This is a genomic window from Methylophilus sp. OH31 (assembly GCF_000576615.1).
Taxonomy (GTDB): domain Bacteria; phylum Pseudomonadota; class Gammaproteobacteria; order Burkholderiales; family Methylophilaceae; genus Methylophilus.
This window is the reverse complement of sequence record NZ_BAUS01000004.1, coordinates 57,672-173,014: the sequence shown is the minus strand read 5'-3', so window position 1 is coordinate 173,014 and position 115,343 is coordinate 57,672. Positions and strand designations below refer to the sequence as shown.

Here is a 115,343-nt window from a genome sequence, read left to right as displayed (position 1 = left end):
AAGAAGTGACCGTCACCTCAGCCCAGGAAGAACTCAAACAAGCACCGGGAGTGTCCGTCATCACCGCTGAAGATATCGCTAAACGTCCCCCAACCAATGATTTGTCTGAAATTATCCGCACCATGCCGGGGGTGAACCTGACCGGCAATTCGACCAGCGGCCAGCGCGGCAACAACCGCCAGATCGATATTCGTGGCATGGGCCCGGAAAACACGCTGATCCTGATTGATGGCCGTCCAGTCAGCAGCCGCAACTCCGTGCGTTATGGCTGGCGCGGCGAGCGCGATACCCGTGGTGACACCAACTGGGTGCCACCAGAACAGGTAGAACGCATCGAAATTCTGCGTGGCCCGGCCGCCGCCCGTTATGGCAATGGCGCCGCGGGCGGTGTCGTCAACATTATCACCAAAGCTGCAGCCAAAGAAACCCACGGCTCGGTAACCGCTTACACCAGCATACCGGAAGACTCAGTAGATGGCTCAACCAGACGACTCAACTTTGGCTTAAGCGGACCGATTTCTGACAATGTGTCTTACCGGATTTACGGCAACCTCAACAAGACCAATGCCGATGATTACGATATCAATGAAGACCATGCTTCACCGCGTACTGGTATTTATGCCAGTACATTTCCAGCTGGGCGCGAAGGGGTGCGTAACCGTGACCTGAATGGTCGCCTCAGCTGGCAAGTAAACGATAAACACCGCCTGGACCTGGATGCCACCTTTAGCCGCCAGGGAAATATTTATGCTGGCGAGGCACAAAACACCAACAATTATGTGACCGGTGCCGGTGCTGCCAATGCCCAACGTATTCGTCAATTTCTGGGGCGTGAAACCAATATCATGTACCGTGAGAACTATGCTTTAACCCATCACGGTAAATACGACTTTGGTACGTCCATGGCCTATTTACAATACGAACACACCCGCAATGACCGCCTCAATGAAGGCTTGGCTGGCGGTACCGAAGGCTTGTTTTCCAATAGTCAATTCACTACCTCTGAACTCAAGAACTATACCGGCCATGCCGAAACCAGCATTCCGGGCAAAATAGCCGGTCTCAGCCAGGTGCTTACCGTCGGTAGCGAATGGGTGCGCCAGACACTGGATGACCCAAACTCCGTCAGCCAGACACAATTGGGCGGCACGATTCCAGGCTTGGCCAGCATCGGGCGCAACTCGTTCACGGCGGCCAATATTTTCTCGGTATTTGTCGAAAGCAATATCGCGTTAACAGACAATACCCTGTTGATTCCCGGCTTGCGTTTTGACCAGCATAGCCGTGTAGGAGATAACTGGAGCCCGGCATTAAACCTGTCACATACCATGACCGACAACTGGACACTCAAAACCGGTATTGCCCGTGCGTATAAAGCCCCCAACCTGTATCAACTCAATACCAATTATTTGCTCTATAGCGCCGGGAACGGGTGCTATGGCGGTACTCGCTGTTATTTACAAGGTAACGATGACCTGAATGCCGAACATAGCATTAACAAAGAGCTGGGGATCGAGTACAAAACCAACGATGTGCTGGCCGGTTTAACTTTTTTCCGCAACGATTACAAAAACAAGATTGATGCAGGGCTCACGCCTGTAGGGCAAGCCACCACCGGCGCCCCTCCGGCTAACATTTTCCAATGGACAAATATCCCGGACGCCCTGGTACAAGGCTTTGAAGGCACACTCAAGTTCCCGCTGCTGACAGATGTGACCTGGACCAATAATTTTACCTACATGACAGACTCCATCAACAAAAAAACCAATGATGCACTGTCAATTATCCCGAAATACACGGTCAACTCGGTGGTGGACTGGAAAGTAAATAGCCAGTTTGGCCTGCAAGGCACCATGTCACTATTTGGCAAACAAAAACCGAAGAAGTATGACTATCAGGGTAATCGTGTGACAGGCGATGCCGACAATGAACTGGATAGTTATGCGCTGTTCGGCATCAATGCCAGCTATCAGTTCTCAAAGCAGTGGCGTATGACCACGGGTGTCAGCAACTTGTTTGACAAACGCCTGTATCGCCGTGGTAACGCCTCAGGTGTCAGCAATGCTGCAGGGGCGATTTCGGGGGCCGGTGCTGAAACGTATAACGAACCGGGTCGCGCGTTTTATGTACTGGTAAACAGTTCGTTCTAACCCTGTGCTGACGGGCCACCACGGCAGATTACCACCCCATCCGCCAGCGCGCTGGCCGGGTGGGTTTATTGTTTATTTAATGGAATGTTTTTTCATGATTTCAACCTTTCTCACTGCCTATGCAACATCACGGCACAAGCTGCACATGCTCATATTGCTGATGGCAGGCCTGACGGGCACCACCGTGCAAGCTGCCAGCGCCTCGGTGACAGATTTAGCCGGGCGTACGATTGCACTACCTGTGAAAAATGAACGCATCCTGCTGGGAGAGGCACGCCTGATTCCAGCTCTTGCCGTTCTCGAACGCACCCATCTCGGCCATCGTATTGTCGGTATGCCCAGGGATTTTGAGCAGTTGGACCCACGTGGCTTTGCCCAATATGCTCAGCGTTTTCCCGAACTACGTAGCGTTGCCCATACCGGCCGTACAACGGCGGAAAGCTTTAGTGTTGAAATGGCCATTTCACTCAAACCGGATATCGCCATTTTTGGCCTGGAAGGCCATGGCCCGACACCGGAAAACAAGGAAGTCATTGCCCAGCTGGTCAAAGCGGGTATCACGGTGGTGTTTGTCGACTTTCGCAAAGAGCCCTTGCTGAATACGGCACACAGCATGGAAGTGCTGGGGCAAGTATTGCAGCGTGAAAAAGAAGCACAAGCATTTAGCAGCGAATATACCCGCCAGCTGGCATTGGTGACCCAACGGCTGGCAACCCTGAAAACACCAGGACCCAGTGTCTTCCTGGAAAATCGCGTCGGCCTCAGTGATGAGTGTTGTGCCACCATGAGCAATGGCCTGATGGGCATACTGTTGAAAGCAGCGGGTGGCCGCAATATTGCCAGCGAGATGGTGCCTGGCGAGTTTGGCACCTTAAGCCTGGAGTATTTGCTGAGCCATCCACCCGATGTCTATATAGGGACGGCGATTGGTGCCCCAGAAACGGTCGCACAAATGCCCATGCGTATCGTATTGGGTGCCGGGGTCGATGAAAAAACGGCTGCTGACTCACTCAAACGCGCCCTGCAACGCAAAGGGATTGCGACTCTGCCAGCCGTTCGCCAGGGAGAGGCTCATGCCATCTGGCATCATTTTTATGCGTCGCCGTTCAATGTCGTCGCCGTGCAGGTCTTTGCCAAATGGCTACACCCGCAATTATTTGCAGACCTTGACCCCAAACACACCTTGTCCATGTTTTACCAGCGTTTCCAGCCAGTCCCTCTTGAAGGTGAATACTGGACCTCTTTAGCCACCACGCCCCGCCAGAATGTCACACGATGAATCCGCCTTTTGTCTCACCGCCCTCGCTGGCACAACAATATGCCTCGCATATCCGTCGCCGCCTGCTGGCGCTACTGCTGTTACTGCTGCTGTTAAGCAGCGCGTTTATTGCTGATCTGGCAACCGGTCCGGCCGGACTGAGCTATCACACGGTATGGCAAGGCTTGCTATCACCGCACTCACTGGAGGAAAGTACCCGTATTATCCTGTGGGATGTTCGGCTGCCTTATGCCGTGATGGCCGTGCTGGTAGGCGCTGCACTGGGCTTGTCAGGGGCACAAATGCAAACCGTGCTCAATAACCCCCTGGCCAGCCCATTTACCCTTGGGCTGTCTGCAGCAGCAACCGTCGGTGCTTCGCTCGCCATCATCACAGGCTTTACCGCCTGGGGCTTGGGGCCGGACCTGACCCTGCCTTTATGTGCCTTTGCGGGTGCCACCGTTGCCGCCATGCTGATCCAGTTTCTCGCCTGGCGCTCAGGCGCCTCTGCCCATGCCGTGCTGCTGTTTGGCATTGCACTGATGTTTACTTTTGAGGCGATATTATGGCTGTTGCAATTTCTGGCTGACAGCAATGCCCTGCAACAAATCGTGTTCTGGAACATGGGCAGCCTGGCGCGCGCCACCTGGCCGAAAATCGGTGTACTGGCCGCTGTTTTCGGCGTTTGCGCCCTATGGTCACAATCACAAGCCTGGTCACTGACCACACTGCGCATCGGCGAAGACCATGCACGTAGCAGCGGTGTCGCCGTTGAGCGCCTGCGGCTCATCAGCCTGATCCGCGTCTGCCTGATGACCGCCACCGCCCTGTCTTTTGTCGGCACCATCGGTTTTGTCGGCCTGGTTGGCCCGCATGTCGCACGACTGATGCTGGGCGAAGATCACCGCTTTTACCTGCCAGCCAGTGCATTGGCTGGTGCACTCATGTTATCTACCGCCTCCATTCTCAGTAAAGTGCTGGTCCCCGGTATCGTCTTGCCAGTAGGCATACTCACTGCCCTGGTTGGTGTGCCTGTTTTCATGCTGTTGATTCTGCGCCAGCGGGGAGGACTGCGTACATGAGCTTGGTTCTCAAACAATTCGGCGTCAGTTATGGCCGCCACCAATTACTCAAGGATATCAACACCGACATCCTACCAGCGGGCCAGATCATTGCACTGGTCGGTGCCAATGGGGCCGGCAAATCCTCGACGCTACGCGCGCTGTCCGGCTTGTGCCACATGCATGGCCAGGCCTTGCTGGATGGCCAGGACCTGGGCCAGCTACCGATGGTGACTCGCGCACGCCAGGTCGCCTATATGCCACAAAGCCTGCCGCAAGCGTCATCGCTCACCGTCTACGAAACCGTGCTCAGCGCGATCCGCACCACTAGCCCACAACTCAGTGCCACCGTCAGCCATCAACGCATCGAACAAGTGTTTACGACACTGGGCCTGCATCTATTAGCCATGAGACCACTCATTGAACTATCAGGAGGGCAACGGCAAATGGTCGGGCTGGCGCAGTTGCTGGCACGTGAACCGCGGCTGTTATTGCTGGATGAGCCTACCAGCGCCCTCGACCTGCGCTGGCAGCTCTGCCTGCTGGAAGCCTTACGTGCGCACGTCACACAACAACAAACGGTGTGCTTGATGGCCATACATGACCTCAACCTGGCGATTCGCTTTTGCGACACCATGCTGGTGATGGCGCATGGCCGCCTGATTGCACGCGGCAGTCCCAGCCAGATATTAACGCCAGCATTACTACAGGCCGCTTACGGCATTGAAGCACGTATTGAACCTTGCTCCCTCGGCACCCCCATGGTGATTGCCGAGCGCGCGATGGAACCGCTTTCATAAAGCGGCCACACCCCACAACCAAACACATTAAAAAAGCATCAGGAGAGAGATCAATGCACCATTTGAAAGGCCATTTGCCTACCCATGAACCCAGCCGCTACCTGGTCGGCCTCTGTAGCCACTTTCGGCGAAAGATTGAGGTGGAATATACCGATACACAAGGCCTGGCAAGGTTTCCCTGGGGCGACTGTGTCCTCAAGGCACAAGAAGGCGCCCTTGAGTTTGAATGCCATGCCATGTCAGATGAAAACCTCAAACAGTTGCAATACGTGCTCAACGAACACATTGCCCTGTTTTCACGCCGGGCACCCATGACCGTGCATTGGCAAATACCTGCAAATAATGGAACTTTTATGGAATAATTTTAGTCTAAGAGATGCATGGCAATTTTCTATGGTACATAGCCATCAATAATTTCCTACAACACAATAGGAAAATCGCTTATTCAGTATTTCGGTCTATCAGCGTAATCTGCAATTGCCGTGTGTGAAATGAAGTGTCGAATGCATTTCGAGTTTCATTCATCACATGGCAAATACGGCAGCCTTAACGGCTGCCGTTTGTACTCAACGAATGAAGGAGTATGCATATGCCTAGAGGATCCAGCCCCCAACGCGAGCAAGAATGCGACGCCCTCAAAACACGCGTTCAACAAAGACCACCGCTATCCTGGCCGCGAAGAAGAAGTCGCCGCCAGAATTGTCAACAAGCAACGCAAACAAGCTGGTGAAACCAAGGATAACTCCTCCTGAGTCTCCTAAGCTTTAACCCATCAATACAGTGCCAATGTTTGGTAAACAGGTTCAAAAAATCCATTCAGGTTTGAAAGGGTGAGTCTTTTATAACGCCCTTGCCAGACTTGTTTAAAAAGTGGGGGTTGTTATGCAACAAACTGCTGATATTGGAATTTCACCACTCAATTATCAACCAGCGTATGAAGTGCTGGCGGACAGCGAAACCCAAAGCCGGGAAAACCTGCAATATACCCTGCGTAAAATCTCCGAAATCACGGCCAGACATTCTGCTTATAGCGCCCGTAGCGTGCATATTAAAAGTCACGGCCTGATCTCTGCAGAAATGGAGATTTACGATAACCTCCCCGCGCACCTGGCACAGGGCATGTTTGCCCAAGCGCAAACCCTGCCGCTGGTCATGCGCTTTTCAACCGTGCCGGGCGATATTTTGCACGACAAAACCTGCACGCCACGCAGCCTGGCAATCAAGGTGCTTGGCGTGAATGGTGACCGGCTACCTGGTAGCGAAAAAGCCATCACGCAGGACTTTTTATTTGTGAATGGCGCCAGTTTCCTGTCGTCCAGCGTACAGGTGTTTCTTTCCAACCTGAAGCACATCGCCTCCACGCCCGAAACCAGCACTGAGTTCAGGCATTTTCTATCGCAAATATTCCGCTCAACGGCCAAACTGGTCGAATCACTCAAAAGTGGCCAGCAAACCCTGATCAGAAACCTGCACCAGGCACAAGAAACCAATATTCTGGGTGAAACCTATTTTAGCCAGGACCCGATTCTATACGGCAACTACATGGCCAAAATTGCCTTTGTACCGATCTCACCCGACCTGCTCACCCTCACCAACAAACCGATTGATACCCTCGCCTCCGATGGCCTGAGGAAATCCATTGTCGATTACTTTATTGCCCACACCGCAGTGTGGGAGTTGCGCGTACAGTTATGCACCGATATCAAGCAAATGCCGATCGAAGACTCTACCGTGATCTGGTCGGCAGATGTGTCGCCCTATATCCCGATCGCCCGCATTACCGCCAAACCGCAAATTGCCTGGAGTCCCTATCGTTCGCATGTGGTCGATGAGGGCATGATGTTCTCGCCCTGGCATGGCATTCAATCGCATCGGCCCTTAGGCTCTGTGATGCGCTTGAGAAAAATGAGCTACGAGATGTCCAGAAACCTGAGCGCGGCACCGACAGGCATGCCGGTGTGTGAGCCAACCAGCCTGGATGACTTGTGCTGATGCACAGATCACCACAACCTCTCAACAAATCGTCCTAGGCGGTGTGACGCGCACGCCAGCGGTATGCCCACACATCCGGCAGGTAGGTGGCGATCACCATCAATGCCGCCAGGGTTAGAAACAGCCACTTGACCGAATAGCTGGTGACAAATTTGGCGGCGGGCGTTTGCGACTGCACAAACGTATAAAATGCCGGTTGGTCTATGCCTTCGATATATTGACCCTTGATCTCCGTCGCCATCTCCTTCAAATGTTCCACATCCTGGCTGGATAAATAGCGGTCAAACTCGGCGTACGCCACCGGTGGATCAGGATCATCCTTGCTGGCATCACTGTAATTGACGCCACCGCCCGCACTTTCGGCCGCGGCATCGGTGCCCCAATACCCAACAAAGTGATTATTCGAATTAAAGCGCTTGATCGGTGCAGGCTGCTTACCGCCGACGCCAACAAAAATAACATTTTTACCTATGCGCACATCGCTGATATCCAGCTTGTTAATGCCATTGGCTTTGGGCGCTTCGTCACCATCGGTAAAAAACAGCATTTGTGCCGGAATATTCAGGTAATCAAACGTCGCCTCGGCGGCCTTCACCCCAAACGTCATGCGGCTGTTACCACTCCAGGCCATGCGCCACTCCAGGTGGTTAATACTGTCAGTGATAATATCGAAGTTAGCGCACACTTCCAGCGGCATAAACAATAAAGCCACGTTCTCCGCGGCAAACACGCCCACGCTGACATACGTACCGCAAGGCGATGTTTTCACCACTTGCTTCATCAGGTGTTGTGTATAAGCCAAGCGCGTGGCTGGCTTGTTATCGACCTGCATATCTTCCGCATTCATGCTTTGCGAAATATCGGCCAGCAACAAATAGTTATGTACTTCTTGCTTGAGTTGAATGTCCGGCTTGACCAGCGCCAGCAGCAGAAAGACGGCCGCGCCCAGCAAAAAAGCCGTTTCGTAGTGCGCTTTTAACAGTGAAAAAAAGCGTTTCATGGCAACCCCTGTGGCAAATTGCTGATTTCCATGCCTGAAGGATCCTGCGGCACAGTTTTGATATGGGTCGGAATCACGCCATGCAATAAACTCAAATTGAACTTGGCCGCCTGGTTGCCCGGATCAAGTTTGAGTGACTGCTCATACGCCGCCCTCGCCTGTAAATAATCAAACTTGGCTTGCTCCTGAATCGCACCATCTGCCTCCACCAGGCGTTGCAACCCGGATCGAAACAGCTGGTTGCCGATATTGAAATGGATCTGTGACTTCAACGTTTGACTAGGCGTGAACAAGGCCTCATCGTGCTGTTTAGGCGCCTCTAACAACTGGCCGAAATTCTGTATCGCATGCTTGTAATTACCCGTTTTACCTTGCTGGTAAGCATCGGCAAACTTCTGGTGAAACGGAAACAAGTCTCCCTCCAGCACGTCACCATGTTGCAATGCTTTATTGGCCGAGGTGATTTTGTGCACTTGGTAAGCTTCGTAGACACTGCCCAACACGCCGACAATGAAGACAACTCCAAGCAGCTGGTTTTTGCGCATTAAATGGTTTTTCATTCGTACACCCTCAAATTTTTAATCACCAGCATCAACAACACCAAGAGCAGCGCAGCGACCATAAACACCTTGGAATAGTCATAGCCGGCAATGGTCTCGCGATATTGAATCGCCTTTTTTTCACGTGAGTCGATGTCATTAATCGCCGATTGCAAGGTCTCCGGATCATCCGCCTCATAGGCTTTGTATTTCAGGCCCAATGACTGGAAATACTTATGCAGCACGATGGAGTTTGGCGTACGGTCTTCGTCATATTGCTCTTTGGAGAAAATACTCGGCTCACCTGGTTCGCGTAACATGATCCAGTAAATACTCAGCTTGCGGCTTTTCAGGCGCTCACTCAGTAAAAACTTCACGCGCGGACTCAGTTTGCCGGCGCCGTCCGAAAGTAAAATCACAGCGCGTGAACCAGAGCTCTGGATGTTATCGAACAGGCCGACCGCTTCAGTCAGGCCAGCACCAATATTGGTCTGGTTTAAAGACGGGCTGGTGGCCGCCACGATCGCCGCATGAATCGCATCGCGGTTAGTCGTAATCTTGATGCCATACAACGCCGAGTTGGTGAACCCGACAACCCCCATCATGTCATTCGGCCGTGAATCAATAAACTGCGTAATAATGCGCCGCGCTGCAGCAGACTTGATTTCCGCCACATGCCCGGACGAATCACCGGCAAACGGGTGGTCCATACTCACGCTACGGTCTATCACCATCACAGTTTGCGCACCCTTGCCCACGCGTGGCACTTGCTCATCCGCGCCGCGCGGTGCCGCCAGCGCAATGACGATGCTCAGCAACAGCAGAGACATAATCACCTTCACCGCCAGGTTCAACCGATCTGAAAACAGGTCTTCCGGGATGATGTCCAGCCAGCTGTAATGCTGGCCTTGATGGCCCTTTAACCAGAAAGGTAACAGCGCGATAGGCAATAAGGCAAACGCCCACGGATTTAAAATAATCATGCCACGCCCCGCTCGCAATCCCGCAGTTGCTTGCTGAATTGCACCAGTTGCGTAATCACCTGCTGGCTATCACGGGCACGCACGTCATACAGGGATTGATTCGACGCTGCAAAAAACTGTGTGATCTCAGGCTGCAGGTTTTTAAAGCTCGGGCGCAAACGCACAAACTCATCCACATCCCGCGCAAAAATATTCGCGCCATAGTGCTGGTTAAACGCCTGGTGCAAATAGACCAATGCCTTCTTCTCTTCTGCGGCGGTTTTGGGCCGGGAGGATTTTGCCAGGCGCTTGAGCTGCCGATGCGCCCGCGCAAAGGCCCCGCCCATAAATGGCAACCAGTGGCCATCAGCATTCATATAAAGCAAGGCCAGCAGGCTTGTGATTGCCAGGGTTAAAAACAAGCCCAGGCGTTGTCGATCGGCACGGCTATCTATCAGCGGGGTGCTCACTTCCGGCAATAGATTTTTCTTGGCGGTTGATGTGCCGCCAGTCACCAACGGTGAAAACCAGAATCCCCACGCCGGAATATCAATAGCGGTAGCGCTTGCCGCAGGATGACTGAAATTCAGTGTCTCAGTGGGTAAATGCATCACACCAGGCGTCGTGCTCACCGCAAATACCTGGTAACGCAATTGCAAGGTGTACTGGGTGTGGTCCGATTGCGCTTTGGTTTGTAAGGCCACCTCCACCAGTTCGATACCATCATGTTTACTGCCTTTTTTAGGCAAGCCACTGTCGACCAGTTGATATGCGGTTGGCGCATCCACAATAACGGTTCTGCTGAGTACATCACCAATATGTACACCATAGCTTGACGCTGGATTTGTCACGCGCAATGTTGGTGATGCTGGTTTGCTTGACGTATCTGCGTCTGCTGCCAGCGCATGGTTAACCGTGAATAATAGACTGCTGACGATCAACAGGCGTTGCAGCGCCCGAGTTGTCGTCCTGTTTGAAATCTGTGTTTGCATGATGCTCTCTTCGCGTCACATGGCTTGTTCAAAATAATGCGTCATCAGCTCTGGCCTGTAGTCGCCATGCATAAACAACGCCGGGCTCTCAAAGCGCAAAAATAAAGCCTCTAGCGCATGCCTGCGGGCATTAAATGCGTTGATGAATTTGGCTTTCACTTCACTGCGGAAAAACAGCGTACGATTGCGGCCACTTTCCAGGTCTATCATGGTGCCAAAGCCAAACTTGGGCAGCTTTTTGTATTCCTCGTCATCCCACAATACAATCGGCACCACTTTGTGGGCAGACATCGCCAGCAAGGTTTTCTCAATCACTGGCAGCGGCATATGAAAGTCCGAAATCCAGAACACCAGCGCACGTGTCTGGCCCAAAAAGTTAGGCACATCCGTCACACCATCCACGCCGATACGCAGTTGCTGGTAATCATGTAACAAGCCGATGGTTTGTTTGCTCTGGTGATAATTGCGGCTCAGCGGCAAGGTAAAGTCTTCGAGCACTTGCTGGTTGTAGCCAATAAAACCGAATAAATCGCCCATCTGATAAGCCGAATTCGCCACCGCCGTTGCAATTTCAATCGCCGTATCCAGCTTGCGTTTGTGCCCCTTGAATTGCATGGAACTGGACAAGTCGCACACGGCATAAATCGGCGTCGTGCTGTCCTGGTTAAACTGCCGTACCTGCACCTGCTCAAACGGATCACGTATGGTTTGCCGTAAATCCATGCGCCTGGCATCCGGGTAATCCACCAGGTTAATCGTGCCGCGATAATCCGAGCCAAGGCCGCGCTGCGTGCCCGGATGATCGCCCAGCTGGATACTGCCCGACTTCCAGCCAACCACATACTCAAAAGGCCGCGCGTAGCTCGCCTCATCGCGATGCGCGCGTGTCTGGCTGTCGACGGTTTTCCCCGCCCGTTTTGTCAATGACTGCATGATTGCTGCTTTCATATGCAGAGACCTTAAGCAGCTTTGCTAAACGACAGGCTAGGCACAGCCACGGTGCGGATAATGTTGCTGGTCAGCTCCCTCGCCAGCGCCGTTCTGCGATTTTCATAGGCCGCGTTAAACACCAGGCGATGTGAAATCACCTCATGAAACACGGCATGAATATCTTCCGGATACAGGCTATCGCGGCCATTCAGCCAGGCATTCACACGGGCGGCCTTCATCAGCATACCCATACCGCGCGGGCTAGAGCCGGTCTGGATCACACGACTAACATCCACACTGTCCATGGTCACGCCAAATTTTTCCGGGTGTTGCGTCGCATCCCACAAATCCATGGTGTACTCTTCAAGCACATCGCTGGATTTGATATGGTCTTGCAGGCGATCAGAAAACGCATTCAACTGGTCAAATTTCAAAATATCGCTCTCAACCTGTTGCGTCAGTTTTTCGGCATGCTGAAACTTGGTATTGAACACCAGTGACTTTTTCAACTCACGATCTGTTGGAATCTCAATCGGGATTTCCATCATAAAGCGGTCACGCGCCGCAGATGGAATCTCAAACGTCTCGTTCTTTTCCACCTGGTTACGGTCGGCAAACACAATCATGTGCGGCATGCGATATTCTTTTTTAAACGCGCTGAGATGACGCTCTGCCATCACTCGCAACATCAAGGCATGCACCTGCGGCCGCGCACGGTTGATCTCGTTAAAAAAGAACACGGACAAATTCTCACCCGCACGCAGCAACGGGCCTTCATCAATCTGAGGACGGCCATCTGGACCAAGGAAGGTGTGGTAAATCAGGTCATTCGGCATCAAATCCACCGTGCCTTCAATCCGCTCATACGCCCCGCCGATACCGCGCGCAATTGATTGCAGCAAGGTGGTTTTACCCACGCCGACGCCACCATCCAGCAACACATGGCCACGGGCAAAAATAGCGATGTTCATTAATCGCACGGCTTTGCTTTGCCCCACGATCACTTGATTCACCTGCTTTTCAAGGTTCAACGCATGCTGACGCCAGTCTGTCAGTTGGGTATCTAATGCCAATCGAATATCAGAGGTAGGTGACATGAATCTTTCCTTTAATAGAATGTTTCAAAAATGTAACAGAGTGTTACAAATCCACAATCCTCCAGTTTCAAGAACTTTGCTGGTCCAGTGAGTTGTGAGATATAGTGATACTTGAGTAATCCAGATTGACGCCCAAGGAAAGGGATTTTTTCCCGATATTGAGGCTGTGCTGTGAGTAATGGAGAGATGAAAAATGCTACGTTCGTGGAGCCTTAAACTAACAATCACCGAGACCTCCGGTTTGCCGGTCTACCTGCAAATCGCCCAGCAAATCATGGAAGAAATCCAGAAAGGCAGGCTCGCACCCTCCACCGCCATGCCAGGCACGCGCGAACTGGCAGAAAAGCTCAATGTGAACCGCAAAACGGTGATCCTGGCCTATGACGAACTGATCGCACAAGGCTGGCTGGTCACCGAGCAACGCCGAGGCTCGTTTGTGTCGGCCAACCTGCCCAACTTCAACGCGCAACCGCAAACCGCCAAAACCAGCCAACAACCCGCCAACGTGGTAGCAGCCACCACACACCCACTGCTATGCTACCAATCACCGATGGAAGGCGTGATTGACTTCAATGACGGCATCCCGGATTCACGCCTGATCCCGTTTAATATTCTGTCACGCGCTTTTCGCCATGCTCTCATCGGCTCCAGCAAAGGCAACAACCTGGGCTACGGCGACCCGCGCGGTACGCTGGCATTACGCCAATCCATCGCCACCATGCTCAATATGGAAAGAGGCTTGAGTGTCGATATCGACCAGATCTGTATCGCACGCGGCAGCCAGATGGGTATTTTCCTCGCCGCACGCGTCCTCACCCGGCCGGGTGACAATATTGTGGTGGAACAACTAAGTTACCCGGCAGCCAAAGAAGCGTTCAGGTCTTGCGGCGCCAATATCCTCACCGTGAAGCAAGATAAACACGGTATTGATGTAGTCGCCCTGGAGAAACTGTGTAAACAACACCCCATCCGCGCCATTTATGTCACCCCGCACCACCAGTTTCCCACCACCGTCATCATGACTGCCGAACGACGCTTAAAACTGCTAATGCTGGCCGAGCAATATGACTTCACCATTGTGGAAGACGACTACGATCACGAATTTCACTTCTCGCATCACCCGGTATTTCCGCTAGCGAGTACCAACCACGGCGGCCGCGTCATGTACGTCGGCTCACTCTCTAAAGTACTCGCTCCCGGTTTGCGAGTAGGTTATTTGGTGGCAACACCAAGCCTGATAGATCGTTGTGCCAAAGAAGTGATGTTGATAGATCGACAAGGAAACTCAATCACAGAGCTGGCAGTGGCCGAGCTCATGGATTCCGGCGAAATCAAACGCCATATCCGCCGGACATTTAAGGTGTATAACGAACGCAGAAACCTGCTGATTGCGCTGATTAAAAAAGAACTCAAAGAATACGTCACCTTCGACGCCCCAGATGGTGGGCTGGCGATCTGGTTACGTTTGAAAGAAGGTTATGCCGTTGAGAGAGTAGCTGAACAAGCGTTAAAACATAAAGTACGCATTTTGCCTGGTACTTTGTTTTCAGAATCGCCGCAAAGCGTGCATGCGATTAGACTGGGGTTTGGTAGCTTAACGACTACAGAATTGGAGAAAGGTGTATTGGCTTTGAAAGCAGCTTTTTCATGACCGAACTACCGAGCAATTCTCGGTAGTTGAAAATTGGTATTGGCTTGCCAGTCGAGATAAATATTAGGGATTTATTCGAGCAGTTAGGTGTCACAAATACATACAACTAGTTACAGTTTTGTAAATTTTATTGACAGCTGAGTAACCACTAACTTATCATTCGCCCTATAAATGGACTGGGAGTGCCCGGTCGGCGCTAATGCCTCGGTGAGATCATCGGGGCTTTTCGCTTTCTTGGGGAGGATAAATCTTTAAACCCCAATTTTCGTATTGCTCTCCGACTTTATCTCTACCGCCCTCACAATAAAACTTTCGCCTCAAAATATCATAAGCTCTGTTTTGTTGGTCTGGCCTAATGACACTTAATCCAATAGGCCTTGCCACTAAATCCGCCAGTTGCAAGCCACTTGAATTTACCTGCTTCTTAGCAAAAACGATATTGAATGGCAAAGTCGTTCCGAGCTGATTCTCACCATCGCATATCCGTCTAAATTCCAGCTCTAACTCGTTGTCTTCTTTATCGCCTCGACACTCCACAACAACGTGAGTGAGTTTTTGATCTTGTTTCTTTTCTTTCAAAAATTCGAAGAGAGTTTCCAAACAAAAGCCTAAAGCCAAATGATATGGATTTGAGGTATCCCCGCTCTTAGTTTTCAATGCTTCTTTATCAATGACACAGCTAACGAGAATAAAATTACTTCGTTCAATAATCGAAGTTAGCTCATTCAGAAATGCTGACTTGTGCTCTCTATTCCTAAAAAAGTTGAAAAATCCCTTTTCTTTCCTAATTTCATTTTCATGTAGAACCACATGGTCGTGACCAAAGTGGTTGAACTTAAACTTCTCGAGCGCGGGAACTACTTGCTCACTGTAATAACGCTTATGGAATATACAAAAAGCCAGAACAAAAACAGGATAGTTAGGATCAATCGTTTGCAAGCCATGATCACCACTCTCATCTACATAAACGATGTAGTTACTAAAAGGCGAGTCAGAAGAAACAACCTCTTCTACTGCTTGCTGAATATTCTGAGTTTCAAACAGCGAGAATTGTTGCGGCAAACTTTTAGAGTTTTCCATAATGGGTTAATGAATCAACTTTACTTGATAAATTGTTTTACTACCTTTACCTACTGGAACAATATTATTGTCTTGTAACCAATTTAGCCACTTCGTTAGTCGCTCCACTGAAAACCGTTCTTTAGATGGATGCCAGTTTTCGCGGACTTCCTGAATAATTTGCTCATCTGTCGGTGATATCCCATTTAGCAAAAAATCATTCCATACAGCAAACAAGGTCGCGGCAATTTCCGCTTCTTCTGTTTTTTTATCTGCAAACAGAGTGAATAAACGTTCAAGCTCTTTACGCTGTTGATTGTTGCCAACACCATTCATTAAGGCCAAAGGCTCATCTATGGCTGATTTAACCTGATACTCAATTTTGGTATAGCCACTAGATAATTGTTTTTCTATCAGCCCAAACCAGCCAGCGGCAACTCCATCGCGCTCAAAATCGTATATCCATTTATCAAATGGGCCTGCTGCCTCTCGTTCAAATGTTAGATGCGTTTCAAACCCAATATGCTGCTGAGAGAGATACAACAACTTCATGGCAAATGTACGGCCAAACGCCTGATTGTGTTGCATATGCTTGATGATATTGCAGGTAATTGCTGCCCGATATGCCGCTAAATCGATAATTTCGGCTGAGGCTGGTTTAAGCGCCTGCGCCACCAAAGCATCGGCAATGGCTTGTTGTTGCTGGTTGGCTTGTTGAATGCTGGTTTTGAGTTGGTCGCATAGCGCCATGAGTGCATCAACTTTGGCGACGATGCGGTGTTGTTCGGTGATAGGCGGGATGGCTATTAGCAATTCATAAGCCTCATTTCTATTCAAACCAGGTTTAATACCTTTACCCAAAACATCCAAACCAAGCGTATGAAAAAGTTTAAACGAGAAGATTAGATCAAGCTCTCTATGAGGAATGCAGTAATAAGCAACATCAGTAACGCAACATCCCTCAGACAAAGATAAATTTAGTGCTCCAGCCGAGCCCTTTCTTCCAATAACAATACATTTTGAGTTCACAAAGCATTCGTTATGAGTTCCAACAATACCGTTTGAGCCATAAACAGGATATTCACCTGTATTTGTTCTTTTAGGTTCAGGCAGGTTATCACCATATTCAAACGTAAATAACTCCCCTAAACGTAACCAATGCCACCCCTTCGCTAGTTCAAATGGCTTCTCATCATCCCCTATTGGAGATAGCGGTTTTTCTTTTTTGAGTTTGCCTTCTGCAGACAGCTTGGCTTTTTCGGCGTGTATGCGTTTGAGTAGTTCGCTGGCGGGTTCATCAAAGGGGTCTTGCGGGACGAGTTTGCCCATGACGGCGAGTTGTAGCAGGGTTTTTTTGAGGGCGTCTATGCTGGCTTCGGTGGTAAAGAGCACATCAAAATGCGCGTAGATGCGTTGCCAGTTGGCGTTAAATTCTGCGGCGTTTTGGCTTTGGGTGAGCGTGGCGAGCAGTTGGCTTACCAAGGTTTCATGCGCTTCTTGTGCGTTGCTGTGTTGTTGCTCTAACTGGTCGCATAGTGCCATGAGTTCATCGACTTTGGCGACTATGCGGTGTTGTTCTGCGATTGGTGGTATTGGAACGATTACTTCCTTTGCTCTTTCAATAGTCAAAGTATGGACTGTCGTACCCATACTTTCTGAATGTATCTTATTGTTCCAGATTGTTGATAACAAGAAATAATTTAGATAGCCCGTATAAAGGTTAAAGAAATTTTTGAATATCAGAACACTGGCATCTTTGAAATAAAATCTATCATGAGATTGAACAACATACGGCACGCCAATAGTTCCAACACCTGTAATCATTACATCGTTTTCTTCTGGAACTACTGAGGTATTTTTTAATGTTTCAAATAGGTCTTCAGTTATAAATAATTCGTTATCGACGTAGCCATTTTCTGCTAGTTTGACTATTTCCCTTGCTCTATAAAATGGAACGCCTGAGTGAGTCCAATCCTTTTGATGTATACGACTACTTGAACCAATCAGCCCAATCTGACCCAACTTAGACCAACCCCACCCATTCGGCAATTCAAAAGGCTTTTCTTCCTCACCAATCGGCGTAAGTGGCTTTTCTTTTTTAAGTTTGCCTTCCGCAATCAATTTGGCTTTTTCAGCTTGGATGCGTTTAAGCAGTTCGATGGCGGGCTCGTCATTCGGGTCTTGTGGCACCAATTTGCCACGCACGGCTAACTCTAAAATCAACTCACGTAGTTTTTTTACACCATACACATTGCCTGCATTGCCACTGGCTCTGCCACGGCCTGACTTTTTCTCAGACTCTGCTGCTGTCCAAATATCGATATGCTCAGTGAGCAGGTTTGCAATATTGGTCATGCTTAATTGCCCTGTGTGCTGGAGGCTAGGGCTTCGCCCAAGATGCTCTTAAGCTGGTCACGCAGGCTAGAAATATCTTGTTGCATGGTGTGGTATTGCGCTAACAGCACTTCTGGTTCGTGTGTGATTTGCTCGCCCACATGTGGGTTTTTGCAATCGAGGTTGTAATTGCGGGCTTGTATATCAGCAAGGCTGACTTTCCAGGCTTGTTCGTTTTCTTGTCTAGCGCTAAAGCCGTTACTCTCACTGCCCCACCAGTTAGCGAGGGTTTCAAACTCTTCTACCTTCATGGGTTTGGTTTTGTTGTAGGCTTTTACGCCAGCGGGCAACGGTTGCTCATAAAACCAGATGTGTTGTGTGGGAGTACCTTTGGTAAAAAACAGCAGGTTGGTTTTAATGCTGGTGTAAGGCGCAAACACGCTGTTGGGCAGGCGCACGATAGTGTGCAGGTTGCAGTCTTGCAGCAGTTTTTCTTTGATGCGGGTTTTAATGCCTTCACCAAACAAAAAGCCATCGGGCAACACCAGTGCGGCACGGCCACCGGTTTTGAGCAGTTGCATAATCAGCACTAAAAACAAATCGGCTGTTTCACGGGTTCTAAACGTGGCGGGGAAGTTGGTTTCGATGCCGTCTTCTTCCATTCCACCAAACGGCGGGTTGGTAATCACCACATCCACACGGTCTTTTGGCTCCCAGCTAATGAGTGGGCGTGACAGCGTGTTGTCATGACGAATATTGCTGGGCACATCAATGCCATGCAGGATCATATTGGTGGTACATAACAATATGAGGTAATGGCTTTTTTTCAATGCCATGAATGCTGGCTTGCAGCTTGGCTTCATCATCCACGGTTTTTACATCTTGCCTGCGAACATGCTCAATGCTGCAGCTTAAAAACCCACCCGTACCACAGGCGGGGTCCATGATTTTTTCACCCAAGCGAGGATGAACCATGCCCACCATAAACTCAGTGACTGCACGTGGTGTGTAAAATTCTCCAGCATTACCCGCAGCCTGCAAATCGCGCAGGAGTTGTTCGTACATATCACCAAACAAATGGCGCTCTTTTGCCTTGTTAAAATCCACGCCCTCCTGAATTTTATTAATCACTTGGCGCAAGAGTTGCCCAGATTTCATATAGTTGTAGGCATCTTCAAACACTGACCGCATCACATAAGCACGCTGATCGTTGCCTTTGGCTGTGAGATTTTGCAAAGCGGGGAATAGCTCGTTATCGACAAACTGTTTCAACGCATCGCCTGTTATGCCTTCGGGATTGGCTGCCCAGTTACGCCAACGGAATTTCTCAGGTAATGGTGATTGATAATCATCATTTAGAACCTCCCAAGTGAGTTCGCGGTCATCAAATATCTTTAAAAACAGCATCCAGACCAATTGGCCTAAACGCTGCGCGTCACCATCAACGCCAACGTCTTTGCGCATAATGTCCTGTATGGATTTGATAGTGCTAGAAATGCTCATGATGTATTACTTTACGCGTAGAGTTGTTGCTCAAGTTCTTTTAAGGCATTGAGATAGCCTTGCTTGCCGCCAAAGGCTGAAATCAGTTCGGGGGCGCTGCCCATGGTTTTGAATGGGTCCAGGGTGAGGATTTTAATATCTTCAATATTTTCGACGCCAGTATCGGCGTATTTATCCAGCAAGGCTACTAATATTTGTCTGGCTTGCGCACCGTATTTAGCGAAATAATTACGCTTTTTGACCTGTTCGGCGCGTTCTTTGCGGGTGAGCGGTGGTTGGTCAAAGGCCACGTGGCAAACCAGATCAAATGGGTCAAAATCTTTGCCGACTTCTTCGGCCAATGCATCCAGTAAAATACCGTGCGATTCAAACTCTTGAATCAATGCGGCTTTGCGATCTGCACTCGTCCAGGTCTTTAGAAATTGATCTAAGCTTTGATAATCTTTTTGTACTTTGGACTTAGTGTAATCGCGAATAGACTCGGTTATCAATTTTCCTTCAGTGCCGTAGTATTGCACTCGTTGCGCGACCACATGTACAGCTACATTATCAACAACATACCGAACCCTACCCTTTGGCTCCTCGCCACCACCAGTAATGTCAGGCTTTTCAGGATTAGGTAATGGCGAACTCGGGTCTTCAATTTCGTCGGGCGGTACTGGTAATTGACCATCTTTAGGCTCAAAAATGACTACAGGTTCACCATCAAATTTTTTATCAGCAAAAAGCTCGGTGGCCTTTTTGAAGTCCATGATCGTGAACCAAAACTTACCGTAATCCTCATTGATGCGCGTGCCCCGACCAATGATCTGCTTAAACTCAGTCATGGATTTGATGTGCTGATCAAGCACGACTAATTTACACGTTTGAGCGTCCACTCCGGTGGTCATTAGCTTGGAAGTCGTTGCAATAACCGGATAACGTTCTTCTGGATTGATAAAGTTATCCAGCTCGGCCTTGCCTTCGTTTTCATCGCCAGTAATACGCATGACGTATTTGCGGTTTTCTTTAACACGGTCTGGATTCAAATTCACCAATGCCTGACGCATACGCTCAGCGTGATCAATATCATCGCAAAACACAATAGTTTTGGCATATGGGTCGGTTTCTCGTAAAAATTCGGTGATTTTTTGCGCCACCAGTTGAGTACGCTTCTCTAACACCAAGGTCCTATCCATATCAGATTGGTTAAAAATACGATCCTCAATAAGTTGACCATGTTTATCAACCTGACCTGCTGTTGGTCGCCAGCCTTGCAGGTCTTTGTCAATATCAATCCGAACGACTTTATAAGGTGCCAAAAAGCCATCTTCTATACCTTGCTTCAGTGTGTAGCTATACACTGGATCACCAAAATAAGTAATGCTCGAAACCTCTTTGGTTTCTTTGGGCGTTGCAGTGAGACCAATATGCGTAGCATTGCTGAAATATGCCAATACATCACGCCATGCTGAATCTTCGGCTGCGCTGCCTCGATGACACTCATCTATCACAATTAAATCAAAGAAGTCTGTGCTGAATTGTTTATAGATATTTTTATCTTCTTCGTTACCGGTCACAGCTTGATAAAGCGAAAGATAAATCTCATAGGATTTATCAATTTGCCGTTTACTAATTTTGGTCATTGCTGGACCAAAAGGCTTGAAGTCATTATTTTTAGTTTGATCGACCAGGATGTTACGGTCTGCTAAAAACAAAATACGCTTTTTGGCACCAGATTTCCAAAGGCGCCAAATAATCTGAAAGGCAGTGTAAGTTTTACCTGTACCAGTGGCCATGACCAACAAAACGCGTTGCTGACCTTTTGCAACGGCTTCAATTGTTTTATTGATTGCATTAGCTTGATAGTAGCGAGGTGCTCGACCAGTTCCATCATCGTAATAAGGCATTTCAACCGTGGCTTTAGCCTTTTCCGTGACAATGCCTTTCCAATCGCAATAGCGTTGCCACAAGTCTTCAGGATTAGGGAAGTTATCTAAAGTGAGCTCCAGCTCTACTGCATGACCATTTCCTGTTCGATCGTGCATCAAAAAAGCATCACCATTACTACTAAATACAAATGGAATTTCTAAAATCTCAGCATAATTAAGCGCTTGTTGCATGCCAGCGCCAACACTGTATGAATTGTCTTTTGCTTCGATAATTGCAATGGGAATATTGCTTTTGTAGTAAAGGATATAGTCTGCACGCTTGCGCTCGCCTCGAGTGTGCAATTTGCCGCGAACGATAATGCGACCATTAGTAAAGCTGACTTCTTCACGTACTTGCGTTTGAATATCCCAGCCTGCACTTTGAATTGCTGGCGTAATAAACTTAGTGCAGATGTCGCGTTCGGACAATTTCTGAGCCACCACATCCCCCCCTGAGTTAGTTTTTTTAACATCCTAACAAAAATAAAACCCCTTGGTGGGGCTTATTTGGAAGCATGCTTTCATTTAGCATTAATTTTATACGTCTGTATTTCTTACGGTTTTATGTTGCTCAGCCGTAATTTCCAGCTGCGTATTTTTATCCACCAAGCCTAATTCAACAGGCTTCCCTGTCTCAGTATCTATCAATAGCACATTAGGCCCTTCTTCAGCATAATATTTGTTACCCCACGCCATAATAGTCAGCAATACCGGCCTGAAATCCAGCCCTTTTTGGCTAATCACGTATTCATACCTAGGCGGTTTTTCACAATACATATTTCTTTCGAGCAAGCCTGATTCGACCAGCGCATTTAGACGTTTGGTGAGTGTGCTTGTAGCGATGCCCAGACTGGTTTGAAAATCATCAAACCTGGTGACGCCCAGCATGGCTTCGCGCAGAATTAATATATTCCACCACTCCCCCACGTGTTCCAGGCTTCTGGCAATTGGGCATGGCATATCGCCCAGGCTTTTGTTTTTCATTGGTGATCCATGTATGTGATTGAAGTTACTTTTATATTGAAAGTTACTGTACTATAGTGACTTCAGTTACGAAAGTGACAGTATAAATAGTTACGCTTGAGGAAGATATGGAAAGAATTGTCATTACCGGTATGGGCATGGTTTCTCCTTTGGGTTGTGGTGTCGAGCTTGTCTGGCAACGCTTGCTGGCCGGGCAATCCGGTATTAAAAAACTACCGGCAAGTATCGCTGATTACCTGAATACCAAAATCGCTGGCATCGTGCCGGATAAGGCTGAAGATGCTGCTGGCGGGTTTGATGCCGAGGGTGTGATTGCGGCCAAGGAAATCAAAAAGATGGATAGGTTTATCCAGTTTTCCTTGGTGGCGGCTGAAGAAGCGATCAAGCAGGCGAAGTGGTTTCCGAGTAGTGAACGCGCCAAGGCCAGAACGGCAACGGTGATTGCTTCTGGGATTGGCGGCTTTCCGGCGATTGCCAATGCGGTGCGCACCACGGATAACAAAGGTGTTTCACGTTTATCGCCTTTTACTGTGCCGTCGTTTTTAGTCAATCTGGCTGCTGGGCATATTTCTATCCGCCACGGCTTTAAAGGCCCATTGGGTGCGCCGGTGACTGCTTGCGCTGCGGGTGTGCAGGCGATTGGTGATGCGGCGCGCATGATACGGGCGAATGAGGCGGATATCGCCATTTGTGGCGGCGCTGAAGCTTGCGTGGACTTGGTGAGTTTGGGTGGCTTTGCGGCGGCCAAAGCGTTATCGGCTGGTTTTAATGAGCACCCGGAACAAGCCTCGCGCCCGTTTGATAGCCAGCGTGATGGCTTTGTCATGGGCGAAGGCGCGGGGGTGTTGGTGATTGAAAAGCTGAGCCATGCGCTGGCAAGAGGCGCGACGCCGATTGCAGAGGTTGTCGGTTATGGTACCTCTGCCGATGCTTACCATATCACCGCCGGGCCAGAAGATGGTGATGGCGCCAAACGTGCAATGGAAGCGGCGATTGCGATGGCCGATATTTCGCCTGCGGATATACAACACCTGAATGCACATGCGACTTCTACACCAGTGGGTGATGCTTGCGAGATTGCGGCGATTAAATCTGTGTTTGGCGCTGACAACTCGGTAGCGATTGCATCAACTAAATCGTCTACCGGGCATTTGCTAGGGGCAGCCGGTGGCATTGAAGCGATTTTTACCGCATTGGCCGTCAGGGACCAGATTTCGCCATTCACCTTAAACCTGACTGACACGGATGCACAGGCCGAAGGGCTCAACTTTGTAAAAACCAGGCCACAAAAACTGCCGATTGATTATGCGATTAGTAATGGCTTTGGCTTTGGCGGCGTGAATGCCAGTGTGATTATCAAACGCTTTAGCTAGATGCCATCGCCGCTGAAATCACGAGGCAATGACACGCTGCTTAAGGCGGCTCTTAATTCTGCGGCGTCAATTTGCCTGACCAGGCGCTGAATCTCGACGCCGTCTTGCATAAAAATCAATGTGGGCCATAGTTTCACGTGGAACGACCGGCCCAGCCTGCGGCCTTTGCCGTCTTCAATTTTAAGATGGCGAATTGTTGGGAATTGGGCCATTTCAGCGGTGATGGTGGCTTGTGCTGCCTGGCAATAGCCGCACCAGCTGGCGCCAAACTCTAACAGGGTGACTCCCGCCAGGCTGTTTACTTCTTCGCGCGTAGGTTCTTGTTTTTCCATCTTGATGACTATCGTACGCGAATCTGTCATGCTTGGCTGCTAAATCAGGCAATACGCATACCTTCCATCTCACCGGCGAGTGTGATAATTTCGCCTGAAAATCACGCATGCATAAAGGCACCAATGAATACCTCCAGCTTTCTCGTCCAGGCAGCGATCTACCTGTCTGCCGCCATTATTTTAGTACCCGTATTCAAGCGGCTGGGCTTGGGCTCGGTACTGGGATATTTGATTGCGGGCATTCTGATTGGGCCTTATGCCTTAAAACTGATTGCCGACCCTGAACATGTGCTGCATTTTGCCGAGTTTGGCGTGGTGCTGATGTTGTTTCTGATTGGCCTGGAACTGGAATCGCAAAAAGTATGGGAGTTACGCAAGCTGCTGTTTGGGCTGGGCGGCTTGCAAGTGACGCTGACCATAGGCCTGGTGACGGTGATTGCGCATAGCCTGCATTTTAGCTGGCCTGAGGCACTGATTATCGGCATGGGCGTCGCCATGTCTTCGACCGCCATTGGGCTGACCGCGCTGATTGAGAAAAAACAGTTACACACAACTGGCGGCCAAGCCGCGTTTGCCACTTTGCTGTTTCAGGATTTATCGGTGATTCCGCTGTTTATGCTGCTGGCGTTTATCGCCCCCAATCATACAGGCGCGAGCGTTGACCTGTTGGCTGTGGCTAAGGCGATTGCCGTGATTGCCGCCATTATTCTGGCCAGCCGGACGGTGTTGCGCCCTATCATGCGCGTGATTGCGCAAACCGGTGTGCGCGAGATTTTTGTCGCTTTTTCACTATTGCTGGTGATTGGTATTTCGCTCGCCATGGAGTCAGTAGGCTTGTCGATGGCGCTGGGCACTTTTCTGGCTGGTGTGTTACTGGCCGACTCGGAATACCGCTATGAACTGAGGCTGGATATTGAGCCAGTAAAAGGCTTGCTGCTCGGCCTGTTTTTTATTGCTGTGGGCATGACGGTCGATTTAGCACTGGTTACCAACCAGCCATTGCTGATTTTTGGCGGTGCCTTACTCATTGTACTCACTAAATTATTGGTGCTGGTGGGCCTGGGCTGGCTGTTTAAATACCCGCTGCGTGACAAGTTGCTGTTCGGCGCGTCATTGTCGCAAATCGGTGAATTCGCCTTTGTGATTTTTGGCCTGGCGCTCGCGCAAGACTCCATTTCACGCGACACCTACAATATCCTCAATGCCATGGTCGCCGTCTCCATGCTGACCACGCCGATACTGCTGTTGCTGTATGACGCGTTTGTCGGCCTGCAATGCAGCGAACGCCCCAAAGACGCCATCCCGGAAAATAACGCCGTCATCATTGCCGGTTTTGGTCGCTTTGGGCAAATCGTCGGCCGCGTACTCATGGCCAAAGGCATCACCCCTACCCTGATTGATAACGACCCTAACCAGGTTGATTTAACGCGCCAATTTGGCTGGCGTTGTTATTACGGCGATGCCTCCAGACTGGACTTACTGGAAGAAGCAGGCATTGCCGAGGCAAAACTACTGGTGATTGCGGTTAATGACTCCCATGCGGCGTTGGAGATGGCGAGGCTAGTTACAGAGCGCTGGCCGCAGGTAACGATTGTGGCCAGGGCCAGAAGCAGAACGGACGCGTTTGATTTACGTGAGCTGGATTTACATCCGATTCGGGAAACGTTTTACTCTTCGTTAGAAGCGGCTAAACAATCGCTGGTCGCCATTGGCGAAACTGCCAGCGCAGCGGCCAGAATCATCAAGCAATTTGAAAAACACGACCAGGAACAACTGGAAGCCACACTTAAAATCAGGCATGACAGAAAAGCCTTATCCAGTGTGATGGAACAAGGTCGCCAGGATCTGAAAACCCTGCTGGAAATGGAAAGCACGAGTGCCGAAAAAAATGAGGCGCAGGCAGCGCCTTGATTTAGCGTATATTCTGTAGCAAGCTACATTCAGAAAATAACTCGGCCACCCACTCAATAAAGACCCTCACCTTGGAGGAAAGGTGTCGGTTTTGTGGGTACAGCGCATTTATAGGCAAGCTGCCGGCCGGGTAATCCTTCAATACCTTTTCTAACTTACCATCACTTAAATAGCCTTGCACCATAAACGTAGGCAATTGACAGATGCCTATGCCCGCCAAAGCGGCGGCCACAATGGCATCACCGTTATTAATGGCCAGTTTGCGTATGGTAGGGATTTCTTGCTCTACGCCATTTTGCTGAAGGATGAAGTTGCGCACTTTGCCAGTTTTGGATGAAAAAAAATGCACAGCCTGGTGGCGTTGTAAGTCGTCCGGGGTTTGTGGTGTGCCGTAGGTTTTTAAATACTCTGGCGAGGCGACCAGCAAAAACTGCATGGTGCCTACCCGGCGGGCGACCAGGCTGGAATCAAGTAGATTACCGATGCGGATCACACAATCAACGCCCTCTTCCAGCAAATCAATCGGCCTGTCATCACAGCCGATCTCCAGTTGTATTTCCGGATAACGTTTAAAAAAATCCGGCAGCGACGGAATAATCACCAGCCGCCCAAGCGGTGTCGGTACATCTACCCGTAACCGCCCTTTTGCACTGACCGTGGCCTGGTTAAGCGAGGCCTCGGTTTCTTCGAGTTCGTTTAGTAGCCGGATCGCGCGCTCGTAATACGCTGCGCCATCAGTGGTGACGCTGATACGCCGGGTGGTGCGGTGCAGCAGTTTGACGCGCAGGCGTTTCTCCAGCGCCAGCACCTGCGCCGAGACCGTGGTCTTGGGCAGATTAAGCGACAGCGCAGCTTTAGTGAAGCTCTCGAGTTCTACCACTCGCGTGAACGCCAACATAGTGTCAAAGCGGTCCATACACTTCCTTGTTGATCTTGATTGTCCAATAAACTAGCACAGTGATTGCATATTTAGCTTATTTATCTGTGATTTTTATTTATTTATAGTGGTCACCAGATTTAAACAACTTCATTACTTTTTATTTAGGAGATTTTTATGAGCAAGAAACTTGAAGGTAAAGTGGCCGTGGTCACTGGTGCATCCAAAGGCATAGGCGCAGAAATTGCCAAACGTTTTGCACGGGATGGCGCGGCAGTGGTCGTTAATTATTTATCCAGCAAAGCTGGTGCAGATAAAGTAGTGGCCGAGATTACCCAGGCCGGTGGCAAGGCAGTTGCCGTGGGTGGCAGTGTGAGCGAGGCGGCCGAGGCGCAAGCCATTATTGAAGCAGCCATAACCAACTTTGGCAAACTGGATATTTTGGTCAACAACTCCGGTATCTACGAATTTGCCACCATTGAAGAGATCACCCCTGAACATTTCCACAAACAATTCAACATCAACGTGCTGGGCTTGTTGCTCACCACGCAAGCCGCGGTCAAATACTTACCTGAGGGCGGCAGCATTATCAACATCGGCTCAGTAGTCAGCCGCTTAACGCCTCCAGGTGCTGCCGTATACACCGCCACCAAAGGCGCAGTGGATGCGATTACTGGCTCATTATCTAAAGAACTGGGCCCACGCAAGATTCGCGTCAATGCCTTGAACCCTGGCCTGGTAGCAACAGAAGGCACCCAAACCGCTGGTGTGATTGGCTCAGAGATGGAGAGCGGCTATGTGGCACAAACACCATTGGGGCGCACAGGCCAGCCGAATGATATTGCATCAGTGGCAGCCTTTTTAGCCTCTGAAGACTCCTACTGGCTGACTGGCGAGCAATTGTTGGTAGGCGGTGGCTTGCGTTAATTTTAGAGAGTAAATAAATGATCAACTTATATACATGGGCAACACCGAATGGTCGAAAAATCTCCATCCTGCTGGAGGAGTTAGGACTCGACTATGCGGTGAGCCCGGTTGATCTGGGCAAGCTGGAGCAGTTTTCTGCCCATTTCAGCGCGATTTCGCCCAACAACAAGATTCCGGCCATTATCGATACTGAACCAGATCATGACCCGGTCGTGATTTTTGAAAGCGGCGCTATTCTGACTTACCTGGCGGAGAAAAGCGGCCAATTTCTGGCACCTCATGGACAGGCACGATATAGCGCTATGGAATGGTTGCACTGGCAAACCAGCGCGCTGGGGCCAATGTTAGGACAGCTTGGTTTTTTCGCAGTGAGAAGCCAAGAGAAATCACCATTAGCCATTGCGCGATTTACCGAAGAAGTGGAGAGATTGCTCACCGTGATGGAAAAGCAGTTAACAAGCAATGCTTATCTGGCTGGTGAAGAATATTCAATCGCCGATATTGCCTGTTACCCTTGGGTGCAAGCGGCTAGGGTCTATTTCAAAGAAGCGTTGAATGGCTCGTTTGATACTAAACCAGCGTTGCAACGCTGGTTAAAAACGGTGGGCGAACGCCCTGCGGTTAAGCGAGGCATGGCGGTGCCAACACTTTAAGCCATGTGGACAACAACTTTTGAATACTCGGCCAGTGCAACACCAATTACTTTGCAGGTGTTTGGCAAAGGCGATGCTAAACGCAAACAACCCGTCCTGATTTATTTTCATGGCGGGTTGTTTAACTGCGGCAGTATTGAAACCGCTTATGACATCGCCAATGCGCTCTCTGAGCACATGGTGGTGGTGTGTGTCGCCTATCCCTTGGCGCCGGCCATGCAGTTTCCTGACACGATAGAAGTCGCCTACGAAGCGCTGGCGTGGGTAAGTGCGCACGCGAAAACAATAGGCGGGGATACCAAAAGGATCTTTGTTGCCGGGGAGCAAGCGGGGGGCAATCTGGCCGCAGTCGTCGCCATGCTGTTTCGCGACCGCGGATTAACTTGCCGTAATCAATGCAGCCTGCAGGGACAAATATTGATCAACCCCATGCTGGATGCACTGCAAACGTCAAAATCACTGGCAGCTGTAGCAGATAGCCCGTGTCGCCGGGCGTGGGCGGATTATACGCAGGTGGCCAGCAATGCCTTGCATCCGTATGTGTCGCCGGTCAATTCCTGTCGACTGGCCGGACTGGTACCCGCCATGATCATCAACAGTGACACCAACCCGCTCAGGGATGAAGCTGAAACCTATGCCACAAAACTGGTGCTCGCTGGCGTGCCAGTGCAAGTACAAAGACTGGAAGATAATGCTTTGAACTTAAGTAACAGCCAGCATCCTGCTTTTCACACACTCTGCCAGTTAATCATGCAGTTTATCGGGCAGGCCGCATAAATTACCTCTTGGCTCAGCGGTAATTCATCCTGTCGAGCGCCAGGGCCTGCCTTTTATCCGTCGTAGATGTAACAGAAAGTGCTAGCAAGGCCGCCTAGCGCACGAATAGGCTGCTCCCCACCCTAAGTATGTCCTGGGAAGTATTTTGAGCGCAGGCGCGCCGATAGTGATATCAGCGAATCATCCGGCAACGCTAAAAATCAAACGAATGGCAGAATAATAAAAAAGCGCCCTCAGGCGCTTTTTTAATTCAGATGAAAACGAATTTCCTTAGACATCCAGTGAGCTAACGCTAAGCGCATTGCTTTCGATAAACGCACGACGTGGTTCCACATTGTCGCCCATCAGTGTAGTGAAGATTTCATCAGCACCGATAGCATCTTCAATTTGCACTTTGAGCAGGCGGCGTACGGTTGGGTCCATGGTGGTTTCCCATAATTGTTCCGGGTTCATCTCGCCCAAGCCTTTGTAACGCTGAATATTCAGGTTATGTTTGGCTTCGCCCAGCAACCAGTCCAGCGCTTGTTTGAAGGTGCTGACTTTTTGCTCTTTCTCACCGCGCTTGATCAATGCGCCCTCACCTAACAGGTTGTTGACCATGTTTGAGGTACGGTTGATCTGGCGGAAATCGCCACTATTCAGGAACTCGGCATCGATCACGCAGCTTTGCAGGTTACCGTGCACGTATTTGTTTACTTCAAGGCGATAAGCACTGGTTTCAGTATCTTGCGCCACAATGACTTCTGAACCAACCGCACCCAGGATAGGACGCAATTTTTCAGCTGCAGTATTGGCAGCAGATTCTGTGCTCAAATCCAGGTCGCCTAAATCCTGAATCGCGCGCAACACGCTTTCATCATAAAGGTTGGCGATACGGCGGATCACCGCTTCTGTCAGCACCATTTGTTTGGCGATACTGGTCAGGGCGTCATCTTTCAGAATGTCGCCACCGTCTTTGGTCACCAGCACGGCATCACGCAGGGCTGAGTTAAGCAGGTATTCATCCAGCTCGTGCTCATCCTTGAGGTAACGTTCGTCGCGGCCTTGTTTGACTTTGTACAACGGCGGTTGCGCAATGTAGATATGACCGTTTTCAACCAGCTCAGGCATTTGACGATAGAAGAAAGTCAGCAGCAGGGTACGAATGTGCGCACCATCCACGTCCGCATCGGTCATGATGATGATGCGGTGATAGCGCAATTTTTCCAGGTTGAAGTCATCTTTACCGATGCCCGTGCCCATGGCAGTGATCAGCGTGGCGATTTCCTGTGAGCCTAGCAGTTTGTCAAAACGCGCTTTTTCTACGTTGAGGATCTTACCTTTGAGCGGCAGAATCGCCTGGAATTTACGGTCACGACCTTGTTTGGCTGAACCACCCGCAGAGTCACCCTCGACCAGGTAGAGTTCGCTCAAGGCTGGATTTTTTTCCTGGCAATCAGCCAGCTTGCCTGGCAGACCCATGGTATCCATCACACCTTTACGGCGGGTGATTTCACGCGCCTTACGCGCCGCTTCACGCGCACGCGCTGCTTCTACAATCTTGCCACAAACAATTTTGGCATCAACCGGGTTTTCTTCCAGGAACTCGGCCAGTTTGGCCGCCACAATCTCAGATACTACTGGCTGCACTTCGCTGGACACCAGTTTGTCTTTGGTTTGTGATGAGAATTTAGGATCTGGCACTTTGACTGACAGCACACAGGTAATCCCTTCGCGCATATCGTCACCGGTGGTTTCGACTTTGGCTTTTTTAGCGAATTCGTTTTGTTCGATATATTGATTCAGCGTGCGCGTCATCGCGGTACGCAAACCCGTCAAATGGGTACCGCCATCGCGTTGCGGAATGTTGTTGGTAAAACACTGTACGGTTTCAGAGTAGCTGTCGTTCCATTGCATCGCTACTTCAACCGTCATATTGTCTTTTTCGCTGATGGCATAAAACACTTTTGGGTGCAGCACCGTTTTAGTACGGTTCATGTACTCCACAAAGCCTTTGATACCACCGCTGAAAGCGAAGTTTTCAGACTTACCTGTGCGCTGGTCGATCAATTCGATCTTCACGCCATTGTTCAGGAAAGACAGTTCACGGATACGCTTGGCCAGAATTTCAAAGTGATATTCAACCAGGGTAAATGTTTCAACCGATGCCAGAAAATGGACTTCTGTGCCCTTCTTTTCAGTGGTACCGGTGATGGCTAATGGCGCTTGTGCCACACCACGATGAAACTCCATCTGATGCACTTGGCCCTTGCGGTAAATTTTCAGTCTCAACCAGTCAGACAAGGCATTCACCACAGACACACCCACACCGTGCAAACCACCAGACACTTTGTAAGAGTTCTGGTCAAACTTGCCGCCCGCATGCAACTCGGTCATCACAATTTCAGCAGCAGAGCGTTTAGGCTCGTGTTTGTCGTCGTCTTTAATATCGGTTGGAATGCCACGACCGTTATCAGAAATACTGATGGAATTATCCGGATGGATAATCACTTTAATATCGTCACAGTGGCCTGCCAGTGCTTCGTCAATCGCATTATCGAGCACTTCGAATACCATATGGTGCAAACCGGAACCATCTGACGTGTCACCAATGTACATGCCTGGACGTTTACGTACGGCGTCCAAACCTTCCAAAATCTTGATACTGTCTGAGTTATATTCTTGTGGCTGTGCCATAACAAAAGTTTCTTTAATTGAGATTTAAAAGTCACTGCAGCGTGTTTCACGTGAAACACGGGTGCAGGCATTATATGCGCATTGGCATCACAACGTATTTATAGTTGCTATCGCTGGCAGCTGTGATCAGGCAACTGCTATTGGCGTCGGCAAAAGCAAACTCAATTTGCTCATCACTCAGGTTATTCAGCACATCAATCAGATAAGTGACATTAAAGCCAATATCCAGCGCTACCTGGCTGTAATCAATTTCCAGTTCTTCTTCCGCTTCTTCTTGCTCGGTGTTAGTACTAATCAGCTTGAGCAGGCCTTGCGTGATGACCATACGAATACTGCGGTATTTTTCGTTAGACAAAATCGAAGCACGTTGCAAGGCACTCAAAATCGCCACGCGGTTCACCATAAAGGTATTTTGATGGCCGGTTGGGATCACGCGGTTGTAATCGGGGAACTTGCCGTCAATCACTTTGCTAATCAGCTGAATATCACCAAACTCAAAACTGACCTGGCCATTGAGTAAATCAATGACGACAGGTGCTTCAGATTGTTCATCCAGTAACTTGGTCAGCTCCAGCACGGTTTTACGCGGCAAGATGACTTCCGTTTTTTCAAAACTTTGATCCAGCGTGGTGTTGGTATAGCTCAAACGGTGGCCATCAGTGCCCACAACATGCAACTGGTTGCCATTCACTTCGAGCAACAAACCATTGAGGTAATAACGGATATCTTGCTGGGCCATGGCAAACTCAACCTGTTTCAACAGGCGCTTGAGCTCTGACTGCGCCAGGCTGAAACTGATGTTCTGGCCGCTGGCTTTACTCATCAAAGGATAATCAGCCGCTGGCAAAGTTTGCAAGTTAAAACGGCTCTTGCCCGCCTTGAGCGTAATGCGGTTGTCCTGGTTGTTCATTTCAATAGACGAGCTATCTGGCAATGAGCGACAAATATCCAGCAATTTTTTTGCAGATATCGTGGTACTCAATTCACCTTCTACCCCGCCATTGACTCTCAGCGAAATCTGCATTTCCAGATCCGTGGCTGTCAGATGCATTTCTTGCTGCTTGATGTTCACCAGCAGATTAGAAAGGATAGGCAGTGTATGTCTGCGCTCTACGATGCCAGTGACACTATTGAGGGGTTTAAGCAGTACCTCACGGTTTATTTTGATTTGCATGGCCTGACCTGATTAATAACTTTATTTCAATATATAAAAGATAAGACTAATAGTAATGTACGACTTTTTTGTGGGTAACTCTAAAAATTAATTTAATTCAAAGACTTACAAACATTTTAGCTTGTGCATAAATTGCGTTTTAAACATGCATTATTTGTGGCTGATATTGTAAACCGATTTTATCCTGTCTATACGCAATATTTAAACACACGTCATTCTCAACTTATCCACAGCTTATCTTGTTAAAATTTTTTTCCCTAATCACGAATGACTTGCGTCAGCAAACCAATATCGCGCGCTAACGTTTGGTCATTTAAGCGTAATTGTTCAATTTCTTCACAGGCATGCATCACGGTGGTGTGGTGACGTCCGCCAAAAGCTTCACCGATTTCCGGGAAACTGTGATTAGTCAGTTCACGTGCCAGTGACATCGCGACCTGACGTGGTCTGGCGACATTCCGTGAACGTTTTTTACTAAACATGTCGCTGACTTTAATCTTATAGTAGTCAGCGACGGTTTTCTGGATGTTTTCAATGGTGATCTGGCGTCCACGCACAGCAATCAGGTCGCGTAAGGCATCTTTAGCCAGATGCACATCAATGGCATGGCCGGTGAAATTGGCCATGGCAATAATACGGTTTAGTGCGCCTTCAAGCTCACGCACGCTGGAGCGAATCTGCTTGGCCACGAAGAAAGCCACATCTTCATGCAGGTTGATTTTGAGGTTTTCAGCTTTTTTGCGCAAAATCGCGACGCGCATTTCCAGTTCCGGCGGTTCAACTGCTACAGTCAGGCCCCAGCTAAAACGCGTACGCAGGCGCTCATCCATGTCTACGATCTCTTTGGGATACGTATCGCAAGTGATGACGATTTGTTTTTTCTCTTCGATTAAAGAGTTAAAGGCGTAGAAAAACTCTTCCTGGGTGCGGGTTTTTTTGGCAAAGAACTGAATATCATCAATCAATAATAAATCGAGCGAGTGATATTGCTGCTTGAACTCGTCAAAGGCTTTGTTTTCGTAAGCTTTCACCACGTCAGACACATAACGCTCAGCGTGCAGGTAGCGTATATTGGCTTCTGGCTTGGCTTTTTTCAGCTCATTGCCAATCGCCTGCAACAAATGAGTTTTGCCCAAGCCCACACCACCATAAATAAACAAGGGGTTATATGCCTGGCCAGGATTGCCTGCTACTTGAATGGCTGCAGCACGTGCTAACTGGTTGGCGCGGCCGGTGACATAGTTATCAAACAGGAAGCTGTCATTGAGGCCACTGCTTTTCTCTGACTTGAGATGTTTGGCTGGGGCGCGGTTGCTCACCGGTTTTTTATCAATGACTCTGGCTGTGTGTTGTTGTGTGGCCGCTGCAACCACCGCTTCTACTGGTGATTGCGCAGTTTTTATTGGCGCCGCGCTAGGTGTGGGCGCGGCCTGCTCAGACGTATCTACGATGAGTTCAACGACTGCGCTAGGGGATAATTCGGTCGCAATGGTGGCAATGCGGGTGAAAAACTTGCTTTTTACCCACTGCATGACAAATTTATTAGGCGCGACAATCTGCACCGCCTCGCCATTGACGCGTGCTTTCAGGGGTTTAATCCAGGTATTGTATTGTTGTGCCGAAAGTTCTTTTTCGAACTTGAGCAAACAATAGGCCCAAAAATTTTCCATTGCTCCAGTGCTTTTTAAAAGTGTCAGCAAAAAGTCAGCCTGTTTCCGTGTTTCAGGCGCTGTTTGCGTTTATTCGTTATAATTGCCGGGAAGAGTGGCAGAAGAAGTGGTCTTGATGGTGATTGTCACCTTGACCTGTTGCAGACATTCTAAACGTTTTAACCTGAGTTATCCACAGCCACGACCTATAAAAAAATAAAAAAAATCATTGACATAAGGTCGCGATTTGCTGTTTAATTAAGGGTTTTTGAAATCGGCAAATATTCACTGTTAAATCAGCGTTGCCGGATTAGAGTTTAATTGCCAATTTGGCAGGAGTTTAATAATGAAACGTACCTATCAACCATCCAAAACCCGTCGTGCACGTACCCATGGCTTTCTGGTACGCATGAAAACCAAAGGTGGCCGTGCAGTGATTGCTGCTCGTCGCGCTAAAGGTCGTAAACGTCTGGGTCTGTAATCCCTGACGATGCATTGCTTGAAACTCAATGCATGACATTGTACAAGCTAAAAAAAACGGATGAATTTTCATCCGTTTTTAGTTTCAGGAAACGGTTTTATGGTGAGTGGCTGTTTGCCAACATCATGCCTAACCAGCAAGACCATCATCGCTACGGTTTGGTCGTGTCGAAAAAAGTCGCCAAATTGGCGGTTAAGCGTAACTATATGAAGCGTGTCTTGCGCGAGTTATTGCGCGCACAAACCTCTCCAGTAGCCAGTGGTTTTGATGTGGTGCTGCAAGTGCGCAAGGCTTTTCAACACGAAGATTTTCCGGCCATACAACGTGATTTGTCACAATTGCTGGCTAGACTGAAAAAAACTGCACCTGTTTCCTAATGACGCTGATGAAAACGATACTGATTACATTAGTAAAATGTTACCAGTGGGGGTTAAGCCCCTGGCTGGGGCGTCAGTGTCGTTTTCATCCAACCTGTTCACACTACGCCATTGAGGCGCTGCAACGCTATGGTGCCTGGCATGGTAGCCTGTTGGCCTTGCGCCGCATTTGTCGCTGTCATCCGTGGCATCCGGGTGGTGTGGATCCCCTTCCCTGACTTGTAAATACGAAACCTTATGGATACTCGCCGTTTAATTCTGTTCGTGATCTTTTCCTTCTCCATTATGTTGCTATGGGACGCTTGGCAGCAGCAACACGCACCTGCGCCAGTTGCACAGCAAGAGGCAATGCAAACCTCGCCTGCTGACAAACCACAGGAAAATGGTTTTAAACTCAGCCAGGGTACACGCATTGCTGTGAAAACAGACCGTTATGCGGCGGTGATTGATACGGTGGGTGGCGATCTGCGTCAATTATCCTTGCTGGAGCATAAGGCCGATGACAACTCCGGCCCTTATGAGCTCATGAGTGATGCCAGTGCAGATAAATTGTATGTGGCACAAACCGGTTTAAAAGGGGATGGCTTACCTACGCATTATGTAACGTTTACGGCGGCTGAGACTAATTACAGCCTGCAAGAAGGCCAGGACACATTGGAAGTGCGTTTAACTGCGCCAGAAACCAATGGTGTGGCTGTGGATAAGGTGTACCGCTTTCACCGTGGTCAATACCTGATCGATGTGCAGTATGAAATCAAAAACAACAGCGATAAAGCGATTTCACCTTCTGTGTATTACCAGATTATTCATGATAATGAGTCTAACCAGGGCTCTAAAATGATGCCGACGTTCACTGGCGGCGCTTACTTTACTGAGGCAGACAAATACAACAAGGTCAAATTTGATGAAATGGCCAAGAAGGATGTGTCGATTAATGCCAAAGATGGCTGGGTAGGTTTAGTACAACATTATTTCGTCAGCGCCTGGGTGCCGCAATCCACCGCTGAGCGCAAGTTCTACACTACCAAGCTGAGTGAGCATGATTTCTCTATCGGTACTATTTTGCCTGTCGGTGAAATTGCGGCCGGTAGCAGTAAAATGGTAGATGCGAAACTGTTCAGTGGTCCGCAAGCCCAGGATGACCTGGCAGCTGCTGCGCCTGGTCTGGAGTATGTGGTGGATTACGGTATTCTGACCGTGATTGCCAAACCTCTGATGTGGTTGTTGACCCATATTCACGAACTGGTGAAAAACTGGGGCATTGCCATCATTGTACTGACCATTCTGATCAAGGCCGCATTCTTTAAACTGTCTGCTTCTGGCTATCGCAATATGGCGCATTTACGTGAAATGGCGCCTAAGATGCAGTCTCTCAAAGATAAATTTGGCGATGACAAGCAAAAGTTGCAACAAGCCATGATGGAAATGTACCGTACCGAGAAAATCAACCCGATGGGTGGTTGCTTGCCTATTTTGGTACAGATTCCGGTATTCATCTCACTGTATTGGGTGTTGCTGGGTTCAGTTGAGTTGCGCCATGCGCCTTTCTTTGGCTGGATTCAGGATTTATCAGCGACTGACCCCTACTTTGTATTGCCAGTGCTCATGGGTGCGACCATGATTATTCAAACCTTTTTGAATCCGCCGCCAACGGATCCGATTCAAGCCAAAGTAATGAAAATCATGCCAGTCGCATTTAGTATTTTCTTCTTCTTCTTCCCGGCGGGCCTGGTGTTGTATTGGTTGGTGAACAATATTCTGTCTATCTGGCAGCAATGGGCGATCAACCGCATGATTCATGCTGAAGCTGTGGCAAAAAAAGGGCATGGCAAATAATCAGCTCGCCTTAAGCACTGACACCGTTGCCGCCATTGCAACGGCGCCTGGTGCAGGTGGTATTGGTGTGGTGCGGGTATCTGGGCCGTTGGCCGCAGATATCGCCACACAAATCCTCGGTCACTGCCCTGCCCCACGGCATGCGGCTTACCTGCCTTTTTTGCAAGCCGATACTACGTTGATTGACCGTGGTATCGCTATCTATTTCCCTAATCCACACTCTTATACCGGTGAAGATGTGCTTGAATTGCAGGCACATGGCGGTACAGCATTGATGCAAATATTGCTGGCACGTTGCATAGAATGCGGCGCCCGTCATGCACAAGCCGGTGAGTTTACCCAACGTGCCTATTTAAACGACAAGCTTGACCTCGCACAAGCAGAGGCTGTTGCTGACCTGATTAATGCGGCAACCGTAGAAGCTGCACGCAGTGCTGTACGTTCTCTCTCGGGCGAGTTTTCACAAGCCATACAGACCTTGTTACAACAACTGGTCGATTTACGCATGTATGTTGAAGCTTGCCTGGATTTTCCTGAAGAAGAGATTGATTTCATCACCCAGGGCCGGGTGCTGGAAAAGTTACAGGCGAATCAGGCCGCCTTGCAACATATCTTTCACCAAGCCAAGCAAGGCGTCTTGTTGCGCGAAGGCATCAATGTCGTACTCATTGGGCAGCCTAATGTAGGTAAGTCCAGCTTGTTGAACGCCCTGTCAGGTGAAGAGGTGGCGATTGTGACGCCGATAGCTGGTACCACGCGCGATACCATTAAAAGTGTCATCCAGATTGAGGGTGTACCCTTACATGTGATTGATACTGCTGGCTTGCGTGATACGGAAGATACGGTGGAACAAGTGGGTATTGCTCGCACCTGGAAGGCGATTGAAACTGCACATGTCGCTTTATTGTTGGTGGATAGCCAACATGGCATTGGCGATCAGGAAAAGGCTATTTTGCACAAATTGCCAGCAGAAGTGAAAAAAGTCTGGGTGCATAACAAGATAGATGTTTCACGTGAAACATCGCGCATTGAAAAACGTGAAAATGAGCAGCACGTGTTTTTATCGGCCAAGACAGGTGATGGTATTGCCAGCCTGCAAAAAACGCTGCTAGAGATTGTGGGTTATCAGCCTGGTGGTGAAGGTGTGTTTATGGCCAGGGCGCGTCATTTGCAAGCACTTGCAGAAGTTGAGCAGCATTTAGACCTGGCAATGTTACAAATGCATGCGGCTGAATTGGTCGCAGAAGAGTTGCGTTGTGCACAAGAAGCGCTAGGGTTGATTACCGGTGAATTCACCCCAGATGATTTGCTCGGTGAGATTTTTAGTCGATTTTGTATTGGCAAATAAAAACCCGCATTAGCGGGTTTTTTTTCGAGGGAATGGCGTATTGTGTTGATCAAACCGTTCATCAATACTACACACCCGTTTACAACCGGTGATCATGGCCCAGATCAGGTTGTCGTGATGAATAAAGCTTTCAAAAATCACACCCAATACATGCACCACCACCACTGCCAGCCAAGTCCAGGTTGCATAGTGATGCAGTACCTGCGCCATATCGTCATCAATAAAGCCCCAGCCGCTGTTATACACAATGCAACCAGAGCCTACGGCAACAATTCCTAAACCCAGCATGGCATAAATAGCAATTGAGCCAGTGGGGTTGTGGCCAATATAGTGTCTGGCAGTGCCTTTGAGTAGCTTAAACAGGTATTTCGCAGCCCAGACCGGATTTAATGGAAAGCTGTGAAAGTTGGCGTAACCTGTAGCAATAAGGCCCCAGATAATACGCGCAACGATTAATGTACCGGCGACATAGCCCGCGTAAGCATGGTGTAGCCGATCCCACATGGAGGCGTGGGTATAAAAAGCATACCCAAACGCCGCCACTAGAGACCAGTGGAAGATCCTGATGAAAGGATCCCAGACATACCGCAGCATTTGAATTATTTGCTAGGTTTGGTTTCTGTTAACAGATAAGCAATAAAGTTGGCTTTTTCTGAAGGAGAGCAATCAGCACCCAGAATGTCGTTGCAGTGTTTGGTGAACTCTTCTTCTACTTTATCAAGGTCAGTAAAGCGTTTGGTGTTCACACGTGGTGCCAACGGTGGGATCTCTTTGTTGGTCACAATGTTTTTGCCGACGTTAGCTGGATTATTGGTGTGGCATGAGGCACATGCCGCTTCTTTACCGCTAGGTGTTTTGAATTTGCGGTTAAAGAAAATTTTACCGTCTGTAATAGAAGGTGCTTCGTACATTGAGTTGGCGGAGTGTGCGATGTTGGTGTACTTGTATACCAGTTTTTCGGCATTAGTCACATCAGCCATGGCGTGTACAGAAAACAAGACCCCGAATGTAGCAATAATTGTTTTGATTTTCATGGTAAGAGCTCCTTGGTTGTTTTGAAAAAATTCTATTCTTTTTATGTTAAGTAAATATGGCCTGCTTGTAATTGATTTGTATTAAACCGTAATAACTTTGTATTAAAGCATGGAACAAGTGTATCAAAGCAGCGAATTAAATGACCATTTGATTAGTTTACGCTAAAATCACAATTCTTTTTAAATCAAACAGTTCAAGATTATTTATGATGGACTTTCCTGATCGATTCGATGTCATTGTGGTGGGTGGCGGCCATGCCGGTACCGAGGCTGCGCTGGCGGCTGCCCGTATGGGGCAGAAAACGCTGTTGTTAAGCCATAACATTGAAACATTGGGACAAATGTCCTGTAACCCTTCTATTGGCGGCATCGGCAAGGGCCACCTGGTGAAAGAGGTAGATGCGCTTGGTGGTGCCATGGCAGCTGCGACGGATGAAGGTGGCATACAGTTTCGTATCTTGAACTCAAGCAAGGGTCCGGCGGTACGTGCCACGCGCGCGCAGGCAGATCGTATCCTTTATAAAGCAGCGATTCGGCACCGCCTGGAAAATCAGCCTAATTTATGGCTGTTCCAGCAGGCGGTCGATGACATTATTCTCGAGGGCGATCGGGCTGCAGGTGTTGTCACGCAAATTGGCCTGCGTTTTTACGCAAAGTCGGTTGTGTTGACGGCCGGTACGTTTTTGGGTGGTTTGGTGCATGTTGGCCTGCAAAATTACAGCGCCGGTCGCGCCGGAGATCCGCCAGCCATCTCACTCGCCGCGCGCTTGCGTGAAATTGGCCTCCCGGCCGGTCGCCTGAAAACCGGCACCCCACCCCGTATTGATGGTCGCTCGATTGATTATAGTGTCATGACCGAACAACCTGGTGATACGCCGGTGCCGGTGTTTTCTTTCCTGGGGAATGCCGCACAGCACCCGCAACAACTGCCTTGCTGGATTACGCACACCAACCAACAGACACATGACATTATCCGTAGTGGCCTGGACCGTTCTCCGATGTACACGGGGGTGATTGAAGGTGTGGGGCCACGCTATTGCCCTTCTGTGGAAGATAAGATTCATCGTTTTGCGGATAAGGAATCACACCAGGTGTTTCTGGAGCCTGAGGGGCTAACCACACACGAAATTTATCCAAACGGCATTTCTACCAGCTTGCCATTTGATATTCAGTTGGCGCTGGTGCGATCTATTCGTGGTTTGGAGGGTGCGCATATCTTGCGCCCCGGATACGCTATTGAATATGACTATTATGACCCGCGAGGCTTGAAGTCGACTCTTGAAACCAAAGCTGTTCGCGGCCTGTTTTTTGCCGGTCAAATCAATGGCACGACTGGTTATGAGGAGGCGGCAGCCCAGGGTTTATTAGCGGGTGCAAATGCGGCGTTATTTTCACAAGACAAAGAGGGTTGGTGCCCTTCCCGTGAGCAAGCCTATTTAGGTGTGTTGGTGGACGACCTGATTACCACCGGTGTAAATGAGCCTTACCGTATGTTTACTAGTCGTGCTGAATACCGTTTGCAATTGCGCGAAGATAATGCGGACATGCGCTTGACAGAAAAAGGTCGCGAGCTCGGTTTGGTAGATGATGTGCGTTGGGAAGCATTCTGTAAGAAGCAGGAAGCGGTTACACGTGAACAAGCCAGGTTGAAGCGTACATTTTTGCAGCCGGATAACGGTCAACCTGCAGGCCAAAATAAAATTGTTTCACGTGAAACACAGGTAGCCGTTTTTGGTAAGCCTCTGGAGCATGAGTATTCATTGTTCGAATTATTACGTCGTCCAGAAATTGCTTATCAATCGCTGTTGGATTTGGTGCCAGCACCAGAAGTGCTCGCTGAAGATGTGTTGGAACAAGTTGAAATTGCTGCCAAGTACCAAGGCTATATTGACAGGCAGAACGAAGAGATTGCCCGTCAGAAAAATAGCGAGAATATTAAACTGGGTGATGCTATCGATTACAATGACGTGCATGGCCTGAGTAATGAGGCGCGTCAAAAGTTGCTGGCGCAAAAGCCGGAAACGATTGGGCAGGCAGGTCGCATACAGGGTATTACGCCAGCGACCATCTCCTTGTTGCTGGTGTATCTGAAGCGTAAACATAAAAAACAAAGCCAGTCGGGCGATATTGCAGCAGCATGATAAGTGATTTGTTGCCGCAATTAGCCGCCGGGGTGGAGGCACTTGGTTTACAATCTGTTGTGACGGCGGAAAAGCAGGCGCAGTGTCTGGCTTATCTGGCTTTGCTGCAAAAATGGAACAAGGTATATAACCTGACCGCGGTGCGCGATCCGCAAGAAATGCTGGTTTTGCATTTGCTGGATAGTTTGAGTGTGCTGCCTTATATTCAGCCTGGAAATTTGCTGGATGTGGGCAGTGGTGGTGGTTTGCCTGGTTTGGTGGTTGCGATCACGCGGCCAGATGTGCAGGTGACGACCATAGATACGGTGCAAAAAAAAGCGATCTTCATGCGTCAGGTAAAAGCCGAATTGGGCTTATCGAATGCGCAGGTGGTACATGGTCGGGTGGAGGCTTTTCAACCGCCCTCGCCTTTTACGCAGGTTATCTCGCGTGCTTTTTCCGATATTGCTTTGTTTAAGCAGTTGACGACGCATTTGATGGCGCCGCATGGCCGTTGGTTGGCGATGAAGGGGGTAGTGCCAACCGATGAAATGCAACAGGCTGCGGTGTTACCTAAAGAAGTCATTCGTTTGCAGGTGCCAAACCTGCAGGCAGAACGGCATTTAATTGTGTTTGAGAATACATAATGAAAATAATCGCAATCACCAACCAAAAGGGCGGTGTTGGTAAAACAACCACCTGCGTCAATCTTTCTGCGAGCTTGGCAGAGCATGGCAAAAAAGTATTGTTGGTTGATTTGGACCCACAAGGCAATGCCAGTACGGGGAGTGGTATTGACAAGACGCACTTGAAAGACAGTATTTACCAGGTGCTGATTGGTAATAAAACCATGCAAGAGGTGGTGATCCACGCCGAAGCTGCCAAATTTGACGTTGCTCCCTCTAACCGTGACCTGGCAGGGGCTGAAGTTGAATTGGTGAATGAGATGGCCCGCGAAACGCGTTTAAAAAACGCCATCCTTAAATTGGGTGATGATGCCTACGATTATGTCCTGCTAGACTGCCCGCCTTCGCTGAACCTGGTGACTGTGAATGCCTTAACCGCCGCTCATTCGGTGATGATTCCCATGCAGTGTGAATACTATGCGCTTGAGGGCTTGTCAGATTTGGTCAATACCGTCAAGAAAGTGCGTGCTCACTTAAACCCTGTGCTTGAGATAGAGGGCTTGTTGCGCACCATGTTTGATAATCGCAATATGCTGGCACAGCAGGTGTCGGCGCAACTGGTCAGTCATTTCGGCAAAAAAGTGTACCAAACCATTGTGCCGAGAAATGTGCGGCTGGCCGAGGCGCCAAGTTATGGTATGCCGGTGTTGCTGTATGATCGCTCTTCCAAAGGTGCGCAAGCCTATCTGGAGCTGGCGCAGGAAATCATCCAAAAACAGTAGCAATAAAAATCACAATTTTTACAGACAGATTAAAGGAAGTAGCAGCATGGTAAAGCCCAAAGGACTTGGACGCGGACTCGACGCATTGTTATCAGGCGACACGGAAACGATTGCCCAGTCAGATACCTTGCGCACCCTGCCCGTTGGTCAGTTGCAACCGGGTAAATATCAGCCTCGCTCATACATGAATGAGGAGGCGCTGCAAACGCTGGCGGACTCGATCGCGGCACAAGGCATTATGCAGCCTATTCTGGTGCGTGAAATTGCAGCAGACAAGTTTGAGATTATTGCAGGTGAACGTCGTTGGCGCGCTTCGCAAAAAGCCGGCCTGACAGAAGTGCCGGTGTTAGTGCGTGAGATTGCTGACGAAGCTGCGCTGGCAATGGCGTTGATTGAAAACATCCAGCGTGAAGACCTGAATCCGTTGGAAGAAGCCATGGGTATCAAACGTTTGATTGATGAGTTTGATATGACGCATGAAAAAGCCGCTGCCGCCGTTGGCCGCTCACGTGTGGCGGTCTCTAATTTGTTGCGCCTGCTTACCTTGACGCCGATGGTGCAAGACATGCTGCTGGATAATCAAATCGATATGGGCCATGCCAGGGCGCTGGTTGGCAGTGAGCCGGCACAGCAAATCCTGCTGGCCAATAAAGTGGTACAGGATGGTTTGTCTGTGCGCGAAGTGGAGCGCCTGATTCAATCTGAGCCCGCCACAGGTAAAAAGGCCAAGCAAGCGGTGCATCCCGATGTCGCTTCCTTGCAAAATCAACTCAGCGAGCAATTGGGTGCCGAGGTTGCGATTAGCAGTAAAGCAAGCGGCGCTGGTGTATTAAAGCTGAGCTTTTCAAACCTCGATCAACTGGACGATTGGATAGCGAAACTGACCGATAATCGCCTGAAATCGTAAGTTAAATCGCACATAAGCCATCCGAAAGCAGATTTTTCCCAAACATTCAGACAGTTAAGTCCTGTTTGGTGCTTGACTTCGGCGAGTGAATAATTCAAAATCTCGCGTCTTTGTAGTATTTTGCCTTGAATTTTAGCGGTCTAACCCCATGAGTGGTCAACAAAACACTGCGGCTGGCATGTCGCTCTATAGCAATGTGCTGCGCTGGCAGCTCATGGCGACGGCGGCTGTCACGTTGATTGCCTATGCGGTTGGTGGTTTAACGGCTGCATTATCTGCATTAATGGGTGGTTTTTCTGTGGTCATCGGTGCATGGTTTGCAGCGAGAATTGCAGAAAAAGGTCGTTCAAAAACAGACCCCACGGCAGTGTTGCTAAATTTACTCAAGGCAGAAGCAGTAAAAATATTGATCATCGCGATTATCCTGTTTGTGGTTTTCAAGCTGTACCAGGCATTGGTGCCCTTTGCACTGATTGCTGGTTTGGCGGCCGCGGCGCTGTTTTCTGGCGCAGCACTGGCAAAATCACAAGTGGATGTGTAGACACGTTAATTTAAAAATAGTTTGAAGATATGACAACTGAACACGCACAAAACGTAGAACTCACCCCTTCTGAATATATCGCGCACCATTTGAGCTTTAATGCTCAGGGCGTTAACGGCAATACTGCCTCTGAAGGCTTCTGGGTGTTGCACTACGACACCTTGTTGACCTCTGTTGTCCTGGGTTTGCTGGTCATGGGTTTGATCTGGTGGGTGGCACGCGGTGCAACCGCTGGCGTGCCGAGCAAGCGTCAGGCCTTTGTTGAGTTGGTGTTTGGTTTTGTCGATGATCAAGTCAAAAACATTTTCCACGGCGACCGTCATTCATTTATTGCCCCAACAGCTCTGACTGTCTTTATTTGGGTGCTGGCGATGAACTCCATGGATTTCCTGCCGGTCGACTGGGTGGCTGGTATCGTGTCATTCTTCGGTGGCGAACACGCAAAATGGCGTATCGTCCCTACTTCTGATATCAATACCACCTTTGCGCTGGCATTGGCTGTCTGGTTCCTGATGATTTTCTTCTCCATCAAGGCTAAAGGCCTGGGTGGCTGGATCCACGAACTGTTCTGTGCACCATTCGGCAGCAATCCGCTGGTATGGCCTGCCAACTTCCTGTTTAACCTGATTGAATACGTTTCAAAACCACTTTCTCACTCATTGCGTCTGTTCGGTAACATGTACGCCGGTGAAATCATCTTCTTGCTGTTGGGTATGTGGGCTGCCACAGGCCTGAGCGGAACCGTGTTTGGTGCCATTCTGGGAGCTGGCTGGTCTATCTTCCACATCCTGATTGTGGCATTGCAAGCGTTTATTTTCATGATGCTGACTGTGGTCTACCTGGCCATGGCGCATGAGTCACACTAGTTTTTAACTTTGTAGTTGTTTTTAATTCTTTATAAGAGAGGGTATTAAATGGAAGCATTAGCATTGATTCAAGCCTACACAGGCGTTGGTATCGGTTTGATCATTGGTTTGGGTGCCGCTGGCGCTTGTATCGGTATTGGTATCATGTGTGCAAGTTTCCTGGAAGGTGCTGCTCGCCAACCAGAAATGATCCCAGCCCTGCAAGGTAAAGTATTCCTTCTGTTGGGTCTGATCGACGCTTCTTTCATTATTGGTGTTGGTCTGGCAATGATGTTTGCATTTGCAAACCCATTGTTGAGCGTTGTTGCTAAGTAATTTTTACTCGGTAAATACCGCCCGGTAGGGTTTAAGTGTGACTTAAACCTTTCAACCAATCAGTATGATGGATCCAAAATGAATATTAATTTCACACTCATCGCGCAAGCTATCGCATTTGCAGTGTTGATCTGGTTCACGGTGAAATTCGTTTGGCCGCCGCTGTTAACAGCGATCGAAGCGCGCCAAAAGGAGATCGCAGATGGTTTGGCTGCTGCCCAGGAAGGCAAAAGTGCCCTGGAAGTGGCTGCCAAAAAATCTGAAACCACACTGAACGAGGCCAAACAAAAGGCAACTGAGATCATTGGGCAAGCCGAAAAACGCGCCGCTCAAATCATTGATGAAGCCAAGGGTAATGCCAAAGCTGAAGGTGATCGCATTATTGCCGGTGCCAAAGCTGAAATCGATCAGGAAGTGAACCGTGCCAAAGAAGGTTTGCGCGCACAGGTTTCCACATTGGCCGTAGCCGGTGCTGAAAAAATCCTGCGTAAAGAGATTGACGCTAAAGCACACAGCGAAATGTTGGCTAAACTCGCTGCGGAACTTTAAGGTAAAAGGGATAAAACATGGCTGAACTCTCAACCATTGCAAGGCCTTATGCTGTTGCTGCTTACAAGCTCGGCAAAGAAAAAAAGGCATTGGCAACATGGTCTGAAATGTTGGCATTGGCCGCGGCAGTCGCAGCAAATGACCAAATGAAAACCCTGATTGATGACCCTAAACTGAATGCCGCTGATGTTGAAGCCGCATTTCTCAAGGTTTGTGGCGACAATCTTAACGAGCATGGTCAGAATTTGATCAAGACCTTGGTTGAATATGGCCGTTTATCCTTATTGCCTGCCATTGCTGAAGCTTTTGAGGCTTTGAAAGCGCAAGATGAAGGCACCTTGGACGCACAAATCATTGCCGCTGCCAAAATCACGGCAACGCAAACTAAAGATTTGGTAAAACGTCTGGAAGCCAAGTTCGGCAAGAAAATTGAAGCAAGCGTTTCCGTAGATCCGGAAATCATCGGCGGCATCAAAATTATTGTTGGCGACACCGTTATCGACGCGTCTGTCCAAGGTCAGTTACAAAATTTAGCCTATACGCTCACAGCATAAGGCATAGGAGAATTAAATGCAGTTATCTACATCAGAGATTAGCGAGCTCATTAAGAGCCGTTTGGAAAACTTCTCTACTTCTGCGGAAGCCCGTACTCAGGGTACCGTGATTTCCGTAACAGACGGCATTGTGCGTATCCATGGCCTGTCTAACGTGATGTCCGGCGAGATGATTGAGTTTCCAGGCAACACTTTCGGTTTGGCATTAAACCTGGAGCGTGACTCCGTAGGTGCCGTGGTATTGGGTGATTATGAGCACATTACAGAAGGCGATACCTGTAAATGTACAGGCCGTATTCTGGAAGTGCCAGTGGGCCCGGAACTGATTGGTCGCGTAGTGAACGCGCTGGGTCAGCCTATTGATGGCAAAGGTCCGGTCAACGCCAAGCTGACTGACAAAATTGAAAAAATTGCGCCAGGCGTGATTGCACGTAAATCTGTGTCACAACCAGTGCAAACTGGCCTGAAGTCTATCGACTCCATGGTTCCAGTTGGTCGTGGCCAACGTGAATTGATCATTGGTGACCGTCAGACTGGTAAAACAGCTGTTGCCGTTGATGCGATCATCAACCAAAAAGGTCAGAACATGACTTGTATCTACGTTGCGGTTGGCCAAAAGGCTTCAACCATTGCCAACGTGGTACGTAAACTGGAAGAGCACGGCGCGATGGCTTACACCATTATCGTTGCGGCTTCTGCTTCTGACTCCGCTGCCCTGCAATTCCTGGCGCCTTATGCCGGTTGTACTATGGGTGAATACTTCCGTGACCGTGGCCAAGATGCATTGATCGTTTACGATGACTTGTCCAAACAAGCGGTTGCTTACCGTCAGATTTCCCTGTTGCTGCGCCGCCCACCAGGCCGCGAAGCTTACCCAGGTGACGTGTTCTACATCCACTCACGTTTGTTGGAGCGTGCTGCTCGTGTGAACGAAGAGTATGTTGAGAAATTCACCAACGGTGAAGTTAAAGGTAAAACAGGTTCATTGACTGCATTGCCAGTAATTGAAACTCAAGCCGGTGACGTGTCTGCATTCGTACCAACCAACGTGATTTCGATTACCGATGGTCAGATTTTCCTGGAAACTGACTTGTTTAACGCGGGTGTTCGTCCTGCGATCAACGCCGGTATTTCTGTGTCTCGCGTGGGTGGTGCTGCACAAACTAAAATCATCAAAAAACTGGGCGGTGGTGTACGTCTGGCTTTGGCGCAATATCGTGAACTGGCTGCGTTTGCGCAGTTTGCTTCTGATCTGGACGAAGCTACCCGTAAACAGCTGGACCGCGGTCGTATGTTTACCGAGTTGATGAAACAGGCACAATACGCGCCATTGAACGTGGCAAACATGGGCGTAAGCTTGTTTGCAGCGAACAAAGGTTTCTTTGATGACGTGCCAACCAACAAGGTATTGGCATTTGAAAATGCATTGCATGGTTTCCTGAACTCCAAGTACAAGAACATCATTGATGCTATCGAGTCCAGCAAAGATCTGAGCGGTGATAACGAGAAAGCATTGGAAGCTGCGATTCAAGATTTCAAAGCAACCAACGCTTATTAATCTCTGACACTTCGACTTAGGAACCTAATATGGCAGGTAGTAAAGAGATTAGAACCAAGATCAAGAGTGTAGAAAATACACGCAAGATCACCAAGGCGATGGAGATGGTAGCTGCTTCTAAAATGCGTAAAGCGCAGGACAGAATGCGTGCTTCCCGCCCCTACGCGGATAAAATCCGTAACGTGGCGGCTCACCTCTCCTTTGCACAATCCGAGTATCGTCATCCGTTTTTGATTAAACGCGACGTGGTGAAAAATGTCGGCCTGATTGTGGTCAGTTCAGATAAAGGCCTGTGCGGTGGTTTGAATACCAACGTATTACGTTTGTCGCTGAGCCAGATGAAAGCATGGGAAGCTGAAGGCAAAGGCATCAGTGTCAGTGCGATCGGTAACAAAGGCTACGGCTTTATGAACCGTATCGGCGCGCAGGTGAAATCCCATATCACCGGTTTGGGCGATACTCCGCATCTGGAAAAGCTGATCGGCACCATCAAGGTCATGCTGGATGCGTACATTGCCGGTGAAATTGATCAGCTTTACATCTGCTATACCAAATTCATCAACACCATGAAGCAAGAGCCGACCATGCAACAATTGTTGCCATTGACCGGTGAGCAATTGGGCAGCCCGAATGGCCATTGGGATTACATCTATGAGCCTGAAGCAAAACCAGTGGTGGATGAGTTGATGACACGTTATATCGAATCACTGATTTACAACGCAGTGGCCGAAAACATGGCGTCCGAGCAATCTGCCCGTATGGTGGCGATGAAGTCTGCTTCTGATAACGCGAAGAGCGTGATTGGTGAGCTGAAGTTGGTATACAACAAAGCCCGTCAGGCAGCGATTACCAAAGAGATTTCAGAAATCGTCGGCGGTGCGGCAGCAGTCTCCTCCTAAGGCGCGTGCGTTAAAAGCATCGTGAAAGAATTCAATTAGATCTGACTCATACAGTTAGGAAAAGAAAATGGCAAAGGCAAATCAAGCAGTAACAGGTAAAGTAGTGCAGTGTATTGGCGCTGTGGTTGACGTGGAATTTCCACGCGATCAAATGCCTAAAGTATTCGATGCATTGATTATTGATGCAAAAGACAGCAATGCAGAAGCCGGTTTGACACTGGAAGTGCAACAGCAATTGGGCGACGGCGTGGTCCGTACCATTGCCATGGGCTCTTCTGACGGTTTGGCACGTGGTACCGCATTCAAAAACACGGGTGCAGCGATCTCTGTACCAGTGGGTGAAGGTACTTTGGGCCGTATCATGGACGTATTGGGTCGCCCAATCGATGAAGTGGGTCCAATCGACTCTACCGAGTTCCGTTCTATCCACCAGAAAGCCCCGGCTTTTGAAGAGCTGTCACCATCTGTTGACCTGTTGGAAACAGGCATCAAGGTGATTGACCTGGTTTGCCCGTTTGCTAAAGGCGGTAAAGTGGGTCTGTTCGGCGGTGCGGGTGTAGGCAAGACCGTTAACATGCTGGAACTGATTAACAACATCGCTAAACAGCACTCCGGTTTGTCCGTATTTGCTGGTGTAGGTGAGCGTACCCGTGAAGGTAACGACTTCTACCACGAAATGGCAGATGCAGGCGTCATCAAGCTGGACAACATGAAAGAGTCCAAAGTAGCGATGGTGTTCGGTCAGATGAACGAGCCTCCAGGCAACCGTCTGCGCGTAGCGTTGTCTGGTTTGACCATGGCTGAAAAATTCCGTGACGAAGGCCGTGACGTGTTGTTCTTCGTGGACAACATCTACCGTTACACCTTGGCTGGTACTGAAGTATCTGCGTTGCTGGGCCGTATGCCTTCAGCCGTAGGTTACCAACCTACCCTGGCTGACGAAATGGGCCGTTTGCAAGAGCGTATTACGTCTACTAAAGTCGGTTCTATTACTTCTATCCAAGCGGTTTACGTGCCTGCGGATGACTTGACTGACCCATCACCAGCAACGACTTTCCAACACTTGGACTCTACTGTTGTGTTGTCACGTGACATCGCTTCCCTGGGTATCTACCCAGCGGTTGACCCACTGGACTCTACTTCACGTCAACTGGATCCACTGGTAGTTGGCGAAGAGCACTACTCAGTTGCGCGTTCTGTACAACAAACACTGCAACGCTACAAAGAGTTGCGTGACATTATCGCGATTCTGGGTATGGACGAATTGTCTCCAGAAGACAAATTGGCAGTAGGCCGCGCGCGTAAAATCCAACGTTTCCTGTCACAACCTTTCCACGTGGCTGAAGTGTTTACTGGCGCGCCAGGCAAATACGTGCCACTGAAAGAAACCATCAAAGGCTTTAAAGCGATTGTGGCTGGTGAATACGATCACTTGCCAGAGCAAGCATTCTACATGGTTGGTGGTATCGAAGAAGCGGTTGAAAAGGCTAAAACACTGAACTAATCGTTGTTTGTGCGGGCGGGTTTAAATATCTGCCTGCATCACAAATCTTCAGTGATATAGAAAAGAGAACATTATGGCAAATACAGTGCATATCGATGTTGTGAGTGCCGAAGAGTCCATCTTCTCTGGTGAAGCCGAGTTTGTGGTTGCACCAGCTGGCGCAGGTGAAGTGGGTATTTATCCACATCACGCACCGATGATTACCACCATCAAGCCAGGCGCATTGCGTATCAAGCAAACTGCCGAGCAAGAAGAAACTGTGATTTATATTTCCGGCGGCATGCTGGAAGTACAACCAGGACTGGTAACAGTGCTGGCAGACACAGCGATTCGTGGCCAGGATCTGGATGAAGCAAAAGCCATCGCAGCTAAGGAAGCCGCAGAAGAAGCATTGCGTAACCGTTCTTCAGAGATCGATTACGCAGCTGCCCAGGCTGAATTGGCAGAAGCGATCGCACAAATCCAGGCAATCCAGAAATTGCGTAAATCTGTGCACTAGATTCCTGTGGAGTCTGGCAATAAAACAGGCGGCTTTCGAGCCGCCTTTTTTGTTTCTGAGATAAAATAACAGCATGACTGATTTGAATATCGTAATTCTCGCCGCGGGTAAAGGCACACGCATGCGATCAGACCTGCCCAAAGTGCTGCATGCGGTGGGCGGTAAGCCTATTCTGCATCATGTGATTGACGCGGCACGTCAGCTAAATCCACAAACCATCACGGTGGTGTATGGCTTTGGCGGCGAACAAGTACAGCAGCAGACGCCAGGCGATGACCTGCAATGGGTATTGCAGGCAGAACAACTGGGCACTGGCCATGCGGTACAACAAGCCCTGCCCACCTTGCCTGAACATGGTAAAACACTCATTCTTTTAGGGGATGTGCCATTGGTCGATGTGGCGGCTTGCCGTGACATGTTGACGCAAGCCGATCAGCACCTGGTGGTGCAGACGTTTATCAAGGCAGACCCCAGCGGTTATGGCCGTATTGTGCGTAATGACAACAACGAAGTCGTCGCGATCGTCGAGCATAAAGATGCCAGCGTAGCGCAACGCGCGATACAGGAAGTGAATACCGGCATTATGGCGATGCCGAATGCACAGTTGAAACATTGGTTGGCTAATATCAGCAACCAGAATGCGCAACAGGAATATTATCTAACCGATATCATCGCCCTCTCCGTCAAGGAAGGCAGTGCGGTGTTGCCTCATGTGGTCGCCGATGCCTGGTCGGTCACCGGCATTAACTCCAAACTCGATTTGCAGCAAATCGAGCGTGAGTACCAGCTGCGTCAGGCAAATGTTCTGATGACACAAGGCGTGACCTTGCTGGATGCGCAGCGTATTGATATCCGCGGCGCATTACAATGCGGCCGCGATGTGTTGATTGATGTGAACTGTGTCTTTGAGGGTCAGGTCACGCTTGAAGATGATGTACAGATTGGTCCGCATTGCGTGATTAAGGATGCCGTGATCGCCAAAGGCGCACGCCTGGCGGCATTTACGCATATTGATGATGCCAAGGTCGGCGCGGGCAGCAGAGTCGGCCCGTTTGCGCGTTTACGCCCTGGTACGCAGTTAGCCGCAGAGACACATGTCGGCAATTTTGTTGAAATCAAAAATGCCACGGTGGGCGTCGGCAGCAAAGTTAACCATTTGACTTATGTTGGTGATGCCAGCATTGGTGCCAATGTGAATATCGGTGCCGGTGTGATCACTTGTAATTATGACGGGGCGAACAAACATAAAACCGTCATTGAAGATGATGTGTTTGTCGGCTCCGATACCCAATTAGTTGCGCCAGTGACTGTGGGCCGTGGGGCAACGATTGCAGCAGGCTCAACCATTACCAAAGATGTGCCGGCAGATAGCTTAACGCTGTGCCGTGCGCGGGAACAACGGTCAATTCAGGGATGGAAACGTCCACAAAAGGTGAAAAAATAAGCGTATGTGCGGCATTGTCGGTGCGGTCTCCAATAGAAATATCGTTCCACTCCTGATCGAGGGCTTAAGCAGGCTCGAATATCGCGGCTATGATTCGGCCGGGATTGCCGTGCTTAATCAAACCATAGAGCGCGCACGCGCGGTTGGTCGCGTGGCTGAGTTGCAGTTAAAAGCACAAGGCATGCATAGCCATGTTGGCATCGGCCATACGCGCTGGGCCACACATGGTGGCGTCACCGAGCAAAATGCACACCCGCATGTCTCCCCTGGGCAAGACCAGGCGCAAATTGCCGTGGTACATAATGGCATTATCGAAAACCATGACGAACAACGTGACCGTTTAAAGGCCTTGGGCTATCAGTTTTATTCACAAACCGATACCGAAGTCATTGCCCATCTGGTGCATTATTATTACCAGCAAAGCCATGACTTGTTCACGGCGGTCAAACAGGCGATTGCAGAGCTGACAGGCGCTTATGCAATCAGCGTGATTGCTTTGGAGCACCCCCAACAAATGGTCGTTGCCCGTCTCGGCTGTCCTTTGTTGATTGGCCTCGGTGATGGCGAAAATTTTGTCGCTTCTGATGTCTCAGCTGTTTTGTCTGCGACCCGTAGAGTAATCTACCTGGAAGACGGTGATGTGGCTACTTTGCAGACGGATGCCGTGGTGATTGTAGACAAACGTGGCGAAGTGGCTGAACGCAAAGTGCATATGAGTGATGTGTCACTGGCCTCACTAGAGTTGGGCCCATATAGCCACTTTATGCAAAAAGAAATCCATGAGCAACCACGTGCGATTAGTGACACCATTGAAGCCCTGATTGACGATGGCGCGTTCAGGAGTGAGTTGTTCGGCCAATCAGCGGCTGCCGTATTTTCTCAAATTGACAGTGTATTAATCCTGGCGGCAGGCACCAGTTATTACGCCGGCCTCACCGCAAAATACTGGTTGGAAAGCATCGCAAAAATTCCGACCTCCGTGGAGATTGCCAGTGAATACCGCTACCGTGAATCTGTGCCTAATCCTAAACAGCTGATAGTCACGATTTCGCAGTCTGGCGAAACGCTGGACACCATGGAAGCGCTTAAGCACGCGCAGAAACTGGGCCACGCGCACAGCCTGGCGATTTGTAACGTGCAGGAAAGTGCGATTCCCCGCGCTTCATCATTGATTTTCTACACCCGTGCCGGCGCTGAAATCGGTGTGGCGAGTACCAAGGCGTTCACCACACAGCTGATCGCGCTATTTGTGTTGGCAGTAACATTAAGCAAAGCACGTGGCTTACTCAGTCAGGCACAAGAGCAGCAATATTTATCCGATCTGCGTCAGCTAACAGGCGGCGTACAGATTGCGTTGAATCTGGAACCGCAAATCCGTGAATGGGCACATCGTTTCGGCGACAAAGACCATGCCTTGTTCCTGGGACGTGGCGTGCACTTCCCGATCGCGATGGAGGGTGCGCTCAAACTCAAGGAGATTTCCTACATACACGCCGAAGCCTATCCGGCCGGTGAGTTGAAACATGGCCCGTTGGCACTGGTTGATAGCAATATGCCGGTGGTGGTCATCGCCCCTAACGACGCTCTGCTGGAAAAAGTAAAATCCAATATGCAGGAAGTCAAAGCACGTGGTGGCGAGTTATTTGTGTTTGCTGATGCCGACAGTCACTTTAAAGAGTCTGAAGGCGTACACGTGATACGAACACCCCGCCATGTGGGTGTACTCTCGCCTATTTTGCATGCCATTCCGGTGCAACTGCTGGCTTATCATGCTGCTTTGCTTAAAGGCACGGATGTGGATAAACCGCGTAACCTGGCTAAGAGTGTGACCGTAGAATAAGCGATAAAGACCTAAAAAGCCCCGATAATCGGGGCTTTTTTCGAATAAGAAAACGACCAGTTTCCCTTATACTGATCTTAGATGCTCATCAGGAAGGCAGTCATGACCACGTCGCAACACAGTATTATCGGCCGCCAGCCGATTGTTAACAGTCAACAACAGATTATCGGCTATGAGTTCTTTTTCAGGAACGATAGCAATGGCAGCAATGCGCCTTTTGAAGAGGATATTCAAACCTGCGCCAAAATCCTCTCAACCACGATTGATGAGATGCACGAAAGCTGGCTGTTGGGGCAGCAACTGGCTTTTATCAACGTTGATCATGTCATGCTTAACAGTGTATTTCTGGAGTTGATGCCGGCAGAAAAAACAGTGCTTGAGGTTGTGCACACCGTGCAAGTCACGCCTGAAATCATCGCGCGCTGCGGTGAGTTAAAGGCAAATAAATTCAAAATTGCGCTGGATAACCCGCAACATCACCCGCAGCTGGAAGCGCTGATTCCATATGCGGATTACATCAAGCTGGATATGCGTGACGTCGATATTGCCCAGGCCACGCTGTGGCTGAAAAAATATCAGGCTTCCGGTTGCAGCTTAATTGCAGAAAAAGTTGAGCAAAATGCACAATTCAGCAGCTTGCTGGACGCAGGCTACCAGCAGTTTCAAGGCTATTTTTACGCTAAACCGGAAAACCTCAACAGCAAGGTCATTAACCCCAGCTTTGATGGCGTACTGCATTTATTGAACCTGGTGAGCCAGGAAGCAGACAACAAAACCATTGAAAATGGATTTAAGCGAGACACCACCCTGAGCTACAAACTGCTGCGTTACATTAACTCGGTTGGTTTTGGTTTGTCCTGCGAGGTGCAGTCCATTAATCATGCCTTGACGATTTTAGGCCGTAACCAGCTCTATCGCTGGTTAACGTTATTGATGGTGACGGCAGGCAATAACACCAGCTCCCCTGCCCTGATGAAAACTTCGATCACGCGTGGACGCTTGACCGAGTTGTTAGGTGAGCCCTTTTTTGATAAGCGTGACCGTGACAATTTATTTGTGGTCGGTGTGTTTTCATTACTGGATGTGATGCTGAAAGTGCCGATGGATAATGTACTGGAGAAACTGCAACTGCCAGAGCCGATTGTGGATGCCTTGACCAAACGTGAAGGTATTTTTGGGCCGTTTCTCAAACTGACTGAAGCTTGCGAAGACGCCAATAATGAAGAAATCTTGCAACTGGCATCCTTGCTGCAATTGAATCCAGACAAAGTGAACCAGTGTCATATGGATGCCTTGGCCTGGACGGAGACCTTGGGTATTTAGTCCGCTGACCCTTGAAAAAATAAAGCGAATTCCCATATTGAACATACAGATGCTTGCAGTTTAAGGTCTGTGAATCATGTTAATCGCTTTATTTTTAAAAGGATCAACCCATGCGTACTTATGACTTAAGCCCTTTCTACAGAACCGCGATTGGTTTTGACCGTTTGGCTAAAATGCTCAACGAAAACCAGCGTAGTGAAAACGAAATCAGCTATCCGCCTTATAACATCGAACTGGTCGACGAAAACGCCTACAAAATTGTGATGGCCGTCGCCGGGTTCCAGCAGGACGAGTTGGAAATCGAAACCGAACATCAGGCTTTGCGTGTGACTGGCCGCAAAGCGAAAAGGGAGCAGGAAACCACCTTTTTGCACCGTGGTATCGCCACGCGTGATTTTGAACACAAGTTCCAGTTGGCTGACCATGTCAAAGTGACCGGAGCCAACCTTGAAAACGGCCTGTTAACCATTGCCCTGCTGCGTGAAATCCCAGAGGCCTTGAAGCCACGCAAAATCGAGATCGGCACACAAGCACAAGCCAACACCACGTTTATTGAACAACGTGCCGCCGCTTAAGTGATGGCAAAATAAAAAAGGGCCGAAAGGCCCTTTTTTCATGTCGAATACTTTTATCTACAAGCTAATTTTGACCGCGCGTATTAAAATACGCACTTTCAATCACCGTCCCGGAATTTCTCATGGCGCAATATGTGATGTCCATGCTCCGCGTGAGCAAAATCGTGCCGCCCAAACGGCAAATCATTAAAAATATCTCCTTGTCATTTTTCCCGGGTGCCAAAATCGGCCTGCTGGGTTTAAATGGCTCGGGTAAATCCACTGTGTTGCGCATCATGGCGGGTGCCGATAAAGAGTACGAAGGCGAAGTACAATGGCAGCCTAATTTGTCCATCGGCTATTTGCCGCAAGAGCCTCAGCTGGATCCGGACAAAACTGTGCGTCAGGAGGTCGAAGCTGGTTTGGGTGCCATCATGGAAGCCAAGCAAAAGCTGGAAGAGATTTACGCGGCTTATGCCGAGCCAGATGCTGATTTTGACAAACTGGCCGAAGACCAGGCCAAGTATGAAAATATCCTCGCGGCCAGCGGCAGCGATGTCGAGCAACAGTTGGAAATTGCCGCCGATGCGCTGCGCCTGCCACCATGGGATGCCGTGATCGGACCATTGTCCGGCGGTGAAAAGCGCCGTGTGGCCTTGTGTAAATTGCTGCTCTCCAAACCGGATATGCTGTTGCTGGATGAGCCGACCAACCACCTGGATGCGGAGTCTGTGGACTGGCTGGAACAGTTCCTGGTGCGTTTCCCGGGCACCGTGGTTGCCGTTACCCATGATCGCTACTTCCTTGATAATGCTGCTGAGTGGATCCTGGAACTGGACCGTGGCGAAGGTATTCCATGGAAAGGTAATTACTCAAACTGGCTGGAGCAAAAAGAAGACCGCTTGGCACAAGAGCAGAAACAGGAAGATGCCCACCGCAAAGCCATGAAGCAAGAGCTGGAATGGGTGCGCCAGGGTGCAAAAGCACGCCAAAGCAAGAGCAAGGCGCGTCTGGCCCGTTACGAAGAAATGTCCAGTGTTGAGTACCAGCGCCGCAATGAAACACAGGAGATTTTTATTCCGCCAGGCGAGCGCTTAGGCAATCAAGTCATTGAGTTTAATAATGTCTCTAAAGGCTTTGGCGACCGTCTGCTGATTGATAACCTGTCGTTCAGCATTCCGCCCGGTGCGATTGTCGGTGTCATCGGCCCTAACGGTGCCGGTAAATCCACCCTGTTCCGTATGTTGCAAGGTCAGGAGCAGCCGGATAGCGGTGAAATTATCACAGGGCCAACCGTCAAGCTGGCAGCCGTTGACCAGTCGCGTGAAGGCTTAGATGACAGCAAAACGGTGTTTGACGTGATTTCTGGTGGCCTGGATATGTTGAACGTTGGCAAGTTTGAAATGCCAAGCCGTGCCTATATTGGCCGTTTTAACTTCAAAGGCGGTGATCAGCAAAAGGTCGTTGGCCAGCTTTCTGGCGGTGAACGTGGCCGTTTACACCTGGCCAAAACCCTGATTTCTGGTGCCAACGTCTTGCTGCTGGATGAACCATCCAACGACCTCGACGTGGAAACCCTACGTGCGTTAGAAGACGCCTTGCTGGAGTTTGCAGGTTGCGTACTGGTGACCTCACATGATCGATGGTTCCTCGACCGGATTGCGACGCATATTCTGGCAGCGGAAGGTGATTCGCAATGGACCTTCTTTAACGGTAACTACCAGGAATACGAAGCCGACAAGAAAAAACGGCTGGGTGAAGAAGGCGCCAAACCCAAGCGTATCCGCTACAAACCGATTGCACGTTAAGATAAAAACTCACTCCCTGGGATTTTGGAAAAAGGTTTATCAGGCGTAATATTTGCTATTTAATTTTGAGGGGCGTTTGTCCTTCTATGGTGAAGAGGCTGCGGTTGTGCATAAACCCTCAAATCTTAGCCATGAAAGCGACTATGCACAGTCGCTTTTTTTATATATCCATTACGCTAATCTAGAAGTAGGATAGCTCCCTCTCTCACCCCGGATGATCTACAATCAATCAAGTTAAACCCTCGTCATGCAGAGGGTTGTAGCTCCCTCTCTCACCCCGGATGATCTACAATCCATCGGGTTGCCCATGCGTCGATAATCATGTTGTAGCTCCCTCTCTCACCCCGGATGATCTACAATAAGTTCTGTTTCCATAGTGTTATGCTCGACGTTGTAGCTCCCTCTCTCACCCCGGATGATCTACAATCAAATGCGATGCTTATAGCAGTCACTCCGCGTTGTAGCTCCCTCTCTCACCCCGGATGATCTACAATTATATTGTCTTGGTTGCCACACATTGCAGCGTTGTAGCTCCCTCTCTCACCCCGGATGATCTACAATTTTGGGATAGCTGCTCGAACGACTACGTGGGTTGTAGCTCCCTCTCTCACCCCGGATGATCTACAATTTTGATTTCAGTGATCGTACTGTTTTTAAAGTTGTAGCTCCCTCTCTCACCCCGGATGATCTACAATACCGGCAGAAATAACAGAACCGAGGCCACCGTTGTAGCTCCCTCTCTCACCCCGGATGATCTACAATCAGAGGATTGGCGGTTACAACGTTTGATCCGTTGTAGCTCCCTCTCTCACCCCGGATGATCTACAATATGCTGGTTGAACACGTGATTGCGACGCTGGTTGTAGCTCCCTCTCTCACCCCGGATGATCTACAATGACAAAGGCGATGGTCCCGATGCTACGCCAGTTGTAGCTCCCTCTCTCACCCCGGATGATCTACAATAGGCTCTCACCAAACCCGCACCAGCTAACACCTGGGGCGGGTTTAATTTTTTAAAACAATGATTTAAAACAGAAGAAGCTGGTCTGATTTGACCTTTTTTTCTTGAAAAAGCGGCAGCCCAACCAGTAACTTCATGCTGGCATACTGCTTTTCTGTCACGCTTAAACAGCGCACTGAGCCTTCAGGTGGCAAGTTATCTGCTAATCGTTTGAGATGTTTATCGAGCGCATCATTACCATTGATTAGACGGCCATAAACCGAGAATTGAATCATGTCGTAGCCATCGTTGATCAAAAAACGTCTAAAAAGTGTGTAGGCTCTACGTTCAGCCTTGGTCACAACAGGGAGGTCAAATAATACTAGCAATCGCATATATCGTCTGGTCTCCCCGCTCATGGTTAATACTCTAGTTGATGTTGCTCCAAGCCTATGAGCATGGGCAGCTCTAATAACTCAGGCGTGCCACCATCCAGGACTCGGGCAAGACTTTCTACAGTATGCTCAATGGCTGATAACACTGACATGGTGCCACGCGGCATCGCAATATCTATATTGAGCAGATTAACCAATGTCGCCTTGTGTAGTGGCGTTAAAGCATCATTTGCTGGCATGGGCATGTTTTTGACACATAAATCCACTAATGGGCGGAATGGCTCTATAAGGTCATCAGCCAGATTAAATGCATTTTGTTCACTGGCATGAAAAATACCCATCGCAGGCATCATGCCATGTGCAACCAGGCCGCGTGCAATCGTGCCGCGCAATACGGCATAACCATAATCTAGCGCTGCATTAGTAAAGCTTTCTTGCATACGTTTGAAGCCTTTACCAAAAAGCTGTGGAAAGTAAAAAGCAGCGGCTTGGCCTTCCATATTTTCAATATCACCAGATCGCACTCGCCCAACGTAAGACTCCAAGCGATCAACACCATCGCGCCCGCAAAGGCGTAAACAGGCCGATTGATTTGCAATTTTTCGTCGTATGATTGCTGCCCAGGTTTGTTTGGACTTTGGCTTAGGGAAGTCTAACTGTAGGCGCATCCATTTATTGGCGCGTGAATGCGAAAGATAAGGCAAGAAAATGCCATTTGGCTGATGATTATCACCTGTGGAAAATAAGCTGATGCCATATTCACCACAGGCAGAAAGTACTGGGTGGGTGAGAGTGATCTCTCTGTTATTGAGCACAATGACAGCGATATCTTCAAACGGCACAAAGGCTGTTTGCGTTTGCTCAATCGCCAGCGAAAAATGCTCACGCCGTAGCTTGGCTGGTTGAGAGATAACTACGCTACGCCAAGTCATTGCGGGTTTCCTTTGGTGCTGGATAGATATTACCTAAAACATCTACATTAAACTTCTCCACATTTAGAGCAGTTTTAACCCCAATACTTCTTACCAAACCATCTTTACCTACAGATGCATTGCGGTCATGTACCCATAAACTGACGGATGCTGTTGCGCGGTCACAGCCTGAATAATAGCCCTCTCGTAACTCATTTTTAAGGGTTATTCTTACAAAATCATTAGGATAGAGAGAAAAGCAGAAATCAAATGTTTCATCCACTAATGACCAGTCTCCCTCTTCTTTATTAGCCACAATCGCTCGATTAGGCAATCCAGTCACTCGATGATGCACATAGACGGGTACAAGGTGAAATTTCCCTGCTTTACTAAATACATCCACCCGTAGCATAGAGTCGTTTTTCGCCACACCTCCCCGAATCGGAATGCCTGATAATTTATCAATTACGGCAGTGACTGTGCGTACGACTGGGCCCGGTGTGTCATCATTGGTCGGTTTGCGAGGTAAAGCTCTTAAGCCTTCAATTTCGGCTTTTTCCTCGCTGGTTGTCTCACGTTTGTCTTTACCTCGGCCCAAGCTTGCTTCAATCTCCTTCGCACGCTTTTCTCGATCATCCCTGCCTTTAAGCCACTTGGTAATCTCGGCATACAGCTTTTGATTACGGTGCGGGTCAATTAACTTATCCAGGTCTGATAGTTTCAAATCGGTCACGGCTATTTTCTGCGTCACACTCCCAGTTTTCGCCAGTTTCTCTGATTGTCCATAAATGGTCTCTTTATGGGCGGCACCGCTATTCCTGCGCTGAGGTGCGCGCGAGACGAATAATGTTTTAACATTCTCCAGCGCATCAGCGCCATAGCCCATATTTTGTAACTCATTACGCAATGCTGGTAAATCATCTGCGAAAAGCCTCGCTTGTAACTCTTGTCTAAAGTGTAGCCAAGGGAATGGGAAATGTTGCTCAAGTTGTGTGTACATGGCGTGGTTTGCTACTTCGCCTGTCGTGATATCCACAAAACCTTCGCGAGCAGTTTCAAGCTCCTTACGTCTTGAGTAATCCGCCAGGCGTTTAACCATGCCATGGCTACAAGCTGCGACGATGGCAGCATCCAAAGCGTGGTGCCTGTCTGAATCGGCACGCACTTTGACTAAACCCCAACGTGCTCTTAAGAATGAAGTTAACTGACCGTTCACGACCACGCAGCGTTTACTGTCACTGGTATCTGCCAGTTTGAGGTAACGCTCGATATAGTTTTTGAAAAAACGGCAGATATAACGAGTGTCATTCAGATTGCGTTCACTAAACTCCCTGGCCGCTTCTTCGCCAAAGTCTTTTCTTAACAGTCGGTTGCGTTTGGCCTGGCGATAGGTTTTGTTGGAGTTTACAAAAGCCACATACTCAAGCCAGCGCAAATTATTCTGGGCACCTCCCAAGTATTCATAAGGCGTCATATTGCCTTTGTTTCTGTTTTCGGCAGCCAGCACTAATACGCGGTTACTTTTACTGTCATCGTAGCTACGTGAATATGGCAGGGCATGGTCGACTTCTGCATACCCCATTTCAAATAAGCGATTGATATCCAGCGCTTGTAATGAGTAGGCACACTTGCCATGTTGCTCTCGGTAAAGCTGCCACTTCTCAAAGTCACGGCCTTTCAATTCGCCAGTAGTATTAAATTCAAGGTTAAAGGTTGTACGATCTTTTTCGTTGCGATCCCTGTATTCGTCCTGTGCTTTTTTAATATCGCGCCTATCATCAAACGATTTTGATAAATCGCGTGCCATTTCAATATGCACCTGATCTGGCGAGCCATATTTTTTGATCAGGGCATTGACCACTTTTCTCGCCTGATTTAATGCTCGCAGCACAACCGGGTTGCGTGGGATATCCAGGTCTTCGTTAAATTTCAGGCGACCATCTCTATCGCGCCCGCTGTAAAAAAGGGGCAGGTATTGAAACTCATCTGTGCCTGTGTGATGCAGTTGACTATGGTGATATCTGGCCGCCAAGCAGGCTTCGTCATAGCGGTGGCCTTTTTCCATGTGCGGCAGTATGTTGTACAGCGCTTTAAGGGAAAGATTACTAAATTGCTCGAACCGCACAGTTTGTAATACTTCAACCATGCAAGATTTATTGGGTAAATCCAGTTTGTTTAATTCCCGCTCAACCTCCTCATCTTCTTTGTAAATACTCAGGACTCTGGCAATTTCATCGTAAAGCTGTGCCTTACCATCTAGTGCATCCACTGCTATCTTCTGCCACTCGCTCTCTAAATTGGCTTCTTTCATGGCTTTGCGCAATTGTTGCCAGGCAGGTAATTTAATCAGTTTCTCATCTTCCGGGTCTTTGGCTTTTTCCTGTTCTGATTGGCTAGGATAAACCAATCCGGCAAAACGGAATTCATTTGTCAGGCCAGCTTTTACCAATGCTTTGCGAAATTGCTTATAGGTAAAATCGCTGCTCTGGTCATAGGGCAGCTGAATAGCAAGTACGCGTTCTGCTGGTGTCAGCGCACGTTTTTCACCATCAATAATTAAACGGCAATTATTTAGTCGGGTTAACCACACATGGCGTTCTACAGTAAAGCTGGCTTTAGGCGCACGATATTCGTCTTTCTCAAATGTACACTTACCTAACATTTTCAAAAGCGCTTCACCAGATAGCGCAGGCTTTTGTGCCCATAGCAACCCATGCTTGCGCTCAAGCAATTTATCTTCGAGCGTACTAGATGCACTAAGATTGCCCAATGCGCGCTGACGATCAAAAAGCAATTGCAACTCGGTGGAAAGTAACTCGCGTGATAAGGCTTTGCTATAGTCACCGCGTTTATTGCGTTGCGCATCCGGAAATTCAGTGATGACCATTTCAGCTGCCGAACGATAACCTTTGTCCTGCATCAGTTTTTTGGTGCCTGCCAAACCTTTTTTGACCGCGCCACCTTCTTTGTCATCGTCCGCTTTTTTCTCTTCGGCTTTGCTCAGCCAGTGAAAGCCACGCTGTTTGCACAGATGGTAAATGACTCTGGCCCATTCTTCGTGGTTGAGTTTTCTATCCAGTGCTTCAACACGCAATTGCCATAAATTAGGCGTTGTAAATCCTTTGGCAGGTGGTTGTTTGAGTATATTCACATCAGAAATTAACCCCTCACGTTTTAATAGCCGTGCGAGCTTGGTTAATCGCCATGCGCGCCTTCTCAAACGTCGTCGCAATAAACGTGCTGATCTACGGGCCAGATTGAGTGATTCACCTTTGTCTGCTGTTTCGGCTTTATCAAAACAACGCACTCCCAAATCAATAATTCTGTTTTCCCCTAATAGCGCCCAGCCGACAGAAGCAATGCCAATATCCAAGCCAATGCTATATTTCAAAGCTTGCTTGCTATTCATATTCTTATTCCTTATTATTGAACCGTTGTGGTCATCCGGGGTGAGAGCCGTTGCTACAATAAAGAATCGAAAGATTCTGTATCCAAGCCCAGCCTTCGTGCTGGGCTTTCTATTGCCTGTATCTTAATAAAAGTCAGCCATGCATTTTTAAGAATGTAAATTATTGTTGACGGCATTTATGTAAACTAATGTAAAATTTATATCGGCAATATCATTTTTTTTCTGTAAAAAGTGCTTTAATGGTTGCGCAGTCTTTAATTGTTTATCAAAGGAGCGAGCGATGGCAGGTTGGTTTGAACTAACAAAAAGTGATGCAAACGGTCAATTTAGTTTTGCATTGAAGGCGGGTAATGGTGAGCAGATTCTTAAAAGCGAGCAATACACCACCAAAGCGGCGGCACAAAACGGCATTGAGTCTGTGCAGAAAAACAGTCCGCTGGATGAGCGTTATCAGAAGCTGACGGCCAAAGATGGCCGCCCTTATTTCAATTTACTGGCAGGTAATAGCCAGGTCATTGGCACCAGCCAGATGTATTCTGCGGAGGCTGGGCGTGACAATGGTATTGCTTCGGTGAAAACCAATGGTTCCACTGAAACCATTAAAGACTTGACCTAGCCAACTCCGCGTAGGGATTAAAGCCTCGCCTTGTGCGGGGCTTTTTTCATAATAAGATCCCACACGCACGCGGGTAATAAGCGCATCAGGCGTGCCACCAGGCCCATTTGCCACGGAATAATGATAAAGCGCCGTTTGGCTGCAATGGCCCGCTGTGCTTTGCGTGCAAATACATCGGCAGCCATTAAAAACGGCATGGGATAGGTGTTGATATCGGTCATTGGCGTGCGGATATAACCAGGCGCAATGGTGGTGACGGCGATGCCGTATAACTGCATTTCCACGCGCAGGCTTTCCAGGTAAGTGATGGCGGCAGCCTTGCTGGCACTGTATGCGCCCGAGCCTGGCAGGCCGCGAATACCGGCAACACTGGCAATGCCAACCAGTTGCGCAGGCTCCCCTTGGCCAGCAGCGGTTTTCATGGCCTCAATCAAAGGCTGGAAGGTATGTACCAGGCCCATGACATTCGTCTCAAATACCGCTTGGAACGCCGGGATATCTTCGGCAAACTCGGTTAAGGTGCCACGGCTGACCCCGGCGTTGCCGATGACGATATGCGGTGCGCCAAAGCGTTGTAAAAAGTCCTGCGCCATGGACTGCATTTGCGCGGCGACACGCACATCTACGCAATAAATCGCGCAGGTGGTTTGATATTGCTGCTTTAAACCGTCAGCCAGTGTCTGTAAGGCGGTTTCATTTCTACCACATAAGGCGATCTGTAGTTGCTCACCATATTGTTCAGCATAGGCGGTTGCCATCGCAGCGCCAAGGCCACTGGAGGCGCCGGTAATTAAAACACGCATGGCAGACACACTATTTTTCGACATAAAAAACATCGCAGTAAACAAATTTTAATCGGGTAGAATGCCATAAAACAATGCTTGGGGAAACGTAATGAATTTGGAAAAAGTGATTTTTGGCTTTTTTATTATTCTGGCCATGACACTCAATTTCGGTTTTTTTGTCGGCGAAATTGATAATCCGCAACACCATTTGCATTACGAATTATATGTGGCGATTGTGGTCAACCTGATTGCCACCGTCCTCAAGTTTGGTGACCGCACCCAGATAGGTGCGATTCATCTGGCGACCAGCCTGGTTGCTGACATACAGCTGATTGCTGCAGCGATTATCTGGGTAGTGGCCGGGAGCAAAGGCGCAGAGCCGGAGGTGATTGTGGGCATTGTTTCCTTGTCTGGCGGTGCTTTTCTGGCCAATATCACTTCAGTGATTCTGCTGATCTACGAAACCGTGACCCTGCGCCGCTAGCGTGCATTAACGGAGACAGCGGTGAGTCTCAATCAAATCATCTTTCTGATTTTGCGGCGTATGCGTGCGCCGCTGCTGATGGTCATCATCAGTTATGCCATCGCCATGATCGGTTTCGTGCTGATCCCTGGCTTAGATGATCATGGCCAGCCTTATCGCTACGGTTTTTTTGATGCGTTTTATATTCTGAGTTATACCGCGACCACCATTGGTTTCGGTGAAATCCCCTACCCGTTCACCACGCATCAGCGTTTGTGGATGACTTTTTCGATCTACCTGACAGTCATTTCCTGGTTCTATGCCATCGGCGCGATCATTGCGCTGTTTCAGGAATCCGCCTTAAAGCTGGCGTTTAAAAACGCCATGTTTCAGCGTGATGTGAGAAACCTGATGGAACCGTTTTACCTGATTTGCGGCTATGGTGAAACAGGTGGTGAACTGGTGCGGGCGCTGGATAAAAATGAACTACGCGTCGTGGTGCTGGAGATTTCGCCGGAGCGTATCAATGAACTGGAAATGACCGATTACCAGTTCTATATCCCGCATTTGTGTGCAGACGCTAAATTGTCAGAAGTGTTGCTGTATGCCGGCATTAAAAACCCGATGTGCCGTGGCGTGGCTGCCCTGACCGATGATGACCATGCCAACCTGGCGATTTCGGTGGCCGTGAAACTGATCAAGCCAGATTTGCCGGTACTGGCGCGTGTGCAAAACGATGTAATTGCCGCCAATATGGCGTCATTTGGTACTGACCGTATTATTAACCCTTACAATATTTTTGGCGAGCATCTGGCCATGCGCTTAAACGCGCTGGGCACCTATTTGTTGCACGAATGGCTGACCAGGGCGCCGGGAGATGCGATTGCTACGCCAGCACCCGTGCCGCAAGGGCATTGGATCGCCTGTGGTTTCGGGCGTTTTGGCAAGTCGGTAGTCAGCAGTCTGCAAAATGGCCAGATGCATGTCACCGTGATTGAGGCTGATCCGCAGGGCACGCAATGTGAAGACTGTATTATTGGCAGCGGCGTTGAATCGCACATTCTGCAGCAGGCTGGGGTAGAGCATGCGGTGGGGATTGTTGCCGGGACCGACAATGATATTAATAATTTGTCGATTGTGATGACAGCACTCGAACTGAATCCAAAGCTGTTCGTCATCATCCGCAAAAACAAACGGCATAATGATCCGCTGTTCCAGCACTTTAATGCCGATATTACCATGCAGCCCAGCGATGTGATTGCTCACACCTGTTTGTCTTATATGGTGTCACCGATGCTGGCGGAGTTTCTGGTAACCGCCAGGCATCAGGGTAACGCCTGGGCCAATGCCGTGATTGCGCAACTGGTTTCAAAATTAGGCGAGCAAGTGCCTGATACCTGGGATATCACCATTACAGGCGACATGGCCGTGGCTGTATGCGCCTTGATGGAGCAAGGCATACACCCTGCGCTCAAGCATTTGATGATGCGCCCGGCCGGACAGCAGCTACATGAAATGCCGGTGGTGCCATTGATGCTGGTGCGTGGCGAGCAAAAGATGTTATTGCCGGAGTTGTCCACACCGTTGCAAATTGGCGACACGATTTTATGTTGTGGTCTGGATCAGGCCAAATCGATACAACGTTTTGTGATGCATGATATTAAGACATTGCATTATCTAGTGACGGGGACGGAAATGCCGGAAACCTGGATTGGGCGTTGGTTGAAGGCGGGTCGTTAACGTATTGGTTTGGATGGACTGATAAGGTGATTGTTAGATTTCCTTTCTTTTCCGACGTAACAGTATTTCGTGAGCATTTGTTTCGCCTTTTCGGCGAGTTACTTTTCTTTGCTTGCAAAAGCGAAGGGCATATTAGTAGTAAGTTGCTTGGTTATTTAATGAGCGATCTATTTCGCCTCTAGGCGACCTTCTTTCTTATGCTTGTCCATAAGAAAGAAGGCAAAGAACAAGACACCCCAACTTCCGCTTGATTCCTGTGCTACTCGGTTTGCCGGCCGACCATCGAAACTCGCCCTGACAAGCCACATAAAACGTGGCTTGTTGCGGAACTCGGACAGCCGATGGCCGAAGACTCCCGCCAACCCTGCGTTGCTCGGCGCGGCAGATGGGGACCCCGAACACCCGCGAGCGCCACCGTTTAGCAGGTTTAACAAAAGAATCCGGTTTTTAAACCGTCCAAACTAAATCCATGCAAGTTAGATGAGATAAATCCCATCCCATCACGCTGAGTAGCGGAGACAAAGTGGGAGTAGTCGGCCATCGGCTGTTCGAGTTCCGCGGTGGCTTGCGGGTTGTGCAAGCCGCTAGGGCGAGTTTCGATGGACGCCCACTTTGTTGAGCAACGCAAGGAAGCCTTTAGGCCGTGATGGCTGGGTGTCTTCCTCTTTGGTTACTTTCTGGGGGACAAGCACCAGAAAGTGACTCGCCTAAAGGCGAAAGAAAACGCTAGCAATGTGTGTGGTTGTTTAATGAACTGGTTTTGCCCTCGGCGTGTATCTGTGTTCATCGGTGGTCAATGAAATAGCTTTTTTAGTCTTTCGAAGCATCAAAACAAAAACGCCTGATGTTGGTGACATCAGGCGTTTTTTTAATTCAAGCTGCTGGCTTATTTCTTACCGGCAGCTCGGTCTTTACGCACATTTTGAATAATGAAATCTGCGGTTTGCAGGGCCGCTTCATTACCACCGGCCATAGAGCTACCGGTGATGAATTTACCGTCGATAATCAGGGCTGGCACGCCGGTCGCGCCCGAAGCGCGGAACGTTTGCATGGCTTTATTCATTTGCATGTTGACGGCAAACGATTTGAAGGCCTTTTCTACTTTAATCTTGTCTAACCCGCCCTGCTTGATGACCCAGTCAATCACTGCGGCTTCGTCAGATTGTGGGCTCAGGGCTTTGCTTTTGTGGATAGCATCAAATAACTGGCTATGCAGTTTTTCAAGCACGCCAAGCTCTTGCATAGCAAAGTAAGTTTTAGCCAATGGTGCCCAGTTGGCATTGGGCAGCGCTGGGATGCGTTTGAAATAAACATCGGCTGGCAGTTTTTTCACCCAGGCTTGCAGTGGCTGTTCCATGTGGTAACAGTGCGGGCAGCCGTACCAGAACAATTCCATGACTTCGATTTTGGCCGGTTGGTCGGTTGTGATTTGCTGCGCAACCTGATCAAACTGTTCACCCATTTGCGGGTCTGCCAGTGCTGAGGTCGCGGTAAAGCCAGCCCAAAGCATCAAACTCAACAACATATTTTTCATAAAGTCAGTTTCCTAAAGTTTTGTGGAACATCATGCAATAACGTGGCAGCTGTGCGTACGATGACAACGCGATGACAGCGGCATTAATGGGTTGAAGATTCGATATTGACCTTGATCAGATTGGCCTGGAAGCCATTGGTTTCCAGATCGTGGCTAATTTTGTTGATTTTGGCCAAGTCATTGAGCGGGCCAATACGCACGCGGTGCATGGTGCCTTTGTTGGGGATTTCTGCCGTTTGCACAAATGCTTCAAACCCGACCAGTGCCAGGCGGGTTTTGAGATTGTTGGCATCATCTTCTTTGGCAAAGGCGCCGACTTGCACAAAATAGCTTTCTTGCTTGATGGTCGGGTTCTTTTTCACTTGCTGTTCACTGATCTTGCTCTCGGTGTCGGGCAAAATGGTGTAGAAATCAAACTTGTTAGGGTCCTCAATAGAAGCGCTACCGGGTTTGACTTCTTCTTCGGTGACGGTGCTCTTGATCGGGATTTCTTGCTGGCCCTCGTCTTTTTTGAACGCGCTGGAAAATGGGCTGTGATCACCTTTGATGTAGATAATCAGTGCCACGGTCAGCGCGACACCCAAAAACAGGCCGACCAGCAGGCCGTTAAAGAAAGTGCTGCCGCTGCTTTTGCTTTTTGCTTTGGCTTGTGAGGGTTTGTAGTCGCGACTCATTGTAAGGTTAACCAATCAATTCAGCAGTCATTAAAGGGATGCTTACATTTTTTCCGGCGCGCCAACGCCCAATAATGCCAAGCCATTACGCAACACCGTGCGGGTGGCGGTGATCAGCGCCAAACGTGCCAGTTTGACTTGTTCGTCATCCACCAAAAATTTGGTGTCATTGTAATAACTATGCAAGGCACTGGCTAGCTCCTTGAGGTAGTTGGCCACCATATGCGGTGCCAATGCCTGGCAGGCACTGCTCACCACTTCAGGGTATTGTCCCAACGCTTGCATCAGCGCTGTCTCTGTGGCGCTTTGCAGCGGTGATAGTTCAGCCGCCGCTAATTTGGCCACGTCACCGTTCCACTGGTTGAGGACGCTACAGATACGCGCATGTGCATACTGAATATAATAGACTGGGTTATCGTTGGTTTGCGCGCGCGCCAGGTCGATATCAAATACCAGTTGCGAGTCCGGGCTACGAGCCGCCAGGAAATAACGCGTGGCGTCGCAACCGACTTCTTCAATCAGGTCGCGCAAGGTGACGTAGCTACCGGCGCGTTTGGACAGTTTGACCTCTTCGCCACCACGCATGACGGTGACCATCTGGTGCAGTACGTACTCCGGCCAGCCTTGCGGGATGCCGACATCCAGGGCCTGCAAGCCTGCGCGTACACGGGTAATCGTGCTGTGGTGGTCTGCGCCCTGCTCGTTGATCACGCGTTTAAAACCACGATTCCATTTTTCGCGGTGATAAGCGACGTCGGGCACAAAATAGGTAAAACCACCTTCTTTTTTGCGCATGACGCGGTCTTTATCATCGCCAAATTCGGTGGTGCGCAGCCATAAGGCGTCATCCAGCTCGTAGGTGTGGCCGCTGGCAATCAGTGATTGCACAGTGTTTTCTACTTTGCCTTCGCTATATAAGGCACTTTCGAGTGAAAACACATCAAATTTGATCTGGAAGGCTTGCAAGTCCAGGTCTTGCTCGTGGCGCAAATAAGCCACGGCAAACTTGCGGATGGACTCGGTATCTGCCACATCGCCGCTGGCAGTCACTTGCATATCGTCAGCAATAATGGTGGCTTTGGCCAGGTAGGCTTGCGCAATATCGACGATATAGTCGCCGCGGTAGCCGTCTTCCGGGAAGCCTGCATCGTCAGGGTTGATACCTTGCACGCGCGCCAATACTGACTTGGTCAGGTTGTCGATCTGGGCACCGGCATCGTTATAGTAGAACTCACGGGTCACTTCCCAGCCATTGGCATCCAGCAGGCGGCACAAACAGTCGCCCACCGCTGCACCCCGGCCATGGCCGACGTGCAAAGGCCCGGTCGGGTTGGCTGAGACAAATTCCACTTGCACTTTTGCCGCCTGGCCAGCCTGGTTGCGACCAAACGTAGCGCCTGCTTGCAGCACTTCGTGCACAATTGCCTGCTTGCTGTCAGCCGATACAAAGAAGTTAATAAAGCCTGCACCGGCGATATCGACTTTGCTAATGACATTATTGGCAGGTAAGGCATCAATAATCTGCTGTGCAATCGCGCGCGGATTTTGCTTTAAAGGCTTGGCCAGTTGCATGGCGATATTAGTCGCAAAATCACCATGGTCGGCAGACTTTGGCCGTTCAAGAATGATAGTGAGGCTGGAGGTATCTTCTACCAGCGGTTTCACTGCTTGCAGAATGAGTGCTGTGATCGTTTGTTTCAAGGTTAAAATGGTGCTGAATAATCAAACCGCCATTTTAACCTAATTAAGCATTTTCACCCATGTGTTCAACTGTCACCGACCTTCAGGCCGCAACCCCCGCCAGTATTGTGCGTGTGGTGCTCGACGTGCCACTGGATCGCCAGTTTGATTATTTAAACCCCGGCTTGCCAATCTGTGCCGGCAATCGCGTCGTGGTGCCTTTTGCCGGGCGGCAATTGGTGGGCATCGTCATGGCGCTGCTGAGCGAAACGGATGTGCTGCCACACAAGCTCAAAGCTGTGCTGCAAGTGTTTGAAGACGTGCCGTTTGATGTGGCGACCTTGAAGCTGCTGCGGTTCTGCGCCGACTATTACCATTATCCTTTTGGCCAGACGGTGCTGGCGAGCTTACCACTGCGTTTGCGTCAGATTAAGCCGGCAGTGACACGCAAAATGTGGCTGTATCGGCTGGCGCAAAGCATTCCGGACGACTTGATTGGCAAAAGGCAGCAAGTGCTGGCCAGGCTGGTTGCGTCCCTGCGCCAGCATGATGAATGCAGTGAAGCGATGTTGGCTGAGGTGTCTGCCACCTGGCGTAAAGCCATGCAGCCATTGCTGGATGGTGGTTATGTCTCCAGACGCGAAGTGATTGCCACGCGACCTTCCCTGCCTGCATCAGATCTGGAACCGACACTGAATGATGAGCAGGCACAGGCGGTGAACGCGATTTTGGGTGAGTTAAATCGTTTTCAACCCTGGTTGTTATTCGGTGTCACCGGCTCGGGTAAAACCGAGGTCTATATTCGTTTGCTGCAAACCGTGCTCGCGGAGCCGCAGGCGCAAGCACTGATCATGGTGCCTGAAATCAACCTCACGCCACAACTGGAGAGCCGTTTTCGTCGTCGCTTAAGCCAGTTTCTATTGGTGACGCTACATAGCCATTTGAGTGAGAGTGAGCGCTTGCAAAACTGGCAGGCGGCGCAGTCCGGCGCTGCGCGTATTGTCATCGGCACGCGTTTGAGTGTATTCACGCCTATGCCGCATCTGAAATTAATGATTCTGGATGAAGAGCACGATACTTCGTACAAACAGCAGGATGGCATGCGTTACCATGCGCGGGATGTCGCGCTGGTGCGCGCCAAGCAATGCGGAATCCCCGTTGTGCTGGGCAGTGCGACACCTTCGCTGGAAAGCTGGTACAACGCGATGGGTGACCAGGGGCAAAGTGTACCGAATGCAAAAAAAGCGGGTTACCGTTTGCTGACGCTGACCAAGCGGGCGGCGGCCCAGGCAAAATTGCCGCGTATTTTTTGTATTGATACTACGCACAGCCCGCCAGAAGCCGGGCTGACGCCGCAATTAAAACAGGCCATTGAACTGCGTTTGCAGCGCGGAGAGCAAAGCCTGCTGTTTATTAATCGCCGCGGTTATGCACCGGTATTGCATTGCTCCGCCTGCCAATGGCTGGCGGATTGCCGCCGCTGCTCTGCCAAGGCGGTATTGCATTTGCGCCAGCGCGTCTTGCGTTGCCATCACTGCGGTGATGAGCAGCCGATTCCGGTGCAATGCCCAAGTTGCGGTAATCCTGATTTGCGCCCGGTTGGCCAGGCCACGCAGCGGGTTGAAGAAAGCATGCAGCAGCTGTTTCCGCAAGCGCGCGTCGCCAGGGTGGACCGCGACACCATACAGGCCAAGGATGCTTTAACGGAGCTGTTGTCCGCGGTACATGCGGGTCAAATTGATATTTTAATCGGGACGCAAATGCTGGCCAAAGGCCATGATTTTGCCAATTTGACGCTGGTGGGTGTGCTGGATATAGACAGTGCGTTATATAGCCCGGATTATCGTGCTAGCGAGCGCCTGTTTGCCCAGCTCATGCAAGTGGCGGGCCGGGCTGGTCGCGGCGATAAGCCCGGTGAGGTGTTGATACAAACTGCTTTTCCGCAGCATGCCTTGTTTGCCGCCTTGCGCGAGCAGAATTATGCTGCTTTTGCTGACGATTTATTACAGGAGCGTATGGCCATGCAGTTTCCACCCGCCACTTATATCGCGGTGATGAAGGCAGAAGCGGCCGATTACGGTTTGGTCAATCAGTTTTTGACTGACTTTAGCCAGGCGGCCAGGCGCTATGTCACCGCACAGGCGGCAGCCCTGTCTGACCAGCCTTTGGTCTATGACCCGGTGCGTCCCGGCATTGCCAGACTTAACCGCATGGAGCGCGGGTATGTGATGTTGCAGTCTGCACATCGCGGCGCCTTGCAGCAGCTACTGCAAGTGGCAGTAGACTGGGTCAGGACACATCCGCTGCAAGCAAAAATCCGTTGGGTGCTGGATGTCGATGCCTTGGAGTACTAGCAAAAGTTACAAATATGCTACTAAATAGACTTTTATTTGTAAAAGAACGTTAGCATTTGACTGTTTTTTAAAGTAAATTTTGGCATTGTTATACTATTGAAAAGATTATAGATTTTATAAAGCTTGTGGGGAGTCATCTTGAAAAAACAATTAAAGCGTATAGGCCTGTTGCAGTTACTGGCATTGGGTTATACATCGCAAGTACTGGCTGGGGGTGTATCCTTGCCGGACATTCAGCAAAACTTACCTAGACCGGTATTGCCTGAACCAAGACCCATTCTGCAGGTGCCTGCAGAAACACCGGTACCAGAAAAGAAACAAAAAAAATCCAGCCTCAAGATTGTTGTAAAGGAATTTAAATTTTCCGGCAACAAGCAGTTTTCAGATGAAGTGCTGGCGGCGCAACTTGCGCACCTGACCGGCCATGAAATTGGCATGCGTGAACTGAATGAAGCCGTAGGTACAGTTCGTAACTACTACCGCCAGCGCGGCTATATGCTGACGCAGGTCTATTTACCGACGCAGGATTTGCAGAAAACCACAGAAGCAGAAGCCGTTGTTGAGCTTTCTATCCTGGAAGGCACTTTGGGCGATGTCAAAGCGGAAGCCGGCGAGGGCCTAGATCAGGCTTATTTCCAGTCATTGTCAGAGTACGGCCTGAATAAAGGTGATGTGCTCAATGAGCGCAACTTGGTGCGTAACATTATGGTGATGAACGGTTTGCCTGGCATTCAGGTGACTTCACAGTTGAACCCTGGTGAGGCTGTTGGTAGCTCGGATGTGGCCGTGGCGGTGGAACCACGCATCCCTCGTGTCACTGGTTTTGTCAGTGCGAATAATTATGGCAACCGCTACACAAACCGTGAAACCTTAGGCTTTGGTGTTGCCGTCAATAACCTCCGCGGCCGTGGTGACCAACTGGCGGTGGTCGGTAAGGTTTCCAGAGATGAAGGTCAGCGCTCATTAAGCAGCTTGTATTTTACCCCGGTAGGCGACGCAGGCACGATTATGAATCTGGCCTACAGCTATGTGGATTACAAACTTGGCGGTGAGTTTAAACAGTTTGATGCGTCTGGTGATGCCCATTATTTTTACGGCTCGCTTGAGCATCCATTACTGCGTGAAACCAAAAAAGGCGTTGCATTCAAGGTCGGTGGCAACTACAAGATTTTAGATGATGATGTGGGCACGTCGATTAATAATCGTCGCGATATTAGCAGCCTGGAATTAGGCCTGGTTGGTGACTGGATTAATGATATCGGCAGCGTGGCTTATCAATGGAGCTTTTTGGTTACAGGCGGTAACGTTTCATACAAAGACGGTGCGGCAAAAGCCAATGACAAAAACCAGCTGGATACGCAAGGTAGCTTTATCAAATGGAACTGGACCTCTAGTCGCACGCAGGTGTTTGAGAATGGTGTGAACTGGATCGTGCGTGCTGATTACCAGGGTGCCGGTAATAACCTGGATATTGCAGAACGATTCGCCATTGGTGCCATTAACCGTTGGCGTCAATACTCGGAAATCCCAAGCCAGGCTGATCAGGGCTGGATGGTGGGCACGGATGTACGCAGAACTTTTGTATCTAGCGCCGCTGATGTCACACCTTATATTCAGTCTGTGACGCCATTTGCATTCTATGATGCAGGTCGCGGCAAGCTCAACCATGACCCGATTGGGAGCAGTAACTATGTGAGATCTAACACGGTTGGCGTGGGTACGGATATTCAGTTTCCTGGCCAATGGATCTTAACAACTACCTATACCCAGCAAAAACGTGATCTGGATGGTGCGGCCAGCAACACAGAGTATCAACTCTGGGGCCAGTTAAGAAAAAACTTCTAGTTTTAAATCTGTAGTAAACAATGACCCGGGCAAAAGCCTGGGCAAAAAAATAAGTAGCCTGCGTAAGTGTGGATTCATCCAATTGGAGTTGGATGAATTGAGGTCGCATTAGTCATAGTGGGCTACATACAAAAATAATTTCCTGAACCAAAATTACACCCATATCAGGAAAAGAGAGAAGTGATAGTAACCCGCTGGCCCTTATCAGGATCAGTGGCGTTTCTTACTAAAGGAGAAGTGTCATGAAAGCAGCATCCTTAAACCATGTTTATCGTCTGGTCTGGAGCAAATTCCAGCAAGCTTGGGTCGCAGTGGCCGAAACTACCCGCGCACATGGTAAATCCAATGTTAACGGGCAAGTGGGCGAAGCGCCAGCGACCAGCAGCGTGCTTGACGCCTCACTGACCTCTTCTACCAAATGGCGTTTTGTGTTGGCCAGTGCCTTTGCAGCTGCAGTCATGCCACTTTCATCATTTGCAGACACCAACGTAGTCGCTGGTGTGGTTGCAGGTGACCTGACAGTGAAAGATGTGAGTGCCACGCATACACAGTATATTCATACCGCCAATGTCAACATCGTTGATTTTTACAAGTTCGGCGTGATGAAAGGCCATCAGCTGGATGTTGTGATGCCTGACGCGGGTAGAGCGCTCTATCGCGTGATTGGCAACAGCCGCTCCGAAATTATGGGGACATTGAACTCTAACGGTAGCCTGGTTCTGGTTAACCAGAATGGTATTTTGTTCGGCAAAGGCTCTGAAGTGAACGTCGGTAATATCGTGGCTTCTACCTTGAATATTTCCAATGAAGCTTTCTTGCAGGGTAATTATCAATTCACTGCAGGTAATCTGGTTGGTAATATCGAAAACAGAGGCACCATCAAAGCTCAGAATGAAGGCTATATTGTCCTGCTGGCTAAAACGGTTGATAACAGTGGCACATTAGTAGCAAGCAACGGCAGTGTCGTGCTTGGTTCCGCACAAGTGGCAACGCTGGATTTCTTTGGTAACGGTTTAGTTAAAGCCAAGTTGTCAGGTGACGCGTTGGAAGCCACTATTAAAAATGGCGGCAACATTTATGCCGATGGTGGTTTTGTACAAATGGCGACCAATGCGCGTTCTGCCGCGATCAATATTTCCGGCATTGTTGAAGCTAACCAGTTGGTTGAGCGTGAAGGAGTGATCCGTCTTGAAGGTGGTGATAACGCCAAAGTCGAGGTGTCTGGTCAATTGCTCGCTAAAGGTCAAGGTACGACAGGCGGCACGATTGAGGTGACGGGTGAACAAGTTGCATTGATGAACGGTGCCTTGCTGGATGCCTCTGGTGATAAAGGTGGCGGCAAGGTGCTGGTTGGTGGTGATTATCAAGGTAAAAACGACGCCGTTTATAACTCAAGAACTACTTATGTGGCCAGTGGCGCAACGATCAAAGCTGACGCACTGCAGCAAGGTAACGGCGGTAAAGTGGTGGTTTGGGCCAATGATTTGACCCGTTATTACGGCAGCATTTCTGCCCAAGGTGGCGCTATCAGTGGTAACGGTGGTTTTGTTGAGGTGTCAGGCAAGCAAAATCTGGCTTTTCTTGGTACAGTAAATGTCGCTGCAGCTAATGGTATCGGCGGTACAGTTTTGCTGGATCCTGAAACAATCAATTTGATCAGTGGCGGTTCCACACCGACAGATAATGCGTCAGGCACACCAGACGTGGCATTTGCCGATAATGCCGGTGGCACAACTAACGTTAATGTCGCAGGTATCACAGGTTTTAACGAGTTGTTCTTGCAAGCAACACAAGACATTAACGTAAATGCAGCTGTCACAATGACAAACCTGGCTGGCAATATTCGCTTTGAGGCTGGCAATGATATTAATGTGAATGCCGCATTGACTACGACAGGTACTGGCAGCATTAACTTGAAAGCAGATGCCGATACCGATGGTGTTGGTAACCTGGCGATTGGTGCCAATATTACTGGTCGAGGCGGCGTGATTCTGTCTGCTGCTACTTTAACTCACACAGCAGGTAACATTAGCGCCAGTGGTGATATCACCGGTTTTGGTCATGCGGGTAGTGTAAGTATTACTGTGGCAGGCCTGGCAGATTTAGGTTCTGCCAATATTACTGCGAACGGACGCTCTGCTTCAAGCGCCAATAATGGGTTTAATGGCGGTAGCGTGGTGATTAAGGCCGGTAGCCTGAATATGACGGGTAATATTGATACCAGAGGCTCTGCTTCCGGCACACCAGGTAGCGGGACATCCACACCGCCTTTGGATCCAAGCAAACCACCTTTGGGTACAGGCGGCACAGGTGGTAAGGTCGACATTACAACTACTGGCGATGCAAAAGTTGGCAATATTACGACGGGAGCGGGTAATGCGGGTCGCAATTCAATCGTTTCTACTACTTCTGGTGAAGTGAGTGTTAAAAGTACTTCTGGCAACGTGACCGTTGGCAATGTGACGACCAAAGGTGGTTTTAACTCGATCGGTAATAAAGTAACGCTTTCAGCGGCTAACGGTAGCGTGACTGCTGGCAGTATTGATACCAGTGCTGGCACAGGCCGTAATAATACAGATGGTAAGAGCGCGGGGGCGGTGAATATCACCGCTGGCACAGGTATTACGACCCAATCTATCGTCGCTTCTGGTGCTGATGGTAATGGTACAAACAAATCTGGCGGTGCAGCGGGTGCTGTAACATTAAAAACAACGGCAGGTGACGTCAACTTTGGCGCGATCACTGTGCTGCCGGGTGCTAAGACTGGTACCGGTATTGCTGGTAATGGTGCTAAGGTTCTTGTGCAAGCTGGCCAAGATGTAAACATGAATGGCAATATTTTGAGCGGTAGCAATGCCACTGATGCTGTACAACTGGTTGCAGGCCGTAACTTCAAGAATAACACCAATTCAAGTATCACCACTGGGGCAACCGGACGCTGGACCATTTACAGCAATGACCCAACCGGTGACGTAAAAGGTAGCAACTTGCTGGCGACTTATGACTACAAACAATATGGCACGGCATTTGGTGGCGCATTGTTAGGGACTGGTAACGGTTTTGTACATCAAGTGACGCCAACAGTGACCGCGACCTTGTCCGGGACATCCACTAAAGTCTTTGATGGCACGAATACCGTGACTGATCTGAGTGGGTTGAATCTGACGACTGGCGGTGTGCTGGATAATGATGTTGTGACCTTCTCACCAGCAGCGTTAACAAGCGCATCGTTCGATACTGCAGCGGTTGGTGCAGGTAAGGCGATTACGACCGGTGCGACGACGATTACCAGTGCGGTGACCAATGAGGGTAAAGTTATTTACAATGGCTATACCACAGTAAGCAATAACTCTACTGCGACGGGCAGCATTACAGCTGTACCAGTCACACCAGTCGCTGCGTTTGCATCACCACGTGATGATGCCGGTTTGGGTGGCTTGATTCCAAACAACCCGATATTGAATACGATGTTTATCGTTTCTTTGAACCCTGCTGCTGGTGATGAGGAAGATCTGGATGCGGTCGCTTGCCCAACCAATGAAGATAGCTTGGGTAGTACGCCTATCCTGAGTTCTGGCGTGAAATTGCCAGATGGTGTGAACTCAAATTGTATTTAATCACATGCGTTTAACAAAAGCCGGACAACTGTCCGGCTTTTGTTTTTGTGCTGAATAATGTTTTGTATTCGACGATACACCAAGTAAAATAGCGGTCATTCGTTCGCGGCTGTAGTTCAATGGTAGAACGCCAGCTTCCCAAGCTTGATACGCGGGTTCGATTCCCGTCAGCCGCTCCAAAGGAATTTTCATGGCCAATACTCCACCCACCGTTTTAACATTTGCAGCGACCGATCCGAGCAGTGGCGCCGGTGTGCAAGCGGATATCATGGCGCTCGCCAGTATTGGCTGTTACCCGCTGTCTGTGATTACCGGTGTGACGGTGCAGGATACCGTAGGTGTGGAAAGTGTGATGCCGCTCGATGCGGACTGGATTAATGACCAGGCACGTGCGATTCTGGAAGATGTCTCTGTGAGTGCCTTTAAATTAGGCTTATTAGGCAGCGTTGAAAATGTGGCGGTGATTGCAGAAATCGTCGCTGATTATCCGGATGTACCGCTAATCATCGATCCCATCCTCGCTTCAGGCCGTGGGGACGAGCTTTCCAATGAGGAAATGCAGGCAGCCATGTGCGAATTACTTTTCCCGCAGGCAACACTGATTACTCCTAATAGCCTGGAAGCGCGTCGCCTGGCTTATTATGACGAGAGTGACGAAGTTAAACACAGCTCGCTCGAAGAGTGCGCATTGCGCTTGTTGGGCATGGGCAGCGAGTATGTGATGATCACTGGCACGCATGAGCGCTCTAATGATGTGGTCAACAGCTTGTATGGCGTGCAAAATGAGATACCCGGGCTGATTAAAGATTATCACTGGGAACGTTTGCCTGGCAGTTATCATGGCTCAGGTTGTACTCTGACCAGCGCAATTACTGCTTGTCTGGCGCACGGATTGACTATGGAAGAAGCTGTGCATGAAGCGCAGGAATTTACCTGGCAAACGCTGCGCCATGCTTTCCGTCCTGGGATGGGGCAATTTATTCCTGACCGCTTCTTCTGGGCGCGCGAGTCTGATGTGCAGGAAAAAGCGAGTGAACTTCAGCATTAGCGGTTTATATCTGGTCACACCGGATTGTGATGACACCGCCTTGCTGTGCGAGCAGGTCTCACAGGCGTTACAAGGTGGGGTTTCACTGGTGCAATACCGCCATAAAACCGCTAACGATGCCTTGCGTTTAGAGCAAGCGACAGCCTTGCTGGCGATTTGCCGCCAGGCGCATATTCCTTTACTGATTAATGACCACGTCACACTGGCTGCCGAACTTGATGCCGATGGCGTGCATGTCGGCCAACATGATAGTGCGATTGTTGCCGCACGTGCGGTGCTGGGACCACAGAAAATCATTGGTGCTTCCTGCTATAACCGCTTTGAGTTGGCCGAACAGGCGCAGGCAGCGGGGGCTGATTATGTGGCATTCGGGGCCTGTTACCCCTCTTCTACCAAGCCAAATGCACCGCGGGCAAGCGCTGCCTTGTTCACACAAGCCAAGCAGTTATTGGCAGTGCCGGTCGTTGGTATCGGTGGCATTACGCTGGATAACGCTCGCCCATTAGTTGAAGCAGGTGCCGATGCATTGGCGGTGATTACTGATATTTTCCAGGTTGCAGATATCGCTGCACGCTGCCGCCAGTATCTGCCACTATTTGCCAAAAATTGAGCGGTAATCGCTACCGCTTTACCAGACGTTGTTTGGTAAAATGCATGCATTCATTGTTTTGGTAACGTCTATGCACATTCACATCCTTGGTATTTGTGGCACTTTCATGGGTGGCATCGCCGTGCTGGCCAAAGCGGCCGGACACCGTGTCACCGGGTGTGATGCCAATGTTTATCCTCCCATGAGCACGCAACTCGAAGCGCAAGGCATTGAGTTGATTGAGGGCTTTGACCCTGCACAAACTAGCCTGAATCCCGATATCTATGTGATTGGTAACGTGGTGACGCGCGGCAATCCGCTGATGGAGGAAATCCTCAACCAGGGCTTGCCCTATATTTCTGGCCCGCAATGGCTGGCCGAGAATGTGTTGCAAGGTAAATGGGTGTTGGCCGTTGCGGGTACGCATGGCAAGACCACTACTTCTTCTATGCTGGCCTGGGTGCTGGAGTATGCCGGACTGGCGCCTGGTTTCCTGATTGGTGGTGTGCCAGAGAACTTTGGAGTGTCTGCCCGTTTGCCACAAACACCCAGACAAGATCCTAAATCCGTTTCACCGTTTTTTGTTATTGAGGCCGATGAATACGATACGGCTTTCTTCGACAAGCGATCCAAGTTCGTGCATTACCGCCCGCGTACGGCGGTGTTGAATAACCTTGAGTTTGATCACGCCGATATTTTTGAAGACCTGCCCGCGATTGAAAAACAGTTTCACCATCTGGTGCGTACTGTACCGCAACAAGGCTTGGTGGTTGCCAACCAGCAGGAAAGCCTGGATCGCGTGATTGCGCGTGGCTGCTGGAGCGGGCTGGAGCGTATAGACAGTGCCAGTGGCTGGCAGGTACAAAACGTCGATGCACAAGGCCGGTTTGATGTGTATTTTAACGGTGAGCGCCAGGGCAATGTGAGCTGGGAGTTGCTCGGTGAGCATAATCGCAATAATGCACTGGCCGTGATTGCCGCTGCTCGTCATGTTGGCGTTGCACCATGTATCGCGATTGAAGCGCTGGGTGAGTTCAAAAATGTGAAACGCCGCATGGAGGTCAAAGGCGTGGCTAATGGCGTGACGGTTTATGACGATTTTGCCCATCACCCGACGGCAATTGCCACCACGGTGGCTGGTCTGCGTGCCAAAGTGGGTAAAGCCCGTATTTTGGCCGTGTTGGAGCCACGTTCCAACACCATGAAACTGGGGGTGATGAAAGATGCCTTGCCCGGTAGCCTGCGTGATGCCGATGCCGTGTTCTGCTATGCCAATAACCTGGGTTGGGATGCGGCGGCGGCTTTAGCGCCCATCCAGCATAAAGCGCAAACCTATGATGATCTGGGTCAGTTGGTGGCTGCGGTGGCCGCCGCAGCGCAAGCAGGGGATCAGGTACTGGTGATGAGTAATGGCGGTTTTGGTGGCGTACACCAAAAATTGTTGCAGGCCTTGCAGGGATAGTTGGGCAGACGCTGCATGGGCTTACCAGAGAGTTTCCGCAAACGCTCACCGCTGGTGTGGGCATTGTGGTTTTCGCTACTGGCACATGCGGTGGTGCTAACACTGCATTTCCAGCCGGAACTCAAAGCTTTTAAAGACCAGATTCCTTCATTGGAAGTGATGCTGGTTAACAGCAAAACCAAAAGTGCACCCGAGAAAGCAGATGCGCTGGCGCAAGCCAATCTTGATCGCGGCGGCAATACCGATGAAAAGCGGCAGATGAAGAGTGCCTTGCCCAGCGTGCAACAAATGCAGGCTTCTATGCCACATGCCGCGCAGGCCACGCTTCCATCGGCAACAACTGCGAGCAGCCCGCATGAAGCTGAACTGGTGCGTGAAAAGCAGCGTGTGGCGCAATTAGAGCAAGAGGCGCAAGCCCTGCTCACACAATTAAAAGCCAGCCAGTCCGTCACCAGTCTGCAAACACCACCGTTGTCGCAGCCACATGCGGCCGCCAGGCAGCAGCCACCTTCGCAACATGTGCCGGTGCAAGCACAGCCGCAAACGGCAGCGATGCAAGAGATGGCCAAGCTAGAGGCGCTGATTGCCAAGCAGCAAGAAGAATACGAAACGCGGCCCAAGCGCCAGTTTGTTGGCGCGCGCACGCGTGCATATCGTTTTGCCAATTATGTAGAACAATGGCGGCAACAAATCGAGCGCGTGGGTAACCTGAATTATCCGCAAGCGGCGATGATACAAAAGCTCTATGGCAAGCTGCAAATGACCGTTTCGGTGAAAGCCGATGGTAGTATAGAAAGTATTCGTATCCACCAGAGCTCCGGGCACCGGCTATTGGATGAATCTGCACGCCGTATCGTCCAGCTGGCAGCGCCCTTTCCGGTCTTTCCGGAAGATATTCGCCAGGATACCGATGTACTGAGCATTACGCGTACCTGGACCTTTACCAGAGATGACCAACTCTCCACCGAATAAGCGTTGCATTCGGTGCGAGGTTTTACAAGGCAATCGTTATGACCGCAAGCCACTTTCAATATCACGTATTTTTTTGTCTTAACCAGCGCGAAAACGGCGAAGACTGCTGCATGAACAGAGGCGCCGAGGCTGCGTTTGACTACATGAAAAAGCAAGTCAAACAACAAGGCCTGGCGGGTGCGGGCAAAGTCCGCATCAACCGTGCCGGTTGCCTGGACCGTTGTGCCGAGGGGCCGGTCATGGTGATATACCCGGACGCGGTGTGGTACACCTTTGTCGATGAAAGCGACATTGACGACATTATTGAGAGCCATCTGCAGCAGGGCAAGGTGGTGGAGCGTTTGCTGGTTTAAGGTGACGCCATCATGCTGAAAAAATGGTGCCTACGCCTGATTATTAGCCTGTTGATTGCCTGCTTGCTGGCCGTCCTCGGTGTTGCGGCCTGGGTTTGGCAACCCTATGACAAAACGGCCTGGCGGGTAAAGTTGCCAGTAGGCAGTGGCATACAAGTGCGCGTACTGCCCATGCTGATGCTGGCGACTTCTCCAGCCGGGCGCTGGCTGCTGGATAAAAAAGGCTTCAGCCTGCATCATGGCGATGTCCGGCTGTATGATGCTGATGGTTTGCGTGTGCATTGCCAGCACTGTTGGCTGGAAGCCAAATCCGTCAGTGATAAACCATTGATGCTGGACTCTGTGGCGTTGTGGTTAAAGCTCGATGGGCAGCAATTAAATGGTTATTTATTAGTAGACGCGGCCAATCAGCCATTCAAAGTTGATTTTGAAGGCAAGGCTACCATGCGCTCATTAAAGCTGAACTGGACCCTATCAGCCACGCCTCTGGCCAGTTTGCTGAGTCCTTTGCGTGCGCATTCTAGTGCCATCTCTCAAGCCACTGTCTCAGGTGCACTTTCAGCCACAGGAATCTTGCGCTGGCCCCGCCAAAGCTGGAGTGTGCAACCGCAGTTGGCGCAGTTACACGTGAGCGGGCTGGATTTAAGCAAGGTCACCGCTTCGTCTGTACAATATGATTGCCCGCTGCTGGATGAGCAAAAGCACCCGGAAAAAGTACATTGGCTCAACTACGACAAAATGGGCCGCTGGTTACCGATGGCAACCATTATTGCCGAGGATGCCGAGTTTAGGCACCATCCTGGCTATGCGCTCACACAAATGCAGCAACTGCTGGGCAAGGAAAGCACTGACAAGGCGGTGGGTGGCAGCACCATTACCCAGCAAGTCGTGAAGTATATGTTCACCAATGGCGAACGCACCTGGAAGCGCAAAATAGAAGAGTTGCTTTATGCGGTGCAACTGGAAAACACGCTGGATAAAACAAACATTCTTAACTTGTATCTGAATACGGTCGATTGGGGTCCGAGTTTATGTGGCGCACATGCCGCGGCAAATTATTACTTTGGCCTCTCCCCTGCGCAGATGAGTCCGATACAAGCCGCCTGGCTAGCGGGAATCATCAAAAATCCGCATCGTGCCTGGAAACAGCAGTTTATGGCAAAAAAACCGGAGTTGGCGCGTGCCGAAAGCATTTTACGTTATATGCCAGAGAGTGCGCGCAAGCAGCCGGGTAGCCTGAATTTTCGTGCGTCAGCAGCCAAATAAATTACAATAGCAACTTATTCATCTTTCATTAGTGAGAAGACTGTTTTGTCTACGCTCAAACTCAATAAATCCCCCGCCACCGCAGATCAAAAACGCCAGAAACCGGTCAGACAATTGTCACCGGAGCTGCGTGATCGTACTAAACCACCTGCCAAAAAAGAGGTGTATGCTGAGGTGCAACAAGAGGCCGGCTCAAAAGAGCAGGCACCGCGCAAAGACAAAGTATTTAAAGATAAAGACCAGCGTAAACCTGCTGGCAAACCAGCCTATGCAGGCGGTGGACGCCCGCCGGCAGCCAGAGCTGGCGCAGGTCGCAGCGAGAAGCCACGTGATAAAGATCGCCCATATGTTGCGAAAACAGGGGATAGACCACCCGCCCGCAGAGCGACGCCAACGCCAACCGTAGCAGATGCTGACTTGCAACCGCGCTTGTCCAAAGTGATGGCAGACCGTGGCCTGTGCTCGCGCCGTGAAGCCGATGACTGGATTGCCAACGGCTGGGTCAAGGTTGATGGTGAAATCATTGAAACCTTAGGTACGCGGATTGCGCCGGATGCCGAGATCGTGATTAGTGCCTATGCCAAAGAGCATCAGGCCGAAACGGTGACCATTTTGCTACACAAACCTGTTGGTTACGTCAGCGGGCAAGCCGAGGATGGTTATGAACCTGCGGTTGTGCTGTTTAATCCGGACAATCAATGGTCAGAAGATAGCAGTGGCATCGACTTCAAGCGCGGGCATTTGCGTGGTCTGGCCCCGGCAGGTAGATTGGATATCGACTCCACCGGCTTGCTGGTACTTACCCAGGATGGCCGCGTTGCACGCAAGCTGATTGGCGATGATTCCAATGTAGAAAAAGAATATCTGGTGCGGGTAGAAGGCCAGCTGAGCGCCAATGGCCTGGCGTTATTAAATCACGGTCTCAGTCTGGATGGTGTTCAGCTAAGGCCCGCTAAAGTTTCTTGGCAAAATGAGGACCAACTGCGCTTTGTGTTGCGTGAAGGCCGCAAACGGCAGATTCGTCGCATGTGTGAGCTGGTGGGTTTGCATGTTGTCGGTTTGAAACGCATTCGGATTGGCAGCATTAATCTAGGGAAGTTACCGCCGGGGCAATGGCGGTATTTAGGCGCACACGAGCGGTTCTAATGCTGACCAGATTGTACTAGGGCAAGCAATAGTGCCAAAGTACACCACCTTTTGTTTACAATTGACAAAAGATGTTAGCATTTCTGTTTCTACCATCTAGGCGAAACAGGCTTTCTTATTGATCAACCGCATATTTAGAAGGAAGAAAAAATGGGATTATTCGATAGCGTCGCTGGCGCCATGATGAACAAAGTCATGGGTGATAAAGGTCCATTGGCGAAACTGGCCATGGAGTTGTTTCAGCAATACGGTGGCTTGCCTGGCATTTTGCAAGCGCTGAAAAATGGTGGTTTGTCTGAGCAGGTTGATTCTTGGGTGAGTACCGGCGCTAACCTGAATGTCAATGCGCAGCAAATTGGCGCGGCTTTAGGTAGTTCGGTGCTTGCTGGAATTGCCGGTAAATTGAATATGAGCACGGATGACCTGACGGGTAAAATTGCCGAGCATTTGCCGGATGTTGTTAACCAATTGACACCGAATGGTGCGGTGGAAAATAATCCGGCGCTTATCATGTCCCGCTTAATGGGCATGTTGAAATAAATAAAGCGAGCATTTGCTCGCTTTATTTATTGGATTTTATCCTTATCGAACGCAATACTGTGTGCGATAAGCCTCAATTGCCGGGAAATACTGCGCCAGCTTCTCATTGCCTTGCAAATACGCAAACAGGTCAGCCAGTTTGGCAATGCTGACCACCGGCATCTGATTGGTTTGCTCTACTTCTTGCACAGCGGATAACTCACCTAAACCTTTTTCCTGACGGTCCAGTGCAATGCTCACGGCGCAAGGCGTGGCGCCAGCATTGCGAATCAATTCGACTGACTCGCGGATAGAGGTGCCAGCAGAAATCACATCATCAATAATCAGCACGCGGCCTTTTAATGCGGCGCCTACCAGCGTGCCGCCCTCGCCATGGTCTTTGGCTTCTTTGCGGTTATAAGCATAAGGGTAATTTTTGCCCATGCGCGCAAAAGCGATGCTAATCGCGGTGACCAAAGGAATGCCTTTATAGGCCGGGCCAAACAGCATGTCGAATTGCAAACCAGACTGTAGAATACTGTTGGCGTAGAATTCACCCAGTTTGAGCATGCTTTCGCCATCATCAAACAGGCCAGCGTTAAAAAAATAGGGGCTTAAGCGCCCCGCTTTGGTTTTAAATTCGCCAAAGCGCAACACCTGTTTGTGGATAGAAAAAGCAATAAAATCGGCACTTAATGTGTTTGTAGTCATTTTTAAAAGCAGAAAGTATTTAGACAATGCGTATTATAACCTTGAACCTCAATGGCATACGGTCGGCCTGTAACAAAGGCTTTTTGCCCTGGCTGGCAAATAGTGGCGGCGATATTGTCTGTTTGCAGGAGCTGAAAGCGCAAGCAGGCGATATGCAGCCTGAAATGTTGCAACCACCCGGCTATCATGGCTATTTTCACTATGCCGAGAAAAAAGGCTATAGCGGCGTGGGCATCTACAGTAAACAGCCTGCTGATAAAGTCATCATTGGTTTGGGTCATGCGCACATTGATGCTGAAGGTCGTTACCTGGAATGCCGATATGGCAATTTGAGTGTGGTGTCTTTATACCTGCCGAGTGGCTCCAGTGGCGAAGAACGCCAGCAATTTAAATTTCAGGTCATGGCTGTATTCTTACCGCATCTTGAGCAGTTGGTCGCTTCTGGTCGTGACGTGGTGATTTGCGGTGACTGGAATATCGCGCATCAGGAAATCGACCTCAAGAATTTTAAAGGTAACCGTAAAAATTCAGGCTTTTTGCCAGAAGAGCGCGCCTGGATGACTGATGTGCTGGGGCGTGTGGGTTGGGTGGATACCTACCGTGGTCTATATCCGGATACGACGGATGAATGCTATACCTGGTGGAGCAACCGCGGACAGGCGTATGCCAAGAACGTCGGCTGGCGTATTGATTATCAACTGGCAACCCCGGCGTTGGGGGCAAAGGTTGTGGCGGCCAATGTGTATAAGGCGGAACGGTTTAGTGATCATGCGCCGTTGACTGTGGATTATGCGGATTGATTAAAAAAGTCATTCTTTGCGTGGAGAGTGGTGATTGGGGCGTTTTGTTTTGCTTTGTTGGCGAGTTTCTTTGCTTGCTCAAAGTGAAGGTTGTTTGATGAACTATCTATTTCGCCTTTTCGGCGACCGTTCTTTCTTATGCTTGTCCATAAGAAAGAAGGCAAAGAACAAGACACCCCAGCTTCCGCTTGTATCCTGTGCTACTCGGTTTGCCGGGCGTCCATCGAAACTCGCCCTGACAAGCCACACAGAACATGGCTTGTTGCGGAGCTCAGACAGCCGATGGCCAAAGACTCCCGTCAATCCTGCGTTGCTCGGCGCGGTAGATGGGGACCCCGAAAACCTACGAGTGCCATCGTTTGGCCGATGTAACAAAAGAATCTGGTTTTTGAACCATTCAGATTTCTACAATGTGAGTTTGGTGAGATAAGTCCCATTCCATCACGCTGAGTAGCGGAGACAAAGTGGGGGATGTCGGCCATCGGCTGTTCGAGTTCCGCGGTGGCTTGCGGGTTGTGCAAGCCGCTAGGGCGAGTTTCGATGGACGCCCACTTTGTTGAGCAACGCAAGGGAGCCGTAGGCCGTGATGGCTGGGTGCCCTCCTCTTTGGTTACTTTCTGAGGGGCAAGCATCAGAAAGTGACTCGCCTATAGGCGAAAAAGAATGCCTAATATTTCCTAAAAAACTTAGCGTTCCCGCCACCCCGCCACCCCGCCACCTTAAACAACAGCAACATCCCCGGGATCGCCAGCAAGGTACATACATAAAAAAACTGTTCCCACCCCAGGCTCTCCACCATGCCGCCTGTGAGTGCATTGAATACAGAGCGAGGGACAGCCGACAAACTGGTAAATAGGGCGAGTTGGGTCGCGGTATACGCCGGGTTGGTTTCTCGTGCCATATAGGCGACATAAGCCGCCGTACCTAAACCAACGCCAAAAGCTTCAACCCCGATGACAATGCCAAGCATGCTGCGCTCGGCCACGCCGATTTCGATAAAGGGCCCGCTGTGTGCCAGCCAGGCGAATCCGAGAATCGATAAAGCCTGAACCACGCCAAAGACCCACAGGCCGCGATTAATACCGAGTTTAAGCATCCACAGGCCGCCAACAAAGGCGCCAGCAATCTGCATCACCAGGCCACTGCCCTTCACAATCGCGCCGATATCGGTTTTGCTGTATCCCATATCAATATAGAAAGGGGTGGCGAGCGCGGTGGCCATGCTGTCACCGAGTTTGTACAACAAGATAAACAGCAACACCCATAATGCATGTTGCCAGCCACTGCGTTGCATGAATTCTTTAAACGGTTCCACAACTGAGGCCAGGAGTGTTTTCGGTACGCTGACAATGACGGGTTCTTGTGACCATAAAGTAAAGCCGATGCCCGGTAACATGAACAGGCCGACAATCAGGAACACTTGCGACCATGGCAGGTGATCGGCCAGTATCAGGGCAAGTGAGCCAGGCACCAGCCCAGCGATGCGGTAGGCGTTGACATGTATGCTGTTGCCCAGGCCAAGTTCCTGGTCGCTTAAAATTTCGCGACGGTAAGCGTCGATGACGATGTCCTGACTCGCAGAAAACAGGGCGACTAATGTCGCAAGGATAGCGACCATAGTAATGTCTTGTTGTGGTTGAAACATGCCGAGGCTGATGATGCTGGCAAGTAAGGCCAGTTGGGTGGCTAATATCCAGCTGCGACGGCGACCAAGCGCTTGTAGCAAGCTGTATCTGTCCATCAGCGGCGCCCATAAGAATTTCCAGGTGTAGGGCAACTGCATAAAGGCAAAGGCGGCAATGGTTTTGAGGTTGAGGCCTTCACTGCGTAGCCAGGCGGGCAGGAGTTGCAGTAACAGGTAAAGCGGCAGGCCGGAGCTAAAGCCGAGTGCCACACACATCAGCATGCGGCGCGTAAACAGGGTTTGTGCGATGGTCATGCCCGCATTGTAAACGCTTTTAACTGGCCGCCAATCTCAAGGCAAAAAAAAGCCAACCCTTGCGGGTTGGCCACACTCGGAGATCAATGGTAAAACGTTGGAAATGCAGAGTCAGTGGAGGCGCCGTTGCAAGCATGGCAGCCATATTCCAGCGCTGCCACTGACTCTTTATTTCACAGGGGAACTACAAACTTAATACCCACTGGACGATGGTTTTAATGTCCTCATCCTTCACTTGCGGGCTGTTAGGCGGCATAGGCATTTCGCCCCATACACCACCGCCACCGGTTTTGACTTTCTGTACCAGTTTGGCTTCAGCCGTTTTGTCGCCTTTGTATTTGGCGGCCACTTCCTTGTAAGCCGGGCCGACGACTTTTTTGTCCACGCCGTGGCACAGCAAGCAACCGCTTTTCTGAGCCAATGCTTCGGCACCGCTACCCGCAATCGCGGAGGCAGTGGCTGCGAGCAAAGCTGTCGCCAGTAAAGTTTGATTGAATAATTTCATCAGAAATCCTCTCTTATAAACTGAATACGTTCATGCCACCGCCACCAGGTGCGGCGTTGTATTTGGTCAGCTCTTTGTAACCACCCGCTGCACCCAAACCATCGGTATCGTTAGTTAGGCCCAGGTTCATGGCCACACCAGCCCAGCCACCAATACCGGACAATACGCCTACGTATTGCTTGCCTTTGTGACCATAAGTGATCATGTTGCCCACCACGCCGGAGCCAACCTGGAATTTCCACAGTTCTTTACCGGTTTTGGCATCCAGTGCTTTCACCCAGCGATCCAGCGTGCCGTAGAACACCAGGTCAGAGGCCGTTACCAATGCGCCACCCCAGGCAGAGAATTTCTCTTTGTTGTACCACTGCGCTTTGCCTTTGAGGCCATCCCAGGCCATAAAGCCACCCATTACACCATCCGGGCCTGCAAACATGGTCAAGGTCGCGCCTACCCATGGTTGACCAGCCACATACTTGGACTCAACAGGCTCATACGTCATGCACACGTGGTTCAGCGGCACGTAGAAGGTTTTGTTTTTTGGCGAGTAAGCTGCTGGTTGCTCGTCTTTCACACCTAACGCAGAAGGGCATACACCTTTAGCGTTGTAATCCTGGTGTGTGGAGTATTTGGGGTCTTTGACCGGAATGCCGGTTTTCATGTCAATTTTGCTCGCCCAGTTGACGAACGGATGCATTTTTTCCGCGACCAGCAAGGTGCCGTTGGTGCGGTCAAAGGTGTAGCCAAAACCGTTACGGTCAAAGTGTGAGGCCAGTTGCTTGCCGTTGGCTTCCCACAAGATGATCTCGTTCATGCCATCGTAATCCCACTCGTCATGCGGCGTCATCTGGTAGCCCCAGCGTGCCATGCCTGTATCGAGGTCACGCGCAAAAATCGTCATCGACCATTTATTGTCGCCTGGACGCACGTCCGGGTTCCAGGTGCCTGGGTTGCCGGTGCCGTAGTACATCAAGTTCAATTTCGGGTCGTATGAGTACCAGCCCCAGGTCGGGCCACCACCATTTTGCCAGCCATCTTTCTGTTGCTGCGGTTTCAACCAGGTGCGTACACCCAGGTTGGCTTCCGGAAATTTCAATTGGGATTTGTCCAAGTTCTTGAATGAACCACCCATTTTGTTACCGCCGTTCACGTCTTCATATAAGGACAGGGCGCTGTACTGCGGATTTTCCTTGTTGAAGTCTGCGCCTATCATGACTTCACTATCAGAGCCGGTGCTGTAAGCTTTCCAGATCAGGCTGCCATCTTTCAGGCTGTAAGCACTGATATGGCAACGTACGCCAAATTCACCGCCTGAACAGCCGGTAATCACTTTGTCTTTAAATACATGCGGTACGTTGGTATTGGCTGAACCGGTTTTCGGGTCATTCACTTTCACGTCCCACAATTTGGCACCGGTTTTGGCGTCCAAAGCTACCAAGACGCCATTATTCTGTTGCAGCAGAATTTTGCCATCGCCGTATCCCAAGCCTTTGTTGACGTTATCGCAGCACAATACAGACTGCACATCCGGGTCCTGTTTAGGAAAATAAGACCACAGAATTTTCTGGTTGTCGTTCAGGTCCAGCGCATACACGTTATTCGGGAATGCGGTATGGATATACATGGTATTGCCAATCACCAGTGGCGCACCTTCGTGGCCGCGGTTAACGCCGGTGGCAAATGTCCAGGCCAGTTTCAATTGTTTGATGTTGCTCTTGTTGATTTGCGACAAGCGGCTGTAACCCTGGTTTGCGTAGTCTTTACGCGCCATCGGCCACTGGTTGTCGTCTTTCATCATGGCGTCCAGTTCGGCATTTGCCAATACGCTGGTGCTCACGCTGGCTAGCATCATTGCAGTGATGGCGAGCTTGATACGTTGTTGCATAAATAACCTCCAAAATGGTTGCGGTGAAGCTGGAATGTGTGGTGTTGCAAGCGGTCAGCAAAGGCTTCTTTTGTGACGGCTTGCCATTGTTTGCAACGCACGTGCCAACTGCATGCATTATTTGGGAAATTGTAAAAAATGAATTAAAATCAATTGCTTAATCTGGTATGAAAACATTCATGAGGGGTCACCGCGCGGCGAATACTGTTCACGACTGTGTCATACTGGTACAGTTGTTCAATCTGATGTGACAGGTGTTCAGTTTTAAATGCCCAACAAATATTCCCCGCCAGCTTCTCCAATGCCGCAGCCCGGCATGCGCGACGACCAGCGCGCGATTGCCGAGGCGATTGCGCGTTCGTGGCGGCGTTGCATGGTCAAAGGGGTGGATGAACAGGCACCAGGTGAAGACCAGATTATTACGGCACAGGAGCTGGCGCAGCGACTGGAAAAAAACCGTTTGTTACTGACCCATGCCGAGCCGGAAATACTCACCTTAAGCGAGCAAATTGCCCATACGCGTAGCCTGGTGATTTTGACTGACAGCGAAGGCGTCATTTTGCGCACCAGAGGCGAAGGCGTCGAAGAAAACGAAGTCCGTGCCTCATTGTTGCCGGGTGCCTCCTGGAGCGAGGAACACCGCGGTACGAATGCCATTGGTACTGCCTTAGTGGAACGCTTGCCCATCAGCGTGCAAGGGGCCGAGCACTTTATGGCTTACCACCATTCGTTAAGCTGTTCTGCCGTGCCTATTTTTGCCGCCAATAATCATTTGGTGGCGACACTGGATGTCTCTAATGATTTAAATGCGCCGCAGCAGCACACGCTGGCGCTGGTCAAAATGGCGGCACAAATGGTGGAAAATCGCTTGTTCCATGCCACCGCAGACGGCGAAATTGGTGTGCATTTTCATGTGCGGCCTGAATTCATCGGTACCTTGTGGGAGGGCGTTGCCCTGTTTGATGCGCAAGGCCAGTTACAGGCCATTAACCGTAGCGGCCAATTCCAGTTCGGCTTGCCGCTGGATCAGGATGTATTGTCTGCGCGCCGCATTCCGTTTGAAGATATTTTTGACGAGTCATGGCTGGCTTTCAAGCAGCGTGGTTTGTCGTCCGAGGTGTTGTTCCCGTTGCGCTTGCGTAATGGCGCCCGCCTGTTTGCGCGCGCTTCCAGCATGCAGGTGCCTGGTATTTCCAGTAGGCCGGTGCAGTCTGTACCACGTGAATCCGCCGCTAGCCTTGAATTGCTGGATAGCGGTGATCCGCAATTAAAATTGGCCATCAGCCAGGTCAAGCAAGTGCTTAACCGCGATATTCCGGTATTGATATTAGGTGAAACCGGTGCTGGTAAAGAATTATTTTCACGGGCGATTCATGATGCCAGTGTGCGTAGAGCGCAGCCCTTTATTGCCGTCAATTGCGCAGCGTTGCCGGAAGGGTTAATTGAAGCTGAATTGTTCGGCTATGAAGAAGGCGCTTATACCGGCGCCAAGCGTAAAGGCAATGTCGGCAAAATCCAGCAGGCCGATGGCGGTACGTTATTTCTGGATGAAATCGGCGATATGCCTTTGTCGTTACAGGCCAGGTTGTTGCGTGTATTGCAGGAGCGCAGCGTCACGCCCTTGGGCTCCAGCAAATCCATTCCGGTCAATTTTACCCTCGTGAGTGCCACTAACCAGAAACTCAAGGATAAAGTGGCTGCAGGTGAGTTTCGCAGTGATTTGTATTACCGCATTAATGGTTTAACCGTGCAGTTACCTGCCTTGCGCCAGCGTCAGGATATGTCGCGTCTGATTCAGATGATTTTGCAAATTGAACAGGCACCACAAGTCACGCTGAGTGATGAGGTGCTGGCCGTGTTTGCCGTGCATCCGTGGCCGGGCAATGTGCGTCAGTTACATAATGTGTTGCGTACAGCGGTGGCGCTGGCCGATGGTGGCGTGATTGAACGCCAGCATCTGACGCACGACTTTCTCGATGAAATGGCGGTTGAGGCCGAGCGTGCAACGGTGCCGCAACCGGTATTAACCTTGAAAGCACAGTCTGATGAAGCGATTCGTGTCGCTATGCAACAGCAGGCAGGCAATGTGTCTGCGGTGGCGCGTCAATTGGGCATGAGCAGAAATACCTTGTATCGCCGCTTGAAAGCCTTGCATTTGAATTAGGGTATCGCTAAATAAAAAGCCCCGGCAATCCCGGGGCTTTTTTCATGGCTTTATTATGCGGTGATTATTTGTTGCGACGACGTACAACAGCACCCATCACACCCAGGCCCAGCATCATCATGGCATAGCTGTCAGCTTCAGGCACTGAAGACACGGAGGCAACTTGATCAACCTGGAATGCCAGCGCTTGTGAGAAACCAGCGCTGAAATTTAAAGTATAAGACGTGATTGGTGTAGAAACGCCGCTCAAGTCCCAGGAGTAGTAGTAATAGTCATCGACCGTACCGGTATTCACGAAGTTGACCAATGTGCCTGCGATTGCCTGGCTACCACCGTTGTAGCTCAGCGTAATGGTATATGCCTCACCACCGAATGACGCATTGAAGTCATTGACGATACCCTGAAATGCCAGTGCGCTGATGTTGCTGGCAACGGTATTGTCAGTGAATGTCAGGTTGCCATCACCATATAAACCAAAACCAGCTGGGTAGTAGCTGCCGGAAACCTGGGTCAGCAATGCGTCGCCTGAACCGGCAACGTTACCTGCTGTGCCTGCGGCCAATTGTGCTGCGGTCAGTGGGTTTGCCGCGCCATTGCTGTCAACGCGGTTGCGGTTCAGCTGATTCCAGCCGTCAAACGAGACGGAGTCTGCCACGTCAACAAAACTGCTGTAGGTGGTATTCGCTTGTGCCAGGCCTGTGATTGCGAACAGAGTTGCACCAATAGCGATGCTTAAATATTGAGCTTTCATTTTACTAACTTCCTTTTGAGTAATTATTAATGACTGGCGTCTTTAATGCGCGCCAGAATCTTTTAACTGGCTGCGTTACTCACAAACGTCTTACCATGTATCCTTATTTAATTGATAATAAGAATGATTATCATTATTAATAAATAATAGATGGAAGTCAATATATCTGTTATTTTTAATTGGTAGTCTTTTGTGGACGATAGGACGGCATCTGAGATGCCGTCCTATCGTTGGGAGATGACATTCGTCGCCAGTGTAGGCGGCGAATATAGGGTAATTGTTTGCTGTGGCGGTGATCAGGCGCTGTGTTTTCTCAGGCGATACATCGCCAGGTTCCCCATGAGGTTAGGCAATATGTGAATATCCTGGCCGCCGGTAATCACCTTGCGCTCCATGACCTGAATCTGGTGCTGGACACAAAAATCGTCGAAGTCGTTGATCGTGCACAAGTGCACATTAGGCGTGTCATACCATTGGTATGGCAGACTTTTGGAGACGGGCATGGTGCCGAATGTAATCTGCATGCGGTTGCGCCAGTAGCCAAAATTGGGGAAAGTCACGATCACTTCGCGGCCGACGCGCAACATTTCTTGCACAATGCTTTCGGTGTTGTGCATGGCTTGCAAGGTTTGCGACAGAATCACGGTATCAAACGATTGGTCCTCAAAGCCGGACAAGCCTTCTTCGAGGTTCATTTGAATCACGTCGACACCGTTTTTCAGTGCGGCCAGCCAGTTGGAATCGTCTTTTTCAATGCCATAGCCGGTGGTTGCCAGTGTCTCGTGCAAGTGGGTCAGCAGCGTGCCGTCACCGCAGCCCAGGTCTAGGACTTTCGCTTTGGCATTCACCCAGTTTGTAATTAATGCAAAATCTGGGCGAATATTTGTAATTTTCGCATTTATCATACTTTAATCTGCTCCAGATATGCGCGCATGATGTCGTGGTAATACGGGTCTGGCATCAGGAATGCGTCATGGCCGTGGTCTGAGGTGACCTCGGCATATTTCACTGGCAAGGCATTGTCTAGCAGCGCTTTGACAATTTCACGCGAGCGCGCGGGCGAGAATCGCCAGTCGGTGGTAAATGAAATCACCACAAATTTTGCCTGTGCGCGACGCAGGGCTTTACTTAAATCGCCGTCATAATCCAGCGCCGGGTCAAAGTAATCCAATGCACGTGTCATGCGCAAATAGGTGTTGGCATCAAACTCACCGGCAAATTTATCGCCTTGGTAGCGTAAGTAAGATTCCATTTCAAACTCGACATCAAAACTGTATTTGACGTCACCATGACGCAGCTTACGGCCGAATTTCTCGCCCATCACGTCGTCAGACAAATAGGTAATATGACCCAGCATGCGCGCAATGCGCAAGCCGCGGCGCGGTACCGTGCCGTGGTTGTAATAATCGCCGTCGAAAAACTCAGGGTCGGTAATGATCGCCTGGCGTGCCACCTCGTTAAACGCCATGTTTTGCGCGGTTAAATTAGGGGCAGAGGCAATGACAAAGGCATGGCGCACGCGCTCCGGGTAGACGATATTCCAGTGCAGTGCCTGCATGCCGCCCAGGCTACCACCAATCACAGCGGCCAATTGATCAATGCCCAGATAGTCCAATAAACGCGCTTGTGATTCTACCCAGTCTTCCACGGTCACCACCGGGAAAGTCGCACTATAGGGTTTGTCGGTGAGTGGATCGACACTGGAGGGCCCGCTACTGCCATGACAGCCACCCAGGTTATTGAGGCCAATGACAAAGAATTTATTGGTGTCTAACGGCTTGCCAGGGCCAATCAGGTTGTCCCACCAGCCTGGATATTTATCGTCTGGCGAATAGCGACCCGCGACGTGATGGTTGCCAGACAAGGCGTGACAGATCAGCACAGCGTTGTTTTTGGCCGCGTTGAGTTCACCATAGGTTTCATAAGTCAGATGGTATTGTGGCAACACTGCGCCGCTTTTAAGGGTGAGCGGCTGGGTGAAATGCGCAACCTGCGCTTTGACGATACCAACAGAATTCGATTCAGACATGCTGCAATTATACTATGCAGCATGCTGAAACGGCGAGACGGCTGGCGTGCAATAGTGTTGTCTTTTTATGAGTGCGCAGAGATCGACAAGCCACCCAGCAAGGCCGGTAAGTCGGCAATCGATGCAATCGTGGCATCGGGCTCCACCGCAGACAAGCGGGTATAGGTTTCGCGGTATTTGCCGGTTTTGACCAGAATGCCATGCAGGCCGGCGTCTTGCGCACCACCAACGTCGGCATCAATATCATCGCCTATCATCATCACTTCGGAAGGCTTGAGCCGTAGCGCGTCAACCGCCATATTAAAGAAATGCTGCGATGGCTTACCCATCAGCATGGCTTTGGTATTGCTGGCATATTCGAGCCCGGTGACAAAGGCACCAATGTCCATTTGCAACCCGGTTTCAGTCTGCCAGAAGCGGTTTTTGTGAATCGCGATCAATTGCGCACCATTCACCAGGCAATGAAACACCTCATTCAGTAACTCATAAGACCAGCGATCGCCGATATCACCAATCACCACATAATTGGCCGCCGTTTCCGACTGGTCAAAACAGGCGAAATCTTTTTTCACGTCGTCGGCCAGCAGCAACTTGCACACCGGGTTGGGCTGTTTTTTCAGGTATTGAATGGTCGCTTGTGGTGCACTCATGATTTCTTCTGGCACTACATTGAAGCCGAGATCGTTGAGTTTTTTTTGCAAGGCCAGCAAAGAGAGTGTGCTGGTGTTGGTGACAAAACGCACGGCGATGCCTGCCTTGCGGATCTTGGCCACAGCTTCAATGGCGCCATCCATTGGCTGCTGCCCGATATAGAGCACGCCATCCAGGTCAAACAACACGGCTTTGATCGAATTGAAATTAAACATGATTGGCCTTTCACTACACACAGATAGACTGCTAGCAGCAAAAATCGTGCGCAATGTGTATGGACTACTTTTTAAAGGGATACATGAATTGCTTCCAGTAGCCATTCGGTACCGGATGGCCGCCGATGCCATAGCCACTTGGCCATTGGTTTTTTGGCATGTAATAAGTGCCAAATAGCTTATCAAATAACGGGAAGTGAATGGAAAAATTGACATCAATCGCTTCTTTTTCAATACCGTGATGCCAGTGGTGAAAGCGCGGTGTGACAATCAATGGTTTCAGCCATTCGACATTAAAGCGTACATTGGCGTGGACAAAGGTGGCGTTGAGGTACACCAGCAAAATATAAAGATGCAATGCACTTTCGGCAAAGCCCAGTGCATACATGGGCACCACTGTCATGCTGCGCAAACCAACGATTTCAACGATGTGCATGCGTGACCCTGCCAGCCAGTCCATCTTTTTGGCGGAGTGATGCACGGCGTGAAAGCCCCACAAGAATGGCACTTGATGGAAAGCACGATGAAACCAGTACTGCACAAAGTCGGTGAGAAACATGATTTCGATTACCTGCAGCCACAGTGGTTGGCTGGCAATGGTTTGTCGCAGGGTTGCCCAGTCGCCGGTGTGATGCACAATGGTCATCGCAGGCGCCAATGTGAATAAGGTCAGTGTTTGCACAAACACGCTGCTGATCAGGAAATAGAATAAATCCTCACGCCATTCGTCCCTGAACAACGCTTGCTGGGTTAAGCGGCCAAACAGTTTCTCCAGTGGGATAAATAACAAGCCGGTGAGCAAGATATTCAGGACAAACCAGTCCAGGCTAAGCGCAACGCCGCTGGCACGAGCAGCTTGTGCATTGAGTGTTTCAGCAATGGTGATGGTGAGCAATACCAGCAAAATCGCGGTAAAGCCCAAAATGCGATTTCGGCGTAACACCAGGTTGCTGCAGGCGAGCAGAAAACTGGCAACGAGTAATACCTGAATCATGAGTGTGAACTGTGGCAAGGCATAGAGCGGTGAGAGGGCTTGTGTTGAGAATATGCCTTGCAGACGCTCACCCAGCAACAGGCACAGGCTGGCGATACTGAGTACCAGTGCGGCGACACCGCTTAACCAGCCGGAGCCAAAGTGTCTGGCTTCTTCTGGTGCCTCTAAATCATTACGGATTGCCAAGCGTAATTTGTGAATCATGGAGTGTCTCCCTGTGAGTTTTTTATTATTGGTGTGTCGGTGCTGTGGGCCATTGCGCAAGCGTGACTCTGGGATTGCCGCCCAAATCCTGCAGCGTTTGAACCTGTTCAAACCCCGCTGCATGATACAGTTGTTGCACGGCCTTGGCCTGATTGTAGCCGTGTTCCAGCAGTAACCAGCCACCCGCATTTAAGTAGCCAGGCGCCTCGGCGATAATCTGCCGGATATCTTGCAAGCCATCTGCACCAGAGGCCAGTGCGCTCATAGGCTCAAAACGTAAATCGCCTTGCCGCAAATGTGGGTCATCTGTTTCGATATAAGGCGGATTGCTGACAATCAGGTCAAACCTGTGTGCAGGCAAGGTCGCAAACCAGTTGCTTTGCACACATTGCACATTGTTTAAGTGTAATGCTTGTGCATTTTCCTGGGCGACAGCCAGCGCCCCGATTGAAGCATCTACCGCGATGACTTCGCAGCGCGGCGCATGTCTGGCAATTGCCAGTGCAATCGCCCCGGTGCCAGTGCCTAAATCGAGCACACGCATGGCCCTGGTGATTTTTTGCAGTGCGGCTTCTACCAGGGTTTCGGTATCCGGGCGTGGAATCAGGGTGTCTGGCGTGACTTTGAGCGCGAGTCCGAAAAACTCGCGTGAGCCCAAAATATGCGCAACCGGTTCGCCTTGCAAACGGCGTTGCAAGAGTGATTCGACCTTGGTGATAGACATGTCAGTCAGGTTGTCAGTTGCGTGTGCAATCAGCCAGGCACGGTTCACATTCAGCACATGCATCAATAATATTTGCGCTTCCATACTCGCCTCATCCGGCGGGACAAATTGCGCCAACTGTTGCCGGGCCGTTTGTAGCCATTGTTGCACGGTGTTCGACATTACCTGCCCCCAGCCGCTTTGCGCAAAGCAATGGCCGTGGCATTGCCTTGCCTGGCCGGGTGGCGAACTGCATGGCGGATCACCCATTTCAGGTCTTTATCTGCATTGGTGAGCCAGCGCTCACATACGTCAAACGCCAATGTCGGATGGTCTTTTGCAATGTCACCCAGGTGGTTAGCCACACTGCGCCTCACATACAAACTCGGGTCGTTTTTAAGGGTCTCCAGAATCGGTAACACTGGCGTCGGGTCGGCAATCAGTTGCGGAATGCGAGCGCCCCAAGGCAGGCGTGAACGGCAGCCTTCAGAACACAAGCGGCGCACATGCGGGTCAGGGTCATTCAGCCACAAGGTGAGTTGATGCAAGGTGCGCTCAAAGTCATGAATCAAAAAAGGACGGATTGAAAACTCTGCGGTAAAACGGCGTGTCAATTCATATTGTGCACGCATCGCCGCTTCAAATGGATCCTCGCCACCATTGTGCTGTGCATCGCGGCCATACTCGGCAATAAAGCGTGTATGTGGCAGGTAGAAAAACACGCCCAGCCCAAGGCGTTCGGTATGTGTATTGGGGGGCGTGAGTGTATTGATTAATACTTCGGTTGCTTCTGAAAACTTGGCGGGCAGAGTGGCTTTTAACGCAGCTGCAATATGTGCCGAGCGATCCATAAACCCCAGTGGCGCAATATTGGTCAGCGCTAATTGTTTAAAGGTTTCTGCATCAAAGCTGGTATGCACCAGCCCAATATTGTGTGCCAGGCAATCAATCGCCTCGCTATCCAGCAAAAATTTGATCGGGTTGTCTTTCTGGATGCTGCGCGGCGCGGCGGGGATTTTAAACAAGGTCATGATAAAGATTGTTTCTGGGCGGAACGATGACCAACTCTGCAGTTGGCATGATTTAGATCTGAGCAGCTTTATCTAGCAAAGCTAAGCCCCGCTCAGTACTCTCTGCACCACGTGCAGCCCGCAAGCGAAAATGCGTTTCTGCATCAAACTCGGCTAGCATCAGCGTCGTCATTTCATCCATTAAGCGATTGACCGTGGTGCCGCGTGATTTAGCCAAAGCGCGTAAGCGTTGATGTTTATCATCTGGTAAACGTAACGTTAAAGCACTCATTTTGATTGCTCCTTTAAAAACTCTTCTGGGCCGATAATGCGCAAATTTGGAAAACGCAACTCCATGCGTGCGACATCTTTTAAATTACGGGTGACGACATAATGTGCACCACCTGCAACTGCGAGTTCAATCAGATGGTTATCTGCTTCATCAGGCAAGTTGGGACGCCAAGTATAGTAAATGCGTGTCCATTCACATGACGCCAAAAAAATGTCCAATAACTCATTGCGTTCGTCCAAATTCAAGCGGCAGTTTTGGAATAAACTTTCGCGTGCAATGACATCCTCATACTCAGACAAAAGTGCGGCACCCATGAGGGGTGTTACATCGCCGCGCAAGCAAAGCGCAACCAATTGATTGGCCGCCCCCATACTCAAGCAGGCACCTACAAAAATATTAGTGTCTAAAACGATGCGCAACGTCATTGCTTATGGTATCAAAAATGCCACCAATTTGTAAATGATGTTAGATTATTTAAGGTTTGGAGTTGATTGACTTCGAGTAGAGCTTTGATGCGGTAAACGGCAGTAAGCCTCATGTCAGTTCATCTGTGACGGATTGCGCCCTCAAGCGTACTAGGCTTAATAATAGCGCGAGGCGCATATTTGCAAACTAAAGCCTCAACAGATAACTTCAATCCAGCACTACATAAAGGTCCAGTGGTTATAACCATGCTATTCAAAGCATCCTGATTTAAGTCCAAGTCTATAAACTCAACTCCGGGGTCTGCACCTTCTATGAAAGCCCGCATCATGTGATTCGGTAGGCTATTATAAAAACTTGGTGAGCCTGGGCCCTCGGGAGGTAGTGGCAAGGAAGGTAGTACAAAGAGTGAAAATCGATATTCTGATTGGAACTCCCAATGTTTGGATTTTAGTCTGGCAAGATCGAAAGGGCGATTGATTGTAAGTTGCCCTTTTTCTTGGTTAATTTGAACAGCTTGACTATAACGCTCTTCAATATTGCTTACATACTCAACATATCCTGCAAATTGTTCATGATTCATGAACATCGGCAAAATCATATAAGTCTGCCCGAACATTTCATTGAAGTTGAGCGGGGCATACATATTTCCTGCCTGCTCAATGTTAGCCCAGCCATCCAAAGGCGTTAACTTTTTATCTTGGAATGGTAATGAAGGAAGCTCAATACGAACGCCTGTCATTTCGTCAGTATAAAGGTGCCACTGCGGTATGCTCTCAGTGGGTTGAGTAGTCCAGCAACTGACAAAAAAATATTTATTGAAATGAACACCTTTAATAATTGGGCCTTCAAGGGCGTCATCAACCTTATCCAAACGAGTGAATCGAATCTTTTGTGAGCTCAATATTAGCGCAAGCGTCTCGACCGAAGTATAGTGAAATATTTGATTAGGATGCGCCAATTGAGTCCACTTTAACTACCAAAGTTATTTAATTCGGTTTAGGAGTCTTCACCCAAACTTGCCAGCAAGTCAGCCTGGTATTCGGTCGCCAGCGCATTAATCAACTCGTCCATATCGCCTTCGGTGATGGCTTCAATTTTATACAGCGTCAGGTTGATGCGGTGGTCGGTAATACGGCCTTGCGGGTAGTTGTAGGTGCGGATACGCTCAGAACGGTCACCCGAGCCAATCAGGTTGCGGCGTTCGGAGGCAATTTTGCTTTGCTGCTCATCGACCTGTTTGGCCTTGATGCGTGCGGCCAGCACTTGCATGGCCTGTGCCTTATTGGCGTGCTGGCTGCGGCCGTCCTGGCATTCCACCACGATGCCGGTTGGTGCATGGGTAATCCGCACGGCAGAGTCGGTTTTGTTAATGTGCTGACCACCGGCGCCTGAGGCGCGGAAGGTGTCGATACGGATATCGGCCGGGTTGATCTCGACATCGCCCACCTCTTCTACCTCAGGCAGAATGGCGACAGTACAGGCTGAGGTGTGGATGCGGCCTTGGGTTTCGGTGTCTGGCACGCGTTGTACGCGGTGGCCGCCGGATTCGAATTTGAGTTTTGAGTAAGCGCCGTAGCCGATGATTTTGGCAATCACTTCTTTATAGCCGCCGACTTCACCCTCATTGGCCGAGACGACTTCCACTTTCCAGCCCTGGCGGTCGGCAAAGCGTGAATACATACGGAACAGGTCACCGGCAAACAGGCCGGATTCGTCACCGCCGGTACCGGCGCGGATTTCAAGGAAGATGTTTTTGTCGTCGCTAGGGTCTTTGGGCAACAACAATTTCTGCAAAGCCAGCTCGACTTCTTCCAGGCGTTTTTTGCCGCTGTCTATCTCTTCCTGTGCGAATTCTTTCATCTCCGGGTCGGCCAGCATGGCATGCGCCTCTTTCAGGTCGGACTCGGTTTGGATGTAGATATGGTATTGCTCAACAATAGGCGTAATTTCCGTATGTTCCTGCATGATCTTACGGTAGTTATCCATGTTGTCAGTCACGCCTTCGCTGCTGAGCAGGCGGTTGAGTTCTTCGAGGCGCTCGCTTAAGTTAGCGAGTTTTTGCAGCATGCTTGATTTCATTGTGTTTACCTAATATTCAAAGATTGGCGGATGCCAATCTTGAAAAAATTATTCTTTGATTTGAAAGAGTTGTTTCACCAGGTGCTCCATGTGGGCGTGAGCATCTCCCTGGCTATTGTTTAGTGCATGGCTGGGGCCATGCAGAAATTTATTGGTCAGTGCATTGCTGAGGGCTTCGAGTGTTTTTTCCGGGCTTTCGCCTTTTTGCAGCAATTTGAGGGCTTTTTCCAGCTCGGCTTTGCGCACCGTGTCTATCTGGTCGCGCAAGGCTTTAATAGTAGGCACCGCTTCGCGTTGTTTGAGCCACTGCATAAAGTGCTCAACACGCGAATTGACGATAAGCTCGGCATTGACAGCGGCCTCCTGGCGGTTGCCTAGCCCTTCTGTGACTACTTGTGCCAAGTCATCTACAGAGTACAAAAACACGTCGTCCAGCGCCGAGACTTCAGGCTCAATGTCACGTGGCACAGCCAGGTCGACCATAAACATCGGCCGATGTTTACGCGCTTTAATCGCGCGCTCTACCATGCCGAGGCCGACGATTGGCAACTGGCTGGCAGTGCTGGTGATGACAATGTCAAATTCTGGAAAGCGCTCAGGCAAGTCATTGAGCAAAATCGCCTGTACGTTCAGGCCCTGGCCACGAATTTTTTCTGCCAGTTGTTCGCCGCGCTCCAGGGTGCGGTTGGCCACGGTGATTTTTTTCGGTTTTTGCGCGGCAAAGTGATCTGCGCAGAGCTCTATCATTTCACCGGCGCCGATAAACAGCACGCTTTGTGAACTCAGGTCACCAAAAATACGTTGCGCCAGTTTAACGGCAGCAGCGGCCATCGAAATCGAACTGCCGCCAATGTCAGTATTGGTGCGTACTTCTTTGGCCACTTCAAAGGTACGCTGGAACAGCTTATGCAGCATGGTGCCCAGGGTGCCGGAGTCTTGCGCAATTTTAACCGACTGCTTGAATTGCCCCAGAATCTGCGCCTCGCCCAATACCATGCTGTCCAGTCCGCTGGCGACGCGGAAAGCGTGTTTCACCGCCTCGTGGCTGCTTAATGTGTAGGTGTAAGGTAAGAGCTTGTCGGCTTCCAGGCGATGGTAGTTAGCCAGCCAGTCAATCACCACTTCGGGGCGGATAGACTGGACATAAATTTCTGTACGGTTGCAGGTCGATAAAATAGCCACTTCTGCCACGTTGTGTCGGGCAAGATCCGCCAGCGCATGCGGCAAGGTGTCGTTGTTAAACGCAACGTTCTCGCGGATGGCAATAGGGGCGGTGGTGTGGTTGACACCAATGGTATACAGTTGCATAGCGCTATTTTACCTGCGTGACAGGGTGAAAAGACAAACAAATCGGCGCTTGCAAACAGTTCATGGGCGTTTGGAATTGAAATCCATGGCTAAAGTGCCGACATTTTCTTATATTCACGCGCCACAAGCAAGAATCCTGTCAATTTGACACAAATTGGCGGTAAAATATTGGTTTTGCTAAATTTTTATTAGATTAATTCACGGAACCCAACCTACGGAACACCAGCATGGACAAAACTTTTCGCATCGCCCCAAGTATTCTTTCTGCCAACTTTGCCAAGTTGGGCCAGGAAATCGAAAACGTGATCAAATCCGGCACTGATATCGTGCATTTTGACGTGATGGATAACCATTACGTGCCTAACCTGACTATTGGCCCTCTGGTATGTGATGCCATTCGTGAGTTGTCTCACAACGCTGGCGCGCTGATCGACGTGCACCTGATGGTCAAACCCGTCGACCGCATCATCCCAGACTTTGCCAAAGCGGGTGCTGACATCATCACTTTCCACCCGGAAGCGTCTGACCACATCGACCGCAGCCTGGCGTTGATTCGTGACAGCGGCTGTAAAGCTGGCCTGGTATTCAACCCAGCGACGCCATTGCATTACCTGGACTACGTGATGGACAAAGTCGACATGATTCTGTTGATGTCTGTGAACCCGGGTTTTGGTGGCCAGAAATTCATTCCAGCCACTTTGGACAAATTGAAACAGGCACGTGCACGTATTGACGCTTACACTGAAAAAACCGGCCGTCAAATTTGGCTGGAAGTGGACGGCGGCGTGAACGCGAACAACATCGCTGATATTGCTAAGGCTGGTGCCGATACATTTGTAGCGGGTAGCGCTGTGTTTGGTGCAGGTAAAGACACTGACCCTAACCGTTATGACACGATTGTTAGTCAGTTACGCGCTGCGTTGGCAACGGTCTAAATTTAAAGCGTTGCAAGGGTAATTCATATGCGGTTCCAAGTCAGGGTGGTGATGTTCGATCTGGACGGCACCCTGCTTGATACCGCACCGCAAATTGCCGAAGCCGCCAACCGTATGCTGGTGGCTTTAGGCAAGCCCATGTTGCCACAAGCACAAATTACTACCTATATTGGTGAGGGCGTGCAAAACCTGATCAAGCGTTGCTTGACCAGTAGTATGCATGGCAAACCTGGCGAGCAAGAGTTTGCCAGTGCGCAAGTGCTTTATCATGGCTTTTATGATGCCAACGCCACTGAAAGCCAGGCTTTTGCGGGGGTGTTACCGGCACTGCAGCAGTTAAAAAAACAAGGTTATCGCCTGGCGTGTGTGACCAACAAGCCGGAAAAATTCACCCTGCCCTTGTTGCAACATGCCGGATTGGCGGATTTTTTTGAAATTGTGGTATCTGGCGATACCTTATCCAAGAAGAAGCCGGATCCGTTACCACTGTTGCATATTTGCCAAAAACTAGACACCTTGCCAGCTGAAGCGATGCTGGTCGGTGACTCTGAAACCGATATTCAGGCCGCGCATGCAGCCGGGTGCTTTGTCGTGACCGTGCCTTATGGGTATAATCAGGGTCGCGCGATTGATGCCAACACTGTGGATGCCACGGTGCAGCAACTCACCGAAGTGGTGAATTTGCTGGAGTTACCTGCTCTCTTAAGCGGGCATAACAAAAAATTTACCCATATATCATGATGTTTTGTGCTCATCATTCTTCCAGTTGGCCAGTATTAAGCTGGCGTCGTTCGTGGCGAGGCTAGCCCTGCCCCACGCGCAGGTGTACGCCATTTGCACCACGCTGTCGTGACGTTTGCGCGCGACACATTCAACGAATCAAACTGGAAAAAAGCATCATGTTAAGCACTTTGAGCAAGACCGAATTCGACGCGCTGGCGGCGCAAGGCTATAACCGTATTCCGCTAGTGATGGAAACCTTTGCCGATATGGATACGCCTTTGTCGCTGTATCTGAAACTGGCGAATCAACCCTACTCTTACCTGCTCGAAAGCGTACAAGGCGGCGAACGCTTTGGCCGTTATTCGATTATTGGCCTGCCAGCCACCACGCGCATTGTCGTGCGTGATGAGGCCCTGCAAGTCATTCAAGGCGATCAAGTCATTGAATCGCACACCGATCAAAACCCGCTCGATTTTATCAAGTCTTACCAGGCCCGTTTTAAAACACCGCCATACGATGGCTTGCCACGTTTCACCGGCGGCCTGGCGGGCTATTTTGGCTACGAGACCATTCAATACATTGAAAAGCGTTTGGGCAAAAAGAAAAAGCCGGATGCGATTGGTGTGCCTGATATTTTGCTGATGGTGTCAGAAGAAATTGCGGTGGTGGATAACTTATCTGCCAAATTGTATTTTATTGTCTACGCTGACCCGGCTAAAGCCAATGCCTACGAAACTGCCTGTGCGCGTATGCATGCCTTGTTGGAGAAGTTGCGTACACAAGTAGAGATTCCCGCAGCTTTGCCAACCAGCAAAACCCCGGCTGTGTCAGAGTTTGGTGAAGAAAACTTCAAAGCGGCGGTTAAAAAGGGCCAGCAATATATCCTCGAAGGCGACATTATGCAGGTGGTGCTCAGCCAGCGCATGGTGCAAGACTTTGATGCATCGCCACTGAGCCTGTATCGTGCCCTGCGCAGCCTCAATCCATCACCTTATATGTTCTATTACGATATGGACGACCACCATGTCGTCGGGGCGTCACCAGAAATCCTGGTGCGTCTGGAAGACACCACGGTGACTTCGCGCCCGATTGCCGGTACGCGCCCACGTGGCAGAAATCGTGATCATGACCTGGCGCTGGAAGCCGAGTTGCTGGCCGACCCCAAAGAGCGTGCCGAGCACGTGCAACTGATGGATTTAGGCCGCAATGACGTCGGTCGTGTCGCGCTGACGGGGACAGTGAAAGTCACCGACAATATGACCATTGAGCGTTACTCGCATGTGATGCATATCGTCAGCAATGTCGAAGGCCAGCTCAAGCCAGGCCTGGATGCAATTGATGTCCTCAAAGCGACATTTACTGCAGGTACGGTGTCCGGCGCACCCAAAGTACGCGCCATGGAAATCATTGAAGAGCTGGAGCCTTCCAAGCGTGGTATTTACGCGGGCGCAGTAGGATATTTAGGCTTTAACGGCGATATGGATGTGGCGATTGCCATCCGTACGGCGGTGATTAAAGACAACAAGCTTTATGTGCAGGCGGGTGCCGGTATTGTTGCCGACTCGGTGCCGCAATCTGAGTGGGACGAAACCCAAAATAAAGCCAAGGCGGTGATTCGTGCTGCCGAACTGGTGCAGGCCGGCCTGGATAACCAAGCGGCTAATATTCAAACCCATGCAGGAAAGGGAGCCTGATATGTTGTTGATGATTGATAACTACGACTCTTTTACCTACAACCTCGTGCAGTATTTCGGCGAGCTGGGTCAAGATGTACATGTGCACCGCAATGATGAGATCACGCTGGAACAGATTAAAGCGATGCAGCCGGAGAAAATCGTGATTTCCCCTGGCCCTTGTACGCCGAATGAGGCAGGTATTTCTGTGCCACTGATTCATGAATTTGCTGGCAAGATTCCGCTGCTGGGCGTGTGCCTGGGTCACCAGAGCATCGGCCAGGCCTTTGGCGGCAAAATCATCAAGGCCAAAACCCTGATGCATGGTAAAACCTCATTGATCCACCATACCAATACCGGTGTCTTCAGGAACCTGCCTAACCCATATACCGCGACGCGTTACCACTCGCTAGTCATTGAGCGTGAAACCATTCCGGATTGTCTGGAGATCACTGCCTGGACTGAGGATGGCGAGATCATGGGTGTCAAGCATAAGACCCTGGCGGTTGAAGGTGTGCAATTCCACCCGGAATCTATCTTGACCGAGTATGGACATGAGTTGCTGGATAACTTCCTGAAAGGCTATTAATGGTGAGTATGACGCCTAAAATCGCCTTGCAGCGCTTGATTGACCACACCGATTTTAGTCATGAGGAAATGCTGCAAATCATGCAGCAGATCATGAGCGGCGAATTTACCCAGATCCAGATTGCGGGCTTTTTGTCTGCACTGCGCGTCAAAGGCGAAACCGTCACTGAAATTGCCGCTGCCGCGCAGGTGATGCGTGAGCTTTCCAGTAAAGTGGATATCAGCGATACGCGTCATTTGATTGACACCTGTGGCACGGGTGGTGCGCCTAACAAGGTATTTAATGTTTCAACGGCATCAGCCTTTGTTGCCGCCGGCGCGGGTGCAAAAATCGCCAAACATGGTGGCCGTGCAGCGTCTTCAAAAAGCGGCTCAGCCGATGTGCTGGAAGCGCTGGGCGTGAATATCGCGTTGACGCCAGAGCAAGTGGTGCGTTGCGTCAATGAAGCAGGCATTGGTTTTATGTTTGCACCAAATCATCATGCAGCCATGAAGTATGCCGCACCCGTACGGCGTGAACTTGGGGTGCGTACCATGTTCAATTTGTTAGGCCCAATGACCAACCCGGCCGGTGCCAAGCGCCAGGTCATGGGCGTATTTCATCGTGATCTTGTGCCCTTACTGGCTCAGACCTTGCAAAAACTGGGTAGCGAGCATGTGATGGTGGTACATAGCGCGGATGAAATGGACGAAATCTCTTTCTCTGCCGACACTTATGTGGCAGAACTCAAAGACGGACAAGTCAGTGAGTACACTTTGAACCCGGCCCAGTTTGGCATGCCATTACATGACATCAACAGTATCCGGGTTGAAAGTGCACAGCATTCCAGCGAGATTATTCTGGGCTTGCTGTCCGGTGAAAAAGGTCCGGCGCGCGATATTGTATTGCTCAATGCAGGTGCTGCCATTTATGTGTCTGGCCTGGCAAATGATTTGCCATCGGGCATGACGCAAGCGGCGCAATCCATTGACTCAGGCGCGGCCTTGAATAAACTGCAACAACTGAAAGCCTTGAGCCAGGCGGCATGAAACGCTACGCCTTGATTGCACAATTCTGTGCGCTGGTCTGTTTGCTTGCTGCGTGTCAGCAAACTTCGCAACAGGGCGCAAGCGGTTATGGTATAAGCAATCAGCCGCAGTCAGCCGTTGAAGTTAAATCACCGGCTCAAACGGTTAATCTGCAATCACTGTCTGCTGGTCTGACTGCGGAAGACAATGCAGCCGTTAAGCAGGCGTTTGCCCAAAAGCAAAGCCATGTCTGGCTGGAGGGGAGCGGTGTGGTGAAGAAGCTGTTGCCTGACGATAATAAAGGTGCGCGGCATCAGCGTTTTTTGGTCAGTATCTCGCCTGAACAAACCTTGTTATTTGCGCATAATATTGACCTGGCACCACGGGTGGAAGCATTGAGTGCGGGCGATGTGGTGACCTTTAAAGGCGAGTATATTTACAACCCCAAAGGTGGCATCATGCATTGGACGCACCACGATCCGCAGGGTCGCCAAGATGGCTGGATTAAACATCAGGGCCACACTTACGAATAAGCCTTGCCAGCGCTATAGCGCTGACAGTTAAACGATAAAACATGCGAGTAAATTATGTCTGATATTTTAAATAAAATTTTAGCGACCAAACGCGAAGAAATCGCCAAGGCACAAGCGATCAAGCCGCTGAATGCGATGCGTGATGAAGCGCTGGATCAGCCTGATTGCCGTGATTTTATCGGCAATATTGTCGATAAAGTGGATGCGGATAAACCGGCGGTGATCGCTGAAATTAAAAAAGCCAGCCCATCCAAAGGCATTATTCGTGCAGATTTCAATCCGGCGGAAATCGCCAAAAGCTATGAAAAAGGCGGCGCCGCTTGTTTGTCCGTACTGACAGATGAACAATATTTTCAAGGCTCCGCAGCTTATTTAAAACAAGCTCGCGCCGCTTGTAAGCTGCCGGTACTGCGCAAAGACTTCATGATCGACCCTTATCAGGTCTATGAAGCACGTGCTATGGGCGCTGACTGCATTTTGCTGATTGTTGCCGCGCTGGAGCTGGCACAAATGCGTGAGCTGGAGCTCACTGCCCACAACCTCGGCATGGCGGTGCTGGTAGAAGTGCATGATGCTGATGAACTGGAATTGGCCCTGCAACTGGAAACGCCTTTGTTGGGTATCAATAACCGTAACCTGCGCACTTTTGATGTCAGCTTGCAAACCACGCTCGATTTGCTCGAAAACACCCCTGAGGACCGCTTTGTGGTCACAGAATCTGGCATTTTTACGCCTGAAGATGTCGCATTGATGCGTAGCCATGACGTGAATGGTTTTCTGGTGGGTGAAGCGTTTATGCGTCAGGACGATCCCGGCGCTGAACTGGCCAGGGTATTTGGATAAAGCAAAAGGACGCTCATGAGTAATCAATTTCTCGCTATCCGCCCACGCCGCATGCGTAAAGATGATTTCTCGCGCCGTTTAATGCGCGAGAACGTCCTCACTGTGAATGACCTGATTTATCCGGTATTTGTGCTGGAGGGGGAAGGTAAGACTGAGGAAGTGAAATCCATGCCCGGCGTACAACGTCAAAGCATCGATGTATTACTGAAAACCGCTGAAGAGTGTGTCAAACTGGGTATTCCGGCGCTGGCCTTGTTCCCGGTGGTGCCACAGCAGTACAAAAGCCTGGATGCCAAAGAAGCCTACAACCCGGATGGCTTGGTGCCGCGTACGGTCAAAGCCCTGAAACAGGCCTTCCCTGAACTGGGCGTGATTACTGACGTCGCACTGGATCCTTACACGACTCATGGCCAGGATGGCCTGATTGATGACACGGGTTATGTGCTCAATGATGAAACTGTTGAGGTCCTGGTCAAACAAGCCTTGTGCCATGCAGAAGCAGGCGCTGATGTGGTCGCGCCTTCTGACATGATGGATGGCCGTATTGGTGCCATCCGCGATGCACTAGAAGAGCACGGGCACATCTACACCCGCATACTGGCCTACTCCGCCAAATACGCCTCTGCTTTCTACGGCCCGTTCCGTGACGCGGTTGGCTCTGCTGGCAACCTCGGCAAAAGCAATAAATACAATTACCAGATGGACCCGGCCAACTCTGACGAAGCGCTGAAAGAAGTTGCGCTGGACCTGGAAGAAGGCGCTGATATGGTGATGGTGAAACCAGGTATGCCGTATCTGGATATCGTACGCCGCGTCAAAGACGAGTTTGGTGTGCCGACCTATGCTTATCATGTCAGTGGTGAATACGCCATGCTCAAGGCTGCTGCACAGAATGGCTGGCTGGATGAGAAGGCGTGTGTGCTGGAAGCCATGTTGGGGTTTAAGCGCGCCGGGGCGGATGGTGTGTTGACGTATTATGCGATGGATATTGCGCGATGGTTGAAGGGTTAGTGCTTTAACCCACTCCGGTTGGTCACGCTACTGTAAAGTAATTTTTGACCGATTTTTTCGCCTCTAGGCGAGTGACTTTTCTTTGCGTGCCCAAAGCGAAGACTATTCTATGATCGATCTATTTCGCCTCTCGGCGACCATTCTTTCTTATGCTTGTCCATAAGAAAGAAGGCAAAGAACAAGACACCCCAGCTTCCGCTTGATTCCTGTGCTACTCGGCTTGCCGGGCGTCCATCGAAACTCGCCCTGACAAGCCACACAAGACGTGGCTTGTTGCGGAACTCGGACAGCCGATGGCCGAAGACTCCCGCCAACCCTGCGTTGCTCGACGCGGCAGATGGGGACCCCGAACACCAATCGAATGCCACCGAATGTAGTTTTAATCAACGAATCTGGTTTTCTAACCTCCCAAGTTACTGCGTTGCTAGTTTGGCGAGATAAATCCCATTCCATCACGCTGAGTAGCGGAGACAAAATAAGGAGGAAGGGAGCGACTGTTTGAGCACCGCGGCAGCTTGCGTAGTGTGCAAGCTGCTAGGGCGAGTTTCGTGACCGCTTATTTTGTTGAGCAACGCAAGGGAGCCGTAAGGCCGTGATGGCTGGGTGCGCTCTTCTTTGGTTACTTTCTGAGGGGCAAGCATCAGAAAGTGACTCGCCTAGAGGCGAAAAGGGTAGTCAAATAAAACCTAATTAGTCACCCTTTTACTTAGGTGCAAACGTAAACGCATCACTATAAAACTCTTCCTCCGGCAGCCCTTGCTCCACAAACGTCTGTTTGGCAATATCCACCATACCAGGTGCACCGCACACGTATGCTTCAAACCCGCTCAAATCTGCATGGTCTTCCAGCACTGCCTGATGTACCAGTCCGCGACGACCATCCCAATCATCCCCATGATTACCGTCTGAAATCACCGGGATATATTGAATATTCGGCATAAACTGCGCCCAGCGCTGGCAAAGCTCGTCCATATACAAGTCGCTGACCTGGCGCGCACCGCGGTAGAGATACACAGGACGCTGGATTTGATTAAAAATCATGTGCTCTATCATGCCTTTAACCGGTGCAAAACCAGTGCCGCCCGCGACCATGATGATAGGCTTGTCATTTTGTTCGCGCAGGAAAAAGCTGCCTAGCGGAGCTTCTATACGAAGAATGGTTTTTAAGGGCATCTCATTAAATACTTGCTCGGTGAAGTGCCCACCGGCAATTTTGCGGATATGCAGTTCGATAAAGCCTTGTTCATGCGGCGCATTGGCGATGGAGAAGGCGCGACGGCGGCCGTCTTTGAGCAGAAATTCAATGTATTGCCCAGCCATAAAGGTCAGTTGTTCGGTGCCTGGCAACTGTAAATGCAGCACCATGACATCCTCACCCAGTTGTTCTTTGTGTTGTACGCGCACAGGTAAAATGCGCGGTTTGATACCTTGTACCATATCGATCTGGCGGCATTCTATGACCAGGTCTTCCAGTGGGCGCGCACAGCAAAACAATGCCAGGCCTGCGGCTAGTTCTGCATCGGTCAGCGCATTGCCTTGAAAGTCGTCATGCATGACTTTGCCGGTCAACACTTTGCCTTTACATGCGCCGCAGGCGCCGTTGCGGCAGCCGTATGGCAGGTTGATGCCTGCTTCAATCGCGGCTTCGAGCACGGTTTGGCTGGGGCGTACGTCAAAGGTATGGCCACTGTTTTCAATCAAGACACGATTCATAAGGCGTTGTTTTCTGTCTGGTTAGTCTTTGCGAGGTAAATGCACCACATTATCGGCCGGCTTGGCGTCATCTACTTCGGTAAATTCGCCTTCAATCACTTCGTCGTTGGCACTGGCACGATACTGCGCGCCGTTTTGATTGCCTGTTGCGCCCGCGTTGGCATTGTTGCCTGGAATCAGCAGCAAGATCACGGCGAGCACATCGCTGATGACGCCAGGGATCAATAGCAGTACCCCTGCAAACATATTCCTGGCCGTTGAAAACATGGCGGCTACCGGATTGCTACCCGCCCCCATTTGCTGGAACATGCGTGCCGCAATCTGGTCTTTTTCGTTGCGTATCAACTTCAAGCCCAGATAGCCGATAATCACCAGGTACACCAATACCCACCAGCCATAGCGTTGGCTGAGTTCGATCAGGACGGCTATCTCCAGGAACGGAAAAGCCAGTAGAATAGCAAAGATGATAAAACGCATGTCAGAATCCTGTCTGTGAGTCAGCGCCCGTGACGCCAAAAGAGGAAATTATAATCGTGTTTACGCATGTGCCGAACAGGGCATGTGCTGAGCATATCGCGCAGACGCTGGTTACAGAGAAGTTGGCGGCATGCGTCAATATTTCAAGTCCTGTCACCTCGATCTATCATTGGCAAGGGCAGGTCGAGCAAGCGGAAGAGATTGGATTGACCATCAAAACGACTTGTCAGGGCTATGCTGCTTGTGCGACTAAGTTAAGGATGCTGCATCCTTATGAACTTCCGGAGATTGTAGGCATCCATGTGAACGAGGGTTTGCCAGAATATCTGGCATGGGTGGCGGCAGAAACAAGGGTGCGGGAGTAAATCGTTGATGACAATGTGGTTAAGAAGCTGGATCGTGCTGGTGGCGCTGTTGCTCGTCATGCCACCCGTGCATGCGGCGTCGCAGTTTTCAAAACTGTTTACTGAAGAGAGCAGTGAAGATTTCTTGCCCGTCGATGAGGCGTTTAAAGTCGAGGCC

The 115,343-nt window shown here is 50.0% G+C and carries 105 protein-coding genes, 1 tRNA gene and 1 CRISPR repeat array (2 of these 107 cut by a window edge); of the genes, 62 read left to right on the top strand and 44 right to left on the bottom strand.

From position 1 onward, the window contains the following. The 6 genes from OH31_RS07405 to OH31_RS07375 all read left to right on the top strand — a co-directional run. Positions 1-2,150, top strand: partial view of a TonB-dependent siderophore receptor gene (locus OH31_RS07405; RefSeq protein WP_024930226.1) — the 3' portion only. 136 nt of this gene lie to the left of the window's left edge; only the last 2,150 of its 2,286 coding nucleotides appear in the window; its start codon lies off the left edge, out of view; its stop codon occupies positions 2,148-2,150. Between the two features lie 94 nt (positions 2,151-2,244). After that, positions 2,245-3,429: an ABC transporter substrate-binding protein gene (locus OH31_RS07400; RefSeq protein WP_036298890.1), complete on the top strand. Its 1,185-nt coding sequence runs from the start codon at positions 2,245-2,247 to the stop codon at positions 3,427-3,429. Then, on the top strand, positions 3,426-4,490 hold the full coding sequence (locus OH31_RS07395; protein ID WP_024930224.1) for an iron ABC transporter permease: 1,065 nt from the start codon (positions 3,426-3,428) through the stop codon (positions 4,488-4,490). Before OH31_RS07400 ends, OH31_RS07395 begins: the two co-directional genes overlap by 4 nt. Next, complete coding sequence (locus OH31_RS07390) at positions 4,487-5,269, top strand: ABC transporter ATP-binding protein (protein WP_024930223.1); 783 nt, start codon at positions 4,487-4,489, stop codon at positions 5,267-5,269. Before OH31_RS07395 ends, OH31_RS07390 begins: the two co-directional genes overlap by 4 nt. Before the next feature lie 53 nt (positions 5,270-5,322). Further along, the gene (locus OH31_RS07385) at positions 5,323-5,631 is read left to right on the top strand and encodes a DUF2218 domain-containing protein (protein WP_024930222.1); all 309 of its coding nucleotides are present in this window, start codon (positions 5,323-5,325) and stop codon (positions 5,629-5,631) included. Between the two features lie 520 nt (positions 5,632-6,151). Continuing rightward, the gene (locus OH31_RS07375; RefSeq protein WP_024930221.1) at positions 6,152-7,261 is read left to right on the top strand and encodes a catalase family protein; all 1,110 of its coding nucleotides are present in this window, start codon (positions 6,152-6,154) and stop codon (positions 7,259-7,261) included. Between the two features lie 34 nt (positions 7,262-7,295). On the opposite strand, the gene OH31_RS07370 is transcribed toward OH31_RS07375, so the two are convergent. Genes OH31_RS07370 through OH31_RS07345 form a run of 6 tightly spaced genes read right to left on the bottom strand, consistent with a single transcriptional unit; the run spans position 7,296 to position 12,781 of the window. Continuing rightward, positions 7,296-8,261: a vWA domain-containing protein gene (locus OH31_RS07370; protein WP_024930220.1), complete on the bottom strand. Its 966-nt coding sequence runs from the start codon at positions 8,259-8,261 to the stop codon at positions 7,296-7,298. Beyond that, on the bottom strand, positions 8,258-8,821 hold the full coding sequence (locus OH31_RS07365) for a hypothetical protein (RefSeq protein WP_024930219.1): 564 nt from the start codon (positions 8,819-8,821) through the stop codon (positions 8,258-8,260). The genes OH31_RS07370 and OH31_RS07365 overlap by 4 nt, the downstream gene beginning before the upstream one ends. Beyond that, positions 8,818-9,783, bottom strand: coding sequence for a VWA domain-containing protein (locus OH31_RS07360; protein WP_024930218.1), 966 nt, complete (start codon positions 9,781-9,783; stop codon positions 8,818-8,820). Before OH31_RS07360 ends, OH31_RS07365 begins: the two co-directional genes overlap by 4 nt. Further along, entirely contained in the window at positions 9,780-10,754 is a 975-nt protein-coding gene (locus OH31_RS07355) for a hypothetical protein (RefSeq protein ID WP_024930217.1), read from the bottom strand. Before OH31_RS07355 ends, OH31_RS07360 begins: the two co-directional genes overlap by 4 nt. A 15-nt stretch (positions 10,755-10,769) precedes the next feature. Then, positions 10,770-11,687: a DUF58 domain-containing protein gene (locus OH31_RS07350; RefSeq protein WP_024930216.1), complete on the bottom strand. Its 918-nt coding sequence runs from the start codon at positions 11,685-11,687 to the stop codon at positions 10,770-10,772. 26 nt (positions 11,688-11,713) lie between these two features. After that, positions 11,714-12,781, bottom strand: coding sequence for a MoxR family ATPase (locus OH31_RS07345; RefSeq protein WP_036298887.1), 1,068 nt, complete (start codon positions 12,779-12,781; stop codon positions 11,714-11,716). A gap of 193 nt (positions 12,782-12,974) precedes the next feature. Here OH31_RS07345 and OH31_RS07340 point away from each other — a divergent pair, with 193 nt between their 5' ends. Then, positions 12,975-14,432: a PLP-dependent aminotransferase family protein gene (locus OH31_RS07340; RefSeq protein ID WP_024930214.1), complete on the top strand. Its 1,458-nt coding sequence runs from the start codon at positions 12,975-12,977 to the stop codon at positions 14,430-14,432. A 213-nt stretch (positions 14,433-14,645) separates the two neighbouring features. Here the strand turns inward: OH31_RS07340 and OH31_RS07335 are convergent, their stop codons facing one another. From OH31_RS07335 to OH31_RS07315, 6 genes are all read right to left on the bottom strand, one after another. Continuing rightward, complete coding sequence (locus OH31_RS07335; protein ID WP_024930213.1) at positions 14,646-15,512, bottom strand: DUF3800 domain-containing protein; 867 nt, start codon at positions 15,510-15,512, stop codon at positions 14,646-14,648. Between the two features lie 6 nt (positions 15,513-15,518). Continuing rightward, positions 15,519-17,846 carry a restriction endonuclease subunit S gene (locus tag OH31_RS14400; protein ID WP_024930212.1) on the bottom strand — a complete coding sequence of 776 codons (2,328 nt, stop codon included), beginning with the start codon at positions 17,844-17,846 and terminating at the stop codon, positions 15,519-15,521. Between the two features lie 2 nt (positions 17,847-17,848). Next, entirely contained in the window at positions 17,849-18,661 is an 813-nt protein-coding gene (locus tag OH31_RS15310; protein ID WP_256377663.1) for an N-6 DNA methylase, read from the bottom strand. Beyond that, complete coding sequence (locus OH31_RS15305) at positions 18,594-19,289, bottom strand: class I SAM-dependent DNA methyltransferase (RefSeq protein ID WP_256377665.1); 696 nt, start codon at positions 19,287-19,289, stop codon at positions 18,594-18,596. Before OH31_RS15305 ends, OH31_RS15310 begins: the two co-directional genes overlap by 68 nt. A 50-nt stretch (positions 19,290-19,339) precedes the next feature. Next, positions 19,340-21,682, bottom strand: coding sequence for an EcoAI/FtnUII family type I restriction enzme subunit R (hsdR, locus tag OH31_RS07320; protein WP_088178113.1), 2,343 nt, complete (start codon positions 21,680-21,682; stop codon positions 19,340-19,342). A 93-nt stretch (positions 21,683-21,775) separates the two neighbouring features. Beyond that, positions 21,776-22,222: a helix-turn-helix domain-containing protein gene (locus tag OH31_RS07315; protein ID WP_024930210.1), complete on the bottom strand. Its 447-nt coding sequence runs from the start codon at positions 22,220-22,222 to the stop codon at positions 21,776-21,778. 107 nt (positions 22,223-22,329) lie between these two features. Here OH31_RS07315 and fabF point away from each other — a divergent pair, with 107 nt between their 5' ends. Further along, complete coding sequence (fabF, locus tag OH31_RS07310) at positions 22,330-23,595, top strand: beta-ketoacyl-ACP synthase II (protein ID WP_024930209.1); 1,266 nt, start codon at positions 22,330-22,332, stop codon at positions 23,593-23,595. On the opposite strand, the gene OH31_RS07305 is transcribed toward fabF, so the two are convergent. Continuing rightward, a complete protein-coding gene (locus tag OH31_RS07305) occupies positions 23,592-23,957 on the bottom strand; it encodes a thioredoxin family protein (RefSeq protein ID WP_242402222.1) in 366 nt (121 codons plus the stop codon). The two genes, fabF and OH31_RS07305, sit on opposite strands and share 4 nt — an antisense overlap. Before the next feature lie 93 nt (positions 23,958-24,050). On the opposite strand from OH31_RS07305, the gene OH31_RS07300 reads away from it, so the two are divergent. After that, a complete protein-coding gene (locus OH31_RS07300) occupies positions 24,051-25,838 on the top strand; it encodes a monovalent cation:proton antiporter-2 (CPA2) family protein (RefSeq protein WP_024930207.1) in 1,788 nt (595 codons plus the stop codon). Between the two features lies 1 nt (position 25,839). Here OH31_RS07300 and OH31_RS07295 read toward each other — a convergent pair whose 3' ends face one another. Beyond that, positions 25,840-26,754, bottom strand: a complete 915-nt coding sequence (locus OH31_RS07295; RefSeq protein WP_024930206.1) for a LysR family transcriptional regulator — start codon at positions 26,752-26,754, stop codon at positions 25,840-25,842. A 138-nt stretch (positions 26,755-26,892) separates the two neighbouring features. Between OH31_RS07295 and OH31_RS07290 the strand changes: the two genes are divergently transcribed. From OH31_RS07290 to OH31_RS07280, 3 genes are read left to right on the top strand one after another with little or no spacing between them, the layout of a single operon-like run. Next, positions 26,893-27,642 carry a glucose 1-dehydrogenase gene (locus OH31_RS07290; protein WP_024930205.1) on the top strand — a complete coding sequence of 250 codons (750 nt, stop codon included), beginning with the start codon at positions 26,893-26,895 and terminating at the stop codon, positions 27,640-27,642. A 17-nt stretch (positions 27,643-27,659) separates the two neighbouring features. Then, on the top strand, positions 27,660-28,295 hold the full coding sequence (locus OH31_RS07285; protein ID WP_024930204.1) for a glutathione binding-like protein: 636 nt from the start codon (positions 27,660-27,662) through the stop codon (positions 28,293-28,295). Positions 28,296-28,298: 3 nt separating this feature from the next. After that, positions 28,299-29,072 (top strand): alpha/beta hydrolase, encoded by a 774-nt coding sequence (locus tag OH31_RS07280; RefSeq protein ID WP_024930203.1) that lies wholly within the window; start codon positions 28,299-28,301, stop codon positions 29,070-29,072. Between the two features lie 270 nt (positions 29,073-29,342). Here the strand turns inward: OH31_RS07280 and gyrB are convergent, their stop codons facing one another. The 3 genes from gyrB to dnaA form a co-directional block, all read right to left on the bottom strand. After that, entirely contained in the window at positions 29,343-31,748 is a 2,406-nt protein-coding gene (gene gyrB / locus OH31_RS07275; protein ID WP_019880780.1) for a DNA topoisomerase (ATP-hydrolyzing) subunit B, read from the bottom strand. Positions 31,749-31,818: 70 nt separating this feature from the next. Beyond that, entirely contained in the window at positions 31,819-32,922 is a 1,104-nt protein-coding gene (dnaN, locus tag OH31_RS07270; RefSeq protein WP_024930202.1) for a DNA polymerase III subunit beta, read from the bottom strand. Positions 32,923-33,179: 257 nt separating this feature from the next. Continuing rightward, entirely contained in the window at positions 33,180-34,592 is a 1,413-nt protein-coding gene (gene dnaA / locus OH31_RS07265) for a chromosomal replication initiator protein DnaA (protein WP_024930201.1), read from the bottom strand. Positions 34,593-34,917: 325 nt separating this feature from the next. Between dnaA and rpmH the strand changes: the two genes are divergently transcribed. The 5 genes from rpmH to mnmE are packed head-to-tail and all read left to right on the top strand — an operon-like array spanning position 34,918 to position 38,613. Then, positions 34,918-35,052, top strand: a complete 135-nt coding sequence (gene rpmH, locus OH31_RS07260) for a 50S ribosomal protein L34 (RefSeq protein WP_018987191.1) — start codon at positions 34,918-34,920, stop codon at positions 35,050-35,052. 32 nt (positions 35,053-35,084) lie between these two features. Further along, positions 35,085-35,429: a ribonuclease P protein component gene (gene rnpA, locus OH31_RS07255; RefSeq protein ID WP_024930200.1), complete on the top strand. Its 345-nt coding sequence runs from the start codon at positions 35,085-35,087 to the stop codon at positions 35,427-35,429. Next, entirely contained in the window at positions 35,429-35,647 is a 219-nt protein-coding gene (gene yidD, locus OH31_RS14745; RefSeq protein WP_081755136.1) for a membrane protein insertion efficiency factor YidD, read from the top strand. The genes rnpA and yidD overlap by 1 nt, the downstream gene beginning before the upstream one ends. 19 nt (positions 35,648-35,666) lie before the next feature. Next, positions 35,667-37,265 carry a membrane protein insertase YidC gene (gene yidC, locus OH31_RS07245; protein ID WP_024930199.1) on the top strand — a complete coding sequence of 533 codons (1,599 nt, stop codon included), beginning with the start codon at positions 35,667-35,669 and terminating at the stop codon, positions 37,263-37,265. After that, complete coding sequence (gene mnmE / locus OH31_RS07240) at positions 37,228-38,613, top strand: tRNA uridine-5-carboxymethylaminomethyl(34) synthesis GTPase MnmE (protein ID WP_051502160.1); 1,386 nt, start codon at positions 37,228-37,230, stop codon at positions 38,611-38,613. The genes yidC and mnmE overlap by 38 nt, the downstream gene beginning before the upstream one ends. A gap of 9 nt (positions 38,614-38,622) precedes the next feature. Here the strand turns inward: mnmE and OH31_RS07235 are convergent, their stop codons facing one another. Both OH31_RS07235 and cycA read right to left on the bottom strand, forming a co-directional pair. Further along, the gene (locus OH31_RS07235) at positions 38,623-39,207 is read right to left on the bottom strand and encodes a cytochrome b/b6 domain-containing protein (RefSeq protein ID WP_081755135.1); all 585 of its coding nucleotides are present in this window, start codon (positions 39,205-39,207) and stop codon (positions 38,623-38,625) included. A gap of 5 nt (positions 39,208-39,212) precedes the next feature. Then, a complete protein-coding gene (gene cycA, locus OH31_RS07230) occupies positions 39,213-39,647 on the bottom strand; it encodes a cytochrome c'' (protein WP_019880773.1) in 435 nt (144 codons plus the stop codon). A 209-nt stretch (positions 39,648-39,856) separates the two neighbouring features. On the opposite strand from cycA, the gene mnmG reads away from it, so the two are divergent. The 18 genes from mnmG to ettA all read left to right on the top strand — a co-directional run bounded on the left by mnmG (position 39,857) and on the right by ettA (position 58,336). Beyond that, on the top strand, positions 39,857-41,788 hold the full coding sequence (mnmG, locus tag OH31_RS07225; protein WP_024930196.1) for a tRNA uridine-5-carboxymethylaminomethyl(34) synthesis enzyme MnmG: 1,932 nt from the start codon (positions 39,857-39,859) through the stop codon (positions 41,786-41,788). Further along, positions 41,785-42,414, top strand: coding sequence for a 16S rRNA (guanine(527)-N(7))-methyltransferase RsmG (gene rsmG / locus OH31_RS07220; protein ID WP_024930195.1), 630 nt, complete (start codon positions 41,785-41,787; stop codon positions 42,412-42,414). The genes mnmG and rsmG overlap by 4 nt, the downstream gene beginning before the upstream one ends. Then, on the top strand, positions 42,414-43,175 hold the full coding sequence (locus tag OH31_RS07215; protein WP_019880770.1) for a ParA family protein: 762 nt from the start codon (positions 42,414-42,416) through the stop codon (positions 43,173-43,175). The genes rsmG and OH31_RS07215 overlap by 1 nt, the downstream gene beginning before the upstream one ends. Before the next feature lie 46 nt (positions 43,176-43,221). Next, positions 43,222-44,082: a ParB/RepB/Spo0J family partition protein gene (locus OH31_RS07210; protein WP_019880768.1), complete on the top strand. Its 861-nt coding sequence runs from the start codon at positions 43,222-43,224 to the stop codon at positions 44,080-44,082. A gap of 148 nt (positions 44,083-44,230) precedes the next feature. Continuing rightward, positions 44,231-44,623 (top strand): ATP synthase subunit I, encoded by a 393-nt coding sequence (locus OH31_RS07205; protein ID WP_019880767.1) that lies wholly within the window; start codon positions 44,231-44,233, stop codon positions 44,621-44,623. Positions 44,624-44,652: 29 nt separating this feature from the next. Then, positions 44,653-45,489: a F0F1 ATP synthase subunit A gene (atpB, locus tag OH31_RS07200; RefSeq protein WP_019880766.1), complete on the top strand. Its 837-nt coding sequence runs from the start codon at positions 44,653-44,655 to the stop codon at positions 45,487-45,489. A 48-nt stretch (positions 45,490-45,537) separates the two neighbouring features. Further along, positions 45,538-45,804, top strand: coding sequence for a F0F1 ATP synthase subunit C (gene atpE / locus OH31_RS07195; protein ID WP_018987204.1), 267 nt, complete (start codon positions 45,538-45,540; stop codon positions 45,802-45,804). Positions 45,805-45,882: 78 nt separating this feature from the next. Beyond that, positions 45,883-46,353, top strand: coding sequence for a F0F1 ATP synthase subunit B (locus OH31_RS07190; RefSeq protein WP_019880765.1), 471 nt, complete (start codon positions 45,883-45,885; stop codon positions 46,351-46,353). 17 nt (positions 46,354-46,370) lie between these two features. Next, positions 46,371-46,907, top strand: coding sequence for a F0F1 ATP synthase subunit delta (locus OH31_RS07185; protein ID WP_019880764.1), 537 nt, complete (start codon positions 46,371-46,373; stop codon positions 46,905-46,907). A 16-nt stretch (positions 46,908-46,923) separates the two neighbouring features. Further along, a complete protein-coding gene (atpA, locus tag OH31_RS07180; RefSeq protein WP_024930194.1) occupies positions 46,924-48,465 on the top strand; it encodes a F0F1 ATP synthase subunit alpha in 1,542 nt (513 codons plus the stop codon). Between the two features lie 29 nt (positions 48,466-48,494). After that, positions 48,495-49,364, top strand: a complete 870-nt coding sequence (gene atpG / locus OH31_RS07175; protein ID WP_019880762.1) for a F0F1 ATP synthase subunit gamma — start codon at positions 48,495-48,497, stop codon at positions 49,362-49,364. Between the two features lie 67 nt (positions 49,365-49,431). Continuing rightward, positions 49,432-50,868: a F0F1 ATP synthase subunit beta gene (gene atpD, locus OH31_RS07170; protein WP_019880760.1), complete on the top strand. Its 1,437-nt coding sequence runs from the start codon at positions 49,432-49,434 to the stop codon at positions 50,866-50,868. Between the two features lie 73 nt (positions 50,869-50,941). After that, the gene (locus OH31_RS07165; protein WP_019880759.1) at positions 50,942-51,367 is read left to right on the top strand and encodes a F0F1 ATP synthase subunit epsilon; all 426 of its coding nucleotides are present in this window, start codon (positions 50,942-50,944) and stop codon (positions 51,365-51,367) included. Positions 51,368-51,440: 73 nt separating this feature from the next. Next, positions 51,441-52,811, top strand: a complete 1,371-nt coding sequence (gene glmU, locus OH31_RS07160; protein ID WP_024930193.1) for a bifunctional UDP-N-acetylglucosamine diphosphorylase/glucosamine-1-phosphate N-acetyltransferase GlmU — start codon at positions 51,441-51,443, stop codon at positions 52,809-52,811. Positions 52,812-52,815: 4 nt separating this feature from the next. Then, entirely contained in the window at positions 52,816-54,651 is a 1,836-nt protein-coding gene (gene glmS / locus OH31_RS07155; protein ID WP_024930192.1) for a glutamine--fructose-6-phosphate transaminase (isomerizing), read from the top strand. A 102-nt stretch (positions 54,652-54,753) separates the two neighbouring features. After that, positions 54,754-55,974 (top strand): EAL and HDOD domain-containing protein, encoded by a 1,221-nt coding sequence (locus tag OH31_RS07150; protein ID WP_024930191.1) that lies wholly within the window; start codon positions 54,754-54,756, stop codon positions 55,972-55,974. A gap of 110 nt (positions 55,975-56,084) precedes the next feature. After that, complete coding sequence (locus OH31_RS07145; protein WP_019880755.1) at positions 56,085-56,549, top strand: Hsp20 family protein; 465 nt, start codon at positions 56,085-56,087, stop codon at positions 56,547-56,549. 122 nt (positions 56,550-56,671) lie between these two features. Beyond that, positions 56,672-58,336, top strand: a complete 1,665-nt coding sequence (ettA, locus tag OH31_RS07140; protein WP_024930190.1) for an energy-dependent translational throttle protein EttA — start codon at positions 56,672-56,674, stop codon at positions 58,334-58,336. A gap of 189 nt (positions 58,337-58,525) precedes the next feature. After that, a CRISPR array of direct repeats spans positions 58,526-59,299; the repeat unit is 37 nt; unit sequence GTTGTAGCTCCCTCTCTCACCCCGGATGATCTACAAT. A gap of 63 nt (positions 59,300-59,362) precedes the next feature. Here ettA and cas2 read toward each other — a convergent pair. The 3 genes from cas2 to cas9 are packed head-to-tail and all read right to left on the bottom strand — an operon-like array spanning position 59,363 to position 63,991. Next, positions 59,363-59,695, bottom strand: a complete 333-nt coding sequence (gene cas2 / locus OH31_RS07135; RefSeq protein WP_036298882.1) for a CRISPR-associated endonuclease Cas2 — start codon at positions 59,693-59,695, stop codon at positions 59,363-59,365. Positions 59,696-59,697: 2 nt separating this feature from the next. After that, on the bottom strand, positions 59,698-60,603 hold the full coding sequence (gene cas1 / locus OH31_RS07130; protein WP_024930188.1) for a type II CRISPR-associated endonuclease Cas1: 906 nt from the start codon (positions 60,601-60,603) through the stop codon (positions 59,698-59,700). Next, on the bottom strand, positions 60,590-63,991 hold the full coding sequence (gene cas9 / locus OH31_RS07125; RefSeq protein WP_024930187.1) for a type II CRISPR RNA-guided endonuclease Cas9: 3,402 nt from the start codon (positions 63,989-63,991) through the stop codon (positions 60,590-60,592). The genes cas1 and cas9 overlap by 14 nt, the downstream gene beginning before the upstream one ends. Positions 63,992-64,271: 280 nt before the next feature. Here cas9 and OH31_RS07120 point away from each other — a divergent pair, with 280 nt between their 5' ends. Beyond that, entirely contained in the window at positions 64,272-64,607 is a 336-nt protein-coding gene (locus OH31_RS07120; RefSeq protein ID WP_024930186.1) for a YegP family protein, read from the top strand. A 17-nt stretch (positions 64,608-64,624) separates the two neighbouring features. Here the strand turns inward: OH31_RS07120 and OH31_RS07115 are convergent, their stop codons facing one another. After that, positions 64,625-65,443, bottom strand: coding sequence for an SDR family oxidoreductase (locus OH31_RS07115; protein ID WP_024930185.1), 819 nt, complete (start codon positions 65,441-65,443; stop codon positions 64,625-64,627). Between the two features lie 58 nt (positions 65,444-65,501). Here OH31_RS07115 and OH31_RS07110 point away from each other — a divergent pair, with 58 nt between their 5' ends. Next, a complete protein-coding gene (locus tag OH31_RS07110; RefSeq protein WP_019880750.1) occupies positions 65,502-65,876 on the top strand; it encodes a DUF6394 family protein in 375 nt (124 codons plus the stop codon). 60 nt (positions 65,877-65,936) lie between these two features. Beyond that, positions 65,937-67,595 (top strand): TrkA family potassium uptake protein, encoded by a 1,659-nt coding sequence (locus OH31_RS07105; protein ID WP_024930184.1) that lies wholly within the window; start codon positions 65,937-65,939, stop codon positions 67,593-67,595. An 886-nt stretch (positions 67,596-68,481) separates the two neighbouring features. Here the strand turns inward: OH31_RS07105 and OH31_RS07095 are convergent. From OH31_RS07095 to argS, 3 genes are all read right to left on the bottom strand, one after another. Continuing rightward, a complete protein-coding gene (locus OH31_RS07095; protein ID WP_024930183.1) occupies positions 68,482-69,129 on the bottom strand; it encodes a thiol:disulfide interchange protein DsbA/DsbL in 648 nt (215 codons plus the stop codon). A gap of 83 nt (positions 69,130-69,212) precedes the next feature. After that, a complete protein-coding gene (locus tag OH31_RS07090; RefSeq protein ID WP_024930182.1) occupies positions 69,213-69,803 on the bottom strand; it encodes an SPOR domain-containing protein in 591 nt (196 codons plus the stop codon). Positions 69,804-69,845: 42 nt separating this feature from the next. Then, on the bottom strand, positions 69,846-71,504 hold the full coding sequence (argS, locus tag OH31_RS07085; RefSeq protein ID WP_024930181.1) for an arginine--tRNA ligase: 1,659 nt from the start codon (positions 71,502-71,504) through the stop codon (positions 69,846-69,848). A 59-nt stretch (positions 71,505-71,563) separates the two neighbouring features. Here argS and OH31_RS07080 point away from each other — a divergent pair, with 59 nt between their 5' ends. The 12 genes from OH31_RS07080 (at position 71,564) to OH31_RS07025 (ending at position 86,675) form a co-directional block, all read left to right on the top strand. Next, entirely contained in the window at positions 71,564-73,837 is a 2,274-nt protein-coding gene (locus OH31_RS07080) for a primosomal protein N' (RefSeq protein ID WP_024930180.1), read from the top strand. A 138-nt stretch (positions 73,838-73,975) separates the two neighbouring features. Continuing rightward, positions 73,976-75,682 carry a ShlB/FhaC/HecB family hemolysin secretion/activation protein gene (locus OH31_RS07075; RefSeq protein WP_024930179.1) on the top strand — a complete coding sequence of 569 codons (1,707 nt, stop codon included), beginning with the start codon at positions 73,976-73,978 and terminating at the stop codon, positions 75,680-75,682. A gap of 242 nt (positions 75,683-75,924) precedes the next feature. Next, on the top strand, positions 75,925-79,299 hold the full coding sequence (locus OH31_RS07070; protein WP_024930178.1) for a filamentous hemagglutinin N-terminal domain-containing protein: 3,375 nt from the start codon (positions 75,925-75,927) through the stop codon (positions 79,297-79,299). A gap of 105 nt (positions 79,300-79,404) precedes the next feature. Next, positions 79,405-79,478 (top strand) — tRNA-Gly (locus OH31_RS07065). Positions 79,479-79,489: 11 nt separating this feature from the next. Then, the gene (locus tag OH31_RS07060; RefSeq protein WP_024930177.1) at positions 79,490-80,347 is read left to right on the top strand and encodes a hydroxymethylpyrimidine/phosphomethylpyrimidine kinase; all 858 of its coding nucleotides are present in this window, start codon (positions 79,490-79,492) and stop codon (positions 80,345-80,347) included. Continuing rightward, positions 80,331-80,957: a thiamine phosphate synthase gene (gene thiE, locus OH31_RS07055; RefSeq protein WP_024930176.1), complete on the top strand. Its 627-nt coding sequence runs from the start codon at positions 80,331-80,333 to the stop codon at positions 80,955-80,957. Before OH31_RS07060 ends, thiE begins: the two co-directional genes overlap by 17 nt. A gap of 70 nt (positions 80,958-81,027) precedes the next feature. Next, entirely contained in the window at positions 81,028-82,398 is a 1,371-nt protein-coding gene (gene mpl / locus OH31_RS07050) for a UDP-N-acetylmuramate:L-alanyl-gamma-D-glutamyl-meso-diaminopimelate ligase (RefSeq protein ID WP_024930175.1), read from the top strand. 15 nt (positions 82,399-82,413) lie between these two features. Next, the gene (locus tag OH31_RS07045; protein WP_024930174.1) at positions 82,414-83,370 is read left to right on the top strand and encodes an energy transducer TonB; all 957 of its coding nucleotides are present in this window, start codon (positions 82,414-82,416) and stop codon (positions 83,368-83,370) included. Continuing rightward, a complete protein-coding gene (locus OH31_RS07040; protein ID WP_255360771.1) occupies positions 83,367-83,723 on the top strand; it encodes a ferredoxin in 357 nt (118 codons plus the stop codon). Before OH31_RS07045 ends, OH31_RS07040 begins: the two co-directional genes overlap by 4 nt. A gap of 12 nt (positions 83,724-83,735) precedes the next feature. Further along, a complete protein-coding gene (locus OH31_RS07035) occupies positions 83,736-84,989 on the top strand; it encodes a biosynthetic peptidoglycan transglycosylase (RefSeq protein WP_024930172.1) in 1,254 nt (417 codons plus the stop codon). A gap of 45 nt (positions 84,990-85,034) precedes the next feature. Beyond that, the gene (locus OH31_RS07030) at positions 85,035-86,135 is read left to right on the top strand and encodes a pseudouridine synthase (RefSeq protein ID WP_024930171.1); all 1,101 of its coding nucleotides are present in this window, start codon (positions 85,035-85,037) and stop codon (positions 86,133-86,135) included. Between the two features lie 150 nt (positions 86,136-86,285). After that, positions 86,286-86,675 (top strand): YidB family protein, encoded by a 390-nt coding sequence (locus OH31_RS07025; RefSeq protein WP_024930170.1) that lies wholly within the window; start codon positions 86,286-86,288, stop codon positions 86,673-86,675. A gap of 42 nt (positions 86,676-86,717) precedes the next feature. Here the strand turns inward: OH31_RS07025 and pyrE are convergent, their stop codons facing one another. Next, positions 86,718-87,365 (bottom strand): orotate phosphoribosyltransferase, encoded by a 648-nt coding sequence (pyrE, locus tag OH31_RS07020; RefSeq protein WP_024930169.1) that lies wholly within the window; start codon positions 87,363-87,365, stop codon positions 86,718-86,720. A 26-nt stretch (positions 87,366-87,391) separates the two neighbouring features. On the opposite strand from pyrE, the gene OH31_RS07015 reads away from it, so the two are divergent. Beyond that, positions 87,392-88,165, top strand: a complete 774-nt coding sequence (locus OH31_RS07015) for an exodeoxyribonuclease III (RefSeq protein WP_024930168.1) — start codon at positions 87,392-87,394, stop codon at positions 88,163-88,165. 667 nt (positions 88,166-88,832) lie between these two features. Here the strand turns inward: OH31_RS07015 and OH31_RS07010 are convergent. The 3 genes from OH31_RS07010 to OH31_RS07000 form a co-directional block, all read right to left on the bottom strand. Further along, positions 88,833-90,104 carry an AmpG family muropeptide MFS transporter gene (locus OH31_RS07010; RefSeq protein ID WP_024930167.1) on the bottom strand — a complete coding sequence of 424 codons (1,272 nt, stop codon included), beginning with the start codon at positions 90,102-90,104 and terminating at the stop codon, positions 88,833-88,835. Between the two features lie 184 nt (positions 90,105-90,288). After that, complete coding sequence (locus tag OH31_RS07005) at positions 90,289-90,609, bottom strand: c-type cytochrome (RefSeq protein WP_024930166.1); 321 nt, start codon at positions 90,607-90,609, stop codon at positions 90,289-90,291. Between the two features lie 13 nt (positions 90,610-90,622). Beyond that, on the bottom strand, positions 90,623-92,491 hold the full coding sequence (locus OH31_RS07000; RefSeq protein ID WP_024930165.1) for a methanol/ethanol family PQQ-dependent dehydrogenase: 1,869 nt from the start codon (positions 92,489-92,491) through the stop codon (positions 90,623-90,625). 268 nt (positions 92,492-92,759) lie between these two features. Between OH31_RS07000 and OH31_RS06990 the strand changes: the two genes are divergently transcribed. Further along, complete coding sequence (locus OH31_RS06990; protein WP_242402221.1) at positions 92,760-94,655, top strand: sigma-54-dependent Fis family transcriptional regulator; 1,896 nt, start codon at positions 92,760-92,762, stop codon at positions 94,653-94,655. 64 nt (positions 94,656-94,719) lie between these two features. Here OH31_RS06990 and OH31_RS06985 read toward each other — a convergent pair whose 3' ends face one another. The 12 genes from OH31_RS06985 to hemA form a co-directional block, all read right to left on the bottom strand. After that, on the bottom strand, positions 94,720-95,406 hold the full coding sequence (locus OH31_RS06985; RefSeq protein ID WP_024930163.1) for a PEP-CTERM sorting domain-containing protein: 687 nt from the start codon (positions 95,404-95,406) through the stop codon (positions 94,720-94,722). Positions 95,407-95,702: 296 nt separating this feature from the next. Beyond that, on the bottom strand, positions 95,703-96,311 hold the full coding sequence (gene metW / locus OH31_RS06980) for a methionine biosynthesis protein MetW (protein WP_024930162.1): 609 nt from the start codon (positions 96,309-96,311) through the stop codon (positions 95,703-95,705). Then, complete coding sequence (locus OH31_RS06975; RefSeq protein WP_024930161.1) at positions 96,308-97,435, bottom strand: homoserine O-acetyltransferase; 1,128 nt, start codon at positions 97,433-97,435, stop codon at positions 96,308-96,310. Before OH31_RS06975 ends, metW begins: the two co-directional genes overlap by 4 nt. A gap of 65 nt (positions 97,436-97,500) precedes the next feature. Next, positions 97,501-98,301 (bottom strand): TIGR01458 family HAD-type hydrolase, encoded by an 801-nt coding sequence (locus OH31_RS06970; RefSeq protein ID WP_024930160.1) that lies wholly within the window; start codon positions 98,299-98,301, stop codon positions 97,501-97,503. Between the two features lie 64 nt (positions 98,302-98,365). Further along, positions 98,366-99,499, bottom strand: coding sequence for a sterol desaturase family protein (locus OH31_RS06965; RefSeq protein WP_024930159.1), 1,134 nt, complete (start codon positions 99,497-99,499; stop codon positions 98,366-98,368). A 25-nt stretch (positions 99,500-99,524) separates the two neighbouring features. Continuing rightward, entirely contained in the window at positions 99,525-100,385 is an 861-nt protein-coding gene (gene prmC / locus OH31_RS06960) for a peptide chain release factor N(5)-glutamine methyltransferase (protein ID WP_024930158.1), read from the bottom strand. Beyond that, the gene (locus OH31_RS06955; RefSeq protein WP_024930157.1) at positions 100,385-101,233 is read right to left on the bottom strand and encodes a DNA alkylation repair protein; all 849 of its coding nucleotides are present in this window, start codon (positions 101,231-101,233) and stop codon (positions 100,385-100,387) included. The genes prmC and OH31_RS06955 overlap by 1 nt, the downstream gene beginning before the upstream one ends. Before the next feature lie 52 nt (positions 101,234-101,285). After that, entirely contained in the window at positions 101,286-101,504 is a 219-nt protein-coding gene (locus OH31_RS06950; RefSeq protein ID WP_024930156.1) for a hypothetical protein, read from the bottom strand. Next, complete coding sequence (locus OH31_RS06945) at positions 101,501-101,929, bottom strand: putative toxin-antitoxin system toxin component, PIN family (RefSeq protein ID WP_036298869.1); 429 nt, start codon at positions 101,927-101,929, stop codon at positions 101,501-101,503. The genes OH31_RS06950 and OH31_RS06945 overlap by 4 nt, the downstream gene beginning before the upstream one ends. Positions 101,930-102,048: 119 nt before the next feature. Beyond that, positions 102,049-102,888 (bottom strand): DUF2971 domain-containing protein, encoded by an 840-nt coding sequence (locus OH31_RS06940; RefSeq protein ID WP_148296197.1) that lies wholly within the window; start codon positions 102,886-102,888, stop codon positions 102,049-102,051. Positions 102,889-102,926: 38 nt separating this feature from the next. Then, entirely contained in the window at positions 102,927-104,009 is a 1,083-nt protein-coding gene (gene prfA, locus OH31_RS06935; RefSeq protein WP_024930153.1) for a peptide chain release factor 1, read from the bottom strand. A gap of 48 nt (positions 104,010-104,057) precedes the next feature. Further along, positions 104,058-105,317 (bottom strand): glutamyl-tRNA reductase, encoded by a 1,260-nt coding sequence (gene hemA / locus OH31_RS06930; RefSeq protein WP_019880696.1) that lies wholly within the window; start codon positions 105,315-105,317, stop codon positions 104,058-104,060. A gap of 227 nt (positions 105,318-105,544) precedes the next feature. Here hemA and rpe point away from each other — a divergent pair, with 227 nt between their 5' ends. From rpe to hemB, 8 genes are all read left to right on the top strand, one after another. After that, positions 105,545-106,252, top strand: a complete 708-nt coding sequence (gene rpe / locus OH31_RS06925) for a ribulose-phosphate 3-epimerase (RefSeq protein WP_024930152.1) — start codon at positions 105,545-105,547, stop codon at positions 106,250-106,252. Between the two features lie 27 nt (positions 106,253-106,279). Next, positions 106,280-106,993 (top strand): phosphoglycolate phosphatase, encoded by a 714-nt coding sequence (locus tag OH31_RS06920; RefSeq protein ID WP_024930151.1) that lies wholly within the window; start codon positions 106,280-106,282, stop codon positions 106,991-106,993. A gap of 158 nt (positions 106,994-107,151) precedes the next feature. Next, positions 107,152-108,669 (top strand): anthranilate synthase component I, encoded by a 1,518-nt coding sequence (gene trpE, locus OH31_RS06915; RefSeq protein ID WP_019880693.1) that lies wholly within the window; start codon positions 107,152-107,154, stop codon positions 108,667-108,669. Position 108,670: 1 nt separating this feature from the next. After that, positions 108,671-109,237: an aminodeoxychorismate/anthranilate synthase component II gene (locus OH31_RS06910; RefSeq protein ID WP_019880692.1), complete on the top strand. Its 567-nt coding sequence runs from the start codon at positions 108,671-108,673 to the stop codon at positions 109,235-109,237. Beyond that, positions 109,237-110,265, top strand: a complete 1,029-nt coding sequence (trpD, locus tag OH31_RS06905) for an anthranilate phosphoribosyltransferase (RefSeq protein ID WP_036298865.1) — start codon at positions 109,237-109,239, stop codon at positions 110,263-110,265. Before OH31_RS06910 ends, trpD begins: the two co-directional genes overlap by 1 nt. After that, positions 110,262-110,777, top strand: a complete 516-nt coding sequence (locus OH31_RS06900) for a DUF3465 domain-containing protein (RefSeq protein WP_024930149.1) — start codon at positions 110,262-110,264, stop codon at positions 110,775-110,777. The genes trpD and OH31_RS06900 overlap by 4 nt, the downstream gene beginning before the upstream one ends. Before the next feature lie 54 nt (positions 110,778-110,831). Next, positions 110,832-111,620, top strand: a complete 789-nt coding sequence (gene trpC, locus OH31_RS06895) for an indole-3-glycerol phosphate synthase TrpC (protein ID WP_019880689.1) — start codon at positions 110,832-110,834, stop codon at positions 111,618-111,620. 15 nt (positions 111,621-111,635) lie between these two features. Further along, positions 111,636-112,631, top strand: coding sequence for a porphobilinogen synthase (gene hemB / locus OH31_RS06890; RefSeq protein ID WP_024930148.1), 996 nt, complete (start codon positions 111,636-111,638; stop codon positions 112,629-112,631). Positions 112,632-113,333: 702 nt separating this feature from the next. On the opposite strand, the gene OH31_RS06885 is transcribed toward hemB, so the two are convergent. Both OH31_RS06885 and OH31_RS06880 read right to left on the bottom strand, forming a co-directional pair. Further along, complete coding sequence (locus OH31_RS06885) at positions 113,334-114,344, bottom strand: CDP-6-deoxy-delta-3,4-glucoseen reductase (protein WP_024930147.1); 1,011 nt, start codon at positions 114,342-114,344, stop codon at positions 113,334-113,336. A 21-nt stretch (positions 114,345-114,365) separates the two neighbouring features. Further along, positions 114,366-114,821, bottom strand: a complete 456-nt coding sequence (locus OH31_RS06880) for an FxsA family protein (RefSeq protein WP_024930146.1) — start codon at positions 114,819-114,821, stop codon at positions 114,366-114,368. A gap of 56 nt (positions 114,822-114,877) precedes the next feature. On the opposite strand from OH31_RS06880, the gene cutA reads away from it, so the two are divergent. Both cutA and dsbD read left to right on the top strand, forming a co-directional pair. Beyond that, on the top strand, positions 114,878-115,186 hold the full coding sequence (gene cutA / locus OH31_RS06875) for a divalent-cation tolerance protein CutA (protein ID WP_370576184.1): 309 nt from the start codon (positions 114,878-114,880) through the stop codon (positions 115,184-115,186). Positions 115,187-115,199: 13 nt separating this feature from the next. Next, positions 115,200-115,343: the 5' end (the start) of a protein-disulfide reductase DsbD gene (dsbD, locus tag OH31_RS06870; RefSeq protein ID WP_024930144.1), read on the top strand. It continues 1,680 nt past the right edge of the window; the window shows 144 of its 1,824 coding nt (coding positions 1-144); the start codon lies at positions 115,200-115,202; the stop codon falls past the right edge of the window.

Excerpts from the sequence above, each read along its gene's own strand:
- hemB (WP_024930148.1), top strand. The coding sequence starts at position 111,636 with ATGAGTAATCAATTTCTCGCTATCCGCCCACGCCGCATGCGTAAAGAT.
- OH31_RS07355 (WP_024930217.1), bottom strand. The coding sequence starts at position 10,754 with ATGCAAACACAGATTTCAAACAGGACGACAACTCGGGCGCTGCAACGC.
- OH31_RS07400 (WP_036298890.1), top strand. The coding sequence starts at position 2,245 with ATGATTTCAACCTTTCTCACTGCCTATGCAACATCACGGCACAAGCTG.
- OH31_RS07385 (WP_024930222.1), top strand. The coding sequence starts at position 5,323 with ATGCACCATTTGAAAGGCCATTTGCCTACCCATGAACCCAGCCGCTAC.
- OH31_RS06950 (WP_024930156.1), bottom strand. The coding sequence starts at position 101,504 with ATGAGTGCTTTAACGTTACGTTTACCAGATGATAAACATCAACGCTTA.
- OH31_RS07300 (WP_024930207.1), top strand. The coding sequence starts at position 24,051 with ATGAATACCTCCAGCTTTCTCGTCCAGGCAGCGATCTACCTGTCTGCC.
- OH31_RS06990 (WP_242402221.1), top strand. The coding sequence starts at position 92,760 with ATGCCCAACAAATATTCCCCGCCAGCTTCTCCAATGCCGCAGCCCGGC.
- OH31_RS07000 (WP_024930165.1), bottom strand. The coding sequence starts at position 92,491 with ATGCAACAACGTATCAAGCTCGCCATCACTGCAATGATGCTAGCCAGC.
- glmU (WP_024930193.1), top strand. The coding sequence starts at position 51,441 with ATGACTGATTTGAATATCGTAATTCTCGCCGCGGGTAAAGGCACACGC.
- OH31_RS06975 (WP_024930161.1), bottom strand. The coding sequence starts at position 97,435 with ATGTCTGAATCGAATTCTGTTGGTATCGTCAAAGCGCAGGTTGCGCAT.
- rsmG (WP_024930195.1), top strand. The coding sequence starts at position 41,785 with ATGATAAGTGATTTGTTGCCGCAATTAGCCGCCGGGGTGGAGGCACTT.
- OH31_RS06970 (WP_024930160.1), bottom strand. The coding sequence starts at position 98,301 with ATGTTTAATTTCAATTCGATCAAAGCCGTGTTGTTTGACCTGGATGGC.
- OH31_RS07105 (WP_024930184.1), top strand. The coding sequence starts at position 65,937 with ATGCGTGCGCCGCTGCTGATGGTCATCATCAGTTATGCCATCGCCATG.
- OH31_RS07080 (WP_024930180.1), top strand. The coding sequence starts at position 71,564 with ATGTGTTCAACTGTCACCGACCTTCAGGCCGCAACCCCCGCCAGTATT.
- OH31_RS06965 (WP_024930159.1), bottom strand. The coding sequence starts at position 99,499 with ATGATTCACAAATTACGCTTGGCAATCCGTAATGATTTAGAGGCACCA.
- rpmH (WP_018987191.1), top strand. The coding sequence starts at position 34,918 with ATGAAACGTACCTATCAACCATCCAAAACCCGTCGTGCACGTACCCAT.
- rnpA (WP_024930200.1), top strand. The coding sequence starts at position 35,085 with ATGACATTGTACAAGCTAAAAAAAACGGATGAATTTTCATCCGTTTTT.
- OH31_RS07010 (WP_024930167.1), bottom strand. The coding sequence starts at position 90,104 with ATGACCATCGCACAAACCCTGTTTACGCGCCGCATGCTGATGTGTGTG.
- OH31_RS07115 (WP_024930185.1), bottom strand. The coding sequence starts at position 65,443 with ATGTTTTTTATGTCGAAAAATAGTGTGTCTGCCATGCGTGTTTTAATT.
- prfA (WP_024930153.1), bottom strand. The coding sequence starts at position 104,009 with ATGAAATCAAGCATGCTGCAAAAACTCGCTAACTTAAGCGAGCGCCTC.
- OH31_RS07305 (WP_242402222.1), bottom strand. The coding sequence starts at position 23,957 with ATGACAGATTCGCGTACGATAGTCATCAAGATGGAAAAACAAGAACCT.
- OH31_RS07295 (WP_024930206.1), bottom strand. The coding sequence starts at position 26,754 with ATGGACCGCTTTGACACTATGTTGGCGTTCACGCGAGTGGTAGAACTC.
- OH31_RS07360 (WP_024930218.1), bottom strand. The coding sequence starts at position 9,783 with ATGATTATTTTAAATCCGTGGGCGTTTGCCTTATTGCCTATCGCGCTG.
- OH31_RS06920 (WP_024930151.1), top strand. The coding sequence starts at position 106,280 with ATGCGGTTCCAAGTCAGGGTGGTGATGTTCGATCTGGACGGCACCCTG.
- pyrE (WP_024930169.1), bottom strand. The coding sequence starts at position 87,365 with ATGACTACAAACACATTAAGTGCCGATTTTATTGCTTTTTCTATCCAC.
- trpC (WP_019880689.1), top strand. The coding sequence starts at position 110,832 with ATGTCTGATATTTTAAATAAAATTTTAGCGACCAAACGCGAAGAAATC.
- OH31_RS07365 (WP_024930219.1), bottom strand. The coding sequence starts at position 8,821 with ATGAAAAACCATTTAATGCGCAAAAACCAGCTGCTTGGAGTTGTCTTC.
- OH31_RS07340 (WP_024930214.1), top strand. The coding sequence starts at position 12,975 with ATGCTACGTTCGTGGAGCCTTAAACTAACAATCACCGAGACCTCCGGT.
- OH31_RS07120 (WP_024930186.1), top strand. The coding sequence starts at position 64,272 with ATGGCAGGTTGGTTTGAACTAACAAAAAGTGATGCAAACGGTCAATTT.
- yidC (WP_024930199.1), top strand. The coding sequence starts at position 35,667 with ATGGATACTCGCCGTTTAATTCTGTTCGTGATCTTTTCCTTCTCCATT.
- OH31_RS07350 (WP_024930216.1), bottom strand. The coding sequence starts at position 11,687 with ATGCAGTCATTGACAAAACGGGCGGGGAAAACCGTCGACAGCCAGACA.
- OH31_RS07285 (WP_024930204.1), top strand. The coding sequence starts at position 27,660 with ATGATCAACTTATATACATGGGCAACACCGAATGGTCGAAAAATCTCC.
- rpe (WP_024930152.1), top strand. The coding sequence starts at position 105,545 with ATGGACAAAACTTTTCGCATCGCCCCAAGTATTCTTTCTGCCAACTTT.
- cycA (WP_019880773.1), bottom strand. The coding sequence starts at position 39,647 with ATGAAAATCAAAACAATTATTGCTACATTCGGGGTCTTGTTTTCTGTA.
- trpE (WP_019880693.1), top strand. The coding sequence starts at position 107,152 with ATGTTAAGCACTTTGAGCAAGACCGAATTCGACGCGCTGGCGGCGCAA.
- atpA (WP_024930194.1), top strand. The coding sequence starts at position 46,924 with ATGCAGTTATCTACATCAGAGATTAGCGAGCTCATTAAGAGCCGTTTG.
- metW (WP_024930162.1), bottom strand. The coding sequence starts at position 96,311 with ATGATAAATGCGAAAATTACAAATATTCGCCCAGATTTTGCATTAATT.
- cas2 (WP_036298882.1), bottom strand. The coding sequence starts at position 59,695 with ATGAGCGGGGAGACCAGACGATATATGCGATTGCTAGTATTATTTGAC.
- atpD (WP_019880760.1), top strand. The coding sequence starts at position 49,432 with ATGGCAAAGGCAAATCAAGCAGTAACAGGTAAAGTAGTGCAGTGTATT.
- OH31_RS07165 (WP_019880759.1), top strand. The coding sequence starts at position 50,942 with ATGGCAAATACAGTGCATATCGATGTTGTGAGTGCCGAAGAGTCCATC.
- dnaA (WP_024930201.1), bottom strand. The coding sequence starts at position 34,592 with ATGGAAAATTTTTGGGCCTATTGTTTGCTCAAGTTCGAAAAAGAACTT.
- yidD (WP_081755136.1), top strand. The coding sequence starts at position 35,429 with ATGACGCTGATGAAAACGATACTGATTACATTAGTAAAATGTTACCAG.
- OH31_RS15310 (WP_256377663.1), bottom strand. The coding sequence starts at position 18,661 with ATGGCATTGAAAAAAAGCCATTACCTCATATTGTTATGTACCACCAAT.
- OH31_RS07145 (WP_019880755.1), top strand. The coding sequence starts at position 56,085 with ATGCGTACTTATGACTTAAGCCCTTTCTACAGAACCGCGATTGGTTTT.
- OH31_RS07205 (WP_019880767.1), top strand. The coding sequence starts at position 44,231 with ATGAGTGGTCAACAAAACACTGCGGCTGGCATGTCGCTCTATAGCAAT.
- OH31_RS07215 (WP_019880770.1), top strand. The coding sequence starts at position 42,414 with ATGAAAATAATCGCAATCACCAACCAAAAGGGCGGTGTTGGTAAAACA.
- OH31_RS07390 (WP_024930223.1), top strand. The coding sequence starts at position 4,487 with ATGAGCTTGGTTCTCAAACAATTCGGCGTCAGTTATGGCCGCCACCAA.
- mnmG (WP_024930196.1), top strand. The coding sequence starts at position 39,857 with ATGGACTTTCCTGATCGATTCGATGTCATTGTGGTGGGTGGCGGCCAT.
- glmS (WP_024930192.1), top strand. The coding sequence starts at position 52,816 with ATGTGCGGCATTGTCGGTGCGGTCTCCAATAGAAATATCGTTCCACTC.
- cas9 (WP_024930187.1), bottom strand. The coding sequence starts at position 63,991 with ATGAATAGCAAGCAAGCTTTGAAATATAGCATTGGCTTGGATATTGGC.
- OH31_RS07025 (WP_024930170.1), top strand. The coding sequence starts at position 86,286 with ATGGGATTATTCGATAGCGTCGCTGGCGCCATGATGAACAAAGTCATG.
- atpG (WP_019880762.1), top strand. The coding sequence starts at position 48,495 with ATGGCAGGTAGTAAAGAGATTAGAACCAAGATCAAGAGTGTAGAAAAT.
- OH31_RS06900 (WP_024930149.1), top strand. The coding sequence starts at position 110,262 with ATGAAACGCTACGCCTTGATTGCACAATTCTGTGCGCTGGTCTGTTTG.
- OH31_RS06945 (WP_036298869.1), bottom strand. The coding sequence starts at position 101,929 with ATGACGTTGCGCATCGTTTTAGACACTAATATTTTTGTAGGTGCCTGC.
- OH31_RS06910 (WP_019880692.1), top strand. The coding sequence starts at position 108,671 with ATGTTGTTGATGATTGATAACTACGACTCTTTTACCTACAACCTCGTG.
- OH31_RS07005 (WP_024930166.1), bottom strand. The coding sequence starts at position 90,609 with ATGAAATTATTCAATCAAACTTTACTGGCGACAGCTTTGCTCGCAGCC.
- cas1 (WP_024930188.1), bottom strand. The coding sequence starts at position 60,603 with ATGACTTGGCGTAGCGTAGTTATCTCTCAACCAGCCAAGCTACGGCGT.
- OH31_RS07045 (WP_024930174.1), top strand. The coding sequence starts at position 82,414 with ATGGGCTTACCAGAGAGTTTCCGCAAACGCTCACCGCTGGTGTGGGCA.
- OH31_RS07035 (WP_024930172.1), top strand. The coding sequence starts at position 83,736 with ATGCTGAAAAAATGGTGCCTACGCCTGATTATTAGCCTGTTGATTGCC.
- gyrB (WP_019880780.1), bottom strand. The coding sequence starts at position 31,748 with ATGGCACAGCCACAAGAATATAACTCAGACAGTATCAAGATTTTGGAA.
- OH31_RS07090 (WP_024930182.1), bottom strand. The coding sequence starts at position 69,803 with ATGAGTCGCGACTACAAACCCTCACAAGCCAAAGCAAAAAGCAAAAGC.
- trpD (WP_036298865.1), top strand. The coding sequence starts at position 109,237 with ATGGTGAGTATGACGCCTAAAATCGCCTTGCAGCGCTTGATTGACCAC.
- OH31_RS07315 (WP_024930210.1), bottom strand. The coding sequence starts at position 22,222 with ATGAAAAACAAAAGCCTGGGCGATATGCCATGCCCAATTGCCAGAAGC.
- OH31_RS14400 (WP_024930212.1), bottom strand. The coding sequence starts at position 17,846 with ATGACCAATATTGCAAACCTGCTCACTGAGCATATCGATATTTGGACA.
- OH31_RS06885 (WP_024930147.1), bottom strand. The coding sequence starts at position 114,344 with ATGAATCGTGTCTTGATTGAAAACAGTGGCCATACCTTTGACGTACGC.
- OH31_RS07375 (WP_024930221.1), top strand. The coding sequence starts at position 6,152 with ATGCAACAAACTGCTGATATTGGAATTTCACCACTCAATTATCAACCA.
- OH31_RS07070 (WP_024930178.1), top strand. The coding sequence starts at position 75,925 with ATGAAAGCAGCATCCTTAAACCATGTTTATCGTCTGGTCTGGAGCAAA.
- OH31_RS07335 (WP_024930213.1), bottom strand. The coding sequence starts at position 15,512 with ATGGAAAACTCTAAAAGTTTGCCGCAACAATTCTCGCTGTTTGAAACT.
- mpl (WP_024930175.1), top strand. The coding sequence starts at position 81,028 with ATGCACATTCACATCCTTGGTATTTGTGGCACTTTCATGGGTGGCATC.
- atpE (WP_018987204.1), top strand. The coding sequence starts at position 45,538 with ATGGAAGCATTAGCATTGATTCAAGCCTACACAGGCGTTGGTATCGGT.
- OH31_RS06955 (WP_024930157.1), bottom strand. The coding sequence starts at position 101,233 with ATGACCTTGTTTAAAATCCCCGCCGCGCCGCGCAGCATCCAGAAAGAC.
- atpB (WP_019880766.1), top strand. The coding sequence starts at position 44,653 with ATGACAACTGAACACGCACAAAACGTAGAACTCACCCCTTCTGAATAT.
- OH31_RS07395 (WP_024930224.1), top strand. The coding sequence starts at position 3,426 with ATGAATCCGCCTTTTGTCTCACCGCCCTCGCTGGCACAACAATATGCC.
- OH31_RS06880 (WP_024930146.1), bottom strand. The coding sequence starts at position 114,821 with ATGCGTTTTATCATCTTTGCTATTCTACTGGCTTTTCCGTTCCTGGAG.
- OH31_RS07095 (WP_024930183.1), bottom strand. The coding sequence starts at position 69,129 with ATGAAAAATATGTTGTTGAGTTTGATGCTTTGGGCTGGCTTTACCGCG.
- ettA (WP_024930190.1), top strand. The coding sequence starts at position 56,672 with ATGGCGCAATATGTGATGTCCATGCTCCGCGTGAGCAAAATCGTGCCG.
- dnaN (WP_024930202.1), bottom strand. The coding sequence starts at position 32,922 with ATGCAAATCAAAATAAACCGTGAGGTACTGCTTAAACCCCTCAATAGT.
- fabF (WP_024930209.1), top strand. The coding sequence starts at position 22,330 with ATGGAAAGAATTGTCATTACCGGTATGGGCATGGTTTCTCCTTTGGGT.
- OH31_RS07150 (WP_024930191.1), top strand. The coding sequence starts at position 54,754 with ATGACCACGTCGCAACACAGTATTATCGGCCGCCAGCCGATTGTTAAC.
- OH31_RS07015 (WP_024930168.1), top strand. The coding sequence starts at position 87,392 with ATGCGTATTATAACCTTGAACCTCAATGGCATACGGTCGGCCTGTAAC.
- OH31_RS07060 (WP_024930177.1), top strand. The coding sequence starts at position 79,490 with ATGGCCAATACTCCACCCACCGTTTTAACATTTGCAGCGACCGATCCG.
- OH31_RS07280 (WP_024930203.1), top strand. The coding sequence starts at position 28,299 with ATGTGGACAACAACTTTTGAATACTCGGCCAGTGCAACACCAATTACT.
- OH31_RS15305 (WP_256377665.1), bottom strand. The coding sequence starts at position 19,289 with ATGCGCAAAGACGTTGGCGTTGATGGTGACGCGCAGCGTTTAGGCCAA.
- prmC (WP_024930158.1), bottom strand. The coding sequence starts at position 100,385 with ATGTCGAACACCGTGCAACAATGGCTACAAACGGCCCGGCAACAGTTG.
- OH31_RS07185 (WP_019880764.1), top strand. The coding sequence starts at position 46,371 with ATGGCTGAACTCTCAACCATTGCAAGGCCTTATGCTGTTGCTGCTTAC.
- OH31_RS07290 (WP_024930205.1), top strand. The coding sequence starts at position 26,893 with ATGAGCAAGAAACTTGAAGGTAAAGTGGCCGTGGTCACTGGTGCATCC.
- OH31_RS07235 (WP_081755135.1), bottom strand. The coding sequence starts at position 39,207 with ATGCTGCGGTATGTCTGGGATCCTTTCATCAGGATCTTCCACTGGTCT.
- OH31_RS07110 (WP_019880750.1), top strand. The coding sequence starts at position 65,502 with ATGAATTTGGAAAAAGTGATTTTTGGCTTTTTTATTATTCTGGCCATG.
- hemA (WP_019880696.1), bottom strand. The coding sequence starts at position 105,317 with ATGCAACTGTATACCATTGGTGTCAACCACACCACCGCCCCTATTGCC.
- OH31_RS07370 (WP_024930220.1), bottom strand. The coding sequence starts at position 8,261 with ATGAAACGCTTTTTTTCACTGTTAAAAGCGCACTACGAAACGGCTTTT.
- OH31_RS07345 (WP_036298887.1), bottom strand. The coding sequence starts at position 12,781 with ATGTCACCTACCTCTGATATTCGATTGGCATTAGATACCCAACTGACA.
- OH31_RS07190 (WP_019880765.1), top strand. The coding sequence starts at position 45,883 with ATGAATATTAATTTCACACTCATCGCGCAAGCTATCGCATTTGCAGTG.
- OH31_RS07210 (WP_019880768.1), top strand. The coding sequence starts at position 43,222 with ATGGTAAAGCCCAAAGGACTTGGACGCGGACTCGACGCATTGTTATCA.
- mnmE (WP_051502160.1), top strand. The coding sequence starts at position 37,228 with ATGCTGAAGCTGTGGCAAAAAAAGGGCATGGCAAATAATCAGCTCGCC.
- OH31_RS06985 (WP_024930163.1), bottom strand. The coding sequence starts at position 95,406 with ATGAAAGCTCAATATTTAAGCATCGCTATTGGTGCAACTCTGTTCGCA.